Annotated in this window: 101 protein-coding genes and 2 tRNA genes (1 of these 103 only partly in view); 29 read left to right on the top strand and 74 right to left on the bottom strand. The window is 41.0% G+C overall.

Annotation, left to right across the window (positions count from 1 at the left end):
- A protein-coding gene (locus EGC82_RS06735) for a PilZ domain-containing protein (RefSeq protein WP_124730085.1) crosses the window boundary here: on the top strand, window positions 1–715 show its final stretch. The gene continues 1,670 nt to the left of window position 1, outside the view; 715 of the gene's 2,385 nt are visible here — the last part of the coding sequence; the start codon falls outside the window, past its left edge; its stop codon occupies window positions 713–715.
- A 35-nt stretch (window positions 716–750) separates the two neighbouring features.
- Here EGC82_RS06735 and EGC82_RS06730 read toward each other — a convergent pair whose 3' ends face one another.
- Window positions 751–1,659: an alpha/beta fold hydrolase gene (locus tag EGC82_RS06730; RefSeq protein ID WP_124730084.1), complete on the bottom strand. Its 909-nt coding sequence runs from the start codon at window positions 1,657–1,659 to the stop codon at window positions 751–753.
- Window positions 1,660–1,765: 106 nt separating this feature from the next.
- On the bottom strand, window positions 1,766–2,752 hold the full coding sequence (gene serB, locus EGC82_RS06725; RefSeq protein WP_124730083.1) for a phosphoserine phosphatase SerB: 987 nt from the start codon (window positions 2,750–2,752) through the stop codon (window positions 1,766–1,768).
- Window positions 2,753–2,915: 163 nt separating this feature from the next.
- Here serB and EGC82_RS06720 point away from each other — a divergent pair, with 163 nt between their 5' ends.
- Window positions 2,916–3,608, top strand: coding sequence for an AhpA/YtjB family protein (locus EGC82_RS06720; RefSeq protein WP_124730082.1), 693 nt, complete (start codon window positions 2,916–2,918; stop codon window positions 3,606–3,608).
- Between the two features lie 74 nt (window positions 3,609–3,682).
- On the opposite strand, the gene deoD is transcribed toward EGC82_RS06720, so the two are convergent.
- From deoD to pnp, 10 genes are all read right to left on the bottom strand, one after another.
- A complete protein-coding gene (deoD, locus tag EGC82_RS06715; protein ID WP_123777169.1) occupies window positions 3,683–4,393 on the bottom strand; it encodes a purine-nucleoside phosphorylase in 711 nt (236 codons plus the stop codon).
- A gap of 102 nt (window positions 4,394–4,495) precedes the next feature.
- Entirely contained in the window at window positions 4,496–5,713 is a 1,218-nt protein-coding gene (locus tag EGC82_RS06710) for a phosphopentomutase (protein ID WP_124730081.1), read from the bottom strand.
- A 12-nt stretch (window positions 5,714–5,725) separates the two neighbouring features.
- A complete protein-coding gene (gene deoA, locus EGC82_RS06705) occupies window positions 5,726–7,057 on the bottom strand; it encodes a thymidine phosphorylase (RefSeq protein ID WP_124730080.1) in 1,332 nt (443 codons plus the stop codon).
- 127 nt (window positions 7,058–7,184) lie between these two features.
- Window positions 7,185–7,958 carry a deoxyribose-phosphate aldolase gene (deoC, locus tag EGC82_RS06700; RefSeq protein WP_124730079.1) on the bottom strand — a complete coding sequence of 258 codons (774 nt, stop codon included), beginning with the start codon at window positions 7,956–7,958 and terminating at the stop codon, window positions 7,185–7,187.
- Window positions 7,959–8,387: 429 nt separating this feature from the next.
- Window positions 8,388–9,272 carry a nucleoside-specific channel-forming Tsx family protein gene (locus tag EGC82_RS06695; protein WP_124730078.1) on the bottom strand — a complete coding sequence of 295 codons (885 nt, stop codon included), beginning with the start codon at window positions 9,270–9,272 and terminating at the stop codon, window positions 8,388–8,390.
- Between the two features lie 353 nt (window positions 9,273–9,625).
- Window positions 9,626–10,888: a NupC/NupG family nucleoside CNT transporter gene (locus tag EGC82_RS06690; RefSeq protein WP_124730077.1), complete on the bottom strand. Its 1,263-nt coding sequence runs from the start codon at window positions 10,886–10,888 to the stop codon at window positions 9,626–9,628.
- Between the two features lie 177 nt (window positions 10,889–11,065).
- Window positions 11,066–11,827 (bottom strand): TatD family hydrolase, encoded by a 762-nt coding sequence (locus EGC82_RS06685; protein WP_124730076.1) that lies wholly within the window; start codon window positions 11,825–11,827, stop codon window positions 11,066–11,068.
- A gap of 274 nt (window positions 11,828–12,101) precedes the next feature.
- Entirely contained in the window at window positions 12,102–13,682 is a 1,581-nt protein-coding gene (gene prfC / locus EGC82_RS06680; protein WP_124730075.1) for a peptide chain release factor 3, read from the bottom strand.
- A 76-nt stretch (window positions 13,683–13,758) separates the two neighbouring features.
- Entirely contained in the window at window positions 13,759–14,670 is a 912-nt protein-coding gene (nlpI, locus tag EGC82_RS06675; protein WP_124730074.1) for a lipoprotein NlpI, read from the bottom strand.
- Between the two features lie 147 nt (window positions 14,671–14,817).
- Complete coding sequence (pnp, locus tag EGC82_RS06670) at window positions 14,818–16,914, bottom strand: polyribonucleotide nucleotidyltransferase (RefSeq protein WP_124730073.1); 2,097 nt, start codon at window positions 16,912–16,914, stop codon at window positions 14,818–14,820.
- Window positions 16,915–17,311: 397 nt separating this feature from the next.
- Here pnp and EGC82_RS06665 point away from each other — a divergent pair, with 397 nt between their 5' ends.
- Window positions 17,312–19,348, top strand: coding sequence for a putative bifunctional diguanylate cyclase/phosphodiesterase (locus EGC82_RS06665; RefSeq protein WP_124730072.1), 2,037 nt, complete (start codon window positions 17,312–17,314; stop codon window positions 19,346–19,348).
- A gap of 633 nt (window positions 19,349–19,981) precedes the next feature.
- On the opposite strand, the gene rpsO is transcribed toward EGC82_RS06665, so the two are convergent.
- From rpsO to rlmE, 14 genes are all read right to left on the bottom strand, one after another.
- Window positions 19,982–20,251: a 30S ribosomal protein S15 gene (rpsO, locus tag EGC82_RS06660; protein WP_124730071.1), complete on the bottom strand. Its 270-nt coding sequence runs from the start codon at window positions 20,249–20,251 to the stop codon at window positions 19,982–19,984.
- Between the two features lie 130 nt (window positions 20,252–20,381).
- Window positions 20,382–21,335, bottom strand: a complete 954-nt coding sequence (truB, locus tag EGC82_RS06655) for a tRNA pseudouridine(55) synthase TruB (protein WP_124730070.1) — start codon at window positions 21,333–21,335, stop codon at window positions 20,382–20,384.
- A complete protein-coding gene (rbfA, locus tag EGC82_RS06650) occupies window positions 21,335–21,766 on the bottom strand; it encodes a 30S ribosome-binding factor RbfA (protein WP_124730069.1) in 432 nt (143 codons plus the stop codon). Before rbfA ends, truB begins: the two co-directional genes overlap by 1 nt.
- Window positions 21,767–21,832: 66 nt before the next feature.
- Window positions 21,833–24,478, bottom strand: a complete 2,646-nt coding sequence (infB, locus tag EGC82_RS06645; RefSeq protein ID WP_124730068.1) for a translation initiation factor IF-2 — start codon at window positions 24,476–24,478, stop codon at window positions 21,833–21,835.
- Window positions 24,479–24,503: 25 nt separating this feature from the next.
- Entirely contained in the window at window positions 24,504–26,003 is a 1,500-nt protein-coding gene (gene nusA / locus EGC82_RS06640; RefSeq protein ID WP_124730067.1) for a transcription termination factor NusA, read from the bottom strand.
- Between the two features lie 31 nt (window positions 26,004–26,034).
- Window positions 26,035–26,490 carry a ribosome maturation factor RimP gene (gene rimP, locus EGC82_RS06635; protein ID WP_124730066.1) on the bottom strand — a complete coding sequence of 152 codons (456 nt, stop codon included), beginning with the start codon at window positions 26,488–26,490 and terminating at the stop codon, window positions 26,035–26,037.
- 169 nt (window positions 26,491–26,659) lie between these two features.
- Window positions 26,660–26,735, bottom strand: a tRNA-Met gene (locus EGC82_RS06630).
- Window positions 26,736–26,815: 80 nt separating this feature from the next.
- Window positions 26,816–26,902 (bottom strand) — tRNA-Leu (locus EGC82_RS06625).
- 13 nt (window positions 26,903–26,915) lie between these two features.
- A complete protein-coding gene (secG, locus tag EGC82_RS06620) occupies window positions 26,916–27,251 on the bottom strand; it encodes a preprotein translocase subunit SecG (protein WP_124730065.1) in 336 nt (111 codons plus the stop codon).
- A gap of 4 nt (window positions 27,252–27,255) precedes the next feature.
- Window positions 27,256–28,038, bottom strand: a complete 783-nt coding sequence (tpiA, locus tag EGC82_RS06615; RefSeq protein WP_124730064.1) for a triose-phosphate isomerase — start codon at window positions 28,036–28,038, stop codon at window positions 27,256–27,258.
- Window positions 28,039–28,178: 140 nt separating this feature from the next.
- Window positions 28,179–29,516, bottom strand: a complete 1,338-nt coding sequence (glmM, locus tag EGC82_RS06610) for a phosphoglucosamine mutase (protein ID WP_124730063.1) — start codon at window positions 29,514–29,516, stop codon at window positions 28,179–28,181.
- 54 nt (window positions 29,517–29,570) lie between these two features.
- Complete coding sequence (gene folP / locus EGC82_RS06605; RefSeq protein ID WP_415837555.1) at window positions 29,571–30,350, bottom strand: dihydropteroate synthase; 780 nt, start codon at window positions 30,348–30,350, stop codon at window positions 29,571–29,573.
- A 123-nt stretch (window positions 30,351–30,473) separates the two neighbouring features.
- Window positions 30,474–32,447 carry an ATP-dependent zinc metalloprotease FtsH gene (gene ftsH, locus EGC82_RS06600; RefSeq protein WP_124730061.1) on the bottom strand — a complete coding sequence of 658 codons (1,974 nt, stop codon included), beginning with the start codon at window positions 32,445–32,447 and terminating at the stop codon, window positions 30,474–30,476.
- Between the two features lie 45 nt (window positions 32,448–32,492).
- Complete coding sequence (rlmE, locus tag EGC82_RS06595; RefSeq protein WP_124730060.1) at window positions 32,493–33,122, bottom strand: 23S rRNA (uridine(2552)-2'-O)-methyltransferase RlmE; 630 nt, start codon at window positions 33,120–33,122, stop codon at window positions 32,493–32,495.
- Window positions 33,123–33,212: 90 nt separating this feature from the next.
- On the opposite strand from rlmE, the gene yhbY reads away from it, so the two are divergent.
- Complete coding sequence (gene yhbY / locus EGC82_RS06590; RefSeq protein ID WP_124730059.1) at window positions 33,213–33,512, top strand: ribosome assembly RNA-binding protein YhbY; 300 nt, start codon at window positions 33,213–33,215, stop codon at window positions 33,510–33,512.
- Between the two features lie 67 nt (window positions 33,513–33,579).
- Here the strand turns inward: yhbY and secF are convergent, their stop codons facing one another.
- The 12 genes from secF to dnaK form a co-directional block, all read right to left on the bottom strand.
- Window positions 33,580–34,473, bottom strand: a complete 894-nt coding sequence (gene secF / locus EGC82_RS06585) for a protein translocase subunit SecF (protein ID WP_124732578.1) — start codon at window positions 34,471–34,473, stop codon at window positions 33,580–33,582.
- A gap of 40 nt (window positions 34,474–34,513) precedes the next feature.
- The gene (secD, locus tag EGC82_RS06580; protein ID WP_124730058.1) at window positions 34,514–36,319 is read right to left on the bottom strand and encodes a protein translocase subunit SecD; all 1,806 of its coding nucleotides are present in this window, start codon (window positions 36,317–36,319) and stop codon (window positions 34,514–34,516) included.
- A gap of 144 nt (window positions 36,320–36,463) precedes the next feature.
- Window positions 36,464–37,102: a hypothetical protein gene (locus EGC82_RS06575; RefSeq protein WP_124730057.1), complete on the bottom strand. Its 639-nt coding sequence runs from the start codon at window positions 37,100–37,102 to the stop codon at window positions 36,464–36,466.
- Window positions 37,103–37,523: 421 nt separating this feature from the next.
- The gene (greA, locus tag EGC82_RS06570) at window positions 37,524–38,000 is read right to left on the bottom strand and encodes a transcription elongation factor GreA (protein WP_124730056.1); all 477 of its coding nucleotides are present in this window, start codon (window positions 37,998–38,000) and stop codon (window positions 37,524–37,526) included.
- Window positions 38,001–38,230: 230 nt separating this feature from the next.
- Window positions 38,231–41,452 carry a carbamoyl-phosphate synthase large subunit gene (gene carB, locus EGC82_RS06565; RefSeq protein WP_124730055.1) on the bottom strand — a complete coding sequence of 1,074 codons (3,222 nt, stop codon included), beginning with the start codon at window positions 41,450–41,452 and terminating at the stop codon, window positions 38,231–38,233.
- Window positions 41,453–41,475: 23 nt separating this feature from the next.
- Window positions 41,476–42,633 (bottom strand): glutamine-hydrolyzing carbamoyl-phosphate synthase small subunit, encoded by a 1,158-nt coding sequence (gene carA / locus EGC82_RS06560; protein ID WP_124730054.1) that lies wholly within the window; start codon window positions 42,631–42,633, stop codon window positions 41,476–41,478.
- 173 nt (window positions 42,634–42,806) lie between these two features.
- The gene (gene dapB / locus EGC82_RS06555) at window positions 42,807–43,619 is read right to left on the bottom strand and encodes a 4-hydroxy-tetrahydrodipicolinate reductase (protein WP_124730053.1); all 813 of its coding nucleotides are present in this window, start codon (window positions 43,617–43,619) and stop codon (window positions 42,807–42,809) included.
- An 82-nt stretch (window positions 43,620–43,701) separates the two neighbouring features.
- Window positions 43,702–44,319 carry a BamJ family beta-barrel-assembly machinery protein gene (bamJ, locus tag EGC82_RS06550; protein ID WP_124730052.1) on the bottom strand — a complete coding sequence of 206 codons (618 nt, stop codon included), beginning with the start codon at window positions 44,317–44,319 and terminating at the stop codon, window positions 43,702–43,704.
- A 79-nt stretch (window positions 44,320–44,398) separates the two neighbouring features.
- Window positions 44,399–45,205: a M48 family metallopeptidase gene (locus tag EGC82_RS06545; RefSeq protein ID WP_124730051.1), complete on the bottom strand. Its 807-nt coding sequence runs from the start codon at window positions 45,203–45,205 to the stop codon at window positions 44,399–44,401.
- A gap of 103 nt (window positions 45,206–45,308) precedes the next feature.
- The gene (locus EGC82_RS06540) at window positions 45,309–46,547 is read right to left on the bottom strand and encodes a DEAD/DEAH box helicase (protein ID WP_124730050.1); all 1,239 of its coding nucleotides are present in this window, start codon (window positions 46,545–46,547) and stop codon (window positions 45,309–45,311) included.
- Window positions 46,548–46,709: 162 nt separating this feature from the next.
- Window positions 46,710–47,840 (bottom strand): molecular chaperone DnaJ, encoded by a 1,131-nt coding sequence (gene dnaJ / locus EGC82_RS06535; protein ID WP_124730049.1) that lies wholly within the window; start codon window positions 47,838–47,840, stop codon window positions 46,710–46,712.
- A 111-nt stretch (window positions 47,841–47,951) separates the two neighbouring features.
- Window positions 47,952–49,868 carry a molecular chaperone DnaK gene (dnaK, locus tag EGC82_RS06530; RefSeq protein ID WP_124730048.1) on the bottom strand — a complete coding sequence of 639 codons (1,917 nt, stop codon included), beginning with the start codon at window positions 49,866–49,868 and terminating at the stop codon, window positions 47,952–47,954.
- Between the two features lie 478 nt (window positions 49,869–50,346).
- Here dnaK and EGC82_RS06525 point away from each other — a divergent pair, with 478 nt between their 5' ends.
- On the top strand, window positions 50,347–50,682 hold the full coding sequence (locus EGC82_RS06525; protein ID WP_124730047.1) for a hypothetical protein: 336 nt from the start codon (window positions 50,347–50,349) through the stop codon (window positions 50,680–50,682).
- An 84-nt stretch (window positions 50,683–50,766) separates the two neighbouring features.
- Here EGC82_RS06525 and EGC82_RS06520 read toward each other — a convergent pair whose 3' ends face one another.
- The 4 genes from EGC82_RS06520 to EGC82_RS06505 form a co-directional block, all read right to left on the bottom strand.
- Window positions 50,767–52,041: a glutamate-5-semialdehyde dehydrogenase gene (locus EGC82_RS06520; RefSeq protein WP_124730046.1), complete on the bottom strand. Its 1,275-nt coding sequence runs from the start codon at window positions 52,039–52,041 to the stop codon at window positions 50,767–50,769.
- Between the two features lie 10 nt (window positions 52,042–52,051).
- Entirely contained in the window at window positions 52,052–53,161 is a 1,110-nt protein-coding gene (proB, locus tag EGC82_RS06515) for a glutamate 5-kinase (protein ID WP_124732577.1), read from the bottom strand.
- A 249-nt stretch (window positions 53,162–53,410) separates the two neighbouring features.
- Entirely contained in the window at window positions 53,411–54,700 is a 1,290-nt protein-coding gene (locus tag EGC82_RS06510; RefSeq protein WP_124730045.1) for an NCS2 family permease, read from the bottom strand.
- A gap of 883 nt (window positions 54,701–55,583) precedes the next feature.
- Complete coding sequence (locus tag EGC82_RS06505; RefSeq protein ID WP_124730044.1) at window positions 55,584–57,122, bottom strand: M17 family metallopeptidase; 1,539 nt, start codon at window positions 57,120–57,122, stop codon at window positions 55,584–55,586.
- Between the two features lie 182 nt (window positions 57,123–57,304).
- Between EGC82_RS06505 and EGC82_RS06500 the strand changes: the two genes are divergently transcribed.
- Window positions 57,305–58,768 (top strand): aminoacyl-histidine dipeptidase, encoded by a 1,464-nt coding sequence (locus EGC82_RS06500; RefSeq protein WP_124730043.1) that lies wholly within the window; start codon window positions 57,305–57,307, stop codon window positions 58,766–58,768.
- 80 nt (window positions 58,769–58,848) lie between these two features.
- Here EGC82_RS06500 and dinB read toward each other — a convergent pair whose 3' ends face one another.
- The 21 genes from dinB to EGC82_RS06390 all read right to left on the bottom strand — a co-directional run bounded on the left by dinB (window position 58,849) and on the right by EGC82_RS06390 (window position 79,102).
- Window positions 58,849–59,928 (bottom strand): DNA polymerase IV, encoded by a 1,080-nt coding sequence (gene dinB, locus EGC82_RS06495; RefSeq protein WP_124730042.1) that lies wholly within the window; start codon window positions 59,926–59,928, stop codon window positions 58,849–58,851.
- A gap of 198 nt (window positions 59,929–60,126) precedes the next feature.
- The gene (locus tag EGC82_RS06490) at window positions 60,127–60,645 is read right to left on the bottom strand and encodes an ankyrin repeat domain-containing protein (RefSeq protein ID WP_124730041.1); all 519 of its coding nucleotides are present in this window, start codon (window positions 60,643–60,645) and stop codon (window positions 60,127–60,129) included.
- Between the two features lie 121 nt (window positions 60,646–60,766).
- Entirely contained in the window at window positions 60,767–61,114 is a 348-nt protein-coding gene (locus EGC82_RS06485; protein WP_208646933.1) for a hypothetical protein, read from the bottom strand.
- Between the two features lie 335 nt (window positions 61,115–61,449).
- Window positions 61,450–61,917 (bottom strand): bacterioferritin, encoded by a 468-nt coding sequence (bfr, locus tag EGC82_RS06480; RefSeq protein ID WP_124730040.1) that lies wholly within the window; start codon window positions 61,915–61,917, stop codon window positions 61,450–61,452.
- 12 nt (window positions 61,918–61,929) lie between these two features.
- The gene (gene bfr, locus EGC82_RS06475) at window positions 61,930–62,400 is read right to left on the bottom strand and encodes a bacterioferritin (protein ID WP_124730039.1); all 471 of its coding nucleotides are present in this window, start codon (window positions 62,398–62,400) and stop codon (window positions 61,930–61,932) included.
- Window positions 62,401–62,632: 232 nt separating this feature from the next.
- Window positions 62,633–62,857: a (Na+)-NQR maturation NqrM gene (gene nqrM / locus EGC82_RS06470; protein WP_011636430.1), complete on the bottom strand. Its 225-nt coding sequence runs from the start codon at window positions 62,855–62,857 to the stop codon at window positions 62,633–62,635.
- A gap of 86 nt (window positions 62,858–62,943) precedes the next feature.
- Window positions 62,944–63,957: an FAD:protein FMN transferase gene (locus tag EGC82_RS06465; protein WP_124730038.1), complete on the bottom strand. Its 1,014-nt coding sequence runs from the start codon at window positions 63,955–63,957 to the stop codon at window positions 62,944–62,946.
- A 121-nt stretch (window positions 63,958–64,078) separates the two neighbouring features.
- On the bottom strand, window positions 64,079–65,326 hold the full coding sequence (gene nqrF / locus EGC82_RS06460; RefSeq protein ID WP_124730037.1) for an NADH:ubiquinone reductase (Na(+)-transporting) subunit F: 1,248 nt from the start codon (window positions 65,324–65,326) through the stop codon (window positions 64,079–64,081).
- Window positions 65,327–65,371: 45 nt separating this feature from the next.
- Window positions 65,372–65,980, bottom strand: coding sequence for an NADH:ubiquinone reductase (Na(+)-transporting) subunit E (gene nqrE, locus EGC82_RS06455; protein WP_124730036.1), 609 nt, complete (start codon window positions 65,978–65,980; stop codon window positions 65,372–65,374).
- Window positions 65,981–65,985: 5 nt separating this feature from the next.
- A complete protein-coding gene (locus EGC82_RS06450) occupies window positions 65,986–66,618 on the bottom strand; it encodes an NADH:ubiquinone reductase (Na(+)-transporting) subunit D (RefSeq protein WP_011636426.1) in 633 nt (210 codons plus the stop codon).
- Window positions 66,618–67,403, bottom strand: a complete 786-nt coding sequence (locus EGC82_RS06445; RefSeq protein ID WP_124730035.1) for a Na(+)-translocating NADH-quinone reductase subunit C — start codon at window positions 67,401–67,403, stop codon at window positions 66,618–66,620. The genes EGC82_RS06450 and EGC82_RS06445 overlap by 1 nt, the downstream gene beginning before the upstream one ends.
- Window positions 67,396–68,595 (bottom strand): NADH:ubiquinone reductase (Na(+)-transporting) subunit B, encoded by a 1,200-nt coding sequence (locus tag EGC82_RS06440; RefSeq protein ID WP_124730034.1) that lies wholly within the window; start codon window positions 68,593–68,595, stop codon window positions 67,396–67,398. The genes EGC82_RS06445 and EGC82_RS06440 overlap by 8 nt, the downstream gene beginning before the upstream one ends.
- Window positions 68,595–69,929, bottom strand: coding sequence for a Na(+)-translocating NADH-quinone reductase subunit A (locus EGC82_RS06435; RefSeq protein WP_124732576.1), 1,335 nt, complete (start codon window positions 69,927–69,929; stop codon window positions 68,595–68,597). Before EGC82_RS06435 ends, EGC82_RS06440 begins: the two co-directional genes overlap by 1 nt.
- A gap of 746 nt (window positions 69,930–70,675) precedes the next feature.
- Window positions 70,676–72,751, bottom strand: coding sequence for a TonB-dependent receptor (locus EGC82_RS06425; protein ID WP_124730033.1), 2,076 nt, complete (start codon window positions 72,749–72,751; stop codon window positions 70,676–70,678).
- Between the two features lie 213 nt (window positions 72,752–72,964).
- Window positions 72,965–73,474, bottom strand: a complete 510-nt coding sequence (luxS, locus tag EGC82_RS06420) for an S-ribosylhomocysteine lyase (RefSeq protein WP_124730032.1) — start codon at window positions 73,472–73,474, stop codon at window positions 72,965–72,967.
- A gap of 91 nt (window positions 73,475–73,565) precedes the next feature.
- Window positions 73,566–74,690 (bottom strand): TRAP transporter substrate-binding protein, encoded by a 1,125-nt coding sequence (locus EGC82_RS06415; protein WP_124730031.1) that lies wholly within the window; start codon window positions 74,688–74,690, stop codon window positions 73,566–73,568.
- A gap of 149 nt (window positions 74,691–74,839) precedes the next feature.
- A complete protein-coding gene (locus EGC82_RS06410; RefSeq protein WP_011636419.1) occupies window positions 74,840–75,139 on the bottom strand; it encodes a BolA family protein in 300 nt (99 codons plus the stop codon).
- A gap of 142 nt (window positions 75,140–75,281) precedes the next feature.
- A complete protein-coding gene (locus EGC82_RS06405; protein ID WP_124730030.1) occupies window positions 75,282–76,703 on the bottom strand; it encodes a DASH family cryptochrome in 1,422 nt (473 codons plus the stop codon).
- Window positions 76,704–77,087: 384 nt separating this feature from the next.
- On the bottom strand, window positions 77,088–77,747 hold the full coding sequence (locus tag EGC82_RS06400) for an alpha-ketoglutarate-dependent dioxygenase AlkB family protein (RefSeq protein WP_124730029.1): 660 nt from the start codon (window positions 77,745–77,747) through the stop codon (window positions 77,088–77,090).
- Window positions 77,748–77,765: 18 nt separating this feature from the next.
- Window positions 77,766–78,734 carry a magnesium transporter CorA family protein gene (locus tag EGC82_RS06395; protein WP_124730028.1) on the bottom strand — a complete coding sequence of 323 codons (969 nt, stop codon included), beginning with the start codon at window positions 78,732–78,734 and terminating at the stop codon, window positions 77,766–77,768.
- A gap of 41 nt (window positions 78,735–78,775) precedes the next feature.
- Window positions 78,776–79,102 carry a winged helix-turn-helix domain-containing protein gene (locus EGC82_RS06390; protein WP_124730027.1) on the bottom strand — a complete coding sequence of 109 codons (327 nt, stop codon included), beginning with the start codon at window positions 79,100–79,102 and terminating at the stop codon, window positions 78,776–78,778.
- A 230-nt stretch (window positions 79,103–79,332) separates the two neighbouring features.
- Between EGC82_RS06390 and EGC82_RS06385 the strand changes: the two genes are divergently transcribed.
- Genes EGC82_RS06385 through EGC82_RS06375 form a run of 3 tightly spaced genes read left to right on the top strand, consistent with a single transcriptional unit; the run spans window position 79,333 to window position 82,245 of the window.
- Window positions 79,333–80,061, top strand: coding sequence for a PH domain-containing protein (locus EGC82_RS06385; RefSeq protein ID WP_124730026.1), 729 nt, complete (start codon window positions 79,333–79,335; stop codon window positions 80,059–80,061).
- On the top strand, window positions 80,054–81,682 hold the full coding sequence (locus EGC82_RS06380) for a PH domain-containing protein (RefSeq protein ID WP_124730025.1): 1,629 nt from the start codon (window positions 80,054–80,056) through the stop codon (window positions 81,680–81,682). Before EGC82_RS06385 ends, EGC82_RS06380 begins: the two co-directional genes overlap by 8 nt.
- 2 nt (window positions 81,683–81,684) lie before the next feature.
- Entirely contained in the window at window positions 81,685–82,245 is a 561-nt protein-coding gene (locus tag EGC82_RS06375; RefSeq protein ID WP_124730024.1) for a DUF924 family protein, read from the top strand.
- Between the two features lie 74 nt (window positions 82,246–82,319).
- Here the strand turns inward: EGC82_RS06375 and EGC82_RS06370 are convergent, their stop codons facing one another.
- Window positions 82,320–82,751: a universal stress protein gene (locus EGC82_RS06370; protein ID WP_124730023.1), complete on the bottom strand. Its 432-nt coding sequence runs from the start codon at window positions 82,749–82,751 to the stop codon at window positions 82,320–82,322.
- A 343-nt stretch (window positions 82,752–83,094) separates the two neighbouring features.
- Here EGC82_RS06370 and EGC82_RS06365 point away from each other — a divergent pair, with 343 nt between their 5' ends.
- On the top strand, window positions 83,095–84,516 hold the full coding sequence (locus tag EGC82_RS06365) for a coniferyl aldehyde dehydrogenase (RefSeq protein WP_124730022.1): 1,422 nt from the start codon (window positions 83,095–83,097) through the stop codon (window positions 84,514–84,516).
- A 143-nt stretch (window positions 84,517–84,659) separates the two neighbouring features.
- Window positions 84,660–85,247, top strand: a complete 588-nt coding sequence (locus tag EGC82_RS06360; protein ID WP_124730021.1) for a TetR/AcrR family transcriptional regulator — start codon at window positions 84,660–84,662, stop codon at window positions 85,245–85,247.
- A 122-nt stretch (window positions 85,248–85,369) separates the two neighbouring features.
- Here EGC82_RS06360 and EGC82_RS06355 read toward each other — a convergent pair whose 3' ends face one another.
- Window positions 85,370–85,687 carry a DUF1289 domain-containing protein gene (locus EGC82_RS06355; protein WP_164839197.1) on the bottom strand — a complete coding sequence of 106 codons (318 nt, stop codon included), beginning with the start codon at window positions 85,685–85,687 and terminating at the stop codon, window positions 85,370–85,372.
- Between the two features lie 225 nt (window positions 85,688–85,912).
- Between EGC82_RS06355 and EGC82_RS06350 the strand changes: the two genes are divergently transcribed.
- The 3 genes from EGC82_RS06350 to EGC82_RS06340 all read left to right on the top strand — a co-directional run bounded on the left by EGC82_RS06350 (window position 85,913) and on the right by EGC82_RS06340 (window position 88,043).
- Entirely contained in the window at window positions 85,913–86,449 is a 537-nt protein-coding gene (locus EGC82_RS06350; protein WP_164839196.1) for a DUF4136 domain-containing protein, read from the top strand.
- A gap of 156 nt (window positions 86,450–86,605) precedes the next feature.
- Complete coding sequence (locus EGC82_RS06345; protein ID WP_124730018.1) at window positions 86,606–87,250, top strand: DUF2913 family protein; 645 nt, start codon at window positions 86,606–86,608, stop codon at window positions 87,248–87,250.
- Between the two features lie 49 nt (window positions 87,251–87,299).
- Window positions 87,300–88,043, top strand: a complete 744-nt coding sequence (locus EGC82_RS06340) for a substrate-binding periplasmic protein (protein WP_124730017.1) — start codon at window positions 87,300–87,302, stop codon at window positions 88,041–88,043.
- A gap of 55 nt (window positions 88,044–88,098) precedes the next feature.
- On the opposite strand, the gene EGC82_RS06335 is transcribed toward EGC82_RS06340, so the two are convergent.
- On the bottom strand, window positions 88,099–88,671 hold the full coding sequence (locus EGC82_RS06335) for a DsrE family protein (RefSeq protein ID WP_124730016.1): 573 nt from the start codon (window positions 88,669–88,671) through the stop codon (window positions 88,099–88,101).
- A 97-nt stretch (window positions 88,672–88,768) separates the two neighbouring features.
- Between EGC82_RS06335 and EGC82_RS06330 the strand changes: the two genes are divergently transcribed.
- From EGC82_RS06330 to EGC82_RS06315, 4 genes are all read left to right on the top strand, one after another.
- Complete coding sequence (locus tag EGC82_RS06330) at window positions 88,769–89,281, top strand: GNAT family N-acetyltransferase (protein WP_164839101.1); 513 nt, start codon at window positions 88,769–88,771, stop codon at window positions 89,279–89,281.
- A gap of 182 nt (window positions 89,282–89,463) precedes the next feature.
- A complete protein-coding gene (locus tag EGC82_RS21485) occupies window positions 89,464–89,553 on the top strand; it encodes a hypothetical protein (RefSeq protein WP_244212575.1) in 90 nt (29 codons plus the stop codon).
- Window positions 89,554–89,642: 89 nt separating this feature from the next.
- Window positions 89,643–89,897 carry a DUF2960 domain-containing protein gene (locus EGC82_RS06320; RefSeq protein ID WP_124730014.1) on the top strand — a complete coding sequence of 85 codons (255 nt, stop codon included), beginning with the start codon at window positions 89,643–89,645 and terminating at the stop codon, window positions 89,895–89,897.
- A 27-nt stretch (window positions 89,898–89,924) separates the two neighbouring features.
- The gene (locus EGC82_RS06315; RefSeq protein WP_124730013.1) at window positions 89,925–90,434 is read left to right on the top strand and encodes an RDD family protein; all 510 of its coding nucleotides are present in this window, start codon (window positions 89,925–89,927) and stop codon (window positions 90,432–90,434) included.
- Between the two features lie 240 nt (window positions 90,435–90,674).
- Here the strand turns inward: EGC82_RS06315 and lptG are convergent, their stop codons facing one another.
- Window positions 90,675–91,733 carry an LPS export ABC transporter permease LptG gene (lptG, locus tag EGC82_RS06310; protein WP_124730012.1) on the bottom strand — a complete coding sequence of 353 codons (1,059 nt, stop codon included), beginning with the start codon at window positions 91,731–91,733 and terminating at the stop codon, window positions 90,675–90,677.
- Complete coding sequence (lptF, locus tag EGC82_RS06305) at window positions 91,730–92,842, bottom strand: LPS export ABC transporter permease LptF (protein WP_124730011.1); 1,113 nt, start codon at window positions 92,840–92,842, stop codon at window positions 91,730–91,732. Before lptF ends, lptG begins: the two co-directional genes overlap by 4 nt.
- 273 nt (window positions 92,843–93,115) lie before the next feature.
- On the opposite strand from lptF, the gene pepA reads away from it, so the two are divergent.
- The gene (pepA, locus tag EGC82_RS06300; RefSeq protein ID WP_124730010.1) at window positions 93,116–94,624 is read left to right on the top strand and encodes a leucyl aminopeptidase; all 1,509 of its coding nucleotides are present in this window, start codon (window positions 93,116–93,118) and stop codon (window positions 94,622–94,624) included.
- Between the two features lie 169 nt (window positions 94,625–94,793).
- On the opposite strand, the gene punR is transcribed toward pepA, so the two are convergent.
- Complete coding sequence (gene punR / locus EGC82_RS06295) at window positions 94,794–95,696, bottom strand: DNA-binding transcriptional activator PunR (protein WP_124732575.1); 903 nt, start codon at window positions 95,694–95,696, stop codon at window positions 94,794–94,796.
- A 204-nt stretch (window positions 95,697–95,900) separates the two neighbouring features.
- On the opposite strand from punR, the gene punC reads away from it, so the two are divergent.
- The 7 genes from punC (at window position 95,901) to EGC82_RS06260 (ending at window position 105,284) form a co-directional block, all read left to right on the top strand.
- A complete protein-coding gene (gene punC / locus EGC82_RS06290) occupies window positions 95,901–97,184 on the top strand; it encodes a purine nucleoside transporter PunC (protein WP_124730009.1) in 1,284 nt (427 codons plus the stop codon).
- Window positions 97,185–97,378: 194 nt separating this feature from the next.
- The gene (locus tag EGC82_RS06285; RefSeq protein ID WP_124730008.1) at window positions 97,379–98,161 is read left to right on the top strand and encodes a substrate-binding periplasmic protein; all 783 of its coding nucleotides are present in this window, start codon (window positions 97,379–97,381) and stop codon (window positions 98,159–98,161) included.
- 310 nt (window positions 98,162–98,471) lie between these two features.
- Window positions 98,472–99,164 (top strand): hypothetical protein, encoded by a 693-nt coding sequence (locus tag EGC82_RS06280; RefSeq protein WP_124730007.1) that lies wholly within the window; start codon window positions 98,472–98,474, stop codon window positions 99,162–99,164.
- A 466-nt stretch (window positions 99,165–99,630) separates the two neighbouring features.
- Window positions 99,631–100,080, top strand: coding sequence for a DNA polymerase III subunit chi (locus EGC82_RS06275; protein ID WP_124730006.1), 450 nt, complete (start codon window positions 99,631–99,633; stop codon window positions 100,078–100,080).
- Window positions 100,081–100,113: 33 nt separating this feature from the next.
- A complete protein-coding gene (locus EGC82_RS06270; RefSeq protein WP_124730005.1) occupies window positions 100,114–103,020 on the top strand; it encodes a valine--tRNA ligase in 2,907 nt (968 codons plus the stop codon).
- Between the two features lie 219 nt (window positions 103,021–103,239).
- On the top strand, window positions 103,240–103,578 hold the full coding sequence (locus tag EGC82_RS06265) for a PBPRA1643 family SWIM/SEC-C metal-binding motif protein (RefSeq protein WP_124730004.1): 339 nt from the start codon (window positions 103,240–103,242) through the stop codon (window positions 103,576–103,578).
- 170 nt (window positions 103,579–103,748) lie between these two features.
- Window positions 103,749–105,284 carry an MFS transporter gene (locus EGC82_RS06260; protein ID WP_124730003.1) on the top strand — a complete coding sequence of 512 codons (1,536 nt, stop codon included), beginning with the start codon at window positions 103,749–103,751 and terminating at the stop codon, window positions 105,282–105,284.
- 565 nt (window positions 105,285–105,849) lie between these two features.
- Here the strand turns inward: EGC82_RS06260 and EGC82_RS06255 are convergent.
- The 3 genes from EGC82_RS06255 to EGC82_RS06245 form a co-directional block, all read right to left on the bottom strand.
- Window positions 105,850–108,270, bottom strand: a complete 2,421-nt coding sequence (locus EGC82_RS06255; RefSeq protein ID WP_124730002.1) for an OmcA/MtrC family decaheme c-type cytochrome — start codon at window positions 108,268–108,270, stop codon at window positions 105,850–105,852.
- A gap of 335 nt (window positions 108,271–108,605) precedes the next feature.
- Window positions 108,606–109,562 carry a LysR family transcriptional regulator gene (locus tag EGC82_RS06250; RefSeq protein ID WP_124730001.1) on the bottom strand — a complete coding sequence of 319 codons (957 nt, stop codon included), beginning with the start codon at window positions 109,560–109,562 and terminating at the stop codon, window positions 108,606–108,608.
- Window positions 109,563–109,626: 64 nt separating this feature from the next.
- Window positions 109,627–110,340 (bottom strand): 16S rRNA pseudouridine(516) synthase, encoded by a 714-nt coding sequence (locus tag EGC82_RS06245; protein WP_124730000.1) that lies wholly within the window; start codon window positions 110,338–110,340, stop codon window positions 109,627–109,629.
- A gap of 81 nt (window positions 110,341–110,421) precedes the next feature.
- Here EGC82_RS06245 and glnD point away from each other — a divergent pair, with 81 nt between their 5' ends.
- Complete coding sequence (gene glnD, locus EGC82_RS06240; protein ID WP_124729999.1) at window positions 110,422–113,070, top strand: [protein-PII] uridylyltransferase; 2,649 nt, start codon at window positions 110,422–110,424, stop codon at window positions 113,068–113,070.
- Between the two features lie 169 nt (window positions 113,071–113,239).
- Window positions 113,240–113,740 (top strand): YcxB family protein, encoded by a 501-nt coding sequence (locus EGC82_RS06235; protein ID WP_124729998.1) that lies wholly within the window; start codon window positions 113,240–113,242, stop codon window positions 113,738–113,740.
- 111 nt (window positions 113,741–113,851) lie between these two features.
- Here EGC82_RS06235 and EGC82_RS06230 read toward each other — a convergent pair whose 3' ends face one another.
- Window positions 113,852–114,454: a uracil-DNA glycosylase family protein gene (locus tag EGC82_RS06230; protein WP_164839195.1), complete on the bottom strand. Its 603-nt coding sequence runs from the start codon at window positions 114,452–114,454 to the stop codon at window positions 113,852–113,854.
- Between the two features lie 113 nt (window positions 114,455–114,567).
- Here EGC82_RS06230 and EGC82_RS06225 point away from each other — a divergent pair, with 113 nt between their 5' ends.
- Window positions 114,568–114,813, top strand: coding sequence for a hypothetical protein (locus tag EGC82_RS06225; RefSeq protein WP_124729996.1), 246 nt, complete (start codon window positions 114,568–114,570; stop codon window positions 114,811–114,813).
- Window positions 114,814–114,893: 80 nt separating this feature from the next.
- On the opposite strand, the gene EGC82_RS06220 is transcribed toward EGC82_RS06225, so the two are convergent.
- On the bottom strand, window positions 114,894–115,277 hold the full coding sequence (locus EGC82_RS06220; RefSeq protein WP_124729995.1) for an MAPEG family protein: 384 nt from the start codon (window positions 115,275–115,277) through the stop codon (window positions 114,894–114,896).
- Window positions 115,278–115,343 lie beyond the last annotated feature (66 nt).

Below are 115,343 nucleotides of genomic sequence, written 5' to 3'. Positions count from 1 at the left end.
CTTACATTTAAGTGCCTTAATTGGCCACTCACCACATGAAGGCGTAGAGTTTTTAAGTAAGCTGATCACACATAACAAACAAAAGTTCGAGCAATTATCAGATCATGAAGGCCAGAAAAAAGAACTGGCTGATGGTATGAAAAATCTGTTTATGCGCCAGTTACCGGGTGTGCCTTACTTTATTGAAAAAACAGTCAAAGCTGCTCAAATGGCTTATATTGGTATTGGTACCACGACTGATGAGATAAGCCATTTATTTGCCCAAGATAGTGACAAAGTACTGCAATATAATTTAACACCATTGCTAGACAACAATGTGTTAAAACAACAGATAATTGACCCGATAAAATTGATGAAACCAACCCAGGACATGGCCTTTTTTGAAGTGTTTATACAGCTCACTCGCCATCCCCGAGGTACAGTGCAGATCCAATGTAAACTAAAATCTGAACTGGCTGCAAGAGAGGAACAAATTGAATTTATCACTCACAGTAAGAAAGTCGGTCGCTTTATGGCGCTAAGAGTGTACACAGGAGCAACTGACAAACCCGATATGAGTTATATTCGACGCGAACTAGAGTACATCAACATTCATGCTAACCACCGCGCAAAGCAGCTAGAAGAACAATTATGGAAAATCATCGGTTCAGGTGAATTGCTAGACATCACGACAGAAGTTGAACTTCGTTTCCCAAGCTTAATGCCCGCCGCTTAATCAATCATCAAGTTAACTTAACGTACTCGGCAGAATTAAAGTGTCAGGTACCATTGTTTAATTTGTACAAAGTGATCTTGCTCAGCTTGTCGATGAGTCAACATACCCGCATGGTCATAATCTAATAAATTACCCTTTTCTTTGGCGAGTAAAGTGTACTTAACCTGGCTAAAACCACATTCATCAATCATATCGCGCACATCCGATGGATTACCTAATACATTATCGTTTTTGCCCGCTATAAACCATGCTGGTGGCCACACAGCCGTTGATGCAGCTTGGGCATAATGAAAGTTATCGTCATGATCAACCCAATCCCCCCTAACCCAGTCAATGGTTTGTAGTAATGATGCGCGACTTTCATTATCCATCCCTACGCGAAATCGACTGGCATCAAAATAACCCTGCCTGGCAATACATAATGGCGCAAAGCGGTTCCAAAAAAAGTCGACCATTAGCCATTTCTTAAGTGATCTCACCTTAATAGTACGTTTAGAACCAAAGGTTAATAACGATGCCACACTTGATTGTAAATCTGGATAGCGAGCCAAACTACTGGCCATTAATACCCCTCCCCACGAATGTGCACACCAATGAACTTTATTAACCAAAGGATGACGCTGTAGAATAAATTGTTGTACTAATGGCAATTGCTCACGGATAACTTCACCTTGTCCCAAGGTAAAGTCACGATCAATTCTAGGCTCGCTTAAGCCCCGCCCAGCAGTATCCATTACATAAACATCAAAGCCAGCTTTAGCCAAAAAGCAGCCTAATCCACGACCGGTTTCGCTATAGAAAACTCTTCCATTAGACATAGCACCGTGCAGCATCAAAATAGGAATACCCAATGCAGTGGGTAACGGAGGACGAATATGTCGTAGATGCAATTGGCCATCACGATAAGGTATAAACAATGAGTCTTGGAGGATATCTATAGTCAAAATAAGCAGTTATGTTAGTAATCTTGATTATAAAACTAACATTACTGCCGTGAAATACAATAAGAATAGAGTAATAATTCTATAGTTAGCCAGCTCACTTGGATTTTTAGAGCTGTAAACAAAAGACTAACGCACGTAAGTCGACCTTTTGTATTGATACATCTGCCGCGGCAATTAATTTTGGTTTGGCATGAAAGGCTAACCCCAAGTCTGCAGCTTGGATCATTAGGATATCATTAGCACCATCACCAATAGCCACTCGCTGACCTGATGCGATACCCCACTGCTTGGCACATTGACCAATCACTCTCGCTTTATATTGAGCATCTACCACTTCGCCAGTCACTTCACCAGTCAGCTTATCATTAACAATAACCAGTTCATTGGCAAACGCAGCGTCCAGATTCAATAATGTTTTTAAATGGCCTACAAAGGGAGTAAAACCACCGGAAGCAACAACCAATTTCCATTGATGGGTTTTTAACTCAGCTAGCATCACTTCAAGCCCTGGCATTAAAGGCAAGGTATCACATAACTGCTCAATAATAGCCGCATCAGCACCCGCAAGTTTGCTCACTCGCAGCCTCAAAGATTGCTCAAAATCTAATTCGCCACGCATGGCGCTTGCTGTTACTGCGGCAACCTCTTCACCAACACCAGCCATGGTAGCAAGCTCATCAATACATTCAATTTCAATGGCAGTAGAATCCATATCCATCACCAGTAAACCTGGTTGATTTAAGCGAGCTAAAGGTTGTTGAATAAGCACAACCTCGGCAGATATATTGCGCGGGAATGATGCAATCCATTGATCATTAGCGGTTTGAGTCGACAATTCAAAACCTAATAAATCGTTCTGTCTAACAAGCTTTGCGACATGAGCATCGGATGAGATTAAGGTTAACCAAGATTCAATCTCCGTTAAACATTCAACGCTAAAAATAACCCGGCAACGGTATGGCAAGTGCGCTTGTAAGCTCGCTAAATAGTCTGATTCTTGATATCGATATAACACACAGCTTAGATGTTGATATGTATCACAAGTGTCTGAAAATATAAAATTAAGTAAAACATTATCACGTTGTTCCAGCATCGATACGACCTCTTAGTATGTTACGACTATCTACTGACAAACTTTTCGATTAATATGGCTTTTTGATGATTCTGTATAATTGGATTAACACTAACATAGCCGCTTAACAAAAAACGGTGGCAACACAACTTTCAATTAAATAGAAAAAACACTGAGGATTAAAGTGATTTTTGTTAAAGGTCTTAAGAAAAGACAAAAATTTAGCAGAATTTTGCAAATTATTGTCGCAATAGCTCTGATAATCGGTCTCATGTACTTGTGGCAATCGAGTTTACGTAATGGTCAAAAATTACTAAATTCACAAACAAAAGTAATGGCAAGATTATTAGCGCAACAAGCCGCTAATGGCGCAGCACCTGCAATGTATTTACAAAATGATGAACAATTACAATGGCTAGCATCTGCGTTAGCTGCTGATCCAAAAGTAATGTCCGTCAATATCTATAATTCGCAAGGCGTTAGATTAGCTTTTGCACAAAGTGTCTCTTATGAAAAATTAGAGGCTGACTCAGAAATATTAAAAGGCCTATTAAAACCTTATCCTCCTTTAATTGAAAACGTCATTCAAGATGAAAATAATTTAGGCTACGTCGAAGTGCGTTTAAATCTCGATATATTTTTTGATGAAATTAAAATTTTGCATGAGCAGAATATGGAATTACAGCAAATGATGTTGATAGTAGCGGGCTTTATAGGTTTACTGTTGTCTCGAGCACTTTCATTTAAACGTGCTGATTTTGATCGCCGAAAAGCCCAAGCTAAATTACGTAAAAAGCCTAAAAAATCGGCCTTGCTCGCTTCAAACGAAACGCAAGCAGACGAGTTAGAAGATATTCAACAAGACCCTCCAGCCTAGATAGATTGCTGACATAAATGACAAACATAAAAAAGGGCACTCAATGAGTGCCCTTTTTATGACTAACGTTTAAATTACAGTGTTAACGCTGCATCTAAAGTCATGATAATCATGTCGCTGAATGTTGTTTGACGCTCATCAGAGGTGGTTTTCTCACCAGTACGGATGTGGTCTGATACGGTTACAACACATAAGGCTTTAGCGCCTAGCTCATGTGCAACACCATATAAACCAGCGGCTTCCATTTCGACGCCTAAAATGCCCATTTTTTCCATAACATCAAACATTTGAGGATCTGGAGTGTAGAACAAGTCAGCAGAAAAAACGTTACCAACACGAATTTTAGTGCCATGTGCTTTAGCAGAATCAACAACTGCACTCAGTAAGCTGTAATCAGCAATAGCGGCAAAGTCGTTATCTTTAAAACGTAAACGGTTAACTCTAGAGTCAGTACATGCGCCCATACCGATAATAACGTCACGCACTTTTACGTCAGCGCTAATAGCACCACAAGTACCAACACGGATTAAGTTCTTAACACCGTAGTCTTTAATTAATTCATGTGCATAGATAGAACAAGATGGGATACCCATACCTGAACCCATAACAGAAATACGTTTACCTTTATATGTACCGGTAAAACCTAGCATGTTACGCACATCAGTGACTTGCTCAACGTTTTCTAAAAATGTCTCAGCAATGTATTTTGCACGTAATGGATCGCCTGGGAAAAGTACCGTTTCAGCAAAAGCACCTTCAACAGCATTAATATGTGGTGTAGCCATGTTATAACCCCTATGTTTCTATTATATTTTGAATCACTTAATTATATTTACAGTTTAGCAAAAGCATTGGACTTTATATAGAACCGTCGTTTGAAAATGTGACTAATTAATAAAAGATTCACCATAACCCATCGGTTCTAACTCAAAATAACTTGCAATAGACTGCCCAATATCGGCAAACGATTTACGACGGCCTAATGAACCTGCAGATAAACCTGCGCCATAAGCAAGTACTGGAACACGCTCACGAGTGTGTTCGGTACCAACCCAAGTAGGATCGCAGCCATGATCAGCTGTAAATACCACCAAATCTTCAGGCTGTAAAATGGCTAATAGTTCAGGTAAACGAGAATCAAAATACTCAAGTGCTTTAGCATAACCGGCGGTGTCACGACGATGGCCATAATGAGAGTCGAAATCAACAAAGTTAGTAAACACTATGGTGTTGTCACCAGCACGTTTAATTTGCGTCAACGTTTCGTCAAATAACTCTTCGAGACCTGTCGCTTTAAATTGTTGAGTAATGCCGCTGTGAGCATATATATCAGAGATTTTACCAATACTGACTACTTCACCACCAGCATCTTTAAGCTTATCTAATACTGTAGGTGCTGGTGGTAATACCGCATAATCATGACGGTTACCAGTACGAGCGAAATCAGCAGGACCCGAACCTACAAACGGACGAGCAATGACACGGCCAATGTTATACGGCTCTAGCTCTTCACGGGTAATTTTGCACAAGTTATATAAATTTTCTAAACCAAAACTTTCTTCATGACACGCTATTTGAAAAACAGAGTCCGCTGAGGTATAGAAAATAGGCTTACCTGTTTTCATATGCTCTTCGCCTAACTCTTCCAGAATTTTTGTACCCGATGCATGGCTGTTGCCTAAGAATCCGTCTAAACCAGCACGTTCAAGAATTTTGTCGGTTAACGCTTTTGGGAATGAGTTGGTTAAATCACTGAAATAACCCCACTCGTAAAGGACAGGAACACCTGCCATTTCCCAATGTCCACTCGGCGTATCTTTGCCTGAACTTAATTCATCGGCATGGCCATAGGCGCCAATAAGCTCGACATTATCATCAAATCCTGCAGCAAATTGACCTGTGCTTTCAAAACCAGCATGGCCAAGGCCTAAACGAGCAAGGTTTGGTAGCTTTAATGGTCCTTTACGACCGATATCCGCTTTACCTTCTGCACAAGCTTGTGCGATATGACCAAAAGTATCTGAGCCAACGTCACCAAATTTATCGGCGTCGGTAGCAGCACCAACACCAAAAGAGTCGAGCATTAAAATAAAAGTACGTTTCATTATATATTTCCTTTATAAATCTGAAGCGCGAATATAACGATATATTTCAGGCGTTTTTTCAGGCGCGCTATCACCAATAATAATGGCTTGTTGAATGGCGGCGGCAGCTTCTGCATAGGCATCTTCAGATTGAGCATGGATCATTGCTAACGGCACATCTTGGTTAACTTGTTGACCCAGTGCGCATACTTGCGTTAATCCAACACTGTAATCCAATGCATCACCTGGTTTGCGACGGCCACCACCTAAGGTAACAACAGCTAAACCAAGTTCACGAGTATCCATTTTGTATGCAAAACCAGAGGTGTTGGCATACACTGGGCGAATAATTTTCGCGTGAGGTAAATATTTATCATATGCCTCAACAAAGTCTGTTGGGCCACCTAAGCCAGAGACCATTTTAGCAAATGCCTCTGCTGCTTTACCGTTATCTAATACAGTATTCAGTTTAATACGCGCTTCTGCTTCATTCTGTGCAATACCGCCCAAAACCAGCATTTCTGCACATAAGCCCATAGTAACGGCATATAAACGAGGATTACGATATTGACCAGTCAAAAAGTTTATCGCCTCACGCACCTCTACTGCGTTACCCGCACATGATGCCAAGACCTGGTTCATATCCGTTAACAATGCAGTCGTTTTTGTGCCTGCGCCATTGGCTACAGCTGTAATACTGCGAGCTAACTCTTCAGAGGCTTCATAAGTTGGCATAAATGCACCACTACCGACTTTGACATCCATAGCAAGGGCATCTAAGCCTGCGGCTAATTTTTTAGATAAAATAGATGCCGTAATAAGTGAAATTGACTCAACCGTAGCAGTGTTATCTCGGATTGAATAAAAGCGCTTGTCGGCTGGAACAAGATCGCCTGTTTGACCAATAATGGCTACACCAGCGTCTTTAACGACTTTGCGGAACAACTCACTTGAAGGTTCGGTCTGATAACCAGGAATAGCATCAAATTTATCTAACGTACCACCGGTATGACCTAAACCACGACCAGAAATCATCGGCACATAACCACCACAAGCAGCAGCCATAGGGCCAAGCATTAGACTGATGACATCACCAACACCGCCGGTACTATGTTTATCGATAATAGGGCCATTTAGATCAAGTGAATCCCAATTTAATACCGTTCCGGAATCACGCATCGCAATCGTTAATGCAATCCGTTCATCCATATTCATATCTTTGAAATAAACCGCCATGCCAAACGCAGCAATTTGGCCTTCTGAAACCGTGTTATGAGTGATGCCATCAACAAAGAATTGAATTTCTGCAGTGCTTAATACATCGCCATTACGTTTTTTACGAATAATTTCTTGAGCTAAAAACATGTTACGTCTCCCTTTAGGCAACCCATCACCTTTAGGGTCGCCTTTAATAATAGGATGCTATCAAGTGATAGCGCCTCAGTACGGCAATGATCCAAGGCCATACTGAGATTTTGGACTATCTATGCGATTAGTAACCAGAAGTAGGCTTAGGAGCTTCTACTAATTCCAATGTATGCAACAAGCTATTTAACAAGCTAGAAGCACCAAAACGGAAAGTTTGCGGGCTAACCCAATCAGCACCTAAAATACGTTCAGCTAGGTCTAAAAACTCTGCAGTTTGAGCGGCATCACGCACACCGCCAGCAGGCTTAAAACCAACCTGACGATTCTTTTCGCTGATAACGGTTAACATAATTTCAGCCGCTTCAAGAGTAGCATTAACCGCGACTTTACCGGTTGATGTTTTAATAAAATTAGCACCGGCATCGATAGCTAATTCTGAGGCTTTACGAATAAGAGCAGGATCTTTTAACTCGCCAGATTCGATAATCACTTTTAAAAGTACATCATCGCCGCACTCTTCTTTACACGCTTTAACGAGTTCAAAACCAACAGTCTCATTACCTTCCATTAATGCACGGTATGGAAATACAACATCAACTTCATCTGCGCCATAGGCAACAGCTGCACGAGTCTCTAATACTGCGATGGCAATGTCATCGTTACCGTGTGGAAAGTTAGTCACTGTTGCAATTTTAATGTCTTCACAATCAAGATCATTAAGTGTTTTGCGGGCGATAGGAATAAAGCGAGGGTAAATACAAATCGCTGCAGTATTACCTGCTGCAGACTTGGCTTTGTGGCACAAATCAATCACTTTTTGATCGGTATCATCATCGTTTAATGTAGTTAAATCCATTAATGAAATACCGCGTAACGCTGCTTTTTTTAAATCAGTCATAATTGCTCTCCGAAACGAAAAATCAAAGTAGATAATTTTTTTCAGGCAACACTATAGAGCAGGCATATTATTAGAATTATGGCCGGGCCTTCAGTATTGCCAGTAAATCTAGGTACTATTTACTAACCTAAGTATTCAATCTGATAACGAGTACCACGACTTGAATCCTTGAAGACCGGAAAAGGCAAAACAAAGATATTTGTTTCAGCTATTCCGCGAAAAATCCTTTTTAGCGCGTAAAAATAAAACGTTGTAGCATACAAACTTTTATATAAAAACACTCTTAATAAAAAATGCCTTATTTTGATATTATATCTTGATAAGCCATATTATTATATTAGACAATGATTTTAAATGAAAGTTCGAAGTCGTTTCTACTATAAAATAAGGAGCCGCAAATGCGGCTCCAATAAATCATATCTTAAACGACTAGATTTTGTATGTCGCGGTTAAGAAGTGAGTCCAACCAGTAGTATTCAAACCATCAAAGAACTGATTCTTAAATGCGTTGTCATTTAAGCCGTATGAGTGGTAGAAATATTTAGCACCATAACCTAAAGCAAAACGGTCTGTATGGTAGTAAAGACCTAAGAAACCAGCGCCACCGTGTTCAGTGTTGTTATAGTTACCATCACTGTTTTGGCCTGAATATTCTTCGTCCATATCGAATTGGTAATCAACATAACCTTGGAAAGATAAGAAGCTTTTGTCTTCGAAGAAAACAAATGGCTTAAACCAGTTAGCTGAGAATTGGTAACCATTCCAGTCTTTACGGTTAATGTCATAAGCACCGTATAAGTTCATGCCAGTTTTACCTAACCATGGAACCATTACATCAGCACCAACACCCCAGAAAGACATGTTAACATCGCCTTCGCCGTTGCCAGCTGTACTGATAGCACCGCCACCCCAGTTAAATAGAGTAGATAAATAAACTTCTTGAACTGGGCCAAAAGATAAATCGGTTCCAGTAATGGCATCAAGAGAGAAACGAGGAGCTAACTTCATGAACATTTTGCTCGCGCCGGTATCTTTATCGCCTGAATCATTGTTAGCTAAGTTGAAAACATCAACGTATCCATATAAGTCAACAAAACCAGAGCGACCGCCAAATTCCATTTCTAAATAGTTATGCGTTGCTTCATCTTCGTTTGCAATTGGATGCTCATCGATTGCATACATAATGTTAAACTGCATCCACTTGTAATCGTTAGCATGAATGTCGCCAGTTTGTTCAGCAGCCGAAGCAGTAAATGCAGAACCCGCTAATGCAACAGTACTTGCTAATACTAAAGTATTTAATTTTTTCATCATCAACCCCATGTATATTATTAAACTATCTTCTTGGATAGCACTTCTTTTTAATCATTCGTATTTTATCGTTACTGATATAAATCTCAATATTTAATCGATAAAAAACGAATACAAAATTCTTTTTTGTGAACAATGTCGCGACTATCTGTCCATACATCATTAACAATTTGACATTTTAATCTTGTCTAGAGGATTTAACACATCCTCTTTTACACTAACTAAAACAGCATAAATTCGTATTGGGAAACGGTGGATTAACACAAAATCAATAACAACTTTCTTACAAACTGGGTCTCTAATCTTTATTAATCTAAAGACCCAGTTTTTTTGGGGTATTCCCCCTGGACTTACTCTTAGATTGCTAAGAATAAACCGGCTAATGTCGCGCTCATTAAGTTAGCTAATGAACCAGCGATAACAGCACGAATACCTAATTTTGCAAGGTCATGGCGACGTGAAGGAGCCATAGCACCTAAACCACCAAGTAAAATTGCAATAGAAGATAAGTTAGCGAATCCACACAATGCGAAAGAGATAATCGCTTTAGTACGGTCTGACATCATGATGCCAGTTTCTGCAACTACTTTGAAGCCTTCAGCAGATGCATCAAGTAGATACGGAGCGAAGTTTAAGTAAGCAACAAATTCGTTAACCACAATCTTTTGACCGATGAAAGAACCCGCAACTAGCGCTTCGTTCCAAGGTACACCGATTAGGAAAGCAAGAGGCATAAAGATATAACCAAGGATAAGTTCTAGAGTAATACCCTCTAAACCAAACCAACCTGTTACGCCACCGATGATACCGTTAACCATTGCAATTAAACCTACGAATGCGATCAACATTGCACCAACGTTTAATGCAAGGTGCATACCTGATGCAGCGCCTGAAGCAGCAGCATCTAAAACGTTTGCTGGCTTATCAGGATCATCTGGTAATCCGTCCATTTCGTTGATAGCAGCTTCAGTTTCAGGATGCATCAGTTTAGCCATTAATAGACCACCTGGAGCAGCCATGAATGACGCAGCAACTAAGTATTGAATTGGTACACCCATTTGCGCGTAACCAGCTAATACTGAACCCGCGATTGATGCTAAACCACCCACCATGATTGCGAATAACTCAGACTGAGTCATAGTCGCAATAAACGGACGCACAACTAACGGTGCTTCAGTTTGACCAACGAAAATATTCGCTGTCGCTGACATAGATTCTGTACGGCTAGTGCCTAATGCTTTTTGTAATGCACCACCGATAATACGGATGATCCACTGCATAATGCCTAAGTAGTAAAGCACTGCAATTAAAGAAGAGAAGAATATAATGACAGGTAATACGTTAATGGCGAAAATAAAACCAACTTTAAAGTTAGCTAAATCACCAAATAAGAAGCTAGTACCTGCTTGTGCATAACTAATCACACTTGATACCGCGTCTGAAACACCTTTCAGAATATCTTTACCGACTGGAACATATAAAACAAAACCAGCAAAGAATGCTTGAATGGCTAAAGCACCACCGACAGTACGAACATTAATTGCTTTTCTATTATTTGATAGTCCGAAACCTATCAATAGTAAGGTGACCACCCCTACCAAACTCATTACTATATCCATTAATCATCACCCTTTTGTTAACAGTTTTTTTGAATGTTGTTAACTCACCTAATTTCCGTTGACGATTATAACTGAGCGCGAAATGAAAAGCGTCGTTTTGATCAAGTTTTTAAAGTTTAATTTCAAACTCTTACGACATTAAAAACAATTTAAGTTCTCATGTTCATAAAAAAACAATTAAAGCTCAAACAGTTGCAAAGCATTTTTATTCAACTGTTCTAATATACAGACAGTCGACTTTTTCTTTAAAAATGCGATCTCGGACACGACACGAGGAAGAATGAGCGGGGTGTTACGTGATTGTGGATGATCAAATGGAGGCATACTTGGCGAGTCTGTTTCTATTAAAAAGTGTTCCAAGGGTAAATTAACCACTGTTTCACGGAGCTTTTTTGCACTTGGATTGAGTATTAAAGCACCAATGCCTAATTTAAAACCCAGTGAAATATAACGCTTGGCAATGTCAGTGTTGCCATAAAAACCATGCACGACACCGCCTTTTGTTAGCTTAAAACAAGCCAGCATTGTGAGTAATTGTTGATGAGCTTTAACCGCATGTAAAATGACCGGTAATTGATAAGCTTGAGCGAGTGACAATTGTTTCTCAAGTAACAACAATTGTTTATCAGACCAATAATGTAATTTATCCAGCCCACACTCTCCAACAGCCACCAAACGCTTATTATTACTATGTTGTTGCAACATTCCACTAAGTTTAATAATGGCCGCATCAATGTCTTCTGGCACAAACCAAGGATGAATACCAAGCGAGAAATAACAATCAAATTGTTGTGCTATTTCGATTTGCTTTTGCCATTGGTCGACTGACACTCCTGGTAAAATTGCCGACGTAATCCCATTCTGGTGCATCGCATCAAATACTTGTGTTCTATCATTGTCGAACTCTGACATGTCGAGATGGGCATGAGTATCAATCATAAGGTAACTCTATTTTATTGCGAATATAATCCTGATTTACGGGCGGCTTAGATATTGGCATATTGTTTCAGGCTAGTTCAATGGTGGCATATCACTATGCTTATTTTCTAACGTTAATCCTATTTTATTACACCACAAAATATATCTTAGCCAGGGGTTTACGATAAACAGCTTAACAATAACCGTATTTATCCTAATTTTTCTATAAAAAACAGCAATAAAAAAAGGCAGCAAAGCCACCTTTTTAACATTTTTGCAAAGTCTATCTTAACAATTAGTGTTCGCGCGTCTTGGCAAACTCAACATCAGGATAACGTTCCATTGATAAGTTCAAATTAACCATAGTAGGCGCAATATAGGTCAAGTTATTACCGCCATCGAGGGCTAAATTTTGACTACATTTACGACGAAACTCTTCTAATTTACGCTCATCTTTGCAATACACCCAACGTGCGGTACTCACACTAATACCTTCGTAAATAGCTTCTACGTTATATTCACTTTTTAATCGTCCAACAACCACTTCAAACTGTAGCACACCAACCGCCCCTACGATTAAATCGTTAGAATCAATTGGTCTGAAGACCTGTACCGCACCTTCTTCAGATAATTGTACTAAGCCTTTAAGCAACTGCTTTTGTTTTAGTGGATCTTTTAAGCGAATACGGCGGAACATTTCAGGTGCAAAGTTAGGCACACCAGTAAAGCGAAGCTTTTCGCCTTGAGTAAATGTATCACCAATTCGCATAGTGCCATGATTATGTAATCCAATAATATCACCTGGATAAGCATCTTCAGCACGACTTCGGTCTCCAGCCATAAAGGTCAAAGCATCACTGACATTGACATCTTTACCGATGCGAACATGGTGCATTTTCATGCCTTGCTCATATCGCCCCGAGCAAACGCGCATAAAAGCGACACGGTCTCGGTGTTTTGGATCCATATTGGCTTGAATTTTGAAGATAAAGCCAGAGAACTTTTCCTCGTTCGGAGTTACATTTCGAACGTCACTTTCACGAGGAAGCGGCTTTGGAGCCCATTCAACGATACCATCCAGAATATGGTCTACACCGAAGTTACCCAAAGCTGTACCGAAATATACTGGAGTTAGCTCACCTTTTAAAAAGGCTTCTTGATTAAAATCATGTGAAGCCCCGGCTACTAGTTCCATTTCATCACGAATTTCAGAAGCATAAGAGCCAAGTACTTTATCAAGCTCAGGATTGTGTAATCCTTTAATAATACGTTCTTCTTGGATCGTGTGACCCATACCACCTTGGTATAAAATAACTTCATCACGTAAAATGTGATATACACCTTTAAACTCTTTACCTGAACCAATGGGCCAAGTAATAGGCGCACAAGCTATCTTTAAAATAGCTTCGACTTCATCCATTAACTCAATCGGATCACGAATATCACGGTCACATTTGTTCATGAACGTCACAATCGGCGTATCACGTAAACGCGTCACTTCCATTAGTTTAATGGTACGGTCTTCAACACCTTTAGCGGAGTCAATCACCATTAAACAAGAATCGACCGCGGTTAACGTACGATAAGTATCTTCAGAAAAATCTTCGTGACCAGGCGTATCAAGTAAATTGATGAGTGCGCCACCGTAAGGAAACTGCATAACGGAGGTGGTAATAGAAATACCACGATCCTTTTCCATTTCCATCCAGTCAGACTTAGCATGTTGACCAGACTTTTTGCCTTTTACCGTTCCGGCCTTCTGTAAGGCGTTTCCGAATAAAAGTACTTTTTCGGTGATGGTGGTTTTACCCGCATCGGGGTGCGAAATGATGGCGAAGGTCCGACGTTTGTCGACCTCAACGTTGTTGCCTGACATGTTAACCTTGCACTAGCCGCTGAAAAAGGCGCAAATTATAGCGCCTATCGGTAGAATTGGCTAGGCAAAGTGTTTTTTAGCTTTTCGATGCTAATTCAGTAGACTGTTGGATCATATTTTTCATTTTAGCTAATTCGATTCTCGCATAACGATGCTCAACAAAATCATAAATATTGGTTGCTAAGGTTAAACGATAAAAATTAGCCGCTTGCTGATATTGACCATTTTCAGCTGCGTGTTTAGCTAAGTAAAAATAAGCTTCACATAAACGCTCTGCGTACTCTTTTGGTTGAGTCAAACCTACTTTTGCTGCAGCAAAGACTTGTTTTTGATTAATCTTACCAATATAAAAATCAACCAACACACTAGACCAAGCTTGATTATTTAATTGCTTTCGTTGCTCGGCTAAATTGGCTAATGCAGCATTTTTATCAACCGCTGCCGTCATCAAATAAAGCCAAAGAGCCCGATAACCGTCACTAGGGTCTCGTGCAAAAAAATCTCTCATGTCATTAATGGCTAATTCATAGCGTTGGCCATAATATAGCGCAATGCCACGGTTTAAGAAGGCATAGTCATAACTAGGAGACAATTCGAGTACACCGTCAAATGCTTCATAAGCACTATCAAACTCACCTTCTTGAGTGTAGTAAATACCCAAAAAATTATATGCGTCAGCTAAATCGGGTTGTAACTTTAAAGCTTGATGAAAATCAATTCGGCCCAGTAAACGTAGCCCAACACTGTCGTAAATGACGCCACGATCATAATGAAAACGGGCACGTTGTTCGTCAGTCAATTCCATAGTCGCTAAAATTTCATTTAGCTTTGCCAGTGTTACTTCCAATTTGTAGTCAGGCATGACCGGAGCAACAATTATCTGCCCTGTAATATTTTCATTTGAACCTAACGTTGAAGCACATCCTGACAACAACATACTTGCACCGACAACAACGGCAACGATTGTGGTGCGTATTTTACATTCCATCCGCTTTACCTTATCAGGTTCTATTAATATTCAACATCATAGCAATCTGGCAATCTAAGAGCCATGCGCATTACAGATTATTTTTTAGAACATAAAAAAAAGGAGATCAAATGATCTCCTTTTATGTCGTAAAACCGTTAAATTAGATTACTCAGCAGTTTCTTTCGCTTGAGCTTCTTTAATTGATAGTCTTACACGACCTTGACGATCCACTTCCATTACCTTAACAGCAACTTCTTGGTTCATCTCTAAATGGTCAGATACGTTAGCAACACGTTCATCACTGATTTGTGAAATATGCACTAAACCATCTTTTCCAGGAAGAATGTTAACAAATGCACCGAAATCTACTATACGGATAACTTTACCGTTATAGATACGACCCACTTCAACTTCTGCAGTGATTTCTTCAATACGACGGATAGCTTCTTTAGTTGCTTCGCCATTTGAAGAGGCAATCTTCACGGTACCATTGTCATCAAGCTCAATCGTAGTACCCGTTTCTTCGGTTAGCGCACGAATTACTGCGCCGCCTTTACCAATCACATCACGGATCTTCTCAGGGTTGATCTTGATAGTGGTGATACGTGGAGCATGAGCAGAGATATCGCCACGATGTGTGCCAATAGCTTGGTCCATCACGTTTAGAATATGAACGCGTGCGCCATAAGCCTGTTGCAGTGCGATATCCATGATCTCTTTAGTGATACCTTCAATCTTGATATCCATCTGCAGAGCCGTAATACCATCACGAGTACCAGCGACTTTAAAGTCCATATCGCCTAAGTGATCTTCATCACCTAAGATGTCAGAAAGTACAACGAAATCGTCACCTTCTTTAACTAGACCCATTGCAATACCAGCAACTGAAGTTTTAATCGGTACACCGGCATCCATTAATGCTAATGAAGTACCACATACTGAAGCCATTGAGCTTGAACCGTTTGATTCAGTGATTTCAGAGACAACACGAATGCTGTACGGGAATTCTTCAGCAGAAGGCATCACGGCATTCATACCACGCCATGCTAACTTACCATGACCGATTTCGCGGCGCTTAGGTGAGCCAACCATACCTGTTTCACCAACAGAATACGGAGGAAAGTTATAATGAAGCATAAAGCGATTAGTACGTTCGCCCATAATGCTATCTATCTTTTGTGCATCACGTTCAGTACCTAAAGTACAGGTGACTAATGCTTGAGTTTCACCACGGGTAAATAATGAACTACCGTGAGTACGTGGTAATACACCCGCTAAAACACTTAGTGCACGGATCATGTCTGGTTCACGACCATCGATACGTGGCTTACCACTGATAATACGACCGCGTACAACACTTTTCTCTAAGCTACCCAATAAGTTGTCTACTTCACGAGCATCAACATCTGGATTTTCTGCAATTAACGCAGCTTTTGCAGTCGCTTTAACAATGCCGACTTGTACATAACGGTCTTGCTTAACTTCAATTTGATAAGCTTCTGTCATGCCAGCTTCTGCAAGCTCTTTAATTTTGGCAACTAATACTGGATCTTGAACCGGTGCAGTCCAATCCCATGTAGGCTTACCCGCTTCAGCTTTAAATTCACTGATAGCATCAACAACAACTTGCTGTTGATCATGACCATAACTTACTGCACCTAGCATGATTTCTTCTGCAAGCGCTTTTGCTTCAGATTCAACCATAAGCACAGCAGCTTTAGTACCTGCAACCACTAAGTTAAGCGAGCTTGTTGCAAGCTGATCAACTGTTGGGTTAAGTACATATTCGTCATTGATATAACCAACACGCGCAGCACCAAGTGGACCGCTGAAAGGAATACCAGAAATAGCTAACGCTGCTGAGGTACCAATCATCGAAACAATGTCTGGCTCGATCTGTGGATCAACAGAAACCACAGTGATAATAACTTGAACTTCGTTTTTAAAACCGTTAGGGAATAAAGGACGAATAGGACGGTCAATAAGACGTGCAATCAGAGTTTCATCTTCTGAAGGACGGCCTTCACGTTTGAAGAAACCACCAGGTATTTTACCTGCAGCATAGGTTTTTTCTTGATAGTTAACAGTTAGCGGGAAAAAGTCACGGCTTAAGTCCGCTACTTTTTTACCAACTACAGTAACTAATACTGTGGTATCGCCCATGCTTGCTAAAACTGCAGCATCTGCTTGACGTGCAATAACACCTGTTTCTAAGGTGACTGTATGTTGACCATACTCAAAACTCTTTACAATTGGATTCACGTGACCCATTCCTTAATTTAATGACCTTTAATTACGCGCACAAGTATACTTCAATTCGACTGAATAGTTAAATAGACGCGAGATACAGAATATGAAAAACGTTAAAATAATCATTTTTTATCTGAGATCATTGTATTAACAAATGATTTTGACATGATTAAGCTAAGATTATCTCAGTTAAGTGACCTAAGGTTCGCTATTAGGTTTGATTATTGATGACAAGACCGATGAATTTGACTAAAATTGTAGCTAATAAGGTCAATTTTTATGTGGGTTAACCAACTAATTGACCAAGTTAGGATTGATTTTATATTAAGTATAATCATTTGTAATTTTAGCATTATAAACTGCAAGAATTAACATAAAAAATAGTCACTTACATGACATGGAATAATACATGACTGCCCGTTTTAAGTCTCTTACATGGAAACAAACTCATTTAGTGGTTTTTACCGCTTTGTTTTTTGCAATTGCCATCTTTATTGTTGAAATTGCCTTAGTGGTCGTTACCACCAAACAACAACTGACTGCAGCACAGCAAGAACTGCTCAACTCTGTCGAACAAACCACTACCAATGCAGTATGGTCACTAGATGATAAACTTGCCAGCCAGACACTGGAAGGCATTATCAAAGTCGATAATGTTGGCTCTGCAGTGATTGAACTTGATGATGGTTCATTATTTGTGTCCGTCGCAAATGAATCAGATGAGTTTTCTAAGAACTACACATCGTTGAGTAATCGTCTTTTTGGTAATTTAAAAGAAATCTCCCGCCCGTTGTATCGCCCATTCTATTTTGAAGGTAATAAACAACAGCAACTTATTGGCACACTAACGATTTTTTACGACACACAAAAACTTACCACAAAATTATTTAGCCAGTTACAACTAGGGTTAATTGCAACCTTAGCTCGTGCGTTGTTACTCACACTGGTGTTAACGGTGGTTTTTCATCGTTTTCTAACCCAACCCATTGCAAGCATTAGTGAAGCAATCGATAAAATTGATCCTGATTATCCTGATGAAAATTTATTACCGATGTCAAAAGCCCATAAGGATGATGAATTAGGGCTTGTGACCAGTAAATTTAATCAAATATTATTACAGTTTAGCCAAACGCAAAATAAACTTCGTAAAATGGCCACTCGCGATCCATTAACAGGGTTACCTAACAGAACCTTACTATTAGAAACATTGAACGTCACCATTCAACGTTCACGTGTTCATAAAAGAAATTTTGCGCTACTTTTTATTGACTTAGACCGGTTTAAGAATGTTAATGACTCACTAGGTCATGCAATCGGTGATCAATTCCTTGCACGTATTGCACGTATTTTAGAAAGAGTCGTGGGTGACAGAGGCAGCGTAGCTCGTTTAGGTGGGGATGAATTTGTTATTTTAGCTGATGAAATTCAAACACCTTCACAAGCGGCCGACTTTGTTGACAAGCTACTGATTCAATTAAATACTCCAATTCAACTTAATGAGCATGCAATTCATCCAGCGGCATCTATCGGTATCTCTATATATCCTGAGGACGGTATTACCGCAGAAGATTTAATCCGCCATGCAGATATCGCAATGTACAGTGCAAAAGCAGCGGGATCTAACCAGTGGTCGTTCTTTAAACAACAAATGACCGAACGTGCTGCGGTGAGGCTTCGTACAGAAGCATCATTACATGACGCATTGAAAAACAATGAATTTTTATTGCATTTCCAACCAAAATTCAACATCAAAACTAATGAAGTTGTCGGATGTGAAGCCCTTATTCGCTGGCAAAAAGATGGTCGTTTAATCAGCCCTATGTCATTTATCCCGGTTGCAGAAGAAACCGGTATTATTATTCCTATAGGACGTTGGGTTATAGAGCAAAGTTGCAAAGTCATTAGAGAATGGCAGCGTAAATATAATTATGAAATTCCAATCGCAGTAAATGTGGCCTCTCAACAATTTGCAGACGCCAGTTTAGTGCCTGACATTAAACAACTCGCAATCCGATACCAAATACGCCCTGAATTACTTGAAATAGAAATTACTGAAACATCGTTGATGAATGATGTTGAACAAGCAATCACTAAATTAGAACAGCTTAAATCGGCTGGGTTTGGTATTGCTGTTGATGATTTTGGTACCGGATATTCATCATTGTCATATTTAAGGCATTTACCTATTACGACAATGAAAATTGATCGAGCGTTTGTCAGCGATCTACCTGAAGATAGCGCAATAGCATCGACTATTTTAATGCTGGGCCGCCAACTTGATTTAACGATTGTGGCCGAAGGTATTGAAAATATTCAACAACTTGAGTGGCTCAAAGAGAATCAATGTGAAATAGGCCAAGGGTTTTTCTTCAGCCAACCATTGCCATTAGCAGAGTTTGAAGAGAAATATATTGCCAGTCGCACAGCCAAGATTATCCATGTTTAAACTAATTTATAAACCTTAACAATCTTGTCCGATCGGCTGCTAATATGATAACAACCCAATGTGGATTAGGAGTTGATAAGCAGTTGATAAGCACCAAGTCTACTATAGAAGTTAGCTCAAACTCATTAGGTCATATCCATACTGAGTAATAGCAGGTTCAGTACTGATTACTTCGCACAATACATTTATAAAAAACGTCCCTTCTTTATGCGACTAAATCTTAATCATCAGCTTAGCTAGTTGCCGCTAACCGCCCAAGTTAATTGCCACCTAATACCCGAGTGAACAATATCAACACGTGTTAAGGATTCAGTGCATGTTAAGAAGATGGGGTGTCGATACTGATTAAAGACGAGTTCCCGACGAGGTAAGCATTGCAGAATACATTCATAAGCAATAACGCTTCATAATCCCAGCACAAACCTAAAAATTACCCCAGCAAGGGTTCAGGCTAGGTTATACAGCCCGTAATCATATAGGTTAAATAAACCAAAGTGGCATGCTATTCAATAAAAAAGAGAGATTTAAACAATAAAATAGATAAAAAGTTATTTTTAGACAATAAAAAAAGGAGGCTAAATGGCCTCCTTTTTTATGGTTTAATCTGCTTACAAAAGTAAGCAGAATGTCGAATTAACGACGTAAACCTAACTTCTGGATCATAGCAGTATAACGAGCTACGTCAGTACGCTTTAAGTAAGCAGAAAGCTTACGGCGTGCACTAACCATACGCAATAGACCACGACGAGAGTGGTGATCATGGATGTGCTCTTTAAAGTGACCTTGAAGGTGGTTAATTTGAGCAGTTAACAAAGCTACTTGAACTTCAGTTGAACCGGTATCGTTTTCGCCGCGACCAAAATCAGCCAAAATTTTTGCTTTTGTTTCAGCACTTAGTGACATGTGTATCTCCAAAAAAAGTAAATGTATCTCAAGCCGATCACTAACTCAGCCAGAGCGAGGGCAGCATTTTAACCAGATTGATGCTTAACCGCAATATAAATTCGATTATTTATCTGTAAAAACAGACTGGCTACTCTGCAGGAACATTGTCATGGATCACGATCAAACGTTTTGGCGCTAATAAACCATCGTCATTCATGATACCCATACCAACAAACCGGCGTTCATCGCCGATCGTGATGCGCACTAACTCATCGGGCTTAAGTCCAGCCGCTTGAATTGCTTGTCCTTGCATGACGTAATATAACATTTCGTCTGGCAAGTTAATTTCAGCAAATTTAGCCACGGCAGTATCCATTGGTAATAGTAATGAATCCATCAGGGTCTGAGGTGCAACATCTTGTCTATGAGCTTGCTCAAGTAGCGCTTCTAATTGTGCTAGGCTCACCATTTTATCATACGGATATTCGGCAACTTGAGTGCGGCGGAGCATAATGACATGCGCTCCACATCCAAGCATTTCACCTAAATCATCAATAATAGTGCGTATGTAAGTCCCTTTAGAGCAATGTATATCTAGGGTTAACTCATCACCTTCAAGCTTAATAAAATTTAGCTCAAATACAGTGATAGGTCGTGACTCACGAGGCACTTCGATACCTTCGCGGGCATACTTATACAAAGGTTGGCCTTGGTATTTTAATGCCGAATACATTGACGGAACTTGTTGAGTGGTACCACGAAAAAACGCAAGCTTCTCGTCAAGTTCTGCTTGAGAGAAATTAATAGCACGTGTCTGTACGACTTCCCCATCAGAATCGCTAGTATCCGTTCGCTCACCCAATTTAGCTGTGACCAGATAGCGCTTATCAGAATCTAATAAATGCTGAGAGAACTTAGTTGCTTCTCCGAGGCATATAGGCAACATACCTGTTGCTAACGGGTCTAAAGCACCTGTGTGGCCAGCTTTATTGGCATTAAAAAAGCGCTTAACTCTTTGCAATGCAAAGTTAGAGCTCATGCCAGTATCTTTATCGAGTAATACGATTCCGTCGATGAAGCGACCTTTAGGGCGACGAGCCATTAATCTTGCTCCTTTTCACCGTCAACAGACTCGCTGTTATCAGATACTTCAGGAGTAAATTGCTGTTGCTTAGCTTTATCTTTATTGATGACCTGCGTCACTAGGTTAGACATACGCATGCCTTCAACCAGAGAGCTATCGTAAATAAAACGTAATTCAGGCATGACGCGTAACTTCATACGCCCAGCAACCAAAGTACGTACATAAGGAGCTGCTACAGTAAGTGCATCAATTTTTTGTTGCACAAGTTCTGTGTCTTCTTCAAAGAAGGTCACATACACTTTTGCATAACTTAAATCTCGAGAAACATCGACGTCGTTTACGGTAACAAAACCAATGCGGGGATCTTTCATATCGCGTTGCAACACCATTGCAAGTTCTTGCTGGAGTTGTTGTGCAATACGGCGGGTACGACTAAATTCTTTTGCCATGATGATATGCCATATCGTTAGGTCTACAATCAAAAAGGGCGGCTAAAGCCGCCCTTCCATTGGTACTTATAAGGTGCGAGCAATTTCGACTATTTCGAAGACTTCAATTTGGTCGCCCACTCGGACGTCATTGTAGTTCTTCACACCGATACCACATTCCATCCCATTACGGACTTCAGGAGCATCGTCTTTAAAGCGACGTAATGACTCAAGTTCACCTTCGAAGATAACCACGTTATCACGTAGAACACGGATTGGTGCGCTACGTTTAACAATACCTTCGGTAACCATACAACCAGCGATAGCGCCGATTTTAGGTGACTTAAATACATCACGCACTTCTGCAAGACCGATAATTTCTTGTCTAAATTCAGGAGCTAACATACCTGTCATTGCAGCACGAACTTCATCAATTAGGTTATAGATGATGCTGTAATAACGCAAATCAACACTTTCTGAATCAATGGTCTTACGAGCCTGTGCATCTGCACGGACGTTGAAACCAACAAGAATTGCATTTGAAGCTGCTGCCAATGTTGCGTCGGTTTCGGTTAATGCACCTACACCTCTAGCAATAATATTCACTTTAACTTCATCTGTAGACAGTTTAGCTAAAGATTCACAAATCGCTTCAAGAGAACCTTGAACATCCGCTTTAAGTACGATATTCAGCTCTTGTACTTCGCCTTCTTCCATGTTTGCAAACATGTTTTCTAGCTTAGACTTCTGCTGACGCGCTAACTTAATGTCACGGAATTTACCTTGACGATACAATGCAACTTCACGAGCTTTACGTTCATCACGTACAACTGTCGCTTCATCACCTGCTAAAGGCACACCAGAAAGACCTAAAATCTCTACTGGGATAGATGGACCTGCTTCAGTAATTGCATGACCGTTTTCGTCTTTCATCGCACGGATTTTACCGTACTCTAAACCACATAAAACGATATCACCTTGGCGTAAGGTACCTTCTTGAACCAAGACAGTAGCCACTGGACCACGACCTTTATCAAGTTTTGATTCGATAACAACACCAGCAGCCATACCATCACGTATTGCTTTAAGTTCTAATACTTCAGATTGAAGTAAAATACCTTCTAACAGTTCATCGATGCCCATACCCGTTTTAGCGGATACATGAACGAACATGTTATCTCCACCCCAATCATCAGACATAATGCCATGTTGAGACAGCTCACTCTTAACACGTTCAGGATCTGCATCTAGCTTATCCATTTTGTTAACAGCAACGATTAACGGTACATTACCGGCTTTAGCATGTTGAATAGCTTCAATCGTTTGTGGCATTACGCCATCATCGGCAGCAACAACCAAAATAACAATGTCAGTCGCCTTAGCACCACGAGCACGCATTGACGTAAACGCCGCGTGACCAGGAGTATCAAGGAAAGTGATCATGCCATTATCAGTTTCAACGTGGTATGCACCAATATGCTGAGTAATACCACCGGCTTCGCCAGCAGCAACCTTTGCACGACGAATATAATCTAGTAATGATGTTTTACCGTGATCAACGTGACCCATGATAGTCACAACCGGAGCACGAGACTCTAGCTTAATATTGTCATCACGATCTTGCATCACTTGATGCTCAAGTTCATTTTCACGAATAAGTACAACTTTATGACCTAGTTCTTCTGCAACCATTTGGGCAGTTTCTTGGTCAAGTACCTGGTTAATAGTAACCATAGTACCCATTTTCATCATTTGCTTGATGATAACGGTGGCTTTTATAGCCATTAAGTGAGCTAATTCAGATACTGTTACAGTTTCGCCAATACGCACATCACGACTTACTGCAGCGGCAGGTTTATTAAAACCGTGCGCCATAGATTCTGGTGCAGTGCTGCGATTACGCATGTGTTTTTCGCGACCGTCACGAGCATCTTTTCCACCACGTTTTTTATTGGCGTTTTTATTGCGAGCACGACGACCACGTTTTTCGTCATCTGCATCTGAACTATCTTCAGCTGCACGAGCAACTTTAGACGTTGTGATGTGATGATCGCCATTCTTTTCAGCATCTAAACGTTGACGCTCTTCTTCAGCCCAACGCTTTGAGTTTACTTCTGCAAGTTGGCGTGCTGTTTCAGCTGCTTTAGCGGCTTCATCTTTCTGCTTTTGAGTAAGTACAGCTTCTTGAGTCGCTTTTAAACGATCGCCCTCAGCTTTTACTGCTGTGGTTTCCGGGTCAGCAACTTTAGTTACTTTCGGTTCAGATTTAACTTTTTCAGATTTCAATTTGGCTTCTGCTTCCGCTTTTTTCTTCGCTTCTGCATTAGCTTTCGCTTCTGCCGCTGCTTTTGCTTCAGCTTCCACTTTTGCTTGAGCTTCAGCGTCTGCTTTGGCTTTTGCTTGAGCTTCTAATTCAGCTTGTTTTGCTAATTCTGTATCATCACGCTTAACAAAAGTACGTTTCTTACGCACTTCTACTTTAACGTCTTTTGACTGACCACCAGTGCTCGCAACACTTAACGTTGACACGGTTTTACGTTGCAATGTCATTTTGGTCGGAACAGAATCTGCACCATGCTGTTTTTTTAGATAATCAAGAAGTTGTTGCTTCTCTTTTTCTGAAACAGTATCGAGTTGTTTTTTGCTTATACCAGCATCGGTGAATTGCTCAATTAATCGATCAACTGATTTTCCCACTTCCGCTGCTAATTTTTCTACGCTTGTATCTGCCATCAATTAAATCCCCCTGTTGATCGACTTATGCTTCTTCGCCAAACCAACAGATATTGCGGGCAGCCATGATGAGCTCACCTGCTTTTTCTTCTGTTAATTCTTCAATATCAATTAAATCGTCAATACCTTGCTCGGCCAAGTTTTCTAAAGTCACTACACCTTTGCTCGCAAGAACATAAGCTAAATGCCTTTCTAATCCTTCCAATGCTAATAAGTCATCACTTGGCTCTGCACCATCTAACGCTTCTTCAGACGCTAATGCTCTTGTCGAGATAGCAGCTTTTGCACGTTCACGTAATGCTTCAACGATTCCTTCGTCGAAACCTTCTATTGCTAGTAGTTCAGATTCTGGGACATAAGCAATCTCTTCTAACGAAGTGAATCCCTCATCAGCCAATACGGCTGCAAAATCTTTATCTACATCCAGATGAGCTACAAACAAATCAATCACTTTAGCACTTTCGGCTTGGTGTTTTTTGTTCATATCTTCAACTGTCATTACGTTTAGTTCCCAACCGGTTAGTTGAGTAGCTAAACGCACGTTTTGGCCATTACGACCAATGGCCTGTGCCAAACTGTCAGCTTCTACAGCGATATCCATCGAGTGGTTGTCTTCGTCCACAATGATAGATGCAACATCAGCTGGCGCCATGGCATTGATCACATATTGAGCAGGATTATCATCCCACAACACAATATCTACGCGCTCGCCGCCTAATTCGTTTGATACGGCTTGCACACGTGCACCACGCATACCAACACATGCACCAATAGGGTCAATGCGACGATCATTAGATTTCACGGCGATTTTAGCACGAGCACCTGGGTCACGAGCAGCACCCATTACTTCGATCAATTCGTCATAAATTTCTGGCACTTCAACCCGAAACAGTTCAATCAACATTTCAGCTTTACTGCGAGTTAAAAATAACTGCGCGCCACGAGCCTCTGGACGTACTGAGTACAATAATGCACGCACACGGTCACCAGGACGGAAAGATTCACGGCTGATTAAATCTTCTTTAAATAATACACCATCGGCATTATTACCTAAATCAACAACCACACTTTCACGGGTGCTTTTTTTAACCACACCAGTAACAATTTCACCTTCACGTTCAATAAATTGTTCAACAATTTGTGCACGTTCAGCTTCACGTACTTTTTGTACGATAACTTGTTTAGCGGTTTGAGTGGTTATACGGTCAAATGCAACTGAGTCGATTTGATCTTCGATAAAATCACCCAATTGAATCTCTGGATCTTCATAACGAGCCGCTTCAAACGTAATTTCGCTATATGGATTTTCCAGAGCTTCGCCATGATCGTCAACAACCATCCAACGACGGAACGTGTCGTAATGACCGGTTTTACGATCAATCGCTACACGAACTTCAATATCGCCTTCATATTTTTTCTTAGTTGCGGTAGCCAATGCAATTTCTAGCGCTTCGAAAATTTTCTCGCGCGGAAGGCCTTTCTCATTGGAAACCGCTTCTGCGACTAGCAGGATCTCTTTATTCATTTGGTCTTGCCTCGTTCTTCACCTGAAACTATCAAAACTTAGCGATAATGCTGCCTTTACGGATATTATCCAAAGCAACAATCAAGTCTTTACCATCAACGGTGATGGTGAGCATTTGCCCATCAACACTACTGATGACGCCTTTTAAATTACGACTACCCGCAACAGGCATAGTCAGTTGTACTTTTGCATCGTCACCTATATAGGCCGCATATTGCTCGGCGGTAAATAAGGGTCTATCTACGCCAGGTGAAGATACTTCTAATGTGTATTCTGTAGAAATAGGGTCTTCAACATCCATAACTGCGCTAACTTGACGACTGGCTTCTGCACAATCTTCAATATTGATGCCATTCTCGTGATCAATAAAAACACGTAAAATTGAATGACGACCAGCTTGAATATATTCAATGCCCCATAATTTAAAGCCTAGAGCTTCAACAGGTACTGTTAACATTTCAACAAGCTTGGATTCTATTGTTGCCAAAAATGACCCCCAAAAAAACAAAAAAAGGGCTAATAGCCCCATTGCAACCCGCATGAAACACGGATATTTAAAAGTTCATATAACAAAAAACCCCGTAATCACGAGGTCATTTTATTATAAAACCTGTAAATTGTGATTTATCTTCTTTCGAAGTTAAAACACAAGGAGCTGGTTGCGGGGGCCGGATTTGAACCGACGACCTTCGGGTTATGAGCCCGACGAGCTACCAACTGCTCCACCCCGCGTCAACTGATGCAAGTATATTGATTTACACTATATCTTGCAATAACTAATCAAACGCTATCCATAATTTGTTAGTTATATTTGGTGCCGAGAGCGGGACTTGAACCCGCACGTCCGTTAAGACACAGCCACCTCAAGGCTGCGCGTCTACCAATTCCACCACCTCGGCGTTACCTGGTTTACTAGTCAGGAATTTTCGTTTCTGACTGTTCGGTCTGCACAGGCGCTTCATCAATGATTTGCTCTGCTGCTGGACCTAAATCTTTCCACTGATCATTTTGTTCAGTGTGATTAGCACTTAAATTACCAATCACTAAACTTAATGCAAAAAAACCAATGGCTAATACTGCAGTACTGCGAGTCAGGAAGTTACCTGAACCACTTGAGCCAAATAACGTGCCTGAGGCACCGGCTCCGAAAGATGCGCCCATATCGGCACCCTTTCCTTGCTGGATTAAAATTAAGCCGATAAGACCTAACGCTACCACCAAGTATACAACTATAAGAACTTCGTACATATAATTACGCGCTCATTGCTATGGTACATAAACTTAAAAACTCACTTGAGTTCAAACTTGCACCGCCAATCAGACCACCATCAACATCAGGCTGGGCAAAAATATCTGCCGCATTGCTTGGGGTGACGCTACCACCGTATAGAATTCTAATATTCTCACCAATAAAGGGAGACACATCAGAGAGGCGACTGCGAATAAACGCGTGTACTTCTTGCGCCTGCTCTGGTGTAGCGCTCTTACCGGTTCCTACAGCCCATAAAGGTTCGTAGGCGATAATAGCGTTATCAAAAGCCATGGTACCGTTTTTTTCAATTACTATATCTAGCTCTTCTGCAATCACCTCAAAGGTACGTCTTGCTTCACGAGCTGGCCCTGACTCTCCTACACATAAAATCGGAGTCAAACCATATTTTTGTGCTGCGGCAAACTTCTCTGCCACTATATTGCTCGTCTCTCCGTACATACGGCGACGCTCGGAATGGCCGATAATAACATATCGACATCCAGAATCTTTTAGCATCTGCCCGGATATTTCGCCGGTGTACGCACCAAAATCATGTTGACTAAGATTTTGTGCGCCCATTCTAACAAGCGCACCATCTAAGGTTTGCTTATTGGCTTCAAGCAGCTGCCGAACACTTTCAAGATAAATTGAAGGCGGGCATAAAACCACTTCAGCTGAATCATTTTGGAGCTTGGTAGCAAACTTCTTGAAAAGTTCTTGGGCCAAGGCCGAATTACCGTTCATTTTCCAGTTACCAGCGACCATAGGACGTCTGAGTGCCATTCACTGTCTCCTCTGAAAGCGGCGTGAATAATAGCGAACCACTTATCAAGTTACAAGAGCTAAAAGGGGAATATTTCACATAAACTGTCGAAGCGTCTACTTTTTGAGCGAGCAACAACAAAAACTGAATATTCAAATAATTAACATGCTGCCTTTACCGCGTCAGCAATACGGTTTGCATATGCGAGCACTTGCGGGTAGTCATCACCCTCTACCATCACTCTGATTAAAGGTTCAGTGCCCGACTTTCGTAATAATACCCTTCCACGAGTACCTAACAGTTGTTCTACATCCGCTTGTACCGCCTTCACCGCATCTGTGTCCAACGGATTAGAGTTACCTTCAAAACGCACATTAACCAGTACTTGCGGTAACATCTTTATTGATTCAGTTAATTGCTCGAGCGTAGCTTTTTGGCGTCGCATTGCCGCTAACACTAAAATACCTGCAACAATACCATCGCCGGTAGTGCCATGATCTAAATTAAGAATATGACCAGAGTTTTCGCCGCCGATACGCCACTCTTTTTGTTTAAGTATCTCCATGACATACCGATCACCCACTTTAGAACGAACAAAAGGGATATCAAGCGCTTGCAATGCTAAAGCTAACCCTAGATTAGACATTAACGTACCGACTACACCGCCTTTTAAAATACCACGCTTTTGGGCATCCACGGCCAAAATATATAGGATCTGATCACCATCAATCACTTCACCATGACTATTTACCATCATAATGCGATCGCCATCACCATCTAATGCAATTCCTAAGTCAGCTTTTTCAGCTAATACGGTTTCACAAATTTTGGCCATAGAGGTTGCGCCTACTTTATCATTAATATTGAGCCCATCTGGTTTATCACCAATGGCAATCACGTCAGCACCTAGTTCACGAAAAACATTAGGGGCAATATGATAAGTTGCACCGTGAGCGCAATCAACCACAATTCTTAAGCCTTCAAGTGTCTGATCTGCAGGGAAATTGCCTTTGCAATATTCTATATAACGCCCTGCTGCATCATCAATTCGTCGAGCCTTACCCAATAAGTGCGACTCAACACAGACTAACGGTTTTTCTAGTTCAGCTTCGATTTCTAATTCAATAGCATCATCAAGTTTACTGCCATCAGTAGAGAAAAACTTGATACCGTTGTCATAATAGGGATTGTGCGACGCACTAATCACCACACCAGCTTCTGCACGAAACGTACGAGTTAAATAGGCAACCGCAGGTGTAGGCATTGGACCAAGCAGTAAAACATTTAATCCAGCTGCTGATAATCCAGCCTCTAGGGCTGATTCAAACAAGTAGCCAGAAATACGGGTATCTTTACCAATAATCACTTTTTGTGTGCCATTTCGAGATAATACTCGTCCTGCAGCCCAACCAAGCTTCAATGCCAATTCAGGAGTCATTTTACCCGCCCCTACTTTGCCGCGAATACCATCGGTTCCAAAAAATTTTCTTTGCTTCACAGGTCCCCACTTAAGTGATTTCACTTTACTTATAACGTTATCGTGTCGATATCACTATAAGTTGGCCATGGTTTCTGACATTACTTTAAGTACATCGACCGTTTCTGCTACATCATGGACTCGTATAATATGCGCCCCTTGCTGAGCGGCAATTAATGCTCCAGCAAGGCTACCGGCAAGGCGTTGATCAATATCACGCGCTAACAGGTCGCCAATCATGCTTTTTCGCGATAGACCCACTAATAAAGGTAAATGAAACTCATGTAACTTTGGTAGAGTCGCTAACAGGCGGTAATTATGCGCTAAAGTTTTGCCAAAGCCAAAACCTGGATCGAGAATTAGACGCTCACGCTCAATTCCAGCAGCTTCGCAATATGCGATACGCAACTCAAAAAAAGCAGCTACTTCATCGATAACATCCTGATACTCAGGTGCATCTTGCATATTTTTTGGCTCGCCCTGCATGTGCATCAAGCAAATAGGCACATCTAACGTAGCTGCCATCGCTAAAGCACCAGGCATTTGTAATGCGCGTACGTCATTAATTAGATTGGCACCAGCATTAACCGCCTGTTCCATCACTTCAGGTTTACTAGTGTCTATCGAAATCCATACATCGTGTGTTTTAGCACTATATTCGATAATAGGAATAACCCGCGCGAGCTCTTGCTCAACAGAAACGTCTTCAGCTCCTGGTCGAGTAGACTCACCACCGACATCAATAATTAATGCACCTTGTTCGACCATATAATCAACATGTCGGCAAGCTTGTTCCAAATCGATATATTCGCCACCATCAGAAAAAGAATCTGGCGTCACGTTTACAATGCCCATTACTACAGGTGCTGATAAATCGAGAGTTTTATTGGCATGAGTTAATTGAAACACAGGTATTTTCCTACATAAGATTAAAAACAAAAAAACCCCTTTCGGGGTTTTCTTTATTGGCTAAACTATTTATTTAACAGGTGATTCATCAGCATCATTAGTATCGGCTTTATTATCGACTTTAGTGTCGGTTTTAGCTTCATCTACTGGCGTTTCAACTTCAGATTTAGGCGTGTTATTGCCACTATCTTTGTCATCAGATGATTCATCTTTTTGCCATTCAGCTGGCATACGCACTTCACGTCGATGCATTAAATCATCGATTTGCAATGAATCAATCGTTTCATATTTCATCAGTGCATCTTTCATAGCATGCAAAATATCCATATTTTCTGTCAACATGGTTTGAGCACGTTGATAGTTTTTATCGATAAACATTTTGATTTCTGAATCAATTAATGACGCAGTATCACCTGACATAGCCTTTGACTTACCCATACTGCGGCCTAAGAAAACTTCGTTTTCTTCTTCTGCATAAAGTAAAGGACCCAATTTGTCAGAGAAGCCCCACTGAGTAACCATGTTACGAGCAATCGAAGTCGCATATTTAATATCTTGCGAAGCACCTGTAGACACTTTTTCGCTGCCATAAATAAGCTCTTCAGCTAAACGTCCACCATAGGCAACTGAAATTTGTGATTCCAGCTTACGACGGCTTTGACTAACAGCATCGGCTTCAGGCAAAAAGAATGTTACACCTAATGCACGACCACGCGGAATAATGGTGACTTTATGCACAGGGTCATGTTCAGGTACTAAGCAACCGACAATTGCATGTCCAGCTTCATGATAAGCCGTCATTTCTTTGTCTGCTTCTGACATCACCATAGAACGGCGCTCTGCACCCATCATGATTTTATCTTTAGCACGTTCAAACTCTTCCATACCGACGACACGACGATTACCACGAGCCGCAAATAACGCAGCTTCGTTAACAAGGTTAGCTAAGTCCGCACCCGAGAACCCTGGAGTACCACGGGCAATAACACTTGCTTTAACATCGTCAGATAAAGGCACTTTACGCATATGCACTTTAAGGATCTGTTCACGACCACGTACGTCTGGTAAACCGACTACGACTTGACGGTCAAATCGACCTGGACGAAGTAATGCTGAATCGAGTACATCAGGACGGTTAGTTGCCGCAATCACAATAACGCCTTCATTACCTTCAAAGCCATCCATTTCAACTAGCAGCTGGTTTAATGTCTGCTCACGCTCATCATGACCACCACCCACACCGGCACCACGTTGGCGACCTACGGCATCGATTTCATCAATAAAAATGATACAAGGAGAAGATTTTTTAGCTTGTTCAAACATGTCACGCACACGAGATGCACCGACACCAACAAACATTTCCACGAAATCAGAACCTGAAATAGTAAAGAATGGCACCTTCGATTCACCAGCAATGGCTTTAGCCAGCAAGGTTTTACCAGTACCAGGTTGTCCCACCATCAACACGCCTGTTGGAATTCGGCCACCTAACTTTTGGAACTTAGTTGGATCACGAAGGTAGTCAACCAGTTCTTTGACTTCTTCTTTGGCTTCATCACAACCGGCAACATCAGCAAAAGTCGTTTTAATTTGATCTTCGCTCATCAGTTTGGCTTTACTCTTACCAAATGACATTGCGCCCTTACCACCACCGCCTTGCATTTGACGCATGAAAAATATCCATACTCCAATAAGCAGTAACATTGGGAACCATGAAATAAAGATTTGAGTTAAAAAACCCGATTCTTCAGCTTCTTGGCCTTTATAATCAATACCTTTAGTTTGAAGATCATTAATTAAATCTTGATCATACATAGGCATAATAGTGGTGAACTTCTCGCCGGTACGTTTCGTCCCTTCAATCGTTCTTTGGTCGCTTTTTATTTCGACCTTGTTAACTTGACCATTTCGGACATTGTCCAAAAAGGCGGAATAATCCATCTTCTGCGAATTCGAAGAAGAGGGGGAATAACCCTGGAACACTGACATCAACACAACAGCGATGACAACCCAGAGTATTAAATTTTTAGCCATGTCACTCAAATTACTCGACCTCTTAACAGTCCTGCGATTATTAACGTTAGACTACTACAACTTGTAACCAGTCGCCACTAGATAGACTTCTCGAGAGCGTGCTCTAGAGGAGTCTGGTTTACGGGTTTTTACTACTTTGAATGCCTGCTTGACTGTTTTTATATAGTCGTCAAAACCCTCCCCCTGAAAGACTTTAACAGCAAAACAGCCATTAGGCGCCAACACTTGATGACACATATCTAAAGCTAATTCAACTAAATACATAGCCCTTGGTTGATCAACAGCATCCGAACCACTCATGTTCGGAGCCATGTCTGATAGTACCACATCCACTTTATCTTGACCTACACGCTCAAGCAATGCTTCAAGTACTTTGTTTTCTCTAAAATCACCTTGAAGAAAATCAACACCAACAATGGGATCCATAGGTAAAATATCGCAAGCAATAACTTTGCCTCTGTCACCAGCAAGCTTAACAGCCACTTGTGACCAGCCACCTGGTGCAGCACCTAAATCAACAACAGTCATCCCCTGTTTTATTAAGTTATCTTTTTGTTGGATCTCTTCTAGCTTAAATGCAGCTCGTGAACGTAAGCCACGTTTCTGGGCCAATTTCACATAGTGATCATCAAAGTGTTCTTGCATCCAGCGAGCTGAACTCGCTGTACGTTTTTTTGTTGTCATTTAAATTCCGCAACGATTCAGAGTTACATAAGCTCTATATAAGGGTAGAATACCCGTTTTTCAACAGTAACTCAGCAAAAGTTGGTACAAATGAACTTAACAACCAAACAAAAACAGCATTTAAAAGGACTGGCGCACAGTCTAAAACCAGTGGTGCTGCTTGGTGGCAATGGACTAACTGAAGGTGTTCTGGCTGAAATTGATAGCGCTCTTACACATCATGAATTGATTAAAGTGAAAGTAGCCTCTGCCGACAGAGAGCTAAAAAATGCCATCGTTGACGCCATTGTACGTGAAACCCAGTCTGCGAAAGTGCAACTAATCGGTCATGTTTTAGTCATTTTCCGTCATTCGGTAGAAATGAAGATTGCTTTGCCTAAAGCCAAATAGTTTCACATTCTTTTATTAAAAGCCGCTGAATTCAGCGGCTTTTTTATAGGAGATGAATTATTGTTAATTAAGGATAATCAGGTAACGGAATTACTTGATAATGCTGCGCTTTTAAGCCTAAAAACTCAGGTAACGTTGCTCCTATCGAAATCGATGACCAGGTACCAGTTAAAATACCGATAAACATCGCAATAGAAAAACCTTCCAATGGGGCTCCACCCATAATCCACAAAGCTACCACTGTTAATAAGGTCGTACCTGATGTGACCATCGTTCTTGAAAACGTAGATTTAACGGCTAAATTGTTTATATCCGCTGTTTTCCATTGTGGCTTAGCCACTAACTGTTCACGGATCCTATCGGCAATAATAATCGAGTCATTAAGTGAATATCCCAAAATCGCTAAAATAGCCGCAAGCACAGTTAAATTAAACTCCATTTGACTTAATGCAAAAAAAGCCAGCACAAACACAACATCATGTACCAAAGCAAACAGGGCGCCCGAAGCTAAACGCCATTCAAAACGAAAACTTAAATAACCCATAATACATAACATAGCGACGAGTAAGGCTAAACCACCTTGTTCAACCAACTCTTGCCCCACTTGAGGCCCAACTATACTGCTGTTGAGTACATTAATATCAGTCTTTAACGGTGCTAATACTTGTCGAAGTTCTGGACGAAGTTTTTCATCAGGTATATTGGCATAACGCAATACCCATCGCCCCGCTTCACTGGCTGAAATCACACTAACGTCTTGTTGATAGGCGGCGGTCATTAATGGCTGGATTTCACTAGCCGTAATACGATGATCCACTTGAATTTCAGTGACCACACCGCCGGTAAAATCAAGCCCCCAATTAAAGCCTTTTACGCCGATAACCGTTAATGACAACAGCATTAACACAATAGAGAGCAGGCTTGAGATATAACGCCATTTGGTTAAATATTTAAGCTTAATCGTTTCTGGGGGGTAACTTACGGTAGTTGAGTTCATTGGATTACACCTTAATGGCACGGCGAGTATCGCGGCCATAAACTAAGTTGATTAATGCGCGCGAGGCAAAAATGCCGGTAAACATACTGGTTAGCAACCCTAGCCCTAAAGTTAATGCAAAGCCTTGAATAGGACCATTACCAATAGAAAACAACACCACAGCTGTGATCATAGTGGTAAAGTTGGCATCAAATATGGTGGAAAACGCACTGTCAAACCCCACATCGATTGCACTTGCAAAGCTACGCCCTTCTGCCAACTTTTCTTTTATCCGTTCAAATATAAGTACGTTAGTATCTACGGCCATACCGACAGTAAGCACTAACCCCGCAATACCAGGCAAGGTCAATACAGCCCCAGGAATGAGCGCTAATAAGCCAAATAACATCACCATATTGGCAATTAGAGCCACATTGGCGACCCAACCTAAGCGACGATACCAACAGGCCATAAACAATAACGTCACCGCTAAACCGAGTGCTAAAGCCGCAAATCCGTTAACGATGTTTTCAGCACCTAGGCTCGGACCTATGGTGCGTTCTTCTACAATCGTCACCGGTGCCGTCATGGAACCAGCCCTTAGCAACAATGCTAATTGTTGCGCTTCTTGATGGCTTCCTGAACCGGTAATTTCAAAACGATTACCCAATTGACTTTGAATTGTTGCAACGCTAATAATTTGAGTTGTCTGTTTAGCTTTACCTTGGTCATCACGACTGTATTCGCTAAAAGCTGTGGCCATTGGCTTACCAATATTATCGCGTGAGAAATCAGACATTAACTTACCGCCAGCAGAGTCGAGACTGATGTTAACCTTCGCCATACCAAAATCGCCCGTCGTCGCTCTGGCATCAATAATATGATCGCCTCCAAGTACAGGTTTTCTTGAAACATATACCGGCTTGTTATGTTGATCATTAATCATCACGGCGTTGACAGAGTCCTTCGGTAATACGGGATAAAATGCCAAGCTAGCAGTAGCACCAATAACATTTTTAGCCGTAGCAGGATCTTGTACACCAGGAAGTTCTATACGAATCCGATGATCTCCTTGGCGTTGAACTAACGCTTCAGTAATACCAAGTTCCTCAATGCGACTGCGCATAATTTGTAAGTTTTGCTGCACAGTTAAATTGGTCAGTTTGAGTTGTTCATTTTCAGATAGGTTAATACTTAATGTTTGTTGATGACCAGTCACTTGCCATAATGGATATTGCTGTGTGATGAATTGCCTTACTTGGCCACGAGCTTCGTTGTCAGCAATATCAATACTCAATGCTGCACCATCACCAGAACGAATCACAACCTGACTAATATGTTGATCACGAACAAACTGTTTTACCGCATCACCAATCATTATCGCCTGGTTTTCAAATACTAACTCTAGATCTACGTCGAGTAAAAACTGCACTCCACCGCGTAAATCCAAGCCCAATTTTATCGGTTTAACACCTAAGTTTAATAACCAGTCAGGCGCAGCAGGCGCTAAAGCTAATGTCACTTGAGCTTGACCATCAAATTTTTTAACTAGGATCTTTTTTGCTTGGGTCTGCAAATCAGGATCATCTAATACCACCAGTAAATTATCGTGTTGCTGCTCGATACGTTTACTGTTGATACCTGCTTGTTGTAATACTTGATGGACTTGTTCTACATTCACAGATTGGCTTGGTTTTACGCTAAGTTGCACGGCAGGATCTTCACCATACCAAGACGGTAATGCACTCATAAACAAGATGATTAAGGTAAGAATTAATAGCCAGTGTTTCCACTGAGAATAATGATTTAATTGATGATTTTTTGATTTCATAACACTAGATCTCACTACATCGAGGCAGGTTAAGCCACGATAAAAAATGCATAGCGAGTAATGAACGGTATTAACCCAACTCATTTACCCACAGTAAAAATCACTAGCGAAGCTAATGACGTTTGTCATTAATGCAGGATGTCGTTAGCAGGTGTGGGCGTGCACGAAAAGTAGATTAGACTCTTTCCAGCCGGAAAGTCTTGAAGGAGCAGATGCCGTTGATAAAACCCAATCCAATTGCGGACTAAAGTTAATTTGATAACCTATGGTTAAACTCGGGACGGGTGGAGAAATAAATTCATAAGCCAATAAATAATTAGGCTTTGATTCATCAGGCTCATGTTGAGCAATGCTAATATAACGCGCCGAATAAGTAGGCACATAATGGATATCGTTTGGATTAGATTGTTCGGAGACAGAGTTTGTTGATGATACTTCACCAACATAACCCAACAATGTACTGTTAACATCGATAAGCGTATCAGTTAACGCTGTAGCATTATTTGCAACCGCCTGACTATTGGTTGAACCCATCATTGAATTATCGAGCGAACGGTCTGTTGATTCAACTGACGACAAGATAATATCAACAGTGGCTAAGCTTATTGGTTGATTACAAATTCGATCATTTGACTGAGTATCGACATTGTATGAACAAGAGTATGCAGTTGACGTAGCAAATGGCATCGATGCTAAAACTAACACACGGCTATTGATGAGGAATATTGAGCATAACCCCACAATTACCAGCATGAGTAATATTCGAGCCCATGGAAACGTCATAATGACCTTATTTAATCAAGCAATACGATGGTTAACATTTCAGAATAATTTTAAAAATCATATTAACCCAATTATCTAAAAATAATATTAAACCGATATAAGAATAAAATGTATCAAAAAAATATTGTTACCCATACGGTAAAATGTAACCGTAATGTAAATTAAAGCGATGATATCTATTGCATCTTTAATGTGCAAATGAATTTTACTACATGTTTTATACAGAAATAGAACATGCACTAATTTTTCGTAGGTACAAAAAAGCACTAAACAGCATTCTATTTAGTGCTACGTCAAGCTAGAGATGATTTAAATCGGTATTAGATTTGCATCGGGCGCTAAATACTTATCAATCGACTAGTTTAATATATCAATTAAAACAGACCATTAAACAATAATCATCCAAGATAGCTCACAATTCTTAAAGGTATTTAACCGTGACTATTTCATAATCAGTCAACCCGCCAGGTGTAGTAATAGATACTTCATCACCTTCACTTTTACCAATTAATCCACGTGCAATTGGCGAATTAACAGAAATTAAATTTTGCTTAATATCAGCCTCATCGTCACCCACAATGCGATATGTTACTTCAGCATCGGTATCAATGTTTAAAATAGTCACAGTGGTGCCAAAAATAACTCGGCCAGTATTTTCTAATTTAGTAACGTCAATAATTTGCGCATTAGATAACTTACCTTCAATATCACGAATACGCGCTTCACAAATACCCTGATCTTCACGGGCTGCATGATATTCAGCATTTTCTTTTAAATCACCTAATTCACGCGCTGAAGCAATTGCTTCAGTAATTTTTGGACGGCGATCAAACTTTAACAATTCAAGTTCTTTACGTAATTGATCTGCACCAACTACAGTCATTGGGACCTTACTCATAATGTCTTTGTCTCCTTTAAAAACAAAAGCATCCCGTGCTGACAAAAGTCAACACAGTAAAAATTAAGTTGGAAGTACGTAATCGACTTAGCGTACGTATCTAGGATGCATCTTATAGATGATGTTAGATAGCTTACCTAAGCTTTTACAGACTTGCTAGTCATCCATCATCAAAATGTCATAAAAAAGATCGCCAAAAGGCGACCTTAATTGTAAGTCCACAATAAAGATTAACTTTTTATGCGTTTATGCAGTTCTTGCAAAGAAGTCACCTTGATACGATCATCTGCAGAATGCGCCAAACATGTGGCAAAGGCAGCATTTAATGTCGTAGTGTAATTCACTTTGTAGCGTAATGCTCCACGACGGATCTGACGAGAGTCCACAATGGCTTGACGACCTTCAGTGGTGTTAACAATGTAGGTATATTCACCATTTTTAATACGATCAAGAATGTGTGGACGACCTTCATGTACTTTGTTAACCAAGCGAGGATTAATCCCTGCTTCACCTAAAATAATCGCGGTACCGTGGGTTGCATCAATTTCATAACCCAGCTCAATCAACTTAGAAGCTAAATCGGCAACGCGTTTTTTATCACTGTTACGCACAGATAATAATGCACGGCCAGATTTTGGTACTTCAGATGTTGCACCAAGCTGTGCTTTTGCATAAGCTTCTGCAAAAGTATCACCTACGCCCATCACTTCACCAGTTGAGCGCATTTCTGGGCCTAACAGTGGATCAACACCTGGAAATTTATTAAACGGTAAAACCACTTCTTTTACAGAGAAATAAGGTGGAATCACTTCTTTGGTAAAGTTTTGTGAAATTAAGCTTTGGCCTGCCATCACTCTCGCTGCAATTTTAGCTAGCGGAACGCCGGTTGCTTTAGATACAAATGGGACTGTACGAGCCGCTCGCGGGTTAACTTCAATCATATAGATTTCATTATCTTTAACCGCAAACTGTACGTTCATCAAGCCAATTACGCCTAACTCAAAAGCCAGTTTAGACACTTGATCGCGCATTCTAGCCTGAATATCAGCACTCAAGGTGTAAGGCGGTAGTGAACAACCTGAATCACCTGAGTGAACTCCAGCCTGTTCAATATGCTCCATAATGGCACCAACAACCACAGTTTCGCCGTCACATACTGCATCAATATCCACCTCAATCGCGTCATCTAAGAAGTGATCAAGTAATACCGGTGATGCGTTAGACACTTTAACCGCTTCATTGAAGTAGCGCAGTAAATCTTGCTTGTCGTAAACAATTTCCATTGCACGACCGCCCAACACGTAAGATGGACGAACCACTAACGGATAACCAATTTTTTCAGCTTCAATCACTGCATTTTCAACAGTGGTGACGGTCGCATTTTCTGGCTGCTTCATGTTTAGGCGTTGAATCGCTTGTTGGAAGCGTTCACGGTCTTCAGCACGGTCAATGGCATCAGGGCTGGTACCAATAATCGGTACGCCTGCGGCTTCTAACTCGCGCGCTAATTTAAGCGGAGTTTGACCACCATATTGGACGATTACACCTTTTGGCTTTTCGATACGTACAATTTCTAATACGTCTTCTAGCGTTACAGGTTCAAAGTATAAGCGGTCCGATGTATCGTAATCGGTTGATACCGTTTCAGGGTTACAGTTAACCATGATGGTTTCATAACCGTCTTCACGTAAGGCTAATGCGGCATGAACACAACAGTAATCAAACTCAATACCTTGGCCTATACGGTTTGGACCGCCGCCCAAAATCATGATTTTTTCACGATTAGATGGATTCGCTTCACACTCTTCTTCGTACGTTGAATACATGTAAGCTGTGTCTGTTGAAAATTCAGCAGCACACGTATCTACACGTTTATATACTGGATGAATGTCATGGCGTTGGCGTAGTTTACGAATTTCACTTTCATTAACACCTAATACATCAGCTAAACGGGCATCAGAGAAACCTTTACGCTTTAATTGGCGTAAATAATGTTGCTCTAAACCTGACATACCAAGCTCTGCCACTTTGGCTTCTTGGGCAATCAAATCTTCAATTTGAGCAAGAAACCAGTGGTCGACATTAGTTAACGTGAAGATATCTTCACGACTTAACCCGACGCGAAATGCTTCAGCGATGTACCAAATACGGTCACAACCTGGCTCTTTTAATTCATGACGGATACGTTGCATGGCTTCGGGCGATTGTAAATCAACCACCGAATCAAAGCCGTTACGACCCACTTCAAGGCCGCGTAACGCTTTTTGCAATGACTCTTGGAAAGTACGCCCAATGGCCATAACTTCACCAACAGACTTCATTTGAGTCGTTAAGCGATCATTTGCACCAGCGAACTTTTCAAAGTTAAAACGCGGTATTTTAGTCACCACATAGTCGATAGCTGGCTCAAACGATGCGGGGGTTTTACCACCGGTAATATCGTTGCGTAACTCATCTAATGTGTAACCCACGGCTAACTTGGCGGCAATTTTAGCAATTGGGAAGCCAGTTGCTTTAGACGCCAATGCAGATGAACGTGACACTCGAGGGTTCATCTCAATAATAACCATACGACCAGTATCAGGACAAATACCAAACTGTACGTTTGAACCACCGGTTTCAACACCAATTTCACGCAATACCGCAATAGAAGCGTTACGCATTAATTGATATTCTTTGTCGGTTAGTGTTTGTGCTGGTGCCACGGTAATTGAGTCACCGGTGTGGACACCCATCGCATCAAAGTTTTCAATAGTACACACGATAATACAATTATCGTTGCGGTCGCGAACCACTTCCATCTCATATTCTTTCCAACCAATTAATGATTCATCGATCAATAATTCGTTAGTTGGCGACAAATCCAAGCCTTGAGAACAAATCTCTTCAAACTCTTCTTTGTTGTAGGCTATACCACCGCCGCTGCCACCCATGGTGAAAGACGGACGAATGATACAGGGGAAACCCACCATATCTAATACGCCATAAGCTTCATCCATGTTGTGAGCAATACCCGCACGCGGGCAGTCTAAACCAATAGATTTCATTGCTTTGTCAAAACGGCTACGGTCTTCAGCTTTATCAATTGCGTCAGCTGTCGCGCCTATCATTTCAACATTAAACTCTTTCAATACGCCTTTGGCTTCAAGTTGTAACGCGCAGTTTAGTGCGGTTTGTCCACCCATAGTCGGTAAAATTGCATCAGGACGTTCTTTAGCAATAATGTTGCGGACGACTTCCCAATGAATTGGCTCGATATAAGTAGCATCAGCCATTTCTGGGTCAGTCATAATAGTTGCTGGATTAGAGTTAACCAGAATGACACGGTAGCCTTCTTCACGAAGGGCTTTACAGGCTTGAGCACCTGAATAATCGAATTCACACGCCTGACCAATTACAATTGGACCGGCACCCAGGATAAGAATACTTTTTATATCGGTACGTTTTGGCATTGCTTTTCTCTTCTCCCAGATAACTACTTAGCGTGCTGACGATATTGTTCAATAAGCTCGATGAAATGATCGAACAGAGGCGCGGCATCGGTTGGACCAGGACTCGCTTCAGGGTGTCCCTGAAAACTAAATGCAGGTTTATCCGTTAGATGAATACCTTGTAATGAACCATCAAACAATGACTTATGGGTCACCTTGATATTCGCTGGCAGTGTGGTTTCATCTGCAGCAAAACCATGGTTTTGACTGGTGATCATCACGTTACCTTTTTCAACATTGCTCACTGGGTGGTTTGCACCGTGGTGACCAAATTTCATTTTTAAGGTTTTCGCACCTGAGGCTAATGCTAATAACTGATGCCCTAAGCAAATACCAAACACTGGAATATCCGTTGTTAATATTTGCTGAATAGCGTTAATGGCATAGTCACATGGCTCAGGATCGCCTGGACCATTTGATAGAAAAATTCCATCAGGGTTCATGGCTAATACATCTGCCGCTGAAGTTTGCGCTGGAACAACGGTCACATCGCAACCACGGTCAACTAACATACGTAAAATATTACGTTTTATACCGTAGTCGTAAGCAACCACTTTATATTTCAATTCATTCTCTGGCGTATCAGAAGGTAAACCTCCTTCTAACTTCCAGCTACCATTACGCCATTGATAGGCTTTAGCGGTGGTGACTTCTTTGGCTAGATCCATGCCTTTTAAGCCTGGGAACGCTTTGGCTTCGGCTAGTGCTTTTGCTTCGTCTAGGTCACCCACCATAATACAACCGGCTTGAGCCCCTTTTTCACGCAAAATTCGAGTTAGTTTGCGAGTATCAATATCGGCAATCCCAACCACATTATTCGCTTTTAAATAATCGCTTAGTGATTGTTGATTGCGGAAATTACTCGCCATAAGCGGTAAGTCACGAATAATTAAGCCACATGCATGAACCGAATCCGATTCTGTGTCTTCATCATTAGTGCCTGTGTTACCGATGTGAGGATAGGTTAATGTTACTATTTGGCGTGAATATGAAGGATCTGTAAGAATCTCTTGATAACCTGTCATTGAAGTATTAAATACCACTTCACCAACAGAGATACCGGTAGCACCAATTGCGGTGCCAGAGAATACTGATCCATCTTCGAGTACGAGTAAGGCAGACTGTGTCAACGCGACCTCCAGAAAAGAGCCAAGCCACTTAAATTATGTGTTTTTATTTTATACTAAATTACCAACTTTCGATAAATTACGAAAATTTGGCAAATTCTAGCGATTGTATAAGAAATTAGCTTTTACGTCTATATTTTGTAGGATTGTTTTCAAAAAAAAACACCAACGAATGGTGTTTTTATTATCTAGTTCAATCCTAATACTTGCTGCATGTCATAAAGACCTGCATTTTGATCTGAGAGCCAAAAAGCCGCCCTCATAGCCCCATTTGCAAAGGTCATTCTACTCGATGCTTTATGGGTTATTTCCAGCCGTTCGCCCATATCAGCGAACATTGCGGTGTGTTCACCGACAATATCACCAGCACGAACAGTTGCAAAACCAATCGTATTACGATCACGTTCACCGGTAATACCTTCGCGTCCAAATACCGCACATTGGTCTAAATCTCGACCTAATGTTTGGGCAATAATCTCACCCATTTTAAGTGCAGTTCCTGACGGAGCATCTTTTTTATGCCGATGATGTGCTTCGATTATTTCGATATCGGTATAATCACCCATCACTTCTGTAGCCAGTGCAAGTAACTTCCACATCACGTTCACACCAACAGACATATTAGGTGCTAATACCACAGGCACTTGTTCTGAATAGGCACCAATGAGCTCTTTTTGAGCATGATTGAAACCTGTAGTACCTATCACAATGGCTTTGTGATTTTTAGCACACCAATCAAGATTAATAATCGATGCTTCTGGTGACGTAAAATCAATCAGTACATCAAAGTCATTAACGACTTTATCAAGCGAATCGGTAATGGCAACATTCATCGCGCCAACACCTGCAAGTACACCGGCATCAATACCGACTAAACTTGAACCTGTACGCTCAATTGCTGCACCAAGTATAATAACTTGTTGCTGTTTAGCAGATTCAATCAGTGTACGGCCCATACGGCCACTGGCACCAACTACAGCAATTCTCACTTTTGCAGTCATTTACTTCTCCCAGCTTAACTAAAGGTAAACCCAAAAACAGCATATACAAAAACGCCTAAGTTAACTTAGGCGTTTTTAATAACTAGATAATTTCTAACAATTCAACTTCGAAGACCAAAGCTGAATAAGGCGGGATTGAAGCACCCGCGCCGCGCTCACCGTAAGCCAAGTGATGCGGGACATATAATTTAAGCTTAGTGCCAACTGGCATTAGCTGTAATGCTTCAGTCCAACCAGCAATCACGCCTGATACTGGGAACTCAGCAGGTTGACCGCGAGCAACAGAACTGTCGAACACATCGCCACTGATGAAAGTACCATGGTAATGAGTACGTACGGTTGAATCATAGGTAGGCTTTTCACCGTCGCCTTGCACAAGTACTTCGTACTGAAGACCAGACTCAGTAATAGTAATACCATCACGCTTAGCATTTTCAGTTAAGAATGTTTCACCTTCAGCAGCTGCAGCTTCTGCAGCTGATTCTTGTGCTTCTTGTAAACGACGACTGATTTCAGTAAATGCAACTTGAAGCTCTTCCATTGATACTGCGCTTTCTTTACCGGCAAATGCATCAGCAAGACCAGCTTGGACAGCAGGAATATCAATACCTTCAAAAGAGTTTGCTGCTAGTTGCTCGCCCATTTGACGACCTACACCGTAGCTAGCATGCTGTTCCATAGTGCTGAACAAATCTGACATAATAATTTTCTCTCAATAAACATAAAAAATTCGCACCAGAGTTTATCACAATAAACTCCGTCAATGTTGGCAAAAAACGCTATTTCACTTGAGCCATTTTACACTCAGTCAAAGACTGTTTTCTTGCCTGTGTATAAAGCGGCATCACTTGATTTTGTGCCGCTTGTAAGTCTTCAATACGATGGCTGTGTGATGGGTGAGTCGACAACAGCTCAGGCCCCTGTGCACCACCGGATTTGGCCATGTTTTGCCATAAGGTAATACTTTGGGCTGGATTAAAGCCTGCTTTAGCCATTAGCTCAAGACCAACAATATCGGCTTCTGATTCCTGGCTGCGGCCGAAGGGTAAAATAATCCCTACCTTAGCACCTAATCCAAGTCCTGCCATATACAGATCTTTATTGGCAATTCCCGATGCGCCTATGGCAGCATCTGCCGCCTGCATACCAAGTCCGGTTAGTTGGGCGCGGGACACTTGCTCGTTACCATGTTGCGCTAATACATGAGCCACTTCGTGGCCCATTACTGTTGCTAGTTGGTCTTGGTTTACCGCCACTTTTAACAAACCACTATAAACACCAATATGACCACCGGGTAATGCAAATGCATTCACTTGGTCAGACTCAAATAACACTACATCCCATTGTTGAGACTGATCAGGTAATACTGAAGTAATACGTTTAGCAACACAGTTTACATATTGAGTCTGCGCTTGATTGTTACTTATTTTTTCACTTTGCTTCATGGTATCAAACGACTGAGAGCCCATCTGCTGCATCTGCGTATCAGAAAACAACAAGGTTTGCCCTCGACCTGTAGGCGATTGACTATTTACACAACCCACCAATAAAACAGAAACTAATAGGCTTAGGGCGAGAGGTTTCATTTTGTCATTCCTTAAAAATTCATTTAGCACAAAGCAATCCATCATTAACTTATTTTATACCAATCTACGCGGTAAATGTACCATCTGAGGTATGAAACATGGGTTAGGATTGACGGCTTGGATTTCGTTTAGCAAAATCACTAATACTGCGTTTATTAGCCGTACGGCGATTAGCTTGTTTATCCCTAGGGGCACGCTTACTGGTTTCACTGATAGGTTTGTCTGTTACTGCGAAACCTGCCAACTCAACTAACGGCAATGTTTGCCCTGTTAACTGCCTAATAGCCTCTAAGCTAAGTAATTCACCATGGGCAATTAATGATAATGCAACACCGCTTAACCCTGCCCGCGCAGTGCGGCCAATGCGATGAATATAGACTGCTGCTTGATTCGGCAAATCAACATTAATAACTACTGGCAATGCATCAATATGAATCCCGCGAGCTAATACATCGGTTGCGACGAGTACTGTCAATTGTTGGCTTTTAAACTGCGCTAATGTATGGCTTCGCAAAGCTTGTTCTTTATCGCCATGAAGTGCAGCGGCATTAATGCCCGTTTTGATTAACTTTTTACATAAGGCATCGGCATCATCTTTAGCATTAACAAATACCAACACTTGTGGCCATTGATGCAAAGCGATTAAATGAATCAACGCTTTTGCCTTACTGCCTTTATTAACGTGATATAAGGTTTGAGTAATATCAACTACGGTACTATTCGTTACATTGGCTTCTATGCGGACATGCGATGCTGACAATACTTGCTCGGCCAATGCAGTTAATGGCTCTGGCAATGTGGCCGAAAACAACAAGCGCTGTCCACTTGGCATCATGGCTAAAAGCGCATTAATGTCGGCGATAAAGCCCATATCTAATAATCTATCGGCTTCATCAAGTACTAAACTTTGTAGATTTTCAAACTGAATAATACCTTGTTGTGCTAATGCGAGTAGACGCCCAGGCGTAGCAATAATCATATTGACAGGCTGAACGAGCCGCTCTACTTGTAATTCAATCGCTTCGCCGCCGCATACTAAATCAAGGCGTAAATTTAATGTTTGCGCTAACGGCACTAAATTTTGCAAGACTTGAGCGGCTAACTCTCTGGTGGGCACAATAACGACGGCAGATAAATGACAAGACGGCAACTGACCTAAACGCTGTAATATCGGTAAACCGTAAGCATAAGTTTTACCACTGCCGGTTTGGGCTAATGCCAACACATCTTGGCCTGCTAAAACAGGCGAAATAGCCAGTTGTTGAATACGACTCGGCTCGATCACCGCTGGCGGTAATGCACTTAATAATGCTGGATCGAGCGGGAATACAGAAAATGACATACATAACGCCTAATGGTAATAAAAAATTGCCGAGTAACTGCCTGGTAATATTACAGAAACTCACTGGCTACTCAAAAATCATTGACTATATAAGCCAATAAAAAAAGGCTGTTTACCCAAAGTAAACAGCCTTTAATCATAGTCATTTTTAGTGAGTCGCGATTAGCTGTTTAAGTCCTGAAAGAACTTTTTTACGCCATCAAAAAAACCTTCAGCTTTTGGGCTGTGTTTCTTAGATTCACCGGTTAAAGTTGCTTCAAATTCACGCAGTAAATCTTTTTGTTTCTCATTCAAATTGACTGGTGTTTCCATCACAACTTTACACAGTAAGTCACCTACTGCATGGCTACGAACCGACTTAACCCCTTTGCCGCGTAAACGGAACATCCGCCCTGTTTGGGTTTCTGTTGGAATTTTAAGGCTAACTTTACCGTCTAATGTCGGAACTTCAATCTCGCCACCTAATGCAGCTTTACTGAATGAAATAGGAACTTCACAGTAAAGGTTATTGGCATCACGAGTAAAAATAGCGTGTTCACGTACGCTAACTTGAACATATAAGTCACCTGGTGGTGCACCAAACTCGCCCGCTTCACCTTCACCGGTCAAACGAATACGGTCACCAGTATCAACACCAGCTGGAATTTTAACTGACAGTGTTTTGCTTTTTTCTACACGGCCTTCGCCATGACACTTGCCACAAGGGTCTTTAATGATCTTACCGCGACCATGACAAGTAGGACACGCTTGCTGAACCGCAAAGAAGCCTTGACGCATTTGCACTTGGCCTTGGCCATGACAAGTACCACAGGTGCTTGCCGATGTGCCTTTTTTGGCACCACTACCGTCACATAAATCACATGCTGCTAAAGTAGGAATTCGCAGTTCTTTGGTTAACCCACGGACCGCTTCTTCAAGAGATAATTCAAGGTTGTAGCGTAAATCACTGCCACGAGCAGCTTGGCGCTGTCCGCCACCACGACGCCCGCCGCCAAAAATATCACCGAAAACATCACCAAAAATATCGCCAAAATCACCTTGGCCACCACCGTGTCCACCACGATTAGGATCGACACCAGCATGACCAAATTGATCATAAGCCGCTTTCTTGTCGCTGTCGGTTAAAATTTCGTACGCTTCTTTAATTTCTTTAAAGTTAGCTTCTGCGGCTTTGTCACCCGGATTACGGTCTGGGTGAAATTTCATCGCTAAGCGTTTGTACGCTTTTTTAATTTCGCGTTCACTGGTGTCACGTCCAACACCGAGAACTTCGTAATAATCACGCTTTGACATAGTGTTCTGTTTCTCGAAGGTGTGAGTAAATTGCTAAACTTAATTTATACAAACGGGCGTGTGAGGATAGCCTCAACGCCCGTTTCAATGCTAACTAACTGAAAATGTTAATTACTTTTTGTCGTCTTTAACTTCTTCGAACTCAGCATCAACAACATCATCAGCAGGTTTATCTTGGCCAGCATCTTGCGCTTGACCTTCTGCATCGCCTTGAGCTTTAGCTTGAGCAATTTCCATTAACTTAGCAGACGCTTCGATAAGAGCTTGAGTCGCTGTATCCATCGCTTCTTTATCTTTGCCCTTTATGGCAGTTTCTAAAGTTGCGATTGCCGCTTCAATCTTTTCTTTTTCGTCGCTGGCTAATGCATCACCGGCTTCTTCAACTTGTTTTTTAGTTGAATGAGCTAAGCCATCAGCTTGGTTGCGCGCCTTAACTAACTCTTCAAATTTTGCATCTTCATCAGCGTGAGCTTCTGCATCACGTACCATTTGTTCAACTTCTTCATCAGACAAACCTGAAGAGGCTTTAATGGTGATGTTTTGTTTCTTACCTGTTTTCTTGTCTGTTGCAGACACATGTAAGATACCATCAGCATCAATGTCGAACATCACTTCAACCTGTGGCTGGCCGCGTGGTGCTGGCTCAATACCTTCAAGATTAAATTGACCTAATGATTTGTTAGCACTCGCTTGCTTACGCTCACCTTGAAGTACGTGAATAGTCACGGCACTTTGGTTGTCGTCAGCTGTTGAGAATACTTGTTGAGCTTTAGTCGGGATAGTGGTGTTCTTCTCGATAAGCTTAGTCATCACACTGCCCATGGTTTCAATACCAAGAGAAAGTGGTGTAACGTCAAGTAGAAGCACGTCTTTGACTTCACCAGAAAGTACGCCAGCTTGAATCGCCGCGCCAACCGCAACCGCTTCATCAGGATTAACGTCTTTACGAGGCTCTTTGCCGAAGAAGTTAGTTACCGCTTCTTGCACTTTAGGCATACGAGTCTGGCCACCAACAAGAATAACTTCATTGATGTCAGTTACTTTTAAATCGGCATCAGCTAGAGCAACTTTTAACGGCTCTAAAGTGCGTTGAATTAAGTCTTCAACCAATGACTCTAACTTAGCTCGAGTGATTTTAACCACTAAATGCTTAGGACCTGATGCATCAGCAGTGATGTAAGGCAAGTTAACTTCAGTGTGGTTAGTGCTTGAAAGCTCGATTTTTGCTTTTTCAGCCGCTTCTTTCAAACGTTGCATCGCTAAAGGATCTCTACGAAGATCTAAGCCTTGCTCTTTTTTGAATTCATCAGCTAAATAGTTAATCATACGATTATCAAAGTCTTCACCACCTAAGTGAGTATCACCATTGGTTGCTAGTACTTCAAATGTTTGGTCGCCATCGTTGCTATCAATTTCAATGATAGAGATATCAAATGTACCACCACCTAAATCGTATACTGCAACAATGTTGTCACCTTGCTTCTTATCGATACCGTATGCAAGTGCCGCAGCAGTCGGTTCGTTAATAATACGCTTAACATCAAGACCTGCGATACGACCAGCATCTTTAGTTGCTTGACGTTGTGAATCGTTAAAGTAAGCAGGAACAGTGATAACCGCTTCGGTGACTTCTTCACCTAAAAAGTCTTCAGCAGTCTTTTTCATCTTTTTCAAGATTTCAGCTGAAACTTGTGGTGGTGCCATTTTATTACCACGTGATTCAACCCATGCATCACCATTATCAGCTCCGATAATTTTGAATGGCATGATGTTCACGTCACGTTGAACTTCGTCATCTTTAAAACGACGACCGATTAAACGCTTAATAGCAAAGAATGTGTTTGTTGGGTTAGTAACAGCTTGACGCTTAGCAGGTTGGCCAACAATAATTTCATCATCGGTGTACGCGATGATTGAAGGGGTTGTACGATCACCCTCAGCGTTTTCAATTACGCGTGCTTTGCCGCCATCAAGGACTGCTACACACGAGTTTGTTGTGCCTAAATCGATACCAATAATTTTGCCCATGGGGTCCTCCGAAATTGACGATATTCGTCGCAAATATGTTATTTGATGTTGATATGGGGATGAACAACAAGTATTTCAAGCATTTTGTTGCTTAACTTGATATTCACATTAACCACTCATATCAGCCTTGATACCTATATTGGGACAGCAAAGTGAATTACAAGGGCAATAGTAAAAATTTATCCATTATTACTAATATTATTGTGGCGCCAAAAAGTAAGTAAAAGCCCATTTAATACAACTTACTGCGGTGGCTTAAGTCGTCATCATAATAAATCAACAGATACCAATATTGATTTAGTTGTAATGTTAGCCAGTTTCACATGCCATTATTAGTGTCACGTGCTGGAGGTTGAATATTAATAGGGAAGTATTAAATAATGCTAATCGTTTGATAAAAAATACAACTAGCGTTATACATGTATAAAGGATGTACAAAAAGTGCCAATTATCAAATGATTGTAGAGGGAATAAGGCAATGGGACTGCCCAGATGGAATTTCAGCGATAACACGGAACGTACAATACGCATTGTGACCTTAACAATTGTGGCTATTATCCTCGCTTATGAAAAGCTTTATGGTGAGAGTGCCACACAATATCCAGCAATGTATTTATGTGTATTTTCGCTTATCGCCACATTTATGACCAATGCAGTACAACGTCGATACTTCACCTATGTAATGGAGTATGCGCAAGTATTTAGAATTGTAGCTATTTTAATGACCTGTGCCTTTTTTGCGATTTGGCTGTTAACCTCCTACGAACGTTTAACGGCGCCTGCAACCCCAAGTCATCTTATTTATAATTTGTAAGCCCATTATAACCTTCCCTAATCACCAATAAGAAAGGACGCTTACCAGCGCCCTTTTTGCGATGAACATGACAACATAAACGAGTTACTGTCTACAGGTGTAATCACCCCAGGCTAGCCACTTATAAGTTGTTAGCGCATCTAACGCCATTGGACCTCGGGCATGTAATTTTTGGGTACTCACCGCCACTTCTGCGCCAAGGCCAAACTGTGAGCCATCAGTAAAGCGAGTACTAGCATTGACATACACAGCAGCAGAATCAACTTTATTCATAAAGTCACTCGCCGTATGAATATCATCGGTTAAAATGGCTTCAGAATGCCCTGTTGAATATTGGCGAATATGTGCAACGGCTTCATCAATATCATTAACGACTTTAATCCCTAACGTAAGCGATAACCACTCAGTTGAGAACGACTCATCATTAGCGGGAGTGGCATCAAAACCTAAACCATCAAGGTAAGGCAATGTGGTCGCACAAGCATGAAACCGAACACCTAGCGAATGCAAATGAGTGGTTATATTAGGAATAAACACAGCGGCAACGTGTTGATGTACCAGTAGAGTATCCAGTGCATTACACACGGTTGGACGCTGCACTTTAGCATTGGCAATCACCTCGATTGCACGGGTTAAATCAGCTTGTTTATCAACAAATAAATGGCAAATACCAATACCGCCTAAAATCACCGGAATACTTGATTGCTCAGCACACAATCGCTGCAGATTTTGCCCACCGCGAGGAATAATCATATCAATATATTTGTCGAGTCTGAGTAAGCCGCTAACCAGGCTACGCGCTGGTGAATCAATTAACTGTACGGCATCTTTAGGTAAATCTAGACTCACCAGTGCATCACGGATAACTTCACTTAATACTTTATTCGAGATTAAGGTTTCTTTACCGCCACGCAAAATCACCGCATTGCCGGTCTTTAAGGCTAATACTGCAATATCGACAGTTACGTTTGGACGCGCCTCATAAATAACCCCCACCACCCCTAATGGGACACTGCGACGCGTTAAGCGCAAGCCGTTATCCAATATCCGACTTTCAGCTTCTTTACCGACAGGGTCTGCCAATGCAATAACATTATCAATGTCAGCAATAATACCATCGAGTCGCCCCTCATCGAGCATCAACCTATCGATCATTGCATCTGTTAAGCCATTTTGTTTAGCCGCAGCAACATCTTGTGCATTAGCTTGTAAAATATCATCTTTGTGCAGTGCTAAACGCTTGGCAATAGTCGTTAATAATCGCGATTTTTGTTTAGCGGTTAAACTCGCTAAAATAAAACTCGCAGCCTTAGCACGTTGGCCTAACTGGGTTAAATATTCTGTTTCTGTGGCAGACATCTGCATATCCTTAATTATCAAGTACGACCATATCATTACGGTGAACCACGGCATCGCCGTAGTTGTAGCCCAGTAGACTTTCTATGTCATCAGAGTGTTTACCGCTAATTTTGATTAAATCATTCGCGCAATAGCGGCTAATACCTTTAGCCAGAATTTTACCGGTTTGATTAACAATGAGTAAAGTCGCACCACGTTCAAAATGACCTTCTACATCAACAATACCTTTTGATAATAAACTGCGACCATTAGCAACAACGGCAACAGATGCTCCAGCATCTACAACTAATTTACCTTGTGAAGCTGGACCTGCAAGGATCCACTGCTTGCGACTTTCTAATGGATTTTCGATTGCGCTAAAATGAGTACCCACAGACTCCCTCGCTGCCACTTTGGCAATCACATCGGGATGATGACCGGAAGCAATAACCACTTCAATGCCCGCACGACGTGCCACATCAGCAGCTTCTAATTTAGTGGCCATTCCGCCAGTACCTAGGCCCGATACCGAACCGCCGGCCAACAAACGTAAACTGTCGTCAATATTGACAACTTGTTTAATCAACTGCGCATCAGGATGTGTTCGTGGGTCGGCGTCAAATAAGCCTTTTTGGTCGGTGAGTAAAATGAGTAAGTCAGCATCACACAGTAATGCCGCACGGGCTGACAAATTATCATTATCACCCACTTTAATTTCATTGGTGGCGACGGCATCATTTTCATTAATGATAGGGATAATATTATGAGCTAATAATGCATTTAAGGTGTCACGGGCATTTAAGTAACGTTCACGATCTTGTAAATCTGCACGAGTTAACAATAACTGGCCAACATGTAATCCGTAAATACTGAACAGTTGTGACCAAGCCAAAATTAACTGACTTTGCCCAACGGCCGCAAGCAACTGTTTATTGGCCATATTATCCGGCAGCACCGGGTATTGCAGATGTTCCCGCCCAGCAGCGATCGCACCTGATGTACACAACACAACGTCTACACCAGAACGCATAAGCGAGGCCATTTGCCTGGCTAATTCAACCATATGTGCTTTATCAAGCTTCTTACTGCCAGATGTCAGCACACTGGTGCCTAACTTAACTACTACGCGGCGATAACCCATTTGTCTCACTCAGCTTACAAAAAAGATTCAGTTTATTTTTATACCCAATTCACTCGCTAATTCATAGCGAAAGCCGCTAATAGTGAAAGATTTATGCCGATTAACTTCAGCACTAGATAATAATGTCAGTTTATTTACCTAGCCTCTTAGGCTGACATTAAATTACAAACAATAAAAAAAGGGCTAACAGCCCTTTTTATATTAGTCGAAACCAATTATTACCTTTTACCCATGCTCATGGGCAACGAATTAACTGTAAATAAATTTGGCAATAAACAATGCCGCGACAACTAAAATACCAGAATTTAAATCTTTAAAACGCCCTGTCATCAATTTGATTGCCGCATAAGAAATAAACCCAAGACCAATAGCATTGGCAATAGAAAAGGTTAACGGCATTAATAAACACGTCACAACCACCGGAGCGGCTTCGGTGATATCTTCCCAATCAACATTCACCAAACCGGACATCATTAAAATGGCTACATAGAACAAGGTTCCGGTTGTCGCATAAGCTGGCACCATAGCGGCTAATGGTGAAAAAAACAACGAGGCTAAAAACAGTAGCCCAACCACCACAGCGGTTAAACCGGTTCGACCGCCAGCGCTTACCCCTGCAATACTTTCAATATAACTGGTAGTCGTTGATGTACCCAATGCGGCACCCGTAATGGTGGCGACACTATCAGCAGTTAGCGCACGTTTTACTCGTGGCAAGCGACCTTTGTCATCCAGTAGCCCACCACGCTGAGCAACGGCAACCAAAGTGCCGGAGGTATCAAATAAATCGACAAATAAGAAAGCAAAAATCACTGATAACATGCTCACTTCAAGCACGCTTGATATATCCATTTTCATGAATGTGGGTGCAATTGAAGGAGGCAATGCCACTAAACCATTATATTGCACATCGCCAAATAATAGACCTAAAACAGTTACGATTAAAATGCTGAAAATAACCGCAGCCTTTAATCCACGATGAATCATGGCAATAATTAAGAAAAAACCTAACGCCGCCATTAGGGCCGGGAACGAAGTAATGTCACCCATGGTGACTAATGTTGCAGGACTAGCCACTACAATGCCGGCATTTTTTAAGCCGATTAACGCTAAAAACAAACCAATACCTGCAGCAATACCGAAACGCAACGACATAGGAATACTGTTAACAATCCACTCACGGATCCTCACTAACGACAAAATTAAGAAGCACACTCCAGACATAAATACCGCGCCAAGTGCAGTTTCCCAGCTATAGCCCATTTCCCCTACTACCGTGTAGGTAAAAAAGGCGTTTAGCCCCATACCTGGAGCTAATGCGATAGGGTAATTAGCCAATAAGCCCATGACCAAACATCCTATTGCAGCCGCTAAACAGGTAGCAACAAATACTGCGCCATGATCCATTCCGGCATCAGCAAGCATCATAGGGTTAACAAAAATGATGTAGGCCATGGTTAAGAAAGTAGTCAGACCGGCTATCGCTTCTTGCTTAAGATTTGTGTTGTTTTGTTTAAGTTTAAATAATTTTTCTAACATGGAACGGAGATCCTTGGGCAAAGGTTAACGTTGAGTTAATCGTTTTAATTATCTTAATCGTTACAGATGAGGATAAGGCATGCTTACCATGCTAAGCCGGCATCTTTATTGAGGGCAGATGTACTTGTGCGGGGAATTATAAGTACTTACGACCTTGATAGCTATTAATAGCCTTTTTGTTGAAAGATTTCAGTTTTTTATATAACGCACTAAACAATTAGCATGGTTCTAACTAAAGCGAGCTGAATTTAAGACAAAAAAAAAGCCTACTCAATAGAGTAGGCAGACATGTTACAAGCATCCCATATGGGGAAAGGAAAGCTAGCACCACTTAACATGGTGTGGCGATAAATTAAATAATTTACCGCCCAGTCTAAAACCGTCAAACGAGACGAACAAAAGGTTGATGGATATTAAAACTACGTAAAGAGGGTCAATTCTTAACGTTTCATGGCAAATATACCGCCACGTAAAACTGTTACGTCGGCAAACCAAGTGTTCTGCCAATAAAATTTGCTGTTACCTGTATAAGACATAGTCGTGCTCCTGATTAAAGTAAAGTTGTATAAACCTAGTAAAGCTTGGCTCGGTTCCCTGGAACGTACATTTCTCAAATCCATTGAGACAACTTGTCACTCAGATCCTTGGAGGTTATATCCATCCTGGATTAACTAGAGTCAACAAACACATTGCTTGTCGACGAAATGAATTATACAAAACTGTAATTTAATTACAAGTATTATTTGCTTTAATTCACAAAAACTTCATTAAAAGTGATTTAATTACAATAATTCCGTATTAAAACTATGTATAACTATTGTTGCCAATATGTAAAAATAAAATCAAACCAATACAAAACAGTAACTTAACACCCGCAGATCGTCTATTTAGAAAACTGTAATAAAGCAACCAAAGGGCTTGCGGTTGGCTTTCCATACAGAGGATCGCCCTCAACAGCACTGCCTGCAATATCGATATGGGTAAATGCCAGTTCTGTTTCTGTCAATCCAGAGGCTTTTATCAAGAAAGCTGCAGGATATTGATGCCCACGAGCCGTAATTGAAGAAGGGCCATTATTCGATGACACGACATCTGCAGCGGCGTTTTTATCGGCAACTTTATCAAAGTCTTCCGGACGTAATCGTGAAACCTCGAATGGCTCCCCCCATAACTGACCCACTTCAGCAAGTGTTGCAGCAATACCTTGATTTTTAGCCGCGCTATTTTCAATTAATGCAGGATAACCACCATAGGCTCGTACAACATGACCAGTTAACGTCGCCACCGAAAATAATTGTGGATTCACCGCTGTTTGAGCCTGTAAACGCAAATGTGATAATAAGTCAACCAACACTAAGCGACCTTCTGCATCAGTATTACCAATACGCACTCGCACGCCTGCATGGCTGGTAATGATTTCGTCAGTAACAAATGCATCACTGCCGATACTGTTTCTCACCAGCCCAAGTTCTGCGACTACTTTAATGCCTTTAGGTTTAAGGATTGATAATGCCTTCATTAAACCAGCAACAGTTGCGGCACCACCTTTATCACGGCTCATACCCGCCATTGAGCCTGCAACTTTAATATCAGCGCCACCGGTATCGTAAACCACACCTTTACCAGCAAAGAATAAGGTTTTTGTAATGGGTCCTTCACCAACATATTCAAGCTTTACCACTCGTGGATGATGACGCGCAACATCAAAAGAGCTTCTACCCACTGCGCTGAGCAATGGATATTGCGTTTTTAGCTGCTCGGCTTCATCAACCACAGATACAGCCAAATCGCTACCAGCAAAAGCATCAACACAGTATTGTGCAAAACCAATAGCCGACATACGCTCAGGTTCTGTGCCACAAAGATCGCGCGCTAATACTCGTCCAGATTCTGCTGCATTAAGTAATAAACTATGAGTGGAAGTATTCAATAATCCAATCGCTGTTAAACTCGGTTGCAAAGACTTTGCTTCTCGCGCTTCTAATGGTTGCCAAAGCTCTTGGCCACACGCCAGAGCGGCAACTTGTTCAGCATTAACAAAACGTTTATCACTTACACTTGGCACAACTAATAAAGGTTTAGTGGCACCTGCGGCTTTAGCAATGGCAATACCCTCTCGAGCCGCTGTGGCAAAAATCCTGACATCGTTATACTCATTGCCCGTATCAACCACTGGAGAGATGATTAATCGACCGCCTGCCAACCCTGGCGCAAAAAGAAGTGTGGCACTTTTACCTACGCGCATATCGATTTGGCTTGCATGGACGGCAAGTAAACTGACTTCATCTTGTTTAATATCAGCCAAACTTGTGGCGACTACCACAACCGCATCCCAGCCTTCACCTTCAAAAATAGCTTCATCACTGATGACATCTATAATGGGAACTTGAAATACACTAGCCGCTTTGTTTACTTGAGTCATATAACATCCTTAATCAATGGGTATTGTCATAAATTGATGGGTTCATAATTATTTACAGATTTATGGGCTAAACCTTGGCAAATTGGTATCGCAATATCAAGTAACTGCGCAGAATATGTTAAAATAATTTTAGTTATACTTTATGTCGTATTTCGACTTAATTTCATCTTAGAGGGCGTTTCGTGACTGCATTAACTCAATTATATCCTCAGCCTCTTTGGCAATGGTTTGAACAAATTTGTGCTATTCCGCATCCATCAAAACATGAACAAGCATTATCGCTGCACATTCAACAATGGGCTAAAGCACAAGGCCTTAGTGTTGTTGAAGACAAAGTAGGTAATTTAATCATCCGTAAGCCTGCAACGCCAGGAATGGAAAACTGTAAAATAGTGGTATTACAAGCACACATCGATATGGTGCCACAAAAAAATGCCGATAAAGTGCACAATTTTGAAACAGACCCAATAGAAGCCTATGTAGACGGTGATTGGGTTAAAGCTAGAGGAACAACCTTAGGTTCTGATAACGGCATTGGAATGTCTTCAGCACTGGCCGTTTTAGGCAGTAAAGATATTAAACACGGACCTCTCGAAGTGCTGCTCACAATCGATGAAGAAGCCGGCATGACAGGGGCTTTTGGTTTAGAAGCGGGCTACCTTGATGCTGACATCTTAATCAACACCGACTCAGAGCAAGAAGGCGAAATTTACATGGGTTGTGCTGGCGGCGTAGATGCACAAATCAGCGTTCCTATGTCTTGGCAAGCTCCTGAACACAGCAATACCAGCTTTTCTCTGACCATGTCAGGCTTAAAAGGCGGTCACTCTGGGGTAAATATTCATTTGGGCCGCGGCAATGCTAATAAGTTATTAGCACGCTTTTTGTTTAAATACAGTGATGAGTTAGCCCTTGAGTTAGTCAACTTTAGCGGTGGATCATTGCGTAACGCTATTCCACGTGAAGCTAATGTACAATTTATGCTACCGCCAGAAAATGTAGACGCACTAAAACAAGCTATTGAATCATTCCAAGCTCTCGTGCGTGAAGAGTTAGCGGTTGCTGATCCAACTATGCTACTAAGCTTGGTCACTATTGATGCGCCAACCAAAGTGATGGGCGAAGAGGCACAAAATACCTTAATAGACTTATTACATGCTTGTCCTAACGGCGTAATGCGCATGAGTGATGAAGTGGAAGGTGTGACTGAAACATCACTTAATATCGGCGTTATTAGTACCGAAGATGAAAGCGTTGAAGTCTTGTGTCTTATCCGTTCGTTAATCGATTCTGGTCGTGAGGAAGTCACCGGAATGCTAACCGCACTATCAAATTTATCGGGAGCTAGCATTGATTTAAGCGGTGCTTATCCAGGTTGGAAACCAGATACTAGCTCTCCAGTAATGGCAATTGTGCGTGACACTTATAACGATATTTATAAAAAAGATCCTACCGTTATGGTTATTCATGCGGGTCTTGAATGTGGTCTATTTAAAGAACCTTATCCATTGATGGACATGGTATCAATTGGACCTACCATTCGTTATCCGCACAGCCCAGATGAAATGGTCAACATCACCACTGTTGGACAGTACTGGGAATTACTACTTGCAGTACTAGAACGTATTCCGGCTAAAGAAGCGTAACGAAATGAGTTGCGAGTAACCCAATAGAAAAAGCGACAGCAATGTCGCTTTTAACTTTTTTATCATCGCGCTCTAAAAGCTTAAAACTGTAAATCAAGCTGAGTGATTTGATCGGCACCATTCTCTGTCGTTGCTAGCGTCACATCTGCTAAGCCAACGCTCACCCCCAATAAACGAATACCTCGCCCTTGGCTACGCTGCAACGCTTGTTGCAACAACTCATGAAACAAGTTAATCGAAATATCATCACTACGGTGCTCGATGGTGGTTTGTTTAAAATCATTAAATTTAAGCTTAACAACTTGCTTGTGGATCTGGCGGTCTTTAGCGCTGCGATACACCCGAGCACTGAGCTCTTGGATAAGCTGTGGTAACACTTGATGACATTGTTCTAGGGTGAAAATATCTTTAGCTAAGGTGGTTTCAACCCCAACAGACTTACGCACTCGATGTGGGCTAATTTGCCTTAAATCGATACCTTGCGATCGCTCAATCAATACATGACCAAATTTACCGAAAGCCTCAATTAATTGTACTTTAGGATATTGTTGTACGTCATAACACGTAGTTAAGCCAATATCAGCTAACTTTTTTGAGGTAACCTTGCCTACACCCGGAATTTTGTTCAGCGGTAAATCTTTAACAAAATCGCTAATTTGATTTGGGGTGATAACATATTGACCGTTAGGTTTATTTAAATCAGAGGCTATTTTGGCCAAAAACTTAATCGGTGCAATACCGGCTGAAGCCGTTAATCCAGTGACCTCAAAAATATCATTGCGGATAGCTTTAGCGATTAATGTGGCGCTGCCTTGATGAGCTTGGCAATCGCTTACATCTAGGTAAGCTTCGTCTAATGATAATGGCTCAACCAGATCGGTGTATCGATGAAAGATCTCACGAATTTGCAGGGATACCGATTTGTACACTTCCATACGACCAGGCACTAAAATGAGCTGCGGACATAACTGCAACGCTTGGTAACTGGACATAGCACTGCGCACGCCAAATTTGCGAGCTTCATAACTGCAGGTGCTTATCACACCGCGACGATCGCTTCTGCCGCCAACAGCGATAGCTTTTCCTCGTAATTCAGGAAAATCTCGCATTTCAACAGCAGCATAATAGCAATCCATATCGATGTGAATGATTTTACGCATTCTCTAACCATCATTATTAAGTTAATTAAAACAATAATACTGTATATAAAAACAGTATTCAATCATTGCTTATTATTACTATAATGAATAAATGTGACTCAAAATATTTTTAAATGTCAAAAGCTAGCTTCAAGCCATCCTAAAACGCAATAAAATATTATTCTGAAAAAAGCTAAATCATCTAGCAAATTATTCAATTTATAAATTGATTGTAGACAACATTCTTATGACTTCAATTCGATTTATTGAGTCATTCTTTGTTTTCAAAAGCAGTACAAAATCATAAGCATTTAACCGTAATTGACTATCTAGCAGTTGAGGGTCACTGCCTTTGCTCAGTAAGTATTCAACTAATTTTTTATCATTGAGTAAGATTGCGGCATGAAGAGGCGGTAGTCCATCAATCTTACTTTTAGTATTAACGGAGGCACCATTGTCGATAAATTTATCTAAATAAACATATCTTTTTTTCTGATTAGAAATACCAAATAAAAATGCTATACCACCTACAGACTGAAGATCACCTAAGTCTTGTTTCGTTAATCTAAAATTAAACAAATAAAATTCACAGAACGAATTTGGTATGTAATGCGTATTATCTTCGACACTGCATAATACAACATCTTCAACACGGCTATTTTCAAGAGAATAAATAGCACCTAATGAATACATAATAATAATAGTAAAAGCGCATCCAATTAGTAACTTAAGTTTCATTTTAACTCCATATAACTTTGTTATTTAGGTTAAAAGCTAAAACACCAAAATGTCGACTGTTTGTTTTTGCTATTCCATTTAAATACAACACTAAAACACGACCGAAGCTATATGATAGTTGCTATCTCACTCTGTCATAGATTTTTATTTGCATTAAGTCTTTAGCTGTTGCATGACTAAACCAATGTTTTGCAGCGCTGCGCCCAAATTTTATTATGACTTTTTTAGCACCATCTAGGGGATTCATTGTTGATCGAAATAAAGAGTCGATAAATCCCATCGCATAAGATGCATCGACAGCCTCAACTAACAAGCCTTGAGCAAACTCACGAACTTCATCAGTAATATCTAACTCATCTCTAATCGAATGTTGATTCGAAAATATGAACTTTAAAATAATTATAGTTTCATCATTATCAAATATGAGTTCACTACTTTTGAAGTTATTAAGGTGTACATTTCTATTCATTTCCATATCCATATAGTTTAAAATACGTCCTATTAACAACTAAATATGACAATTTAATTAGAAAAAAACTATTATCATTTTTAATGTATCTCTTCCAGATCAGGGGGGGGGTTGAACGTTTTTTAAACAAAAATAGTTTATTTAATGAGTTGTTATAGCCCATAAAATATTCATGGTTTGGACTATTTTTTGTTTGCAGGTTAAACGAATAGTCCAAAAAGCAAGCACTAATGCGGTTAACCTGTCTTCCAGAGCCTCAACATGAGTGTTGAAATGACACAAAAAAGCCCAAACATAGTTGGGCTTTTGTACAATACTTTGGTCTCTAGCAAAAATTACATTTTGGTCTGTAAATAGTTTTGTAAACCAATACGTTCAATAAGACCGAGTTGCTTCTCTAACCAGTACATGTGGTCAGATTCAGTATCATCTAATAACACTTCTAAAATTTCGCGGCTTTGGTAATCAGCTTTCTCTTCACATAGCGCGATAACTTTACGCAAATGATCTGCTACATGATATTCGTATGCAAGGTCATTTTGCAGCATTTGTTGCACGTCTTTACCAATATTGAGCGCTTCACGGCTAGCAACATCGGGAGTGCCTTCTAAAAATAAAATGCGTTGAATTAATTTAGCAGCATGTAACTTTTCGTCGTCTGATTCATGTAAAATACGGGTATAAAGCTCATTAAACCCCCAATCTTCATACATGTGGGCATGGACAAAATATTGATCCATAGCAGATAATTCACCTGTTAATAAACTGTTTAGTGCATCGATGACTTCTGGATGACCTTTCATAATAATGTCCTATTAGTCGTTAATTTGTGATTGAAGATAATTTTGAATACCAGTTTGAGTGATAAGCTCTTGCTGCGACTCAATCCAATCTAAATGCTCTTCTTCATCTTCAAGTAAGTCTTCAAATAAATCGCGGCTAACATAATCTTGTTCGGTTTCGCACACCTTTATAGCTTCGCGTAAAACAGCAATTTGTTCCGTTATTGCAGCCATATCGCAGCTAAGCATTTCTTCGGCATGCTCACCAATACGCAATTTATCTAACTGTTGTAAGTTAGGTAAACCTTCAAGAAACAATACTCGTTCGATCAATTTGTCAGCATGCTTCATGTCTTCAATCGATTTTTTGTATTCTTTCTCATTAAGCTTGTCCAATCCCCAATGTTTAAACATGCGGGCATGTAAAAAATATTGATTAATGGCGGTAAGCTCGCAGGTAAGTACTCGATTGAGTTGGCTGATGACTTTAGGATGACCTTTCATAGTAATGTCCCTCGATAAATAATGTGATCTCGATCAATTACAAATAGGATAAAACACTATAGGAGGAAAAGCAAATTTTCCTTTATTTTCACACACTTACAATTGATAACCATTATCATTATAACTAAGCTTTGTAACTCGTTAGCGATTAATAAACATAAAAAAGCCTTCTAAATGAAGGCTCTTTACAAAGCATGAGCTAAATAACTTTTGCTTTAAATAATTAATGACGCTAAATTATGCGATTTTGATTAAGCAGCTCATTCCTGGCTTGCTCTTTTTCCATGCGACGTTTACGTTTATCACATGGATCATCACAGTCACAGGCTTTCTCAATACCTAATACACCTAAGCCACCACAACTGCCTTCTACCGCTTTCTTTTTTACAATATAGCCGATAGACATTAACAAAAAGAACAATAACAACACTACAAACGCTGCAATAAATGTGCTCATCACAAACTCCAATTAACTCATTCAGATTAGGGTACAACTAGCTGGATCAATAAGTCGTTTCATCAACTAGTTAAAAAATAAATAACCTACTTCACATACGATTTAAACGCATCGCTGTAATAGACCTGATATCCCTGCTCTTGCTTCTCAATCAACATTATTGCTAAGTTTTTCTCTTTAGCAAGCGCCAATGAAGCTTGCGTACCTAACACCATCATGGCCGTTGCATATCCATCAGCAGTCATACAACTAGAGTGTAACACGGTTGCTGAGGCTAATTGATGCTTTATCGGATAACCGTTACGAGGATCGATTAAATGTGAAAAACGTTCACCATTTTCTTGATAAAAGTTACGATAATCACCCGATGTTGCTAATGACATGGTGCCAGGTTCAATCACTTGCTGTACTGCTTGTCCTGCACTAGTCGGTTGTTCAACCGCAACTCGCCATGGTGTATTGTCGGCCTTGGTGCCTTTAATATTAAGCTCACCGCCAATTTCGACTAAGTATCCAGATACCTGATATTTGTTTAATATAGAAGCAATTTTATCAACCCCAAAACCTTTTGCTATTGAAGATAAATCAACATACAAATCGGCATTGTGCTTAGTTAGCATTAAGCCATTTATGGTCAATTCCTTGATACCCATTTTTGCTTTTGCTGCATCAATTTGGGCCTGAGTCGGAATTGTAGTTGGCCGTTTATCGGGACCAAAACCCCATAAGTTAACTACCGGTCCTAAGGTGATATCTAATGCACCATCGGTTTCATGATAAAGGCGTATACCTTCTTCAATCACTTTAATCGTATCAGCTGATACGTTAACGCTTTGTTGTACTTGTAATTGATTAAACTTAGACAATTCAGAGTCCGAACGATAAGTCGACATCTGATCGTTAACCACTTCCAATGCCATATCAATTTCTGCTTGCAGTAATTGCGCTTCTGGCAGCTTATCATTAATGACTACTTTAATATGGTAAGTTGTACCCATGGTACTGCCAGATAATGAAATAATCGGTTCTGGTGTGCTACATGCGCTCACCAGTAGCAAAAACGCTGGTAATAGCAGTAACTTGATTGAATTTACAGTCATGTCAAATCTACACTTTTTTTATTGAATAAAAAAAATTGCAGCGTGCAGACCCGTGTTTAACCACCCTGTCTGCATTGCTGCAATTTTCATGACTTACATGTCTATGTAATGAGTTAACTCATTAGCCACCGAAATCATCTAATAAGATATTTTCGTCTTCGACACCTAAATCTTTTAGCATACCAATAACGGCTGCGTTCATCATTGGAGGTCCACACATATAGAACTCACAATCTTCTGGCGCATCATGGTCACGTAAGTAGTTTTCATACAATACGTTATGGATAAAACCGGTATAACCAGTCCAATTATCTTCCGCTTGTGGGTCCGATAACGCAACGTGCCATTTGAAGTTTTCATTTTCAGCCGCTAAACCGTCAAAATCTTCAACATAGAACATTTCGCGTTGAGAACGCGCACCGTACCAGAAACTGATTTTGCGCTTTGATTTAAGACGCTTTAATTGGTCAAAAATGTGTGAACGCATTGGGGCCATACCAGCACCACCACCAATAAAGACCATTTCAGCATCGGTATCTTTAGCGAAGAACTCACCAAATGGACCAGAAATAGTCACTTTATCACCGGCTTTCAAGCTCCAAATGTACGAAGACATTTTACCGCAAGGTAAGGTTAAATTACGTGGAGGTGGCGTAGCAATACGCACGTTCAGCATAATAATCCCAAACTCTTCTGGGTAGTTGGCCATCGAGTAAGCACGAATCGTTTCTTCGTCTACTTTTGACTCTAGCTTGAAGAAACCAAAGTGTTCCCAGTCGCCACGATATTTATCAGGCACTTCAAACTCAGCATATTTAATATGATGAGCAGGTGCTTCGATCTGAATATAACCACCAGCACGGAAAGGTACAGATTCACCATCAGGGATTTGCAGCTTAAGTTCTTTAATGAACGTGGCTTTGTTATCGTTAGATAGAACCGCACATTCCCACTTCTTGATGCCGAAGATCTCTTCATCAAGCTCGATTTCCATATCAGCTTTAACGTTTACTTGACAAGATAAACGACAACCTTGACGTGCTTCGCCTTTACTAATGTGATCAAGCTCAGTCGGCAGAATATCACCACCACCAGACTTTATGTGTACACGACACTGGCCACATGAGCCACCACCGCCACACGCACTCGATACAAAGATACCGTTGTCAGCTAAAACGCTAAGTAGCTTTCCACCAGCACCTGTTTTAATTGCTTTATCTGCGTCGCCGTTAATACCAATCATGATATCACCGCTTGCCACTAGTTTTGATTTAGCGAATAAAATCACTAATACCAGAACTAATACAATCACAGTAAACATACTCACACCTAGATAGACATCTAGAGGAGTAGATTCAAGAATACCCATTCACTTATCCTTAAAGGTTCAAATTAATGCGTCGTCTCAGTACTCTTAAAGAGAAACACCTGAGAATGACATGAAACCTAGAGCCATAAGACCTGCTGAAACAAAGGTAATACCTAAGCCACGTAAGCCATTTGGCACGTCAGAATACTTCATCTTTTCGCGGATACCGGCTAACAATACAATTGCTAACGCCCAACCTATGCCAGAGCCAATACCAAATACTACGCTCTCGCCAAGGTTATAATCACGCTCAACCATGAAAGATACTGCACCAAAAATTGCACAGTTCACGGTAATCAAAGGTAAGAAAATACCCAACGCGTTGTACAAAGGTGGAAAGTACTTGTCTAAAGCCATTTCCAAAATTTGCACAAGTGCTGCAATCACACCGATAAAGGTGATGAACTTCAAAAAGCTCAAATCAGCATCAGGAAAACCAGCCCAAGCTAATGCGCCTGGAGCTAATAGACCTTGATAAATAATTTGGTTAGCAGGAACCGAAATAGCCAGTACCACGATAACTGCAACACCTAGGCCCATTGCAGTAGTGATTTTCTTTGATACCGCTAAGAAAGTACACATACCCAAGAAGAACGCTAGCGCCATATTTTCAATGAAAACAGAGCGAATTAATAAACTAAGATAATGTTCCATTGCGTTTACCCTTTTGCTTCAACTTGCTCTGGCTTATACGTACGAATCAACCAGATCAGACCACCGATCAAGAAGAATGCACTCGGTGGCAGTAGTAATAAACCGTTAGGCTGATACCAACCGCCGTCAGAGATTTTGCTGAGGATTTCTACGCCAAATAATGAACCATTACCAAATAGTTCACGCACAACGCCAACAGACAATAGAATTGCACCGTAACCTAAACCGTTACCGATACCATCCATAAAGCTCATCATTGGGGGTGTTTTCATTGCGTAAGCTTCAGCACGACCCATTACAATACAGTTAGTAATAATCAAACCGACGAATACCGATAACTGTTTAGAAATGGCATAAGCATAAGCTTGTAATACTTGGTCAACCACAATCACTAATGAAGCGATAATGGTCATCTGTACAATAATACGCACACTGCTTGGAATGTGATTACGAATAAGTGAGATAAACAGGTTAGAAAACGCTGTTACCGCAGTTAATGCAATCGTCATTACTAATGCTGTTTCTAATTTACTAGTAACAGCAAGAGCACTACACACACCCAAAATTTGCAACGCAATTGGGTTGTTATTGATAATCGGTCCGGTTAGAACCTGTTTAAGTTCTTTAGCGTCAGCCATTAGCTTAACCCTCCGTTGCGTGCTTTAGCGATAAAGTTTGCGAAGCCTTCTTTACCTAACCAAAACGTCAATGAGTGTTGTACACCGTTACTGGTAAGTGTTGCACCTGAAAGCGCATCGACACCATAAACAGAACTAGCCACTGTAGGGTTTTTAGTTACACTAATAGCCAAGTCACCTTGCTCATCAAATAACTTTTTACCTTTCCACAATGCTTTCCATTTTGGATTCTCAACTTCGCCACCTAAACCAGGCGTTTCGCCTTGGTCATAGTAAACAAGCCCTTGCACTGTATTTAAGTCAGCCTCTAGAGCCAAAAGTGCGTACATAGTTGACCACAAACCATAGCCGTGAACAGGTAAAATAACGCTAGTTAGTTTACCTTCGTCATTACGAACAAGGTATACAACCGCGTTATCTGCAACACGCTTGATTGAGGCGATGTCATTTTCAGGCACAGAAGACATGCTAGTATCGCGTGACGCTTTACGTTGGTCATAAACGTTAGCATCACCCTCAACAAACTCACCTGTTTTAAGGTCAACTAAGCGAGCTTCAACATATTGCTCATACTTGCTTAGAATTTCTTTCTTAGTGACTTTGCCTTCTTTGGTATTTATCAGGCTCGCCGCTTCAAGAATATACTTTTGCTTATCAAGTAATTTGTTTTCTTGCTGAATAGGTTTTAATACCACAGCAGCAGTTGAAACAAGCACTGAACAGATAAGACATAAGCCGACAACAACAAATAGCGTTCTACCGAACGAATCTTTATTACTAGCCACGAGCAATCCTCCGCTTGATATTTGACTGTACAACAAAGTGGTCAAATAATGGAGCAAATAGGTTAGCAAACAAAATAGCTAACATAATACCTTCTGGGAATGCAGGGTTAACCACACGGATAAACACCACCATTGCACCAATGAGGAAACCGTATGCCCACTTCGCGGTATTGGTAAACGACGCAGAAACTGGGTCTGTAGCCATAAACATCATACCGAATGCAAATCCACCTAACACCAAGTGCCAATACCAAGGCATTGCAAACATCGGGTTAGTGTCGCTACCAATCATATTAAGCAACGTCGCAATAGCGACCATACCTAAGAAAACACCACTAACGATTCGCCAAGAGGCAATACGGGCGTAAATGATAACTAGACCACCTAGCAAGATAGCAAAGGTAGACACTTCACCGACAGAACCAGGAATGAAGCCCATAAATGAGTCAATCCAGTTAGCCGTTGAGGCGTAGTCAAATGTACCTTGCGCTGCTTGGCTTAATGCCGTTGCACCAGAATAACCGTCAGCAACAACCCACGTGGTATCACCAGACATGCTTAATGGGTAAGCAAAGTATAAGAAAGCTCGACCAGCTAATGCAGGGTTTAAGAAGTTACGCCCTGTGCCACCGAAGATCTCTTTCGCTACAACCACACCAAAGGTAATACCTAATGCAACCATCCACAATGGGATAGTAGCGGGTAGGGTTAAAGCAAATAGCACCGAAGTGACAAAGAAACCTTCGTTTACTTCGTGGCCACGCACTGATGCAAAGAGTACTTCCCAAAAACCACCAACAATGAAAGTCACTGCATAGATAGGTAAGAAGAAGCACGCACCATAGAACATCAAGGACGTAATGCCAGAGTCTGCAGAGAGTTGAGCGCCAAATAATTCAAATAAGCTGACTTGCCATATATCCGGAGAACCGAAACCGGCCGCCATCGCTACTTGAGCCTGTAAACCTACGTTGTACATACCAAAAAACATTGCTGGGAATGTACATGCCCAAACCGTAATCATAATACGTTTTAGGTCTACATTATCGCGAACGTGGGTTGCCCCTTTGTTCACTTTACCTGGAGTATAAAACACTGTGGCTGCCGCTTCGTAAAGGGCATACCACTTTTCGTACTTGCCGCCTTTTTCAAATTGCGGCTCAATACGTTCGATAAAATCTTTCAAACTCATTAGCCTTCCCTCTCGATCGTATCTAAACAATCACGTAAATATGAACCATAGTCATACTTACCTGGACATACGAACGTACACAATGCCAAATCTTCTTCATCTAACTCTAATGCGCCTAAACGGACTGCGCCATCAAAGTCACCAGAGAGTAAATCACGAAGTAGCATAGTAGGTAGAATGTCTAGAGGCATCACACGTTCATAGTTACCAATCGGTACCATTGCACGGTCTGAACCGCCAGTACTAGTGGTCATATTAAATAGACGCGATGGGCTTAAATGGCCTAGGAATGCACGTGTAATAGAGAATTTATCAGCACCAGGCATAGCCCAACCAAATAATTCTTTTTCATCACCTTCTTCCAGTACACTCACCTGCTGATGATAACGCCCCAAATAAGCTTGAGGTCCTACCGCAGTTCGGCCGCTTAACACTGAACCCGAAATCACACGAACACCATCACCAACTGTTTCATCAGCAGTCAGTTCAGTCATGCTAGCACCTAAAACGGTACGAACTAGACGAGGATTTTTCGCTTTAGGACCACCAATAGCAACCACACGTTCAGTGTTTAATACACCTTGAGTGAACAGTTGACCAAATGCAATCACATCCTGATAGCCAATATGCCAAACAGTACGTGTTGCAGAAGCTGGTAGAACGTTGTGAATATGCGTACCTACAAGACCTGCTGGGTGTTTACCCGCAAACTCTTGAACTTGTGCATTGGCTGCTGGGATATCGGCACCTTGTGCTTTACATAGGTAAACTTTACCTTCAGTTAATCGAGCTAGGACTTTGAGGCCGTTAGCAAAATCTTCTTTATGTTGAGCAATGACTACCACAGGATCGGCAGCTAGAGGTTGAGTATCAATTGCAGTCACAAAAATACCCGCAGCAGTATCATCCACCGCTGGCACTTTACTGAAAGGTCGTGTACGCAAAGCTGTCCATAAACCTGAATCAATCAGATTATCACGAACAACTTGTGCGTCTAACGTGTCTAGCTTATCAGCATCGTATTGAGCAAAAGCAACGCTATCGTCACCTTCCACAGCAATAACCACTGATTGAAGTACACGTCTTGCACCTCGGTTGATTTCTAAAATAGTACCACTGGCTAAAGCCGTATATTTAACGCCTAAATTCTTTTTATCTTCAAAAAGAACTTGGCCTTTTTGTACTTTGTCGCCCACTTTGATCTTCATCGTTGGACGTAAGCCAATATACTCTTCACCCAAAGTCGCTACATGTCTAATGGCTGGGCCATTATGGATAACTTGCTCTGGTCCGCCTGCTATAGGCAGTTCCAATCCTTTCTTAATTGTAATCATATCCACAAGCACTACGTTTGAAGGAAAGACAATGCGCCACGTTCTGCTACAAAAACAAAGTATTAACAAATACTTGCATTTGAGCTAGCGCAGATTTAACTCGAAAATGCGATCATAATCACGCTGGTCGCGCGCATTTTACCGCAAATATGAGACTATCGCCACGAAAATTATAGGTGTTTTCATACCAATACATTACTTTAACAAATGGATTTTAGATCAGACTTAACGAATAAGAACCTAAGAGGTTATGCTGTATGTTAGATTCTGATAAAAAAACTATAGCATTAATTTTAAAGAAATAATTTTAGTTGTTTACTCACAAAAACAATTACCGCATAAATAATACCACCCAAATGAGTTCTCACTTGAGTGGCATGAGCATTTTGATATAAAAGACACATAAACCGTGTTCAAATATCATTCAGCCTAGGGCCTGTTGATCTTTGCTGGTTGAATTTTGTTCGAGTTAAAAACGTTTTAATCGAGGCGAATGGATTGATGCCTAGTCATCTAAGCAAAATGCATTCAACAAAGAGTAAAACGTTTTTAGCCGAACCCTTCGGGCAGCGTTTGTTGGCCATTTTTACTGTGTTATCGACTTTTTATGTAGAATAACTACACCTCAAAGTCTCTGCCGCGCAGTTGTAAATGTGAGTAATGGCCAACAATTCGCTGCAAAAATAACCTTGAAAGATCAACAGGCCCTAGCTAACATATAGAGACCGTCATATAAAAACAGTTATCTAGAAATGACCTTGATAACCCAAATACGTGATCATTTCTGACTGCCCTTGAAATCCCATCGCTGTAATATTTGCGACTAATTCTTCATCTAACAAGTTTTCAACTCGAACATATAATTCATGCTGCTCGGTCAAACGATAAGTCGCGGCTAAATCAACCTTCCACTGACTATCAATGGTTCGCTCATTAGACAATGAGGTTTGATAACCTAACTCAGATTGATACAAGGCCTGCGCGATAAAAGACATGTCACCATACACAATACCGGAGCTTAACGTTAACTGTTGTTCTGGTACCCAAGGTAATTGACTATTGGCAGCAAAACATCCCATTAACTCATTGCAATCGGCAGTATCGGTTTCAGCCTGGGTGTATTGATACTTTACGTTCAATGGAATAGAAAAGTGATCAAATGTCAGCCCATACGCTATGCTCAAGTCTGCGCCCACAACAGCAACATCACTCATATTTTCCTGTAATGATATTTGCTCATAGCCACATACCATGCCCTGCATACAACTTACGTGTTGACTGTCGTAATCATGCATATAGCCTGTCATGGCTATCGATAAAGCATCTTGCTGGTAACTTAACGCTAATTGATATTGCAGCGCTTCTTGAGCCGTTTGGTTAATATTTCCCGCTGAAGCGGCTGTCCAAGCTTGTTTAACTTGCAGCGCGGCTAACCAGGCACCACTTTTATAAGCTACCTCAGCTGACGGAGTCCAGCCATCATCAGAAAAATCAACAGCATTAAGGTTAGTCGTCATATCATCAAGCTCACGAGAAATACTCACATGCTCATAACCTAAACCGAGGTTAATAGACCACTGACCATAATTTAATTTAGTGTCTACCGCTGATGAAAATGCCGAGACATCATCAGTATACGTCAGTGCATATTCATCATCTGATGTCGGCGTCAGTGATAAATCATTACCCCATAACCACTCACGCTGGCCTAAACGCATTTCAGCTTTATCTGTATGATAGCGTGCACTATAAGTCACCTGGTGCTGACCATACATAGTCACACCTTTGGTTTGTACACCAAAACCAGCAAAATCATTATTTTGCGTTAGCGATCCTAGATTCATCCCATCAGCCGTTGGAGCCGCTTCAAACATAGCAACGGAAGCCAATAAAGCACTATCAATTTGCTCACCATCAACAAAATGCATGTTTTGAGTTTGCTGCGAATAGGTTTGGTAATAAAAATCGGTATCCATGGTCGAATCAGCAGACAGAATAACCTTATGTGCTAATACGTAGCGTTGTCGTTCGCCTTCAATATTATCGATGCTAGCCGCTGAATATAATTGAGTCGGACTTAACGTAAAATCAGCAGCAGTTAACCCCAAGGTCCCGCGCTCGCTATCTTGTGATGAATACTGATAACTGAACTCGGTGGTTTGTTGATTACGTGCTCCAGGTAGACTATCAGCAGCAATTTTAAATAAAATATCTTTTTGAGTTGAATCGAGATCTCGCGAAATATGATAACCCACATCCTCTGATGCAGATTGATAATCAACCGCCAGTAACATGCCTGCTTGCTTAGATGTTCCACTCACCACGACACCACCATTGATGGCATTATTGTCACTGCCTTCAAGATTGATCTTCGTCGCATATTTGTTCGGGTTAATTTGTACTGACTGATATTCAAGCTTACCAAAAGCCGCTTCTGAGCTTTCGGTCACATTCGTCATACCTGAAAATGATACTTTTTGTTGATGTTGTAGATTAGGTTGTAACGCTAAATGCTGTCCAGAATACGGCGCTGGAGAGAAGAAAATACCATCTTGTAAAATGGCAACGCCGTCTGTGGCACCCGCATGAGTAATCGCTACATCCTGATGCGGTATGGCGGGCAATACTGTCGCGCCAGTTAACCCTAGCGTTATATCACTTTGACGATAATTAAATTGGCTTATTGATGACTGTTGCAAGTCGAGTTGGCTATTAATCTTATCAATAGACTCTGTCACTGTTTCGGCAACAGCATTGGTTGAATGGCAAACATAAAGCACTGCGGCTGCTATAACTGACAGGCTAAATGGGTGGTTAGACATATTAATCTCCGTATATGTGTCTGTTCACGTAAAAGATCGCTTAAAATGACGTATGAGTTACTAAAATTTGCCCATTACAATAACGGTTCCAGTTACATAAAAATAGCGTACTGTTAACGTTTACTCGACAATAAGTGGTTTTTTTTGTAAAAAAAAGCGGCTAAAGCCGCTTATACAATTAATTTTAACGTATCGATTCATTTATCGATTGAGTTAAAGATTACCTAAAATTTCATCACTCAATTTTAAATCATCATTTTGGTTAACGCTCACGCCTGCGGCAATAATCATCCGAGCAATGTCTTGAGCTTGCTCTAATGAGTGCATTTCATAAGTGCCGCATTGATACTCATTTAACTCAGGAATATCTTTTTGATCAATCACATTAGTTACATCAACCATCGCCGCTAACCAAGCATCTGCTACTGTACTTTCTGTCGGCTGACCAATTAAGCTCATGTAAAAACCGGTTCGACATCCCATCGGCGAAATATCAATAATCTCTATACCATCTGCATTTAAGTGTTCACGCATAAAACCTGCAAACAAATGTTCAAGCGTATGGATACCACGCTCGCTGAGAATATCTTTATTGGGTGCACAAAAACGCAAGTCGAACACAGTGATAGCATCGCCACTTGGGGTACTCATGTGCTTGGCAACGCGGACCGCTGGAGCATTCATACGGGTATGATCTACGGTAAAACTGTCTAGTAAAGGCATTGCTTTCTCCAAAATAAATTAAAAAAAATCTAACAAGATACAGCCTAATAACAAGATACTACCACTATTAAAGTATTGCCATAGCCACAGTTTACTGTTGATGTTTATCATCTAACTCAAACCGACTTAACGCATCTTCAGTATAACTAAAGTAGCGTTTTACTGACTTTTCATTAGCCATATAAGACTCGAGTACTTTATTAAATAACGGATCTTTAGCTGCCTCACTCTTAAGCACATCATCTCGGGCATTTTTTAATGCACGAATAACAGTCTTAGGAAATGGTTTCACTTGCACATCATGTTCGTTAAGCAATACGTCCATCGCAGCAATATGGCCTTGAGTATAATCATCTAACATATCTTGATTGATAGCGCTTGCGGCAACTTTAATGATCATTTTTAAATCATCAGGCAAAGTAGAGAAAGCCTGCTTATTGATGAGAAATTCCATGGTGGAGCCAGGTTCATGCCAACCCGGATAATAATAGTATTTAGCAACCTGATACAACCCAAGCGATAAATCATTATAAGGCCCAACCCACTCGGCAGCATCAATTGCGCCAGTTTGTAGCGCGCCATATATTTCTCTGCCAGTCAGGGCATCAACAGGAACTCCCCCTAATTTTTTAAGCACTTCGCCCCCTAAACCGGGTAAGCGCATCTTGAGACCTTTAAAGTCTTCCGGAGTGGTAATCGCGGTATTAAACCAGCCACCCATTTGCATGCCGGTATTACCTCCTGCAAGCGGTAAAATACCAAAAGGCTGATAAACCTCCTCCCACAGCTCCATCCCGCCACCGTAGTGAAGCCATGCATTCATTTGCTGCGCCGTTAAACCAAAAGGAATTGATGAGAAAAACTGAGCGGCTGGGGCTTTACCTTTCCAGTAATATGAAGCGCTATGCGCCATTTCAATGCTGCCATTACTGACCCCATCAAATACCGATAATGCAGGCATTAACTCTCCGGCACCGTAGACTGTTATCATCAAACGTCCATTAGACATTTGCTTGACCAATTGGGCAAACCGTTCAGGGCCCATACCTAAACCGGGAAGATTTTTTGGCCATGAGGTGGCTAAACGCCATTCAATCACTTGCGCGGGAGCTAAATCTATTTGAGCAATAGAGTTTGTCTTCAAAAGAGTGTCTTGTTGACAGCCCAGCAATAAGGTTAAAGCCATTAACCAGCAGGTTTGTGTCACCTTACTCATGTAAATATCCTTTGCAATCGAACGCTTCTACCTCAAGACTGTAACATAATCTTAACGAGTGACAACCATCACCTCAAGGTAACACAAAATAAAAAACCTCATAGTTCATATGAGGTTTTTTTATAAATCAGCCAATAATTTAGTAACTATTAGCCTTTGCAATTAGGTGTTCTCGGCACTTCATCCAATGCTTGCCATTCTGGCTGACTATACGCATTTATAGATAATGCATGCACACCGTTAGCTAACTCGTCGGCAAGCGCTTGGTTAACCAAACGGTGACGCGCAAGTAAACGCTGTTCGCTAAATTGATCACTAACCACAACTACTTTGAAATGAGTTTCAGAGTTAGGCGGTACATGATGGCGGTTACTTTCATTAATCACCTCTAGATGCAATGGTGCGAAAGCGTGATTCAATTTATCCGTAATGATTTGTTCGACAGACATAGTGATACTCTTGTTAATCCATATCGATGAAATCGAAGGGTACTGGTTTGCTGAATAAAGGTCAAACAGGCAGGCAAAAAGTTAACGTTTGTGCACACCTTTGCTTAGGCCCGCATCTAAGTGAACTCATACCTATGAGTAATCAATTTCTGGGCCAATCCGCTATATCGACACTATCGATACAATATTCAGCATTGGTGTCATCATGTTGTTTTACCGCTTCTCGCCCTAGCCATGCATTAATAAACATCCCCTCCGGGTCGTAAGTTTGCTGCTGCTTTTGCAGATTAAAGCGCCTGCAACCTCGAGGGTCTGCACCAACACCAGCTAAATACTGCCAATTACCCCAATTAACAGCAACATCATAATCGATTAACTGCTGTTGAAAATACGCCGCCCCATAACGCCAATCACATTGCAGCTCGTTAACAAAACAACTGGCCACAATTTGCCTACCACGGTTTGACATATAACCGGTGTCATTTAATTGTTTCATCAATGCATTCACTAACGGAAAAGGGGTACTGGCGTTTTTCCAAGCTTGAATCCGTTGCGCATAAAAACTGGTTAATGGTTTACGTCCATTAATGCCTGAAAATCTAAACACCAGCGTATTGAATTTATGCGCATAAAAATGGAAATACTCACGCCAAAGCAGCTCATACAAAATACACTCGGTCGATTCGTTAGCACCTTGTTGTAACTCAAATTGCTTTAACGCCGACACAACTTGCCTTGCAGATACACAACCATTGGCTAACCAAGGTGAAAACTTTGTCGAGCACTCCCAGCCATCAAGCTCATTACGCACCACTTTATAGTTGTGGGCTAAGTTAGACGAAAAATAACTGTCTAGTTGTAACATCCCTTGCGCTTCACCACCGCAAAATACATTGTTGAACATTTGCGTTTGTGGCAACCAATTAGGATAAGCCAACCAAGCTTGAAGTTGTTTATCTTGTTGCTTAAGCGCAACCATTGGCGGCAGCCAAGATACGGCATCGGCTGCGGCGCAAATAGTAACTTTTTCGACCTTTTTACGAAACTGACTAAATGTCGGAGGCAGATCGGCTAATTCAAAAGGCAGTTGCTGCAGATCAAACAAAGTTTGAGTGGTCATAGTCAAATATTCAACATTAGGGCACTGCTGCTGAATATTTTGCCAAGCAGCTTGCTCATCTGCACCGCTATGATCACTTCGATATACTCTTGAAATAGTATGACGTTGAATGATATATGGCAAAGATTGCTGTGCAGATGCATAAACAATGTGTAGCTGTTGACCATATTGATTAAGGGTTTCATCTAAGGCACGTAACGATTCGAGTAAAAATCGAAGTTTGTACTTACCAACATACTGAGCCTGATATTGAGCAGAACAGAACCAATTAGGATCGATGCAATACACCACCATCAACTGCTGGGCATGCTGGGCAATATCAGCAAAAATAGCATTATCGGCCACCCGCAGATCATCACCTAACCAATAAAGCGCACTGACAGTAGATTGTGATGTCGATTGTAAATTCGTTTCTCCGAAAGTTTGGCCATCAGCATTGTTCATCTATTCATTACCATATCTTGTATTGATACTAATGAGTACGTATACACTGCGGTTACCGGTTCAATAATGATCCATTTTAGCGATATCCCCAAACTAGCTCGACCTTCGGTCTTCGAGGTCCTAGAGTCGCTTCGCTGCTAGTTCGCTACGCGTATAGAGCGCTTCGTTTCTAGGGACAGCTTCGCTGCTAAGATTTTATAGCATCTAATCGCGCAGCATCCTAGGCGCTTAGCTTTTCGCTTGTTATCGCTTGTCATTTATAGGATAGGAACCGCTTGGCTGCTAAGATTTTATAGCATCTAGCCGCGCAGCGTCCTAGCCTCTAGGCCTTTCGCCTTTCGCTTTTAGCTTTTAGCTTTTAGCTATGGCCATTAACGAGATTTATTAACCATAGTAATTAGGGATGATGTGTCGAAAGGTAAAATTAATCCGTGGTTCAACAACCTTGAGGCGTTTAGGCAAAGCATGTTGCCATTGTTGCTGCATACCTGGATGCATAATGAGTAAGTCGCCCGATGTGAGCGCAAAATTAACGTTGGTTTTAGTGTGCTTGTGGCGCACGATAAAGTCTCGACAGGCACCCAAAGTAACCGAGGCAATAGCTGAGCCAACGACAATCTCAGGTTCATCATCACTGTGCCAGCCCATGCAATCGTGACCATCAGCATAGCGATTAACTAATACCGAATTAGTGTCAATTTGATGATCATTGAGTAATTTGGCTCTTAATCGGCTTAGCAGATTTGGCCAAGGCAGTGCGGTAATGTGTAATTTAGAGTAATGATAATCGCAACCTAAATCGCCAAACCAAGCCTGAGTTCGAGGAATAAGATGTTGTTTTCCATAGACCTCTATGGCAACCCGTTCTAAAGGGTATTGGTTAACTTCATTAAGCAATAACTGTTGCTGTTTGGGCGATAAAAAACCTTTAATCCATGTGACGGGCGGATTAATTTGCTTGTTAGCCGATGGCACGGCAACATCATCTTGAGTTAAGCCATTTTGATACTCACCAAAATCTAATCCATGTTGAAATCCTGCCACCTCAATTGCCCTCTTATGTTAATACCAGCGCTTGATCTTTGCTATCCACAAACCTGATACCACAATCACAGCCATTAGGATCAATACTGCAAAATAGCCAAAGTGCCATTTAAGCTCTGGCATATTGTCAAAATTCATTCCGTAGATACCCGCAACTAAGGTTAACGGTAAAAAAATAGCGGTTACCATGGTAAGCGTCATCATGACTCGGTTAGTTTTATGCGCACTCACTGATATATAACCATTAATTAAGCTGTCCACTAAGCCTTGATACAGACTGGCACGACTCGATAGTCGCTCAAACTGATTATATAAATAGCTTAGCTGTTCATAATCCATCTTAATATGCTGATGGCTATCATCGCGAAGCAACTGTTGCAATATCTCTTCGTGATAACTGAACGAACGTTTTGCTTTTTGTAACTTACTACTATAAGCGATTAATTCAGCTAATAGATCATCTGTAGAAACCTCAAAAATTTCATCTTCTATTTCACTTAAACGTTCTTCTAATGCCAGCATCACCGCCAGATAATCAATCACAATTTGGCGCATTAATTCAAAACATACTTGGCTCATATCAGTGCTTTCCAGCTGAATTTTTTCGCTGATCCGCTGAGCAACTTTGCTAACACTGAGTGAAGGTTTAAGGTGTTGAGTCACTAAAAAGTGATCATTAACATGTAGCAGTAACTGACTACGTTCGAGCAGGAGATATTCTTCCCGGTCCATAAGCTCATGAGTTAATAAATAAGAATGAGTGTCATATTCTTCAAACTGTGGTGGATGACGTTCACGCTGAGCTTCTTCAAAGTCGAGATGATCAATACCAAAATAAGGGTATTTCTTAAAAAACTGTTGGCTATGCTGACCGGTAATATCGACCCATATTAAATGCTGCTGCGGATCATATTCGGCCATAAGAGCCTCGTCACCCAGAGATAACAATCGACCTTGTGCATTAAATAATAGTATCTGTATTGCCATGAGGAGCCTTGTTAACAACCAATGATTATATTTAAAATGTATTAACGGACCATCGACGGTTCATCAACCATCTCAATGTGCTGTTTAATTTGTTCAAAATGGCTATTGACCCAAGCACTGCTAATTGGGCCCCATGTTGAAATACGATAATAGCCTTCATTATGTCGCTGGCCTTGTTGCACAAAATCCACTTCAATACCAATATCAACAAATGCCGCTATAGCATCTTGCAAAGTTCTTCTTGGCATCAACGTTAGTTTTTGTAAGCTTAATAAGTTGTGCTGCTCCTCATCTAATAAATGCGCTAAATACAATTTCCGTAGAAAAGCTTTTTGCGATTTATTGATCACGTAATTATCCGAAAACATCTTTCACACGCCCTATTATCTCTACATCACTAACTCGAAATTACTGTATCTGTAGCCAATCACGCAAGTACTATTGCTAGCGTGTGGCCATTGTGGCTGAATTAATCACTGATTTTTAGCTAATAGATTGATTTATCGATAACCTAATATGATTAACACTACCTAAGTAACGACAATCTCGTTATAGTTTTTAACAATAGATAACAGCAAAAAATGGAAAGCGAACCAATATGGATACTCAGCCGCACCTAAAGAGCCCATTAACGCAATCGCCAATAAATGATCCGTCATCGCTAAGCGATACATCTACATCTATCGCAGCAAAAGAAACATTGACGCATGCTTATCATCACGGTCCACTCTTATCCCAAGATGATTATATTCAGCTTGTTGATTTACCACTGAGCAATATTGATCCTAACTACCCTAAACTATTATTAATAATCAGTAGTGTTATGGCGTTGATTATCATAACGCTCTTAAGCGGATTTCAATTAATCGCTAAACCGTTGCCGTTAATCATCGCGTCACTGGTGCTGGTATTTGCCATGCTATTAGCAGCGGTGATAATTAAACTTATTCATCTTAAGGCCAACAAGATTGCTTATGGATTGTTTAAACATGAAATAGTGCTACGTGAAGGGTTATTCTGGGTATCAACAACGGCATTGCCTTATACTCGGCTGCAACATGTTAATTTGTCTCAAGGGCCTCTTGAGCGAAAATACAATTTGGTCACGTTAAAATGCTTTAGTGCTGGCAGTGGATTAGCTGAAATAGATTTGCCCGGTCTCAATGCCGATTTAGCAGAGCATTTACGCCAACACTTATTGACCCAAGCAGCCGCAAATCATCTATTACCGGTCTCCGAAGAGGATATTATTCAGCCAACGTCATCTGACATAGAAACCGACAATATATCCATTCATCCTCCACAACAGGATAACCATAATGGATAAATCATCAACATCTGCAGATAACCATAAGCAGCTTGAAACCGAAACCATAATGGCTCATCCATCGGTTGATACAAATGATGCTGTAAACAATAATCCGGCAAGTGATTTGCAACAATGGCAAGCACTGTCAGCATGGTCCATCGTTAGCAATATTTTTACTACCTTAAAAAGTATTCTCAGTAATGGTTTTGCCATAGTGCCAATTGTTTATACAGGATGGCAGCAAGGTTTTGATATGCAATGGGGCATACTGGCATCTAGCCTACTATTAATACTGGTAACGATTTTCGCAATAATAGAATGGTTAAAATTTAGATTTCGTCTTAATAACCATCAGCTTGAAGTAAAGCGTGGTTTATTTTTTACCAAAAAGGATGAAATACCTCTTAGCCGTATTCAAAATATTCGTTATGAACAACCGTTTTATTTTAAGCCTCTATCGCTTGGTACCCTAGTAATTGAAACGGCAGGCTCTAAAAGTGATGAAGCTCAATTAGCCGCTTTAGATGCCCAACAAGCACAAACCTTAAAACGTTTACTGCTGAATTTAAGTCACTTTGAAGCAACCCTGTCGGTACACCAGCATTCATACGCAAACAAACAGCTGAGCATAAATAACACCCAGTCTATTACGCGCAAAAGTTTACGAGATTTAATTTTATTTGGTTTTTATCAAAATAATTTTATTTGGTTTGCGGTAATTGCGGGCCCCATAGTAGGCCAATTTGATTGGGATAAAATATTCGATTCGCCAATGGCACAGCAATTTTGGTTATGGGTTCAACAGCAAACCCATCAAAATATTGGCTTGCAAACCATCATGGTCATTATAATGTTGTTTGGGATTTACAGCTTATTTTCATTAATTTCAATTATCGCGGCTATTTTAAAATATCATCCATATCAGCTCGACAAACATGAAGACACTATACAGCGAAGTGGTGGCGTTATATCACATCAGCAAGATGCATTAGCCATAAAGCGTATTCAATTAGTCCAAGCGCAACAACCCATTATTGCACGCTTATTTAACCGCTGGACCTTATACTTTAAACAAGTCAAAGGCCATGAAGTTGAACATAAAACTAAACAACATATGTTAATTCCAAGCGTTAAGCCCAATGAGGTAGAGTCAATACTGGCTAACATCCCACAACTTAGTGGCGGCGTAAGCGTACTACCCAACAGTTACACACCGATTAGTATTAATTGGCTAACCAGAAGATTAGCCCTACCACTGTTTCCGGCCACATTGCTCAGTATAATCGGTTACTATGGCCATCATAGCCTCGGTTTTTTTGAGTTTATTTGGTTTACGACTGCCATGGTAATGATAGCGCTTTACATCCGCTATAAGCAGTGGGGATATGTGATCGCAGATCAGGTTATTTGGCAACACAGCGGCTTTTTTGGTCAACAATGGAAACGAGTCGCCTTTGAAAAAGTTCAACACGTTACCATTACCCAAACCAGCAGCCAAAAACAAGCTCAGTTAGCCTATGTTGAAGTGGGATTGGCCAGTGGCAGTGTGGTGTTTCCATATATCCCGACATCAATAGCTGAACTGATTATTACTCGATCGCTTAATGCCATTAGTCACGATAACCATAATTGGATATAGCCATGAATGTAATAGGAACAACCAGTATCTCTGTCGAAGATGTTATTAATTTTTGGTTTGTGCAAACATCGCCTACACAATGGTGGATCAAAGATGCCGAGCTTGATTTACAGATAACACAAACTTTTGGTAACGCTTTAGATGCCGCCATAAACGGAGAGTTACAACACTGGCGTAAAGATGCTCAAGGTCGATTAGCCGAAATTATCGTATTAGATCAATTTTCGCGAAATATTCATCGCGATACGCCAGCCGCATTTTTTGCTGACAATATCGCATTAGAGCTTGCACAACAAGCCGTTGCACTGGGTTGCCTAGCTGAGTTACCGACACCGCAAGCCGCATTTTTAATTATGCCCTATATGCATAGTGAATCAATGATAGTCCACCAGCTAGGATTGCCATTATTTGAGCAATATGCGCCAAATAACGTGCGCAGCCAACAACAACATCAAGCTATTATTGGGCAATTTAATCGTTATCCGCACCGAAATACGATACTTGGGCGCGTCTCAACACCTGCAGAAATCGCCTTTTTGAGTCAACCCGGTTCAAGCTTTTAGCTAGATAAAAGCACAACTAAGCCGTGTATCAACGATAGCCGATTTTAACATCTATCAAGCTTCAACAGTCAGTATTACTTAACCACTAATACTGGACAATCGGCTTTATTGGCAATTGCTTCGGCTACATTGTCATGTAAAAAATGAGACAGCCCGCTTCTGCCATGGCTAGCAATAACTACCATACCAATATCACCGTTATTGGCTTCGGCTAAAATCTCAGTAATGGCATCACCACGCCTAATAACCGTTTCAATCTTTAAGTTGGTATTAAGCTGGCCTAATAGCTCATGCATTCGACTAGCGGCGGCATCTTCCATACTTTTAGCCAGCTCTTCGGGTGTCACAGCAAGCACCATATAGTTCTCATCACCAAAAGGCTGATCAACCACATGCATAATACGAATACCAACTTGATATAAATTTGCCATTTCAATGGCATAACGTAACGCATGTGACGCCGTATCAGAAAAATCGGTAGGCCATAAAATATTACGTGTGCGCATATTATCTTCCTCCAAAGTTCAAAGTGTTTATTTGCTGTAACATTGCATGCCTAAAAGACACACTCGGTTCTATTTCAACAACACAAGTAATCGCAACATAAGTAATCTAAACTCTTAATAACAAAACCAAGTTTAACGATTTGTCACAACTTTTATCCCGTGTTGAGATTAAGTATAGTCATTATTAAAGCGTTACTTAGTGATCAAAATCAAGCTAAAGCCGGAAACTTGCTTTAGATCAAAAAACAACCTAGCATTAGACCGACCAATCAGTCGACTTGTTGAGTAAGTTCATATTATGCTCATCAAATCTACATTGTTATTTTTTTGCTGGAGATAGAGTATGAATATGGCCGTTGATAATATTGAAACACAATTACGACAATTACTAACTGATCAACGAGCACGTTTCCAAGCTAATCCAGCACCCGATTATCAATCGCGGGTAGATAAATTAACCCGCCTAAAGCAAGCATTACTCAACAACCAGCAAGCTATTATCGACGCATTAATCAATGATTACGGTCACAGATCGCCAAACGACACTATCATTTCCGATATAATGCCTTGCATAAATAACATCAATTACACCATCAAGCAGCTTAAGTCATGGATGAAACCTAGCCGTCGTCATGCTGGCTTATTACTCTCCCCGTCAAAGGTATCAGTGCAATATCAACCCTTAGGCGTAATTGGTATTATTGTGCCGTGGAACTTCCCGGTAATGTTATCTATGGGTCCGTTAATTACCGCGATTGCAGCAGGCAATGGCGCTATGCTAAAAATGTCTGAGTTCACTCCGGCAATTAATGCAGTATTACGTAAGATGTTGGCAACAATTTTTGACTCAACCGAAGTAGAGTTAGTTGAAGGTGAAGCCGATGTGGCCGCAGCATTTTCCGCGTTGCCGTTTGATCATATTCTGTTTACCGGCTCTAGCGTTGTTGGCCGCCATGTTATGCGCGCCGCAGCAAATAACCTGACTCCAGTAACATTAGAACTAGGCGGTAAGTCGCCTGCGATCATCGCTCCAGATATGCCAATAGACACAGCAGTTGAAAGACTTATTTTTGGTAAGTGCCTAAATGCAGGTCAAATTTGTGTCGCCCCTGATTATGTCTTATGTCCTGCTGAAAAAGTTGAGGCATTTATTGCTGCTTACCAACGTCGATTTAATAAAATGTACCCTAACTTCGATACCAACCAAGATTACGGTAATATCATTAATGATCGTCAGTACCAACGCCTAATCAAAGTGCTAGATGATGCCAAAGCCAAGGGCGCAACCATCACCTCGGCAATTGCTGGCCCAATATCTACAACTCAACGAAAAATTGCCACTCAACTCGTTACCCATACCACAGACGATATGCTCATTATGCAAGATGAGATATTTGGCCCTTTATTACCGATCATTAGCTACCAGTCGATTGATGAAGCAATAGGTTATATCAACAAAAATGATCGTCCATTAGCTCTGTATGTGATGAGTTTTGAGCAACAAACTCAGCAAAAAATATTACAACATACTCATTCTGGTGGCGTGTGCATAAATGACACGGTATTTCATGTTGCAGCAGATGATGCTCCCTTTGGCGGCATTGGTCCGTCAGGCATGGGGCACTACCACGGTAAAGAAGGCTTTTTAACCTTTAGTCATGCTAAAACGATTCTTAACAGTGGTAAAATTAATACTGGCATTTTTGTTCATCCACCTTATGGCGGTATTATCCAACGGTTATTGATGAAATTTTTCTTGCGTTAACACATCGAGCTATCATCACAATATGTATGACGTTAATAGGTCATACTTACTGAGCTTATTGCGACAGCAAAGCCGCGTAATCAAACTGATTTGATAAGCAAACATAAGATATACAGACCTTAAGCAAACAGGTATTTGATTCAATGAGCAGTAAAGCCCTTGTTACCACAGATAAGAAACAAGCTATTTTAGACTCAGCTTTACAGCTGTTTGTGAATAAAGGCTTTAATGCGACATCGACAGCATCAATAGCTAAAGCTGCTGGCGTAGCGACAGGCACGTTGTTTCATCATTTCCCGACTAAAAAAGATATTATGAGTCAGCTCTTTTTATCCATTAAACGAGAGTTTGCTACCAACATGCTCAGCAGCACAGATTTTAGTGGCAACATTGAACAAGACGCTAATACGCTATGGCAAAAAGCCATCGATTGGGCCATTGCACAACCATTAAAACAATTGTTTTTTTTGCAGTACTCTATGTCAGCAGACATTGATGTCGACGTGAGAAAACAGGCGATGAACAGTGTTTTAGGATTTGTTGTCGAATTGATTAATAAAGGTAAGCAGCAACAGGTTATAGCAGATTTTCCCAATGCGTTATTACTCGAAAACTGCCATGGCCAGTACTTAGCTGCGATTAGATTTTTTACCGACAATCCCCATTTAGGTAGCGATGACATTCACAGAAACGCCAGTTTTAGATTATTTTGGCAAGCAATGAGAGCCTAGGGCCTGTTGATCTTTGCTGGTTGAATTTTGTTCGAGTTAAAAACGTTTTAATCGAGGCGAATGGATTGATGCCTAGTCATCGAAAGATCAACAGGCCCTAACATAAAGATGAAAATGTTTGGTTATTCATCTAAACTAAAACCTGTTAAATCAACATCTTCATCTTTCACTGCGGTCTGCCCATCAAAATCCAGTTGAAGCGCATACCACGCTTGCTGGGTTTGTAACTCCAGTTGCTTTGCTTTATGCGCAGCATATTGACGACGTCGCTTACGCTGTGAACATAAACGGATCACATCTTGCTTTTGTAACTCACCATAATTCATCCAGTTAAAACGTTCATCACGGCTTCGAAGACATCCCATACAATAACCACGGCTGTCAGACTGGCAAACGCCGATGCAGGGACTGGGCACCGCAAAAAAACTTAACTGTTCCATCATCAAAATGCTTAACCTCAGCTAATATTGTTAAATATTAAATATACGATATAGTCATTAATAGTTTAATTTGATGGTTACTCTAGCGATTAACTAACCAAAACCACCATAGCACTACATTAGATTAAGGTTATACTAATTGAGCTAATTTTGTACACTTTTGCACGATTAATAGGGGGTCTCATGACAATATCAAGGCATTCGAGTCAATGGTTAACAGGTGGTATGGCATGTCGTAAACACATTTTAGTATTCTGTGGTCTACTATTACTCGCGTCTTGCAGCGCAAAACCTAAGCAAGATTATGATATCAGTTACGACTTTTCAGTACTGAAAACATTCAATCAACTTATCATAAAGCAAACCGATGATCCGCTAACAGCAGATCGAATTAGTCATAATATTAAACAAACCCTACAGAACCAAGGTTATGATTTTAACGCGGACAATGCAGATTTTTTAGTCAGTTATGCTTTTTTCACTGAAGATGAGCAAAAAAATTCAGGGTTGTCTATTGGCCTAGGCTCAGGCTCTTGGGGCTCTGGCGGAGGAGTCAGTTTAGGTACCAGTCTTGGTATTCCGCTAGGCAGTGACACAGCCAAAATGCAAACCATTCAGATTGATATTATTGACCCTGCAGATAATCGCTTAATCTGGCGTGGTAATGGCCAGTACAACTTTGATCAAGGCGGCGAAGCTAAAGCCAACAGTATAAATGAAACTGTTGTCGCCATATTGGCGCAATTTCCGCCCAAGAAGTAATCTATAATCGATTTTAGTCGCAGTTAACTTAGCTTAACTGCGACTCAGTTAAATAGTGACTCCAGCTCATCAAGCTGACTAAATATAAATATCTATTTAGCAATGAGCGACGACACGGTAAACTAGTTATCACATAACTTTATTGACCCAGCTGAAATGACGACAGAAACATACAACCAAGCTTTATTAACACTTGCCCTAGCAGGGATAGAGGCTATAAATACCTCAGCATCACAGCACAAAGCCGTGAGAACACCTGCACAGGAAAGCCATTTTTTATGTAACTGGATGGTTGAGTCATTAAAAACAAAACGTTTTTCTAAACTAATGGCCGACGACCTAACAGCCTGGATCAGTCAAGCACGCAGTCAAGGTGCTGCAGCTCAACTCAAACGACTATTAATTTGTATTGCCGATCAATATCAGCAAGCTAACAACAGTACTGTCGCTACAGGCACTGCGCTTAAAAATGTGTTAGCAGAACTCACGGCTCAAAAATGGGTAGTGATAACCGATACCGACATTGATGCGAAACTAAAACTTGAAAGTGACGGCCAATCCAGCTTAGTTATTTCAGCAAAAGAATTTAATCAACATATTATTGATGACAAAATAGCTAAACCGATCTCAATGTACATTCGTGGTGATGAAAAACTCGTTGCTCGAGTAGCATTAGCGCAAGGTCTATTACTCAGCCAAAGCAATAAAAAGACCTCATTGATCAAGCATCATAAAACTTACATATTAATGCCGAGTAACCTACATAAGAGTTTATGTTTACTGTGCCTAGATCTTTATTAAACATTGCAAGTTGATCGAGTATTGATAAACAGGCAAAAAAGGAGTCACCATGAAAAAACGCTTTATGGCACTATCTTGCTTTTTGATATTTTTTTGTGGTTTCACAGTTCAAGCGAACACAGCTCTTAAGTACAACGTCAACGCATCAAGCAGTTGGGTGCCTTATTACATCCCAGACTCTTCAGAAGAGCCAGGGATACTAGGAGAACTGGTTCCGTTGCTGCTTGCAAAAGCTAATATTGCAATTGAAAAACATAATTTCCCACCCAAAAGAACTAATTACGCCTTAGATAACGGCTTGCTAGATTTCGATTTTGTCAGTCCGAGCTGGTTCCCTAATCGAGAGTTGGGTTCTCTTTTTGTGCAATCAGACCCTATCATTGCTATTAAAGAAAACATTATTACCCTCGAAGAAAAAGCCCAAGATTGGCAAAACATAGACCAGATTAAAGCAAAAGAAATAGGCACAGTACGCGGTTATTTGTACCATGATGATGCGGAGTTTACTCGGGTTGATTTTCTATCAGAACGAGATCTCATCAAAGCCCTTTACAAAAACAGAGTTGATGCGGCTATCTGCGGAGATTTACCGGCTTTGTATTGGGCCAAAAAACTTAACAGCCCAATTACCCTTGCAGCAGTTCATACACAAGGTCACTTAGTTATGCGTCTTCGTAAAGAACATGCCACCTTGTTACCACAGATTAACGCCGCAATTGCAGAATTTAAACAAAATGGTACAACACAACGTATTATTGACAAATACACCAAGCAAGATGTATTTAATCAATAATGCTGCAGACTACTGCCGACATGCTAAAAACGACAAACGATAAGCTGATGACGAACTAAAACGGATTTACGCTGTAGCCTTCATGAGCTAACACTGCATGAGCGGTTAACGCCGATAACGCCATATCAACGCCTGGTAATAAATCGTCAGGTGTAATGCCGTAATATGCTGCAGTTTGACCACATACATAGAACTTTGCGCCATTATTTATCAGTTGAGCAATTAAGTCTTTATTAGCGTTCTTTTGCCCCGCATTGAGCTGCTGATAAAAACTATCTTTAGTCATATCGCTAGCGGCTTTGCCATGCACCACCATAGCAACTGAAATATCTTCAAGCTTGACTCCTGCGGCCACGTGCATATTGATAAAACGCGCTAAAGTATCAATACTACGATTTAATTCTGCCGCTTCTGCTGCACTGCCTAAATCAAAAGCGACTTTAAACTTCATCCCTGCTGGTATGGTTAAGCTGCTATCGACTTCGGCCACGTTGCCATAGTTTTTAATCACCAAGCCTGGTTTAAATGCTTCAAGGCCAGCAGTTGCCATAAATGATGAACTAGCGATTATCGTAAACACGGCCGATGTAAAAACGCATTTACTGACTGAGTAAAAACTGACTTTCATTATATTGATATTCCTTATATCTATTTTTTATGATTACTCTAGCACAGATTAACGCTTAGGTTTTAGGCTGTTTCTGAGTATAATTATGCACCCAAAAATGCCGAGACTGACTGATATGCCAATACGTCCAATTAATCCTACTGATTGGCCCGCTATAATGGCGATACAAGCACAATGTTATGTTGAATTAGCGCCTGAGTCGCTGGGTGTTATGCAAAGTAAATGGCGAGCATCACCAACTAGTTGTGTCGTATTTGAACATCAAGGTAGTGTGTTAGCTTATACCTTAGTTCACCCTTGGCCGCGAGGCGATGCCCCATCATTGGAAACCGAAATCAGTGACCAGAGTAATGCTAACTGTTGGTATTTACATGACATGGCCATCTCACCCAGCGCACAAGGGATGGGCATTGGTAAGCAACTGTTTACATACCTTGTTGAGCAAGCCAAAACGCTGACGGTCAATGGCATTGGACTCGTTGCAGTACAAGGTGCACAAACTTACTGGCAGCAGCGAGGATTCAAAACCGACATCACATCAGTAAAATTAACTGAGTCACTCAACAGTTATCCAGATGGTGCGTGTTACTTATATTTAGCCTTATCATAAAGTCCATCTTATGCAACTTATTCTTGTCACAGTCGGTTTACAGCGCCACAGACTTTAGTTTTAGAGTGAGAGAACCTACTTAAAAAGCAAATTGTAGACCATTGCAATATTAGTCCGCTGAAGGCACGGTCTTATTTGGATATTTATTGCAAGTTCTAACAAATCGGCTTGGTTATATCGCGATGAACGTGGGACAATTAACGACTATGCAAAAGATGGTCACCTTAAGTGTATTTGTCCTTTTGCAGTTTAGTATCTTAAAGCCTCACTAACGCTTGACAACTTGTCGGCAGAATTATGCCTTTTAGGTACTGTATTGTTTATTTTTAGCAGTGAATTACATTAATTTCAGGAGTTCTCCATGGCGCGCCAAGTGATTTATACCTTTAAAGGCCACACCAAAACCATCGCCTTTAGCTATGACATACATCGTGATCTTTATGAAGCGGCAGCTGAAGCAGAAGGGATTGATTTAAAGAATTTTTTAGCCATGGAACAACAAGTTGCCTTAACCTCAAAAAAAGGCGCTAAAGCAGAAAAAGAATTTCGTAAAACCGAGTTTGCACGTTTTGGTTTTAGTAGTATTAAATTTGTTCGCGAAGATGATGAGGTTTAATCATCTTTATTTAAAGAAGGACTGTCTATGTTGAATTCAGATCATGCTAATTTCCCACGTGCAAGTTTTGTACGTCGTTTAGGGGCTATGGCGTATGACTCCATGCTGGCTGTAGCCGTTTATATGTGTGCTGGTGCATTAGGTTTTGGTGTTTTCTTTGGTTTACAGAGCAGCGGACTCATCGCTATGAATGGTCATGAGCATGTGTCAGATTTGCTAAACAACACGCCAATTTACCATGGCTTTTACCAACTATGGATAGCCCTCTGTGTTGGCGGATTTTATGCCATATTTTGGAGTAGAGGTGGGCAAACATTAGGTATGCGAGCTTGGCGACTTAAAGTGCAACATCCTAATGGTCAAAACCTCAGCTTTATTACCGCCTGTGCGCGGTTAATTTGGTCTTTACTGGGTATTGGTAATTTATGGATTATCATTAATGATGACAAGTTAGCCTTACAAGACATGATGACACGTTCTGAAGTGGTGGTATTGTCGGTAGAAGCTAATCAAATGCGCAACTGGCGCGGCGCCTAGTTAATATAAATAATTAGTTTACGAGTAAAAAATGGCAACCATAAGGTTGCCATTTTTTTACTACCAAGGTTCGTTTGTACACCTGTGGCAAGCATAACTAGTACACGCCAAGTCACTAGTACACGTCAAGTCACTAGTACACGTCAAGGTCACTAAAACGCTAGCATAAATAAAAGCATAGAATAATTAAAACCGTAGAATAACTCAGGCTTACATAACCTTTTACTATCCCAACTAAGGTTATTTACGAATGTAATATAATGCTAATCCAGTAAATAACATGCTTGGGGCAATTGCGCCTACCACCGCCGGTAATTCATACACTATGCTCATAGGGCCAAATATCTCATTACTGATATAAAAGCTAAATCCTGCCACGACTCCCAGCAACACACGAGCGCCCATGGTCACAGTACGTAGCGGCCCAAACACAAACGATAGTGCCACTAACATCATTACAGCAACTGTTACCGGCTGCATAATCTTGCGCCACAACGCCAGCTCATATCGACTAGGGTCTTGTTGGTTAACCTTTAAATAATCTAAGTAATCTATTAAGCCACTGATAGATAATGCTTCTGGCTTAATTGACACCACACTGAGCTTGTCTGGGGTTAATGTCGACTGCCATACATCAGTATCAAGATAATCACGAATAACACGATCATCTTTTACGCTAGTGTTATCAACTGCAGATAACTGCCAAACATCATTAATGAACACTGCTGTCTTTGCATGCGTCACTCTAGTTAATTCTTGTTGGTCGTTAAATTCATATAAACTAATATCATTCAGCGTATTAACGTCTTGAACCTCACCAATATTAACGAATAAGTCACCATCTTTTGCCCAAATGCCACGATGAGACTTAATCAAACTGCCACCCGATATCTTCGTCGCCTGCAGCTCTTTGGCACTTTTCTCCGCAATGGGTGCGCCCCACTCTCCCAGCGCCATAACCATAATCATCAGTGGAATAGCTGTTTTCATCGCCGATTGGGTGATTTGTAAACGCGACATGCCAGAAACTTGCATCACCACTAGCTCGGAGTTTGATGCCAACATGCCCATACCTATTAGCGCACCAAGCAATACCGCCATTGGAAAGAACATTTCTATATCACGAGGAATCAAAAATAACACATAGATAGCAGCATCAAGCATGGTGTAAGCACCACGTCCAACTAAACGTAATTGGTCAACCCACTTAATAATGCCTGATAATCCAGTCAGAATAAGTAAACATAAGCCTGATGTACTAACAATCATACGCGCAATGTACAGGTCTAATATTCTCATGCAGCCACCTGCTTACGCTTAAACAAGCCCAAGAACTTCATCCCAGTTGGACGCTCTTTTATTAATAGCAGTAGACCTAATATTAATGCAAAGCCATGGATCCACCACATGCCCAAAAACTGCGGCACCACCTCATCTTGCAGAGCTTTTCGGCCTGCAATCATTAATCCAAAGTAACCTAAATAAAGCAAAATAGCGGGACCCATTTTAGCAAACTTACCCTGGCGCACATTAACCCGCGCTAACGGCACCGCAATTAAGGTCAATAATGGGATCGCAATAGGGATGGCTAGTCGCCACTGAAATTCAGCTGCAGCTTCTGGTCCGGGAGTATCTAACAGTTCATCAATTGGCAATGCTGAAAGTTTACGTCGACGCTCATCCACCTCTTGTTCTTTAATTTCCATTTTATAGCCGCCAAACTCAATCACTTGCAATTCAAGTGACTTGGGGCTGCCTTGATAACGAAAACCCTTTTCAAGTTGTAATTGTTGGCTGCCAATATTATCTTCAATCACCCGACCTTTATTCGCTACCACAATATTAGTTAGGCCATTTTCATCTTCTGGGTCGGGAAGCTGTGCAACAAACACCTTATCTAAGGTATTGTCTTTATTTATTTTTTCAACAAACAAAACCGCTCGTCCATTCGGACTTGCTTGGAAACGTCCTTGAGTTAACGCTGCTAGGCCCGCTTCTGACTGGGCTTTCTCTAACACTTGGTTTTGGCGTTCTTCCGCCCAAGGTCCAACATAAACAGACAAATAGGCGGTAAACAATAAATTGGCAAAAGCCACCAGTAAGGTCACTCGAGTGACATACCATTCACTCACGCCAACGCCATGTAAAACTACCATTTCATTTTCAGCATACATTCGCCCATGAGCCAGCAATATGCCTAAAAAGAAGCTCAAAGGTAGTACTAATACGGTTAATTGAGGCAAATTTAAGCCAAGCAATGTCATCACTAAAGACGCAGGAAATTCACCGTCAGAGGCATCGGCTAACACGCGCACAAATTGTTGACTAATAAAAATAGTTAACAGCACCGAAAGTACCGCAAATTGTGCTTTTAAAACTTCACTAATAAGATATCTAAATACAATCACAAGTAGGATCCGGTGGCTAAACTTATCTTTTTACTGGTATCAGAACAACTTTCATGTAAACTGTCTACTTTCAGCAGTTTTGCTAGTTTTCTGACCAGCGCGGAAGGTGCTTCGGGGTCATGGTTAACATCTATTTTGGCTGTCAATTTACGCCTCTTTTTCGTTAATAATCCCAAACAGTTATCACCTTTTCGTTGATTATGTGCCAGATGGCCTAATGCAAACATTATCTAATAAATATAAAAATTTGTCTTTAAGAATCTAGGAGTGCTCATGGAGTTTAGCGTAAAGAGCGGCAGCCCAGAAAAGCAACGTTCAGCCTGTATCGTTGTCGGCGTGTACGAACCTCGCCGTTTATCTGGCATCGCAGAGCAATTGGATAAAATCAGTGAAGGTTACATTAGTAACCTTCTTCGTCGTGGTGACCTTGAAGGGAAACCAGGACAAATGTTGCTATTGCATCATGTGCCAAATGTATTAAGTGAACGTGTATTACTGGTTGGTTGTGGCAAAGAGCGTGAGTTAGACGAGCGCCAATACAAACAAATTATCACAAAAACCATCAGTACCCTAAATGAAACCGGTTCGATGGAAGCTGTGTGCTTCTTAACTGAATTGCATGTTAAAGGCCGTGACACCTACTGGAAAGTACGCCAAGCTATTGAAAGTACTCAAAATAGCCTTTATTCATTTGACGCTTTAAAAACCCGTAAAGGCGAAACTCGTCGTCCATTACGTAAAATGGTCTTTAACGTGCCAACGCGCCGTGAATTAACCATTGGTGAACGTGCAATTGAACACGGAACAGCTGTATCTGCAGGTATGCATTTATGTCGTGACGTGGCCAACATGCCACCGAACATCTGTAATCCAGCTTACTTAGCATCGCAAGCTCGCCAAATGGCTGAAGTTTACGAAAGCCTGAAAGTAACCACTATCGGTGAAGAGCAAATGGCCAAGTTAGGCATGAACTCTTATTTAGCCGTAGGCCGCGCTAGCAGTAACGAATCTATCATGACCGTGATGGAGTATCAGGGCGCGGTTGATAGTACCGAAAAGCCAATTGTGCTTGTTGGTAAAGGGTTAACCTTTGATTCTGGCGGGATTTCATTAAAGCCAGGCGAAGCCATGGATGAAATGAAATACGACATGGGCGGCGCTGCAGGTGTTATTGGCACCATGAAAGCATTATGTGAAATGAAGCTGCCTATTAACGTTATTGGTATTTTAGCGGGTTGTGAAAACATGCCTGCGGGTAATGCTTATCGCCCTGGCGATATTTTAACCACCATGTCGGGCCAAACAGTTGAGGTGCTTAACACTGATGCTGAAGGTCGATTAGTGTTGTGTGATGTATTAACTTACGTTGAACGCTATGAACCTGAATTAGTAATTGATACTGCAACCTTAACTGGTGCCTGTGTTATCGCACTCGGTAAGCACGCATCTGGTTTGTTCAGTTCGCACAACCCATTAGCCCACGAGCTATTAAATGCTGGTGAACAAAGCGGTGATCGCGCGTGGCGCATGCCGTTATGGGATGAGTATCAAGACATGCTAGACAGTCCATTTGCCGACATGACTAACTTAGGTGGTCGCCCAGCAGGTTCAATTACTGCGGCGTGCTTCTTGTCTCGCTTTACTAAAAAGTACAACTGGGCGCATTTAGATGTTGCTGGTACGGCTTGGAACAGCGGTGCTAATAAAGGCTCTACTGGACGTCCGGTACCGATTTTAAGCCAGTTCTTAATTAATCGTGCTGGTGTTGAAATTAGCGAATAGGCATTAGCTTTGACGTATATTAAAGGGTAAAGCATTAAGCTTTACCCTTTTTTTATGTTGATTTTAATCGCACTAACTAAGCAATCTTAACGAAGTCGTCCTAACGAAGTCGTCCTTAACTAAGTTGTCCTAACGAAGCGTGCTATTCATTCCACAGCTAAAGTAAATGTTACGCTAACCATTGACGATGCAATTGCTCCCCATCGCCTAAATAGTCCAACACCCAGGCCAATGCGGGTGACATTTGATCATCATTCCACGCCAAACAACATGGGCTAGGTTGTTTTACTCTGTGGAGTTTTTTACAGATTAATTGACCCGACTTAATTAACGGTCCGGCTAAATGTTCGGGCATATAGCCAATTCCTAAGCCTTCAACAAAACAGTTAATCGCACTGTGCCAATCAGGTACGACTAATCGGCGTTGATTACTTAATAGCCAGGTGACGCGTTTGGGAATATCTCGTGAAGTGTCTTCAAGGCAAATAGATGGAAAACCACGTAACTCATCATCGCTAAGTGGATGCATAATAGTTGCTAATGGATGCTCAGGGCTTACCACAAACAGCCAGTCAATATCGCCCATATTGGTGAATTTAAAGGCTCCTCCAACCGGATTTGCAGTGGTCGCACCAATCGCAATATCACTTCGTCCAGTAGCAAGTGCTTCCCATACGCCATTAAAAACTTCAATACGAATAATCAGTTCAACATCTTGAAACTGTCTATAAAAATCAGCGATTAATGCGTGTACGCTGTCAGTTCTGGCTATATTGTCCAACGCAATAGATAACATCGGCTTCCAGCCATTAGCCACTCGTTGAGTGTCTCGTTTCATAAGCTCCATATCGCTAAGAAACTGGCGTGCTTTAGCAGCAAAATATTTTCCTGCGGGGGTTAAACTGACACTTCGATGATGACGAATAAATAAAACAACCCCAAGTTCATTCTCAATTTGTTTAACAGAATAGCTTATTGCCGACGGTACTTTATGCAGTTTTTTTGCTGCAGCAGTAAAACTACCGGTTTGAGCAACAACATCAATCAGCTCAAATATTTGTTGTGAAAGCATATTCATTCAACTTATTTAATTGCGTTATTCATACGATATGGCAACACAAGATGATTATTGTGCAGAGGACTTAATTGAAATCAATTATGCTTTACAAAAATAGTTCAATCAATTTATTTGATGACAGCATTCAAATTTAAACGTTTCCAGCTAATTTAGCAAACCATTAAACTAGCGACCATTATTGAATTAACGAAAATAGATATGCCTAATATTATTAATAAAAACATAGAATCCAACACAAAACAAACAAATATAACATTTTACTTATTTCTGTTTTATTTAGCATTACTGAGTATGTTAGGTTTTATCGCTACCGACATGTACCTCCCTTCGTTCAAATCAATTGAAGGGACTTTTAATGCTAGTACTTCTGAAGTGGCCATATCATTAACCAGTTTTCTAGCCGGTCTCGCAATTGGGCAGTTATTATATGGCCCATTAGTGCATAAAATAGGTAAACGTAATTCACTCATTGTTGGGCTAAGCCTATTCATGCTGGCAAGCGCATTAATTGCCACAAGTGAAAGTATGATGATGATGAATATTGCACGTTTTTTCCAAGCGATTGGCGCATGCAGTGCTGCAGTGATCTGGCAAGCGATTGTAATTGAACAATTCCCGGCCGATAAAGCTCAAAATATTTTCGCTAACATTATGCCTTTAGTGGCCTTATCTCCGGCACTTGCACCCATTGCAGGCGCAGTGATACTCAATAGTTTTGGCTGGCGCGCGGTGTTTATCAGCTTATGTATTATTGCTATGATACTCATTGTGATGACATATATTTTTGTCCCTAAAGAACGAGCAAGCTTACATAAAAGTAAGACTCCGATCCGCTATCAGCAATTACTGGCTAATACACGATATTTAGGCAATGTGATCATTTTTGGCGCATGTTCAGGAGCTTTCTTTGCTTACTTAACTCTATGGCCTGCGGTGATGGAACAATATGGTTACGCTGCGACTGAAATTGGCTTAAGTTTTATTCCTCAAACCATCATGTTTATTGTCGGTGGCTACTCGAGCAAGTTACTCATTAGAAAGTTTGGCACCAAAATCAGCCTAAACTGTTTACTTATACTGTTTGGCTTTTGTGTTACGGCCATTTTTATATCCAGTGTCATCCTCGATACAGCAACAATATTGCCATTACTAATAGCATTTTCATTGTTAGCAGGGTGTAATGGCGCGATTTACCCTATTGTGGTCAATAATGCCCTACAACAATTCAGCCATAACGCATCTAAAGCCGCCGGGTTACAAAACTTTATCCAAATCAGCATCGCTTTTGGGGCATCAAGTCTAGTCGCTGTTTGGGCAAGTGCTGGCGATAATGCTATTGGCTGGGGCATTTTAGCCTGTTCAATCCTCGTTGCTGTAGGCCAGTTTATTAAAAGTCATGATTCATGGGTACAAATAAACCACTATTTTACTTTCCCAGATCCAGCAAGATTATCTCAAGCCTTTACTAAACATGATCAATAATCGTGATGCAACTATAAAATAAGCCCATATGATGAAGTTATAATTTGTCTATAACCTCATCATATGGTAGGTTATTTATTCACCAATTTAACATTGCAATATCAACTTCTATATTCAAATTCACAATCACAAGGAATTGATTGAATGAAGCCCAAATATCTCTTGATCTTGTCACTAGCCGTGGCAGTCAATAAATGAACCCCTTATTTTCAAAACTTTATGCCATCATCTTGAGTGTTTGCTTTGCACTGACTCCGATGGAACATTTATATGCAAAAAATATTCCCCAAGTGCAATTCATCACCCATCCACTACCTCCATTTAGTTACATACATAATGGTCATTTAAGTGGTTTTGCCATCGATATACTTCAAGCTATGATGCAACATACTCAACAAACAGCCAAGATTGAAATGTACCCCTTTAATAGAGCATTTCAACTCATCAACTCACAACCAAATACCGCATTATTTTTACTGGCTAAAAGACCTGAAAGAGAAGTAAACATGAAATGGGTAGGCCCCATTATTAGCAGCGGAGTGTATTTTTACCAAAAACGCCATTCCGAACTATCATTAGCAGATTTAGAAGACTTAAAACGTGTCCGAAATGTTGGCGTAGTGCTTGGTAATGCTGACCACACCTATTTGGACTCCCAAGGCTTCACCAACCTCAGTACTGACAAATCACAATTACAATCACTAAAAATGCTCAACTATGGGCGAGTTGATGTTGCGCCTATGAGCGAGCTGGTAATGCCTTTTTTGGCAAAAGCAGCCGATATCGATATCAACTCAATAGAGCGTACTTCTATTAAGTTGTATGACTCGACCTTGTATATCGCATTTTCAAACGACACTACTGATGAGGCGGTTATATTATGGCAACAAGCATTTGATGAACTAAAAACATCAGGGCGTTATCAAGCAATTTATGACCAATACTTTGCCCAAGAGATCAGTATTGCTAAGCACTAAAGATCAAAAGATCCAAAGATCCAAATACTCAAAACCAAATATCTTAAATCCAACACCATTGTGTTAAGCACTTTAATCAAGGGCATTTTAACCAATAGCGCTTTTAATTATCTAACGATTCCATTCTCTACTCATTCTATTCGCTAAAAATACCGCTTTCGACAATGCCGATCTGTAAATAACCCAAACAAAATAACCTTTAACTAAACAATTGTTAACTTGTTACACATACGTAACAAATCTATTGTCTCGTTTGTAAGAATGATAACCCCATAATCTATAAACCAAACTCGCAGAAAGGGATCTTCAGGTGAAAGCGTTAAAAGTCATTATCATTTCAATCATTAGCGCATTAGCCCTTTTTGCGGTAATGGCTATCTTAATGGGCTGGCTACTCAATCAAATGTGCGGTAATAACGTTTACACCGAATCACTTTCATTAGATAAAATGTACAAGGCAGTAATTTTTGAACGAAGCTGCGGCGGTGCTACTGGCCATTCAACCCAAATATCAATTATCAAAGCTGATGAGCAACTGTGCGATAATTGCGCAGGCGATGTGCTCGTTGCCAATGGTCATCCTAACGACAATAAACTCAACTTAGTCTGGTTAGGGCAGCAAGATTCTGACAATCAACAACTGCAAATTCATATTCCTGCAGATATGCAAATAACTAGGCAAGAAACCACCTGGTCTGCTTGGTTTGACGGTATCGATATTTCCTATCCTGTATTTGACCATTACCCATTAGCCTGTGAACAAACGCCGCAACCTAAAGCGTGTCAGTTTGTGACAAATGATCAGAAACTGATTGATGTGTTAATTCAACTTAAAGACTTTAAAGATAATAAAGCGCTTGCTGTATCGGTAAGTGATAGTGGTAATGTTCGCTATGGATACGGTTTTGGTTACGATTCAATGTTAAAAGCACAACGCAGAGCATTAAAAGAGTGCACTAAAGGCACAAGCCCTACTCATGTAAAATGTGAATTAGTTCACTAAGGGCACGCAATGCAATTTGAGCGTCAGCAACACAAAACACATCTCATTGATAATCACAAAATAGAGGTCTGTTACGACCGCTTCACGACCCGGTTCAGCTTATCCATTGATCAACAATGGGTCTTTAGCAGACTACTGCTGTTAAGCCCATGGCGTAAACAGCAAATAATGATTAATAACATCCCCTACAATTTAACCATTAGGTGGTTTGTGTTGTGACGTTCAAGCTTAACGCCAGTTCAAACATCGCCTCAACATCCATCCATCACAGAGCTATTACCGCAACGGCGGAGAAAATCCATTATGATAGCAATATACGTCGGATTAATAAGCGCGATTAAACTGACCTTAATGATATTGAGCTATTCCAACGTCATATGAATATCCCATCACACTGCCATTAACCCACAGGCGATTTTAGTGTAAACTCGTGCCCAACTTATTAACCTGTCAAAAGCATCACAACATGACTCAAGCTATATTTTACCTTATGCCTGATAATCATAATCAAATGAGTGCATTAGATGCGCTCTATTTAGCTGCGTGCAGGTTAGCTGAACAACAATATCGTCAACAAAAAACCGTCTACATTCACTGTAAAGATAAGCAGCAAGCGTATGCGATTGACGAATTACTGTGGCAATTTGAGCCCAGTGCCTTTGTGCCGCACAATTTAAAGGGTGAAGGCCCTGTAACCGGTGCCCCTGTCGAAATTGGTTTTGACACCCTAGGGCCTAATAAAAGTCGCCAGGTTCTGATTAATCTTGCAGACCAGATGCCCAGTTTTGCGGTAAACTTAGCCCATATTATCGATTTTGTCGCTAATGATGATGAACTCAAGCGCATTGCCCGCAATCGCTATCGTCAATACCAGAATGTTGGCATTACGCCCAATACTCAAGCATTAGCTGAATAAACACTTAATTTAGATAGAGAACATAACGCTCCTATGGAAAAAACATACAACCCAAAGTCTATCGAACAAGCCCTTTACCAGAACTGGGAAGAGCAAGGTTACTTCAAGCCACATGGTGATGAATCACAAGGTAATTATTGCATCATGATCCCGCCACCGAACGTAACCGGTAGCTTGCACATGGGACATGCCTTCCAAGACACCATCATGGATACCCTAACCCGCTTTGAGCGCATGAAAGGTAAAAATACCTTATGGCAAGTGGGCACAGATCATGCTGGTATCGCGACCCAAATGTTGGTTGAGCGAAAGCTTGAAGCCGAAGAAGGCAAAAATCGCCATGATTTAGGTCGAGATGCCTTTATCAACAAAGTGTGGGACTGGAAAGAACAGTCTGGTGGTACTATCACCAAACAGCTGCGCCGCATGGGCGCATCGGTTGATTGGGAACGCGAACGTTTCACCATGGATGAGGGCTTATCAAAAGCCGTTCAAGAAGTGTTTGTTCGCCTATACGACGATGAACTCATTTATCGTGGTAAGCGCCTAGTAAACTGGGATCCAAAGCTGCACACCGCTATTTCAGACCTTGAAGTTGAAAATAAAGAGAAGCAAGGCCACATGTGGCATTTCCGCTATCCTTTAGCCCAAGGTGCATTAACAGCCGACGGTAAAGACTACCTAGAGGTGGCCACTACGCGTCCTGAAACCATGCTAGGTGACAGCGCAGTTGCCGTACACCCAGATGACGAACGTTATCAATCACTCATTGGTAAATTCATTTTATTGCCTATCGTTAATCGTTTAGTGCCGATTGTTGCCGACGATTATGTCGACATGGAATTTGGCACCGGTTGCGTAAAAATCACCCCTGCCCATGACTTTAACGACTATGAAGTCGGTAAGCGTCACGCACTGCCTATGTACAATATCTTCACCTTAGATGCTGCGGTTCGCGGTTTTGTTGAAGTGATTAACACTGATGGCACGCCAAACAAAGGCATCGAAATTGCGCTTCCTGAGCGTTATGTTGGCTTAGATCGTTTTAAAGCCCGTGATGCTATTGTGGCTGAATTTGACACATTAGGCTTACTTGAAAAAGTGGCACCTCACGCCTTAAAAGTACCTTATGGCGATCGCTCGGGTGTAGTGATTGAACCATTACTAACCGACCAATGGTATGTTGCCGTTCAGTCAATGGCAAAAACAGCGATTGAAGCGGTTGAAACTGGCGAGATCAAGTTTGTACCACAACAATACGAGAACATGTATTTCTCGTGGATGCGTGACATTAAAGACTGGTGTATTTCACGTCAGCTGTGGTGGGGACATCGTATTCCAGCCTGGTATGACGAAAACGGTAAAGTGTATGTTGGCCGTAACGAAGCAGAAGTGCGTGCTAAGCATAAATTTGCTGACTCAGTAGTATTACGCCAAGACGATGACGTATTAGACACCTGGTTTAGCTCGGCGTTATGGACCTTTTCAACCTTAGGTTGGCCAGACAACTTAGAAGATTTAAAAACCTTCCACCCAACGGATGTGTTGGTTACCGGTTTTGACATCATCTTCTTCTGGGTTGCCCGTATGATCATGATGACCATGCACTTCATTAAAGATGAAGACGGCAAGCCGCAAGTGCCTTTTAAAACGGTTTATGTTACCGGTCTTATCCGTGATGAAGCTGGCAACAAGATGTCAAAATCTAAAGGTAACGTGCTTGACCCATTAGACATGATCGACGGTATCGACCTTGAAACGTTAGTGACTAAGCGTACTGGCAACATGATGCAGCCACAACTTGCTGCAAAAATTGAAAAAAGTACTCGTAAAGAGTTTGCCGATGGTATTGAGGCCCATGGTACCGATGCACTGCGCTTCACCTTAGCAGCAATGGCATCAACCGGCCGAGATATCAACTGGGACATGAAACGCCTAGACGGTTACCGCAGTTTCTGTAACAAGTTATGGAACGCGTCACGCTATGTGTTAATGAACACAGAAACGCAGATTAATCCTGATAGCGATGAAGCTGGCGAGCCGTTAGATTGTGGCCAACGATTAGTTGATGGCAAACCGGGGCCAATGGAATTGTCGTTAGCCGACCGTTGGATCATTGGTTTATTTAATCAAACCGTCAAAACCGTTGAAGATCATATGGCTGCTTTTCGTTTCGACTTAGCCGCTAATACATTATACGAGTTCACCTGGAATCAATTCTGTGACTGGTATTTAGAACTGACTAAACCGGTTATGCAAAATGGCAGCGAAGCGCAAATGCGTGGCACTCGCCACACTTTAGTCAATGTGCTTGAAAAAATGCAGCGCCTAATGCACCCTATTATGCCATACATCACCGAAACGATTTGGCAACGCGTCAAACCGTTAGCGGGCGTAACTGGCGATACTATCATGCTAGCATCGTTCCCAACTTATCAAGCAGATCAAGTTGATGCGACCGCGATGGCCGATCTTGAATGGGTTAAGCAAGTGATTGTAGCAGTACGTAATATTCGTGCAGAGCTTAACATTGCCCCATCAAAGCCGCTTAATGCGTTACTGCGTGGTGTGAGTTACGAAGATCGTATTCGTCTTGAAGCAAACCAAACATTCTTTGCAAGTTTGGCTAAACTCGAAACGATGACCATTTTAGCAGAGGGTGAAACAGCGCCAATGTCGAGCACGCAGTTAGTCGGTAACATGGAACTGTTAATCCCAATGGCAGGCTTAATCGATGTTGGTGCAGAAATGGCCCGTATCGACAAGCAATTAGACAAGCTTGCCCAAGAGATTGCTCGTATTGAAGGTAAATTATCTAATCAAGGTTTTGTGGCTAAAGCCCCAGCGGCGGTGATTGATAAAGAGCGCGCTAAGATGGCAGATTTAACTCGTGATATTGAAAAGTTAAACGAGCAACAAGTCGAGTTGGCTAAAATTTAATCTAAACAATACATTATTGCCTTAAGCTTTACTCTGTTTACGCAAAGCGTTCCTCAAAAAGCCAGCAAATAACTCGCTGGTTTTTTATCTTTGTTGATGTGACCCATAACAATAATATGACGTTTATTTAGTTCAAAATTGAAACTTTGATATCTCAATTTACATTTTTGGTGTATAAGCTTCGGCCAATATCATCAATCTATTTAATAGGCCAAAACCATGTCTGATAAATTCTTTTTTAAAGGTCGTCAAACCCCTAAACCGGCCTATGGCGAAAGTGGTTATAACACCAAACGCGCAGCCAAACTTGGCACCGAAACATTACCGCTTAATTTGTCGGTTCAAACAGAAGCGCGCAAAATTGAAGTTGCCGCAATGGTTGCTGAAAAACAATTATTTGCCAATATTACTATTGATACCGACAAGCCAGAAAATATTATTGATTTAAGCGGTATATTAAATAAACCAAAAACGGTCAGCTTTGAAGCTAAACCTAACCGTAATGATGCTTGCCCTTGTGGCAGTGGTAAAAAATATAAAAAGTGTTGTGGCGCCTAAACCATAATAGCAAAATTGGCGAGTTGACAGTTAACGTGCCAATGATTAAATACTAAAGCGGATCTTTTGATCCGCTTTTTTTATTGGCTTTGGATATTTACCAAGAACTTAGGTACAGTATCAGCCTTTGTTATAAAAATGATATCGAACATAAAATAAAAGGGTGACTTATGAGCACTAATTCACACTCAGGCAACGATCTGAGTGAAGTAAAACAATTGGGAATGTGGGCAGCAATAACCAGTTTAGGCTATATATTTTGGCTTGTCGGTGGCATGGAACTAGTAGAGCGCATAGCCTATTATGGCGTAAAAGCCAGTGCGGGATTGTATGCTAAGACACCAGTATCAGAAGGCGGACTGGGCATTAGTTTAAGTGATTACGGTATTATTATATCCGTATGGGCATTACTGCAAACCTTTATTCCAGTATTAACTGGCGGTATTTCTGACCGTGTAGGCTATAAAGAAACCATTTTTGTTTCTACCATAGTTAAAATCTGTGGTTATTTAACGATGGCTCTTTTCCCTAGTTTCTGGGGGTTTCTTGCTGGAGCAATGCTATTAGCTATAGGCACCGGGGTATTTAAACCTGGTATTCAAGGCACTTTAGTACTGTCAACAAACCGTAATAATACCTCAATGGCTTGGGGTATATTTTACCAGGTTGTTAACATTGGTGGTTTTCTAGGTCCGTTAGTTGCTGTGCACATGCGCCAATTATCTTGGGACAATGTATTTTATGCTTGTGCAGCGATTATCTCGTTTAACTTTTTATTTTTACTGGCTTATAAAGAGCCCGGTAAAGAAGATCGTTTAGAACGTGCGCGTCAAGTTAAATCAGGGGAGATAAAGCAAGAAGCACTGTGGAAAGATGCCCTTAGAGAGCTAAAAAAACCTGTAGTGATTTACTATATGTTAGTGTTTGCCGGTTTTTGGTTTTTATATAACTCATTATTTGATGTATTACCGATCCACATTGCTGAATGGGTTGATACCAGTGTCATTGTTACCTCTTTATTTGGCCCAGAAGGTACCAGTAACGGCATATTACAGTTCTGGTTAGGACTTAATAATGACGGCACTAAAGTGATGCCAGAAGGTATGCTTAATCTCAATGCCGGGATGATCATGACCACATGCTTTATTGTTGCTGCTCTTACCGCTAAATATCGCATTACTACTGCCATGTTTGTTGGTTGTTTATTGAGTATTTTAGCCATTGCCTTAGTCGGTGCGTTTAATGCTGCTTGGATGATCGTATTGGCTATTGCGATGTTTTCGGTCGGTGAGATGATGATAAGCCCAAAGAAAAACGAGTTTATGGGTAACATTGCGCCTGAAGGTAAAAAAGCCATGTACTTAGGTTTTGTCATGCTACCCCAAGGCATAGGTTGGACTTTAGAAGGTTATTTTGGCCCTAAACTGTATGACATGTACGCTTCAAAAGAGCGCATCGCTCGTGAAGCCTTATCTGAACATGGTATGAGCTTAACGGATATCGCCAATATCCCCCAAGGAGAAGCCTTTAGCCGTTTAGTCAGTGCCACAGGTCAAGATCCACAAGCATTAACTCAGGCTTTATATCATGCCAACAATATCGGCATGGCTTGGTATATTATTGCAGCCATTGGCATTATTTCCGCGGTAGGCATTTTCATCTACGGAAAATGGTTATTAAGGATGCAGCGTCAACAAATGGCGTAAAGAACTAGTCGAGTATAAGGGAAGTAGCATTACTTCCCTTTTTCTATTAACGATAACGTCACTTTCATCAAACCTTCATTAATATCAAGCCACAATAACTTGTCATGCCATAGCAAGAGCCTAGCTCGCTAGGACGCTGCGCGGCTAGAATCTATAAAATCTGAACAGCGAAGATGTCACTCCCCCATATCGCAGCATTCGCTTTGATCATTTTCTAGCAGCGAAGCAACCTTAGCAGGACGAAGTCCATCCTAGCAGCGAAGCGACCTTAGCAGAACGAAGTCCGTCCTAGCAGCAAAGCAACCCTAGCAGCGAAGCGACCTTAGCAGGACGAAGTCCGTCCTAGCAGCAAAGCAACCCTAGCAGGACGAAGTCCGTCCTAGCAGCAAAGCGACCTTAGCAGAACGAAGTCCGTCCTAGCAGCAAAGCAACCCTAGTAGGACGAAGTCCGGCTTATTACTTCACTGCAGCATTAATGGATAAAAAATAAAATAAAAAAAGAGGGAGGCATTGTTGCCTCCCTCTTGCTTATTTTCTTAAGTGATGATTAAGAAGTTTTTGAACACTAGTGCGCTGCACCAGAGTGAACTTTGTCAAGACCGTAAGTTTTACCTTCAGCATGACAAGTTGCACATGATTCAATAGGTACACCGGCAGCTGTTGTGACGTTGTCGCCAAAGACTGTCGCACCATTACTCTTAAAGTGAGCAAGAGCGGCAGCACCAGAGTGCGCGTGACAACTGCGACATGCTTCAGCTACTGGAGAAATAAACTCGCCAGGAACACCATCAAATTGATTATCATCTACTTCGATGGCAGTTCTACCAGAGGTTAACGTGCCAGTACCAGAGAAGAAAGCCATCGCATCGCCAGCAGCATTCTCATCTTTATGACAAGCTTGGCAATTGGTTTTAGTCGCAGGATAGTTAACTAATTCATCATCTGTTCCTAAATAGATGCCTGCTCCAGTAGAGCCAGCAAACAATCCACTGTGGAAACGGTGAGCAACTGTTGCTAAATCACGATTGTAATACTCTAAACCTGGAATTACTGCAAATGTAGGTTCGCCTGTAGCATCAACACCAGACTGCTTGTAAACATCTGCATGATAAGAGCCAGCATAGTTGTTGTTGTGACAATCAGCACACTGGGTAAAGTTAGTCACACCATGGTTAGGTGATTTAACGTGGGCTAAGTTGTCGTGACAAGCATTACACTTCATTTCATCAGCCGTTGTGCGGTCATTACCCACCTGCGTAGGTGAGCTATAAGCAGTCAATGCAGGGCTTACAAAACGTAAGTTGGCTTCCGTTAATACACCTGTAGCAGCGACAGTATCAAACATGAAGAACTTGGTGACTATGTTAGCAGGAGCGGCAACATCACAAGCACCAGTATCGGTACCCGCGCCAGACGTTAACATAGTATTTACCACAACCTTGTGAGTTGTTGTATTACCACACATGTTCATTTCTGAAGACACTGAAAGTGTTTTACCATCTAATTGATTTGCAGTAAGTGTTTTAGCTAAGGTTAGTTTGCCACCTTGGACTATAAACATTTCTGGATTAGAAGCAGTATTGATGCTTAAACCACGTAAGTAATCACCATTACTATCAAGTGTACCAATTAAGATATCATCACCTGATTTCGCTTTGTTTAGGTATTGCGTTAAATCAGTACCATCAACAGCAACAACGCCGTTTAATTTAACATCAATAACGACAGTTAATACGTCAGCAGCAACATTTGCAGAAACAACGTCTAAAACTAAACCATTTTCAAAAACGTCACGACGATCAACACTGTGCGCCTGGATTGGGCTTAAGCTACCAGCACCGTGACAACCAGAACAAACAGCGTCGCTTGAAGGAACAATCCCTTTATGGTTTTCACCAGTTTCAAAGTTCACCGTTAAGTGACATGATACACAAGCTTCAGCATAGACATTGTCGTTCCATTGGGTGCCATTATCATGGCAAACAGTACATTCAGTTGACTCAGCAGGGAAACCAACTTCGCCCCACATCTCTTTAGCTTCGCCTTCTAGTCCCTGCCATTGAGCAAGTTCCTTACCCATATGAATGGTGTGGATCATCGCATTGAAGTTAACGTTAAAACCAACATCAGGATCATCTTGTCCACCAGCATAGGCTGGGTTATGACAAGCGACGCAGTTTTCAACTTTTTGGTAGTTATGGTGAGCACCAATGTTGGCAATACGCATATCAGTATCAGCGTAACCTTCCATTGGGCTATGACACTTAATACAGGCAGCATTAGACACAGAGTCTTTTGCTGAAACAGCGAGTTCCCCAGTAGCAGGAATAAAATCTACTGGAGTTGATAAAATCTTATCACTTACTGCTGTACCGTCAGCCATCGTAACGTCATAGGCACGAATAAACACTCGCACTAAATCATTTGCATCACCACTCGCTAATACCACAGGCGCATTACCATCATGTGCCCAAGTACCAATGTAAGTACCAGGATTAGTTGCATCTTCAACTAATGTACACGCATTAACAACCGCACCACCTCGAGCAGTTGCAGTGCCTGTTAGCGTACAATACATGCTACTGCCAAAATCATTAGCAAGCGCATGGTTGGTCCATAACATTGGTGCACCAGTGTCTGTAGTATTAGCAGACTGGCTGGTGACATATAATGCCACTTTTTCAAGTCCAGAATATGGAACATCAGCATTACCAGTGCCTTTACCCGACACGGTAAATTTGACGTTAAAAGGATCGCTACCGACAACAACAATATCTGTTGGCGCAAGTTGCAAATTAAAGTCATATGCATTTTCAACAGTAGTAACCGTTAGTCCTGCAGAAGTACCGTCGCTACCAGTAGCACCATCAGTACCCGCGGCACCTGCAGCTCCGTCAGCACCATCACTGCCGTCAGAGCCACAACCGGTCACACCTAACGCTGCAATAAACGCTGCAGCAAGTAATGTTCTATTATATTTTTTCATTTTAAATCCCCCGATTTAAATGTGTAGGTTTTACACCTACAAGCTATAGGGAAATAGAACAAAACACCCGTGTACTGTCACAAACCTGTGATGTTTGGTTGCAAATTCGTTAACAAGAATCGATAGTTTTAGTTTTAGGTATCCACAAAAATGAAACTGCCAATTGCAGATTATGTAACCCTAAAGGGGTATTTGATGAGGGGTAAAACGTAAATAAAGAGAAAGATATAACAGAAAACAATTAACCTATTGAATAATAAGTATTAATGAACATAGAAAAATTATAGTTGGCTAAACTAACTATGCCAAATCGGATTCAGCCACTCAATTAACATTTATACCAACAGCAACTTAATGATATCAATTATCATTTGTTTCATGTCTGACGAGTAACGACGATAATGTTCTGCACGCTCAATTAAACAATAACTTGGCATAGCCATAACGTTGTTCAGCTTATTAAATTCACTGTCTGGCAGCCTTTCTACTCGTAGTTGTGGGATTTGTTGTGCAAACGAACCTTCATTACAAATAGTAATGGCTAAACTGTCCATGGTCAGCATATGCCAATACCAATCTTCTAGGTTTCGGACACATTCGATATCTTCCAATAGTAAACCATCGGTTTGGCAATAAAGCTCTAATGGATCGATACGATTATTAAAACCTTTACAACGTAAATATACGATAGAGTGTTGAATAATATCTTCTAATTTTATGTGTTCAGCGCCAGCCCAAAATACATGATTAACGTTACCGACAACACATAAAGACCTCACATTAGCTATTGGGGAAGCCTCTAAACCATGGGCATCTTGGGTTTCAAAGCCAATACCAAAATCAAGTTCACCATTATAAATTAACTCTTCAGTATCGGCTTGCCAACTGTGCAATTTAACTTTACCAATAATCTCTCTAGGTATATTACTTAGTGCAATAGCAACACTGGTAATAATGCTCGGCGATACCGCAATATGTAAAATAGGGGTTTGGTGATGGCTTAATCGGTCATCAGCCACACGCTCAATTTTGCTCACCATATCGCATAGCTGGCATACCGGTAGATACAAGCGTTCGGCTAGTGGTGTTGGCTTTAAACCTTGTTGGCGGCGAAAAAACAATTCGTCATTAAAAATAGCCCTTAATGATGTTAAACATCGACTAATTTTAGGTGCAGACACCGCAAGCTCTTTGGCGGCAAAATTAGCAAAGCCAGTCTCGTAAATAAGCTTAAACACCAACAAACTAAATACATCTAATTCGCTGACCTTTTTTAATGCTTGAATATCCACATGTCACCTAATCTGCTGTAATAAAGCAAATAAATTAACATGTAATCAAATAAAAAAAGTTGATCTAGTGCTGAAAAACGCTATCAACTTCAGCTTTTGTTAATGAACGAAATTCACCCGGGGTTAACTGGTTATCAAGCATGATCTCACCAACTGATTCTCGATGCAGCGCAAGCACCGGATTACGAAAACGACCAAACATACGCTTAACTTGATGATACTTGCCTTCACGCAACACCACTCTAGCTAGGTGACTTGATAAAACAGTGAGTTGTGCCGGTAAGGTAGTAATATTTTCATATTCAAAATACATTCCATTAGCAAAAGCTTCGACGTATTGTTGATCGAGCGGATTAGCTAAAGTCACTAGGTATTTTTTATCGACTTTATGCTCTGGTGCCATCAAAGCCTCTGACCATCTAGCATCATTAGTTAACAACAATAACCCGGTAGAATGTAAATCTAATCGACCAGCAATATGCAGCATATCTGTATTAACACCGATCATTAAACCTAATGCTGTTGGATGTTTATCATCAATCGTTGCACTTACCACACCGTCAGGTTTATTAAGCATATAGTATTGCTTTTGATAATGGCGCAGTACCACACCATTACACTCAATATGGCTAAACTCATTTATTTGTAAGTCTGGTGACTTAGCAAACTGGCCATCGACCAGCACTTTATTGGTGATTAACAATTCACGCACGGCTTTTTTCGAGACCTGTAATGTGCCAGCAATAAATTGATCAATTCGACCTCGTTTAGACACCATAAAACCTCACCAATATAGAATGATACCAATTTGTTTAAGAATACCTTATTCTGTTAAAAGGCAAAAACATTAAGGAGTAACATGCTTTCGCAACCTGCTAGTACAGTTTTGCGCTCAGATATGACCAGCGCCGAATTAAAACAGGCGATTAAGTCACTGGATCAATATTTACAAGATAACATTTTTCAAAGTGCAATTAATGACACCTTGAATAAGCGATCGCAGTTTTTCGATGCGCTGTTATGCCAACTTTGGCAACCCTTCGAATTAGACTCTGCTCGTATCTCGCTCAACGCTGTTGGGGGTTATGGCCGACAAACTCTACATCCTTTCTCAGATATCGACATTTGCGTTATTCATGATGGGCTATTAACGCCTACCGAAGCCGCTTCTGTTAGTCAGTTTCTTACGCAGTTATGGGATTTAAATCTCGACTTAGGCCATGCTGTGCGTAGCTTAGATGATACATTCCAAGCATGTAAAGATGATGTAACCATTGCCACCAGTTTACTGGAAATTCGCCACTTATCGGGTAACAGCCAACATCAACAACAGGTGCTTAATGCTCTGTACGGCCAAGATTTATGGCAAAGCCAAGCGTTTTTCAATGCCAAACTTAGCGAACAACAAGAGCGCCACGCCAAGGCACAAGGCACCTCATACAGTATTGAACCCAACCTTAAAACTAGCCCTGGCGGGATGCGTGATATACAAACCCTTAGTTGGGTTGCTCGTAAGCATTTCGGCGTTGCCAATATGCAATCACTTCGGCGCTTTGGTTTTTTAACCAATGACGAATATGCAGAGCTAATGGAATGCCAACACTTTTTATTTAGAGTGCGCTTCGCTTTACATCAATCAGCCCAGCGCGGTGAAAATCGCTTATTACTCCAATACCAAGCTGAAGTGGCTAAATTAATGGGTTTCGGTGATGGTATGCCCATCGGCGAAAGTGGCAATATTGCCATCGAAAAAATGATGCGCCAACTGTTTCGCGCCATGAAACGCATCAGTGAATTAAACAAAATTTTAATGGCGTATTTCCAACGAGAAATTATTCCAGAGCTCAATCCAGAGATTATTGTGATTAACGATAATTTTGAAATTGTCGATAAATACATTCACGTTCGCGACGAAACTGTGTTTATCGATCGCACCCAAATTATGGCGTTATTTGAATTTATCGCGATTCACCACGACAAAATAATCGGCATTACCGCTGAAACCTTACGATCACTGCGCCAAGTAAGACGCCGCTTAATGGGCGACTTACAAGACTTTCAGCGTTGTCGTGAACAATTTAAAGCTATCTTTGTACACCCTCAAGGTATGGGACTGGCGATTACCTTGATGCATCAACACGGCATTTTAGCGTCTTACTTACCGCAATGGCGTGAAGTCGTGGGCCAGATGCAGTTTGACTTATTCCATGCTTATACCGTTGATGAGCATACCCACAAGGTGCTTAAAAACATTTACACTTATGCTAATGACATCAAAACCTTAGATAAAGATCTCGCTTTAGCGGCTGATCTTTATCAAAAAATGTCCAATAAATCGACGTTACTGTTCGCAGCATTATTTCATGATTTAGCCAAAGGTCGCGGCGGTGATCATAGTGAATTAGGCGCGGTCGATGCCAGCTTATTCGCTAAGTTTCATGGCTTAAAAGCCTCACAAGAAAGACTCATTTGCTGGTTAGTAGAACATCATTTATTAATGTCTATTACCTCACAACGCATGGACATCTACGATCCTGAAGTGGTTAACGCATTTGCCAAAAAAGTCGGCACATTAGCACGTTTAGATGCCCTGTATTGCCTGACTATTGCTGATATTCAGGCAACCAATGATGACTTATGGAATGACTGGAAAGCATCATTGCTTAAAGACTTGTATTTTGTCACCCGAAAAGCACTTCGCAATGGTTTTGAAAATATTCTGCAACTGCGTACCTTGGTACGAGAACACAAACAAGAAGCGCTAAGTTTATTAGCCGCTGATGAAGACAATAGCGAAGAAATTAAGACATTATGGCGTCGATTACCTATCGCCTTTTTCAGTAATGCTGAAGCTGATGATATCGCCCGCTACACCCAAGCAATGATTAATCATGATCAAGCGCCAACAACAGATAATCAATACAACACTCTTATTTTACTCGACGATGTGGTGGTAAAAGGCTGCAGTGATGTGTTTGTGTACACTAAAGATCGGCATGGTTTATTTGTTAAATTATTCAATACCTTAGCAACATTACGCATTTCGGTTAAACAAGCGCAAATTGCCCGAACTAAAGACGGATATGTGGTAGAGTCGTTCAAAGTACTCGACTTTGATGAAAAGCCCATTACCAGCGAGCAACGCCGCAGACAAGTTATTGATAAATTACATCAAGTACTCGACCATGGTATTACGTTACCGAAAAAACGTCAGTCCAGACGGCATCAAAGTTTTGATAATCAACCTAATATTGAATTTTTGCATTCACGTAAATCGACTCGCACTTTAGTCAATGTGTCAGCGTTAGACACCAGTGAATTTATGGAACAAATTGCCAGTGCATTTAGAGAGTTGGATTTAAATATTCACTCAGCCACCATCAGTACAGTCGGTGAGCGGGCAGACAATGTGTTTTTATTATCCAATAAAGACGATCAGCAATTAACGCCTGAACAACAACAGCAACTGTCGGCAACATTAATGCAAGCCATCACTTCAGACGAATAATCGTTATAAAAGAGCCCGCTTTATTCATATCAATAAAGCGGGCTCTTTTGATCGTTAATGTATTTTCAACACTGTTTATGCCGGTAAGTTTACGCCAGAACGAGTTACTTTGAGCAAACCGATGACTATGCGATAATCACGTCCATCAACTGCCGTTAGTTAGGTCATCATGTCACAAGCCTTTAGTTATACTGCTGAATATATACTGGATAAATCGTACTTTGAAGAATGCTATCAGCAATCTGTTAATCCCAGTCCATCACCTAAACGTTTTATTAAAACAAGCCTTTTTGCACTGATTGGCTTAGCAATATTAATGTTTGACTCAATAAGCCCTACCGCTATGAGCACTAAAGAAACCTACTATTTAGGCTACTTTTTTATTGGTTTAGCGGTGGTTGAGTTTTTAAGTATTCGCTTTAATAAAACCTGGTGGTTATGGCGTCAAATGATGAGTAAAGCTGCTGGTGAGCATGTCAATCTAACCATAGATGATAATGGTATCAATAGTCAGTCGCTGCATGTGAATCAACTAATTTTGTGGACAGATATTTATCGGATCACTGAAACCGATGTTGGATTGTTAATTAAATTGCAAAAAACCACTACCTATTTATCTAAACGTTGCTTAGATAAAAATGCTATCGACTTTATGTTAGAAAAACAATGATCTAGATACAATCACCTAGAGGTCATGCCTAAAAACATGACTCAGAAAACAGACCCAAAACGGCTATATAAAAGCTATAAAAACGACAAATGAAACAATCTTGTCTTTTTATCACGCTAAGGCAATGGCAACACGTTGACGAATATGACTCAGTAACTCATCTTCAAACCATGGGTTACGACTAAGCCAAATATTATTGCGCGGGCTAGGATGTGGTAGTGGAATGTAACGCGGCCCAAACGTGCGCCATAGCTGTACGGTTTCAGTTAATGTTTTAGGCTTGTTAGGTAGATAATATTGCTGGGCATATTGCCCTACTAGCAACACCAATTGCACTTGAGTTAAGTGTTGCAGTAACAAGTCATGCCACTTAGGTGCACATTCTGAACGAGGGGGTAAGTCGCCTGATCTCCCCTTGTTATTAATGGTACTTGCAGTGTAACTGCCAGGATAACAAAAGCCCATCGGCATAATCGCAATTTGCTTAGCATCGTAAAACACCTCTCGAGTAACACCTAACCACTGGCGTAATCGGTCGCCACTGGCATCGTCAAACGGAATCCCAGACAAATGCACTTTACGCCCAGGTGCTTGGCCAATGATCAGCACTTTCGCTTGCGGATCAATTTGCACCACAGGCCGCACACCATCGACTAACTCAGATGCACAAAGCTGGCAATTTTTAACTTGAGTCAGTAATGGTGTCATATCAATATCTTACTTTTTGCATATAAAATCATTAAAAGCCCATAAATCTCTCTATCCAAGGGAACTAAGCTGCAGTAGTATTTGTCCAAATAACAAAGTTCTCCCTAGAAGGAACAACCATGCAATCATCATGTCTTACTCGTACTACATTAGCCGCAATATTAGTCAGTAGCCTAGCCATCAGTTTTAGCGCAGCCGCCCTTCCCCAGGCGCCGGTAAAAGATGTGGTGTCATTAAAAGACGCCTGCCAGCAAATTGCTTTAGAGGATCAACTCCCTGAAAGTGAAGTCGCGACCTTTCTACTTGATTGCGTAAACGACCAATTAACTGAAATGGGCTACCAACGTGTTTCAAGTCTAGATTAATCCAATATTATTGATACTTACGCAGTAACTAACCCAATAAAAAACGCCGTTAAGGCGTTTTTTTTATCGTTTAGTAATACTTAAAATGCTTGGCAAAATATACCAATAGAGGCACCGATCCCAACAAACCACGACAATGACCGCAGAGTGCCGTAATTCAATAAGTACATAACATGGTAAACCAGCCGCGCAACCACATGCACAATAGCTAATAACGCAACGACATCGGTAACATTATGAGTCATTAACGCTGTTAACACTGCAATGCCAAAAATAATCAACGACTCAAAAGCATTTTGATGCCCTGCATGCGCTCGTGCACCATAACCGGTTAACTCAGCTTGTTGCGCCCGCGGATGATTATTATCATATTTGCCCAATTTAGCCATTGCCATTGCTAACGGTACTTTTGCCGCGTAAGGCAGTAACAGGGCAATCAATAAACATATCAGTATCGTCTGCATAATCTATCCTTAGTTTTTAGTTCTTATAATAATTAGTATTTCTATTCTTCGCGATTTGGCGAATAT

This window comes from Shewanella livingstonensis (assembly GCF_003855395.1).
Lineage (GTDB): Bacteria > Pseudomonadota > Gammaproteobacteria > Enterobacterales > Shewanellaceae > Shewanella > Shewanella livingstonensis.
This window is presented reverse-complemented; position numbering and strand designations above follow the sequence as displayed.

Coding starts and splice junctions, on each gene's coding strand:
- nqrM (WP_011636430.1), bottom strand. CDS start 62,857: ATGAGCACATTTATTGCAGCGTTTGTAGTGTTGTTATTGTTCTTTTTG.
- EGC82_RS06275 (WP_124730006.1), top strand. CDS start 99,631: ATGACTCAAGCTATATTTTACCTTATGCCTGATAATCATAATCAAATG.
- folP (WP_415837555.1), bottom strand. CDS start 30,350: ATGGGCATTGTAAACGTGACGCCAGATTCTTTTTCTGATGGTGGCGAA.
- luxS (WP_124730032.1), bottom strand. CDS start 73,474: ATGCCTTTACTAGACAGTTTTACCGTAGATCATACCCGTATGAATGCT.
- tpiA (WP_124730064.1), bottom strand. CDS start 28,038: ATGGCACTCAGACGTCCTATGGTCGCTGGTAACTGGAAAATGAACGGT.
- EGC82_RS06440 (WP_124730034.1), bottom strand. CDS start 68,595: ATGAGTTTGAAAGATTTTATCGAACGTATTGAGCCGCAATTTGAAAAA.
- EGC82_RS06435 (WP_124732576.1), bottom strand. CDS start 69,929: ATGATTACAATTAAGAAAGGATTGGAACTGCCTATAGCAGGCGGACCA.
- dnaK (WP_124730048.1), bottom strand. CDS start 49,868: ATGGGCAAAATTATTGGTATCGATTTAGGCACAACAAACTCGTGTGTA.
- EGC82_RS06320 (WP_124730014.1), top strand. CDS start 89,643: ATGGCGCGCCAAGTGATTTATACCTTTAAAGGCCACACCAAAACCATC.
- EGC82_RS06360 (WP_124730021.1), top strand. CDS start 84,660: ATGAGCAGTAAAGCCCTTGTTACCACAGATAAGAAACAAGCTATTTTA.
- EGC82_RS06270 (WP_124730005.1), top strand. CDS start 100,114: ATGGAAAAAACATACAACCCAAAGTCTATCGAACAAGCCCTTTACCAG.
- EGC82_RS06410 (WP_011636419.1), bottom strand. CDS start 75,139: ATGTCTGTCGAACAAATCATTACGGATAAATTGAATCACGCTTTCGCA.
- EGC82_RS06255 (WP_124730002.1), bottom strand. CDS start 108,270: ATGAAAAAATATAATAGAACATTACTTGCTGCAGCGTTTATTGCAGCG.
- EGC82_RS06685 (WP_124730076.1), bottom strand. CDS start 11,827: ATGATTGATACTCATGCCCATCTCGACATGTCAGAGTTCGACAATGAT.
- deoA (WP_124730080.1), bottom strand. CDS start 7,057: ATGTTTTTAGCTCAAGAAATTATTCGTAAAAAACGTAATGGCGATGTA.
- prfC (WP_124730075.1), bottom strand. CDS start 13,682: ATGTCAGGCAACAACGTTGAGGTCGACAAACGTCGGACCTTCGCCATC.
- EGC82_RS06335 (WP_124730016.1), bottom strand. CDS start 88,671: ATGAAAGTCAGTTTTTACTCAGTCAGTAAATGCGTTTTTACATCGGCC.
- EGC82_RS06425 (WP_124730033.1), bottom strand. CDS start 72,751: ATGTCTAACCACCCATTTAGCCTGTCAGTTATAGCAGCCGCAGTGCTT.
- lptG (WP_124730012.1), bottom strand. CDS start 91,733: ATGAGAATATTAGACCTGTACATTGCGCGTATGATTGTTAGTACATCA.
- EGC82_RS21485 (WP_244212575.1), top strand. CDS start 89,464: ATGAACGTGGGACAATTAACGACTATGCAAAAGATGGTCACCTTAAGT.
- EGC82_RS06540 (WP_124730050.1), bottom strand. CDS start 46,547: ATGTCATTTTCTGTATTCCCGCTCGATCCAGCATTATTAAGTGCATTA.
- EGC82_RS06350 (WP_164839196.1), top strand. CDS start 85,913: ATGGCATGTCGTAAACACATTTTAGTATTCTGTGGTCTACTATTACTC.
- EGC82_RS06690 (WP_124730077.1), bottom strand. CDS start 10,888: ATGGATATAGTAATGAGTTTGGTAGGGGTGGTCACCTTACTATTGATA.
- proB (WP_124732577.1), bottom strand. CDS start 53,161: ATGGGTTATCGCCGCGTAGTAGTTAAGTTAGGCACCAGTGTGCTGACA.
- EGC82_RS06485 (WP_208646933.1), bottom strand. CDS start 61,114: ATGAATAGAAATGTACACCTTAATAACTTCAAAAGTAGTGAACTCATA.
- deoD (WP_123777169.1), bottom strand. CDS start 4,393: ATGGCTACACCACATATTAATGCTGTTGAAGGTGCTTTTGCTGAAACG.
- EGC82_RS06315 (WP_124730013.1), top strand. CDS start 89,925: ATGTTGAATTCAGATCATGCTAATTTCCCACGTGCAAGTTTTGTACGT.
- EGC82_RS06710 (WP_124730081.1), bottom strand. CDS start 5,713: ATGAAACGTACTTTTATTTTAATGCTCGACTCTTTTGGTGTTGGTGCT.
- EGC82_RS06375 (WP_124730024.1), top strand. CDS start 81,685: ATGAATGTAATAGGAACAACCAGTATCTCTGTCGAAGATGTTATTAAT.
- EGC82_RS06575 (WP_124730057.1), bottom strand. CDS start 37,102: ATGACGTTTCCATGGGCTCGAATATTACTCATGCTGGTAATTGTGGGG.
- EGC82_RS06695 (WP_124730078.1), bottom strand. CDS start 9,272: ATGATGAAAAAATTAAATACTTTAGTATTAGCAAGTACTGTTGCATTA.
- EGC82_RS06355 (WP_164839197.1), bottom strand. CDS start 85,687: ATGGAACAGTTAAGTTTTTTTGCGGTGCCCAGTCCCTGCATCGGCGTT.
- nqrE (WP_124730036.1), bottom strand. CDS start 65,980: ATGGAACATTATCTTAGTTTATTAATTCGCTCTGTTTTCATTGAAAAT.
- EGC82_RS06510 (WP_124730045.1), bottom strand. CDS start 54,700: ATGTTAGAAAAATTATTTAAACTTAAACAAAACAACACAAATCTTAAG.
- glnD (WP_124729999.1), top strand. CDS start 110,422: ATGCTTTCGCAACCTGCTAGTACAGTTTTGCGCTCAGATATGACCAGC.
- truB (WP_124730070.1), bottom strand. CDS start 21,335: ATGGCTCGTCGCCCTAAAGGTCGCTTCATCGACGGAATCGTATTACTC.
- EGC82_RS06220 (WP_124729995.1), bottom strand. CDS start 115,277: ATGCAGACGATACTGATATGTTTATTGATTGCCCTGTTACTGCCTTAC.
- EGC82_RS06235 (WP_124729998.1), top strand. CDS start 113,240: ATGTCACAAGCCTTTAGTTATACTGCTGAATATATACTGGATAAATCG.
- EGC82_RS06380 (WP_124730025.1), top strand. CDS start 80,054: ATGGATAAATCATCAACATCTGCAGATAACCATAAGCAGCTTGAAACC.
- carB (WP_124730055.1), bottom strand. CDS start 41,452: ATGCCAAAACGTACCGATATAAAAAGTATTCTTATCCTGGGTGCCGGT.
- EGC82_RS06545 (WP_124730051.1), bottom strand. CDS start 45,205: ATGAAACCTCTCGCCCTAAGCCTATTAGTTTCTGTTTTATTGGTGGGT.
- infB (WP_124730068.1), bottom strand. CDS start 24,478: ATGGCAGATACAAGCGTAGAAAAATTAGCAGCGGAAGTGGGAAAATCA.
- dinB (WP_124730042.1), bottom strand. CDS start 59,928: ATGCGTAAAATCATTCACATCGATATGGATTGCTATTATGCTGCTGTT.
- punR (WP_124732575.1), bottom strand. CDS start 95,696: ATGCTTTCACAACAAATATTTGAGCTGATTGATGTTGTTGCTCAAACC.
- EGC82_RS06525 (WP_124730047.1), top strand. CDS start 50,347: ATGGGACTGCCCAGATGGAATTTCAGCGATAACACGGAACGTACAATA.
- dapB (WP_124730053.1), bottom strand. CDS start 43,619: ATGACTGCAAAAGTGAGAATTGCTGTAGTTGGTGCCAGTGGCCGTATG.
- dnaJ (WP_124730049.1), bottom strand. CDS start 47,840: ATGTCAAAGCGTGATTATTACGAAGTTCTCGGTGTTGGACGTGACACC.
- bfr (WP_124730039.1), bottom strand. CDS start 62,400: ATGAAAGGTCATCCTAAAGTCATCAGCCAACTCAATCGAGTACTTACC.
- bfr (WP_124730040.1), bottom strand. CDS start 61,917: ATGAAAGGTCATCCAGAAGTCATCGATGCACTAAACAGTTTATTAACA.
- EGC82_RS06225 (WP_124729996.1), top strand. CDS start 114,568: ATGCAATCATCATGTCTTACTCGTACTACATTAGCCGCAATATTAGTC.
- EGC82_RS06405 (WP_124730030.1), bottom strand. CDS start 76,703: ATGAACAATGCTGATGGCCAAACTTTCGGAGAAACGAATTTACAATCG.
- punC (WP_124730009.1), top strand. CDS start 95,901: ATGCCTAATATTATTAATAAAAACATAGAATCCAACACAAAACAAACA.
- serB (WP_124730083.1), bottom strand. CDS start 2,752: ATGCTGGAACAACGTGATAATGTTTTACTTAATTTTATATTTTCAGAC.
- EGC82_RS06365 (WP_124730022.1), top strand. CDS start 83,095: ATGAATATGGCCGTTGATAATATTGAAACACAATTACGACAATTACTA.
- secG (WP_124730065.1), bottom strand. CDS start 27,251: ATGTACGAAGTTCTTATAGTTGTATACTTGGTGGTAGCGTTAGGTCTT.
- rlmE (WP_124730060.1), bottom strand. CDS start 33,122: ATGACAACAAAAAAACGTACAGCGAGTTCAGCTCGCTGGATGCAAGAA.
- yhbY (WP_124730059.1), top strand. CDS start 33,213: ATGAACTTAACAACCAAACAAAAACAGCATTTAAAAGGACTGGCGCAC.
- bamJ (WP_124730052.1), bottom strand. CDS start 44,319: ATGTCAGATTTGTTCAGCACTATGGAACAGCATGCTAGCTACGGTGTA.
- EGC82_RS06265 (WP_124730004.1), top strand. CDS start 103,240: ATGTCTGATAAATTCTTTTTTAAAGGTCGTCAAACCCCTAAACCGGCC.
- EGC82_RS06390 (WP_124730027.1), bottom strand. CDS start 79,102: ATGTTTTCGGATAATTACGTGATCAATAAATCGCAAAAAGCTTTTCTA.
- EGC82_RS06490 (WP_124730041.1), bottom strand. CDS start 60,645: ATGAAACTTAAGTTACTAATTGGATGCGCTTTTACTATTATTATTATG.
- EGC82_RS06450 (WP_011636426.1), bottom strand. CDS start 66,618: ATGGCTGACGCTAAAGAACTTAAACAGGTTCTAACCGGACCGATTATC.
- greA (WP_124730056.1), bottom strand. CDS start 38,000: ATGAGTAAGGTCCCAATGACTGTAGTTGGTGCAGATCAATTACGTAAA.
- EGC82_RS06385 (WP_124730026.1), top strand. CDS start 79,333: ATGGATACTCAGCCGCACCTAAAGAGCCCATTAACGCAATCGCCAATA.
- EGC82_RS06465 (WP_124730038.1), bottom strand. CDS start 63,957: ATGACTGTAAATTCAATCAAGTTACTGCTATTACCAGCGTTTTTGCTA.
- EGC82_RS06665 (WP_124730072.1), top strand. CDS start 17,312: ATGACTGCCCGTTTTAAGTCTCTTACATGGAAACAAACTCATTTAGTG.
- EGC82_RS06520 (WP_124730046.1), bottom strand. CDS start 52,041: ATGTCTGCCACAGAAACAGAATATTTAACCCAGTTAGGCCAACGTGCT.
- EGC82_RS06245 (WP_124730000.1), bottom strand. CDS start 110,340: ATGGTGTCTAAACGAGGTCGAATTGATCAATTTATTGCTGGCACATTA.
- rbfA (WP_124730069.1), bottom strand. CDS start 21,766: ATGGCAAAAGAATTTAGTCGTACCCGCCGTATTGCACAACAACTCCAG.
- rpsO (WP_124730071.1), bottom strand. CDS start 20,251: ATGTCACTAAGTGCTGAAACAAAAGCAAAAATTTTGGCTGATTTTGGT.
- nlpI (WP_124730074.1), bottom strand. CDS start 14,670: ATGGAATGTAAAATACGCACCACAATCGTTGCCGTTGTTGTCGGTGCA.
- EGC82_RS06395 (WP_124730028.1), bottom strand. CDS start 78,734: ATGGCAATACAGATACTATTATTTAATGCACAAGGTCGATTGTTATCT.
- EGC82_RS06330 (WP_164839101.1), top strand. CDS start 88,769: ATGCCGAGACTGACTGATATGCCAATACGTCCAATTAATCCTACTGAT.
- EGC82_RS06340 (WP_124730017.1), top strand. CDS start 87,300: ATGAAAAAACGCTTTATGGCACTATCTTGCTTTTTGATATTTTTTTGT.
- EGC82_RS06505 (WP_124730044.1), bottom strand. CDS start 57,122: ATGACTCAAGTAAACAAAGCGGCTAGTGTATTTCAAGTTCCCATTATA.
- nusA (WP_124730067.1), bottom strand. CDS start 26,003: ATGAATAAAGAGATCCTGCTAGTCGCAGAAGCGGTTTCCAATGAGAAA.
- EGC82_RS06345 (WP_124730018.1), top strand. CDS start 86,606: ATGACGACAGAAACATACAACCAAGCTTTATTAACACTTGCCCTAGCA.
- pepA (WP_124730010.1), top strand. CDS start 93,116: ATGGAGTTTAGCGTAAAGAGCGGCAGCCCAGAAAAGCAACGTTCAGCC.
- EGC82_RS06285 (WP_124730008.1), top strand. CDS start 97,379: ATGAACCCCTTATTTTCAAAACTTTATGCCATCATCTTGAGTGTTTGC.
- nqrF (WP_124730037.1), bottom strand. CDS start 65,326: ATGGGTATTCTTGAATCTACTCCTCTAGATGTCTATCTAGGTGTGAGT.
- deoC (WP_124730079.1), bottom strand. CDS start 7,958: ATGACTGATTTAAAAAAAGCAGCGTTACGCGGTATTTCATTAATGGAT.
- EGC82_RS06370 (WP_124730023.1), bottom strand. CDS start 82,751: ATGCGCACACGTAATATTTTATGGCCTACCGATTTTTCTGATACGGCG.
- secD (WP_124730058.1), bottom strand. CDS start 36,319: ATGAAATCAAAAAATCATCAATTAAATCATTATTCTCAGTGGAAACAC.
- EGC82_RS06415 (WP_124730031.1), bottom strand. CDS start 74,690: ATGAGTAAGGTGACACAAACCTGCTGGTTAATGGCTTTAACCTTATTG.
- EGC82_RS06260 (WP_124730003.1), top strand. CDS start 103,749: ATGAGCACTAATTCACACTCAGGCAACGATCTGAGTGAAGTAAAACAA.